Raw genomic sequence first — 115,343 nt, forward strand, 5'->3', positions numbered from 1 at the left:
GAAGCAAGACCGGAAGGACTTGTGGAGCGCTTAGAAGTGAGAATGCCGGTATGAGTAGCGAAAGAGGGGTGAGAATCCCCTCCACCGAATGCCTAAGGTTTCCTGAGGAAGGCTCGTCCGCTCAGGGTTAGTCGGGACCTAAGCCGAGGCCGAAAGGCGTAGGCGATGGATAACAGGTTGATATTCCTGTACCACCTCCTCACCATTTGAGCAATGGGGGGACGCAGGAGGATAGGGTAAGCGCGGTATTGGATATCCGCGTCCAAGCAGTTAGGCTGGGAAATAGGCAAATCCGTTTCCCGTGAAGGCTGAGCTGTGATGGCGAGCGAATTATAGTAGCGAAGTTCCTGATTCCACACTGCCAAGAAAAGCCTCTAGCGAGGTGAGAGGTGCCCGTACCGCAAACCGACACAGGTAGGCGAGGAGAGAATCCTAAGGTGATCGAGAGAACTCTCGTTAAGGAACTCGGCAAAATGACCCCGTAACTTCGGGAGAAGGGGTGCTCTGTTAGGGTGCAAGCCCGAGAGAGCCGCAGTGAATAGGCCCAGGCGACTGTTTAGCAAAAACACAGGTCTCTGCGAAGCCGTAAGGCGAAGTATAGGGGCTGACGCCTGCCCGGTGCTGGAAGGTTAAGAGGAGCGCTTAGCGTAAGCGAAGGTGCGAATTGAAGCCCCAGTAAACGGCGGCCGTAACTATAACGGTCCTAAGGTAGCGAAATTCCTTGTCGGGTAAGTTCCGACCCGCACGAAAGGCGCAACGATCTGGGCACTGTCTCAACGAGAGACTCGGTGAAATTATAGTACCTGTGAAGATGCAGGTTACCCGCGACAGGACGGAAAGACCCCGTGGAGCTTTACTGCAGCCTGATATTGAATGTTGGTACAGCTTGTACAGGATAGGTAGGAGCCTTGGAAACCGGAGCGCCAGCTTCGGTGGAGGCATCGGTGGGATACTACCCTGGCTGTATTGACCTTCTAACCCGCCGCCCTTATCGGGCGGGGAGACAGTGTCAGGTGGGCAGTTTGACTGGGGCGGTCGCCTCCTAAAAGGTAACGGAGGCGCCCAAAGGTTCCCTCAGAATGGTTGGAAATCATTCGCAGAGTGTAAAGGCACAAGGGAGCTTGACTGCGAGACCTACAAGTCGAGCAGGGACGAAAGTCGGGCTTAGTGATCCGGTGGTTCCGCATGGAAGGGCCATCGCTCAACGGATAAAAGCTACCCCGGGGATAACAGGCTTATCTCCCCCAAGAGTCCACATCGACGGGGAGGTTTGGCACCTCGATGTCGGCTCATCGCATCCTGGGGCTGTAGTCGGTCCCAAGGGTTGGGCTGTTCGCCCATTAAAGCGGTACGCGAGCTGGGTTCAGAACGTCGTGAGACAGTTCGGTCCCTATCCGTCGCGGGCGCAGGAAATTTGAGAGGAGCTGTCCTTAGTACGAGAGGACCGGGATGGACGCACCGCTGGTGTACCAGTTGTTCTGCCAAGGGCATCGCTGGGTAGCTATGTGCGGACGGGATAAGTGCTGAAAGCATCTAAGCATGAAGCCCCCCTCAAGATGAGATTTCCCATTCCGCAAGGAAGTAAGATCCCTGAAAGATGATCAGGTTGATAGGTCTGAGGTGGAAGTGTGGCGACACATGGAGCTGACAGATACTAATCGATCGAGGACTTAACCAATTTGAATGTATGCTTACTGTTATCTAGTTTTGAGAGAACACTCTCAATGGTTTGGTGGCGATAGCGAAGAGGTCACACCCGTTCCCATGCCGAACACGGAAGTTAAGCTCTTCAGCGCCGATGGTAGTCGGGGGTTTCCCCCTGTGAGAGTAGGACGCCGCCAAGCTATATTATGGTAAAGGCAGCTCATCATGAGCTGCCTTTTTTGTTTATAAGTATTGCTTCAGGAAATTAGAAACGTAATACGGAAATTTGCGTTCCGTGACATCTAAGAACCGGCGGATCATCACATAATCATCACTGACATGCTGTGTCAGCAGTTCATACCACCACTCCGTTTCATATCTCGCAATCATCCCGATATTGTAGAGGACCAAATAATGAATAATCATTTCCGGAAGATGCAGGAAGTGATCACGCTGAGAGGGAATGTAATATTGATTTTTCTCCAAGTGAAACAATAAATTTGGCGAAGACCAAGGTTCTCTGTCTATCGGGGCAGCCTCAAAAACCAAGTGGTTATGGTCTTTCCTCAGAAAAGACCACTTTAAATGATGGCTGATATATTCAGCAAATCGGGAATCAGACATATTGTAATGAATCACCGCATGCTCAGGCACTGAAATAAGGTCATCTTTGAGCTCTACTCGGGTCAGCCAATTCTTTTTCTCTTGGAAGTAAAAGACAGTATGCAATTCAGGTATGGCTGTCAGCAATTTCTTCATTGTGTACCGTTCTTCCTCAAGACCAGCTATCCCGAATAAGTGCTTCATTACATGAATACATAAGCCATTGCGCTGCACCTTCACTTCATCATCCCTAAAGGAGTAATTTTGCTTTTTGCGTTTCCGGGCAGTCACGCCATGCGCGAGTACTGAGGCGTGGCTTGGATAGCTTGGATCTGTGGTCAGAAGACAGGCTTTCAGCAATTGTGACATCCCGTAAAACAACAGAATAGGCTTAATTTCTAAAGGGGAAAAAGATGCCTGTTTATAAAAGGACTCGGCGTGTTTGATAAAGAATATGAAGCGCTCACTGTTCTTAAACGCATATCGTTTTGGTTCTTCCATGCCGCTTTCTGTATAGACTTTGTTTAGAAATTTCTGGGAAGATTCTACGGAATAAAATAATGATAACTCTTTCCACTCATGATCTCTCATATGTATTTTTAAACCCTTTCCTTTATCTAAATATTTCAACTCTTTTTCGCTTCCTTGACATGCTGTTTTCTAGTTGATAATCTACATATAATATTTTGCCGAAAAGAGGGGGATTTACTAATGTGGGAAAGTAAATTTTCAAAAGAAGGCTTAACGTTCGATGATGTACTGCTCGTACCGGCTCAATCAGACGTACTTCCGCGTGATGTGGATTTATCTGTTGAACTGACAAAGACGTTAAAGCTTAACATTCCTGTCATCAGTGCGGGAATGGATACAGTAACAGAATCAGCTATGGCGATTGCGATGGCCAGACAGGGCGGCTTGGGCATTATCCATAAAAACATGTCCATCGAACAGCAGGCTGAACATGTTGACAAAGTCAAACGTTCTGAACGGGGCGTTATTACAAATCCCTTCTTTTTAACACCTGATCATCAAGTATTCGATGCGGAGCATTTGATGGGGAAATACAGAATTTCCGGTGTTCCGATCGTAGATAATAAAGACGATCAAAAGCTTGTCGGTATCATTACAAACCGTGACCTTCGCTTTATCTCTGATTATTCAATGAAAATCAGTGATGTCATGACAAAAGAAGAGCTGGTTACGGCTCCTGTGGGAACCACATTAGACGAAGCAGAAAAAATCTTACAGAAACATAAAATTGAAAAACTTCCGTTAGTGGATGACCAAAACAAATTAAAAGGTCTTATCACGATCAAAGATATTGAAAAGGTTATCGAATTCCCGAATTCATCTAAAGATGAACACGGACGCCTTATTGTCGGCGCTGCGGTAGGCGTGACAGGCGATACAATGACGCGCGTCAGCAAGCTTGTTGAAGCGAATGTCGACGTTATCGTGGTTGATACGGCTCACGGACATTCCAGAGGCGTACTGAACACAGTCGCGAAAATCCGTGAAACATATCCTGAACTGAACATTATCGCAGGAAATGTTGCAACGGCTGAAGCGACAAAAGCTCTGATTGAAGCCGGAGCAAATATTGTCAAAGTGGGAATCGGACCTGGTTCTATCTGTACGACACGCGTCGTTGCAGGTGTAGGCGTACCGCAGATCACTGCCATTTATGATTGTGCCACTGAAGCGAGAAAACACGGCGCGACAATTATCGCAGACGGCGGTATTAAATTCTCCGGAGATATTACGAAAGCGTTGGCTTCAGGCGGACATGCCGTAATGCTCGGAAGCCTGCTTGCCGGTACTTCAGAAAGCCCGGGAGAGACTGAAATCTATCAAGGCAGAAGATTTAAAGTGTATCGCGGTATGGGTTCTGTCGCTGCCATGGAAAAAGGCAGTAAAGACCGATATTTCCAAGAAGAAAATAAGAAATTCGTCCCTGAAGGTATCGAAGGACGGACTCCGTACAAAGGTCCTGTAGAAGAAACAGTGTATCAGCTTGTCGGCGGTCTTCGTTCAGGTATGGGATATTGCGGTTCAAAAGACTTGCGCGCTTTAAGAGAAGAGGCTCAATTCATCCGTATGACAGGTGCCGGACTTCGCGAAAGTCATCCGCATGATGTCCAAATTACGAAAGAATCACCAAACTATACAATCTCATAATTGTTACAAATAAAAAACATTTGACAGGGTCGCTGACTCTGTCTATTTTTTTTATATCGAGTGTGATAAAATTTATACTGTTGTGTTTTGAATTTGAATATGTCCTTAACGGCTTAATTATAGATTTAAAATGAATGACGGAGGTCGTAAGATTGAACATCACGAAATGGAAACAGCTGTTGGTGTCATTAGTGGTACTGGCACTGGCCGCAACTTGCTTTGTTCCAATGTCTAAAGCGGAGGCAGCCGGCAATGATCCGATTGATGTCAACGCATCAGCTGCGATAATGATTGAGGCTACATCGGGAAAAATTTTATACAGTAAAAATGCAGACAAAAGACTGCCGATTGCCAGCATGACAAAAATGATGACTGAATATCTGCTTCTGGAAGCCATTAAAGAAGGAAAAGTGAAATGGGATCAAACGTATACTCCTGATGATTATGTCTATGAAATTTCTCAAGACAACAGTTTATCAAACGTCCCCCTTCGAAAAGACGGCAAATACACGGTTAAAGAACTGTATCAGGCTATGGCGATTTACTCTGCCAATGGAGCCGCGATTGCAGTTGCCGAAATTCTTGCCGGAACTGAAACGAAATTTGTCGCTGAAATGAATGCGAAAGCCAAAGAATTAGGCATGACAAACTATGACTTTAAAAATGCCACAGGGCTTGTGAATGAAGACCTTCACGGCAAGCAGCCGCAAGGAGAAGGCGTTAAAGAAGAAAGTGAAGTTTCTGCTAAAGACATGGCGCTTCTTGCAGACCGCCTGATCACTGATTATCCGGAAGTTCTCAAAACAACAAGCATCGCTAAGACGAAATTCAGAGCCGGCACTGATGATGAAATGGACATGCCGAACTGGAACTTCATGTTAAAAGGTCTTGTTTCTGAATACCCTGGCGTTGACGGCTTAAAAACGGGTTCTACTGATTCTGCGGGATCTTGTTTTACAAGCACAGCACAGCGGAACGGAATGCGGGTCATCACCGTTGTATTAAACGCAAAAGGCAACCTGCATACCGGACGTTTTGATGAAACGAAAAAAATGCTCGATTACGCATTTAACGGCAATTTCTCAATGAAAGATCTTTACCCTGAAGGCTCTCAAGTAAAAGGGCACAAAACGATTGACGTTGAAAAAGGGAAAGACAAGCAAGTCGATATTGTTACTGACAAGGCGCTTTCTATTCCTGTGAAAAGCGGGGATGAAAAGAACTATAAAGCCGAAGTGACTTTAGATAAAAAAGAAATCACGGCTCCTGTGAAAAAGGGAACGAAAGTCGGAACGCTGACAGTTACATACAAAGGCAGTGACAAAGACTATGGCTTCCTCAAATCCAAAGAGTTCAGCGTGAATCTTGTAACGAAAAATGATGTAGATAAAGCAAACTGGTTTGTTCAGATGATGCGCGGCATCGGCGGATTCTTCTCCGGTATCTGGAACAGCGCCGTTGACACGGTAACAGGCTGGTTTTAAGAAATAAGAAAGAGCTCTGATGAAAGTTAGGGCTCTTTTGCTTAATATACTGAAAAAACCAAATTATTAGTAAAAAAATGATATCTATCTTATTCATCTCGCTGTAAAATAAGAATACCCATATGAAATATTGTATTTCTGGGATACAATAAGAGATAGAAATTATCTAACTATACATTGACTAGGGGGACCAAATAATGGCTCAAACAGGTACTGATCGTGTAAAACGCGGCATGGCGGAAATGCAAAAAGGCGGCGTCATCATGGACGTTGTAAATGCTGAACAAGCGAAGATTGCGGAAGAGGCGGGAGCTGTTGCCGTAATGGCGTTAGAACGCGTTCCCGCTGATATTCGCGCTGCCGGCGGTGTTGCCCGCATGGCTGATCCGACAATCGTTGAAGAAGTAATGAATGCTGTATCCATTCCCGTAATGGCAAAAGCGCGTATCGGACATATCGTTGAAGCGCGTGTCCTTGAAGCAATGGGAGTAGATTACATCGATGAAAGTGAAGTTCTGACTCCGGCTGACGAAGAATTTCATTTAAATAAAAACGAATATACAGTCCCGTTCGTATGCGGCTGCCGTGATCTCGGCGAAGCAACGCGCCGTATCGCCGAAGGAGCTTCCATGCTTCGTACAAAAGGCGAACCGGGAACAGGAAACATTGTGGAAGCTGTCCGCCATATGAGAAAAGTAAACGCGCAAGTGCGCAAAGTTGTTGCGATGAGCGATGATGAGATGATGACTGAAGCTAAAAACCTCGGCGCTCCTTATGAACTGCTTCTTCAAATCAAGCGTGACGGCAAACTGCCTGTAGTGAACTTTGCTGCCGGCGGAGTAGCGACGCCTGCTGACGCGGCATTGATGATGCAGCTTGGCGCTGACGGCGTATTTGTCGGTTCAGGTATTTTCAAATCAGACAACCCTGCTAAATTCGCCAAAGCAATTGTTGAAGCAACGACTCATTACACAGACTACAAACTGATCGCTGAGCTTTCTAAAGAATTAGGCACAGCGATGAAAGGAATCGAAATCTCAAATCTATTGCCGGAACAGCGTATGCAAGAACGCGGCTGGTAAAACCATAGGAGAGCTGGAAGCATGTTAACAATTGGTGTACTTGGACTTCAAGGAGCAGTAAGAGAACATATTCGTTCAATTGAAGCATGTGGTTCAAAAGGTGTCGTCATTAAGCGTCCTGAACAGCTGAATGACATCGACGGCTTAATCCTGCCGGGCGGGGAAAGCACGACGATGCGGCGTTTAATGGATACGTATCATTTTATGGAGCCGCTTCGCGAGTTTGCCGCCCAAGGCAAGCCGATGTTCGGCACATGCGCCGGTCTGATTATTTTAGCCAAAGAGATAGCGGGAACGGATAACGCTCATTTAGGGCTGTTAAACGTTGTCGTCGAGCGTAATTCCTTTGGCCGTCAGGTCGACAGCTTTGAAGCTGATCTGACGATTAAAGGCCTTGATGAGCCGTTTACGGGTGTATTTATTCGCGCGCCGCATATTTTAGAAGCCGGAGAAGATGTTGAAGTGCTTTGTGAGCATAACGGACGCATCGTGGCTGCAAAGCAGGGGAATTTCCTCGGCTGCTCGTTCCATCCTGAACTGACAGATGATCACCGGGTGACAGAGCTGTTTGTGAAGATGGCGGAAAAGCATAAGCAGGAAACAGCTGTATAAAACAGTTGAAAACCGCTGATACTTATAGTACATTATAAACACAAATAAAGATCGAAAAGCGTTGACAGGAAGCAGTAGGAAGCCTCTCTTTCAAAGAGAGCCGATGGGTGGTGCGAATCGGTGAAAGATGCTGTCCGAATCCGTCCTTGAGCGAAATGCTGAAAACAAGTAGGCATTTACGGGAAAACCGTTATGTGTTAAAGCGGGAAGCAAGTGTGAGCTTGTTTTCAATCAGGGTGGCAACGCGAGAGCTCTCGTCCCTTTTAGGGGATGAGGGCTCTTTTTTATTTTCGATAAAAACAGATAGGAGTTGTTAGGCATGATTGATACGAAGGTGCTGAGAGCCAATTTTCAAGAGGTAAAAGCGAAGCTCATTCCAAAAGGCGAAGACTTATCTGACTTTGACAAGTTTGAAGAGCTGGACGAAAAGAGAAGAGAGCTTATCGGTAAAGTAGAAGAACTGAAGGGAAAACGCAATGAAGTGTCTCAGCAGGTCGCCGTTTTGAAACGGGAGAAAAAAGACGCTGATCATATTATTAAAGAGATGCGCGAAGTGGGCGAAGAAATTAAGAAGCTTGATGAAGAGCTTCGTACTGTCGAAACGACGCTCGAAACCATCCTTCTGTCTATTCCGAACATCCCGCACGATTCAGTGCCCGTCGGGGAAACGGAAGATGATAACATTGAAATTCGCAAGTGGGGAGAGGCGCCGGCATTTTCATATGAGCCGAAACCGCATTGGGATATCGCAGACCATTTAAACATTCTTGATTTCGAACGCGCCTCAAAAGTAACAGGCAGCCGGTTTGTGTTTTATAAAGGATTAGGCGCCCGCCTCGAACGAGCGCTCTACAACTTTATGCTGGATCTTCACGTTGATGAATATGATTACACGGAAGTCATTCCTCCTTATATGGTAAACCGTACGAGCATGACAGGTACGGGACAGCTTCCTAAATTTGAAGAGGATGCTTTTAAAATCAGAGAAGAGGATTATTTCTTAATTCCGACGGCGGAAGTGCCGATTACAAATATGCACCGCGATGAAATCTTATCTGGTGAGAACCTGCCAATCAATTATGCCGCATTCAGCGCTTGCTTCCGTTCAGAAGCGGGATCTGCCGGTCGTGATACACGCGGTTTGATCCGCCAGCATCAGTTCAACAAGGTTGAGCTTGTGAAATTCGTGAAGCCGGAAGATTCTTATGAAGAGCTTGAAAAACTGACAAATCAAGCTGAGCGGGTGCTTCAGCTGCTTGAACTGCCGTATCGTGTCATGAGCATGTGTACCGGTGATCTCGGCTTTACAGCCGCGAAAAAGTACGATATTGAGGTATGGATTCCAAGCCAAGACACATACCGTGAAATTTCTTCTTGCAGTAACTTTGAGGCCTTCCAGGCGAGACGCGCAAACATTCGATTCAGACGCGAAGCGAAAGGCAAGCCGGAGCATGTGCATACATTAAACGGTTCAGGGCTGGCAGTCGGCAGAACAGTAGCTGCCATCTTAGAAAACTATCAGCAGGAAGACGGAAGTGTCATCATTCCGAAAGTGCTTCGTCCTTATATGGGAAATAAAGAAGTCATCAAACCATAAAAGGTGCGCCCTAGAGGCGCGCCTTTTTTGCTGCCCGGTATAGAGCGGCGGCATTCCGGGCTGTGCTTTCAAGGTTAAAACGGCCGGATGCTATGGCGTCTTCAAGACTTACAGCGCCGGACACGATAGAAAATACAGCTGTTATTCCTGCGCTGTAAACATGCTCGAAATTCTTGCCTAAGGAGCCCGCCAATGCGATAACGGGAATTTCTTGAGCGGCTGCGCATTCGGCGATCCCGGCGGGGGTTTTGCCGAATATCGTTTGTCCGTCAATCTGGCCCTCTCCGGTAATGACAAGGTCAGCGCCTCTTATCTGATCTGAGAAGGACAGTGTATCTAATACAACGTCAATCCCGCTTTGAAGTTCTGCCTGTAAGAAAGCGATCAGTCCGGCGCCTAAACCTCCCGCGGCGCCCGCGCCTTTTACGGTATCCGCTTCGATATCGTGCTGACGTCTCAATACGTCAGCGAAATGGCGTAAGTTGCGATCCAATACAACTTTAGTCTTCTCGGACGCCCCTTTTTGCGGGCCGAAGACATATGACGCACCGTTTTTACCGGTGAGAGGATTTTCGACATCACATGCGGCACGGATACGGATATGTTTCAGATCAGGAGAGAGACCGTTTATATCAATAGAAGCTAGGGTGTGCAGAGCGCCTCCGCCATCAGGTATCTCCTGACCTTCCTCATTTAAGAAACGCACACCGAGCGCGCTCGCCATTCCTGTTCCGCCGTCATTGGTTGCGCTCCCGCCAAGTCCGATGATGATCTCACCCGCCCCGCGGGAAGCTGCATCTGCTATCAGTTCACCAGTTCCTCTTGTCGTTGTGTTCAACGGATCTCTGAGATGGCGGGGAACGAGATGAAGTCCCGATGCTTCCGCCATTTCAATGACTGCCGTGCGTCCGTCTCCCAGAAGTCCATATGCGGCGTTTACCGGCGTTCCCAGCGGACCGGTCACAGTTTTTTGGATGATGCTTCCGCCAGTGGCATCCGTCAAAGCCTGAACGGTTCCTTCTCCGCCGTCGGCCGCGGGTATCTTGATATATTCCGCGTCAGGGAAGACCGCTTTGAATCCTTTTTCTATGCTGTCAGCGGCTTCTTTTGATGTCATGCTTTCTTTGAAAGAATCCGGTGCAATGATGATTTTCATTATGTTCTCCACCTTTATGAGCAGGTATCTGTTTGAATCTATTCTTGATTTTTACTGTGTTTTCCTGCCCGTATGGCATACTGAGGTTGAATTGGACGCAAGACTTTTGTATGATAGTAAAGCTGACGGACAAGCCGTTTAAGAAATGAAATAAAAAAATGAAAAAGCGCTTGACTGAAATTTAGGTCATGTGGTATATTATTAAATGTCGATACGGAGGAATACCCAAGTCTGGCTGAAGGGATCGGTCTTGAAAACCGACAGGGGTGTCAAAGCCCGCGGGGGTTCGAATCCCTCTTCCTCCGCCATATTGATTTTAAACCTAATGAAACTCGAGCATATATTGGAGATTGTTTTGTCCGCTGCATGTGATGCAGCGGATTTTTTATATACAAAAAAAGCGATTTTCTCTGTTCGGGGAAAATCGCTTTGTTATTTTTATTTATTTCTGTTTTCGTTGATCACGTGACTGATTTTTTCGATCAAAGATTCCAGTGACTGTTCATCAGCTTCAAGGTCATAATCTTCAATGCGTACTTTCAGCACAGGGCAGGCGTTAAAACCGCTGATCCAGTCTTCGTACCGTGTATACATCTCTTCCCAATAGGATCGGTTTGTCTGCAGCTCCATCTCGCGGCCCCGCTTTTCAATCCGGTTTATAATGTTTTCAAGGTCGCCTTCTAAATAGATCAAAACATCAGGATGCGGGAAGTACGGCGTCATGACCATCGCCTCAAATAGACTTGTGTATGTTGTGTAATCTGTCAGCGACATGGTTCCTTTATCGGCATGCATTTTTGCGAATATGCCTGTATCTTCATAAATCGAACGGTCCTGCACGAATCCGCCGCCTGATTCAAACATGTTTTTCTGCTCTTTGAACCGCTCAGCCAGAAAATAAATTTGCAAATGGAAGCTCCAGCGTTCAAAATCGTGATAAAACTTCTCTAAATAAGGGTTTTCATCCACTTCTTCGAGTGAGGTATGAAACCCGAGCCGTTTTGCTAAAGCTTTGGTCAAAGTCGATTTTCCGACTCCTACCGTTCCCGCTACTGTGATAATGGCGTTGTTTGGAATATGAATGTCTTTCATTTAATAAGCTCCTTTACCTGACGGGCAATTCTTTCATAGTCTGTCTTATTCAAAACAAAGTCTTCGGTATCACCGTCAATGGTCAGTACAGATATACCCGGACCTTCTTCCTGAAGCTGTCTGATGGCTGTGTCGTAATCTGCAATGAGACGTTCCAGATATTGATGCTCGATATTTTTCTCAAACGGGCGCCCGCGTTTTTCAATGCGTTGAAGCAATGTCGGCAGGCTTGCCTTTATGTATACAATGATATTCGGTTTCGGCAGGTCGTGAGTGAGCAGTTGATAAATCTGCTTATACTTCTCAAGCTTTTGGCCGTGCAATGTACGCTCTGCGAAAATAACATTTTTATAAATATGATAATCGGACAAAACGGGCTGTCCTTGTTTTAAATAATCTCGGTCGGTGTCCTCAAGCTGTTTATACCTGTGACATAGAAAAAACATTTCAAGCTGGAAACTCCACTCCTCGATATTGTCATAAAACTTATCGAGATAAGGGTTGTCTTCCACAATCTCATTAATCATATGAAAACCGAGCTCTTCAGAAAGCATCGTAGCGAGTGTCGTTTTTCCTGCCCCGATAGGACCTTCTACCGCGATAAAAGGGGCTCTGTTCATTGAAAATCCTCCTTAATTCTGCAAACATCCGTCAGCTGCCGGCCTTTATATTGTATCACACTCTCAGAAAAGCCCATGAAAAAAAGACGCTTCCAATTAACGAAACGTCTCTTTCACAATATGAAATTGATCGCTGAGCAAAAGCCAGTTTTGCGGGAAAGAAAGGCCGAGTTTCCAATAGCTGATCCCTCTTAAATGCAGTTCTTTAATTAAATTGAATTTCGCTTGAATGGATCGTGCGTCTTCAAACCATACTTCATGCCGTCTCTGATTTTCATCCGTGTATCGGAAGAATGGAGCCTGGGCGGTTTCGTCATATTGAATGTCGACTTTATGGCGTGCTGCCAGAGCGATTGCCTGCTGAGGACTGACGGCTTTCGCTGTCGTTCCCTGTTTGAAAGGCAGTGTCCAATCATAGCCGTACATATTCTGGCCCATGACGATTTTTGAAGAAGGCATTTCCGTCAGCGCGTACTCAATGACATTTCTTACAGGGCCGATAGGTGATACGGCCTGAGCCGGGCCTCCGCTGTACCCCCACTCATATGTCATGATCACGACAAAATCGACGATTTCTCCATGTGCCCTATAGTCATGTGCTTCGTACCATTTGCCGGCCTGGGTCGCGCTCGTTTTCGGAGCAAGCGCCGTTGAAATTTTCCAGCCTTCCCGATGAAAAATCGTCCTCGCTTCACGTAAAAAACGATTGTAGGCTTCTCTGTCCTGTGGACGTAAATATTCGAAATCAAAGTGAATATCGCGAAAGCCGTACTTTTTAGCCGTGGAGACGATTTCCTGAAAGAGTTTTGTTTTCACTGTATTGTCATTCAAGATGAGCCGCCCGAGTTCATCGCTGAATGCGTCATTTTCAAGGTTGGTGATGATCATCATCAGGGTGGTGTTGTGCCTGTCACTGATGCTTTTTAAATTGGTCAGAGGCGGTTCCTTTAAAGTCCCGTTCCGCTGCACTTGAAAACTGAATGCGCCAAGGTATGTTAAATAAGGAGAGGCCTCCCTTGCCGCCTGCTGCAGATTAGCGCTTACGCTCGTTCCCCGCGGTTCTATATATGCGTTTGATTCGATATCGGGCTTATTCGCCTGCTGCGGAATGTAAAGGCGGGTTCCGGCTCTCAATGTGGTGCCGGGCTGAATTCCGTTAACCCTCGCAAGCTCCGCGGCCGATATATGGAAACGGCCAGCGATTGCCGCAAGAGTATCACCTTGTTTCACTTCGTAATATTGACCCTCAATCGGGATGACAAGGGTTTGTCCGACAACCAATGTATTTGGATTAGGCAGTTTATTTGCTTCCGCAATGACATTTGCGGCAGTCCGGTAGCGCGCCGCAATAGCGGAAAGCGTGTCGCCCCGTTTCACTATATAGATCTGAATGAAAAACGCCTCCTTTCATATCCGCTATCAAATATATGAAAAAAGGAGGCTGATCATGTTTATTTTTCGGCGGTAATTTGTTTTTCCGTGGTTATTTCTGCGAAGAGAACATTCTCCATCATGGTCAAAGCGAAATCATTGTCCTCGTCGTTATTGGAAGCGGTGCAGTCTTTCGGAATGGTAATGCTGTATTCTCTCATATAGGCGTCGTTGGCCGTGAACAGCACACAAATGTTCCCGGCAATCCCCGTGATGATTAATCGGTTCACTTGTAATTCGGTCAGAAGGGTGTGAAGCGCCGTTTCGTAAAAAGCGGAATGCTTCGGTTTAATGAGAAAATAATCATCCGGCTGAGGCGAAATATCTTTTATAATGGGGGCGCTTCTGTTGTTGCTGCATTCCTCCCTGATGGCATCAATATCAGCCTTCCAGAGCCCGTAATGATCATTAATATAAATAATCGGCCAGTTGCTTTGTTTTGCATGCTTCTTTAATGATAAAATACGGGGGACAATTTGTTTGGTTTTTTCAGCAAGACGTTCGCCCATATCAAATTGAAAATTGTTGATCATATCGACAATCAGAAGGGCTGTGTTGTTAGGTTCAGACAATACCGGCAACTCCTTTCTGCTGGGGTATTCCTATTTTAACCTTTATGAGACATGAAAAAACTTAAGAAGAGAGCTCGAACCTATGAATGATGAATATTATATGAGAGAAGCCATAAAAGAAGCGAAGAAAGCCGAAGCGAAAGGTGAAGTGCCGATCGGAGCAGTTCTTGTTCTGCATGATGAGATCGTGGCGCGGGCGCATAACCTGCGGGAGACTGAACAGAGGTCGCTTGCCCACGCCGAAATGCTGGCGATAGACGAAGCGTGCTGTAAGCTGGGGACATGGAGACTTGAGGATGCCGTTCTTTATGTCACTTTGGAGCCGTGTCCGATGTGCGCGGGAGCCGTCGTGCTTTCGAGAGTCGATAAGGTCGTATTCGGCGCATTTGATCCCAAGGGGGGCTGTACAGGAACGCTGATGAACCTCTTGCAGGAAGAGCGGTTCAACCACCAAGCGGAAGTGGTGAGCGGCGTGCTCGGAGAAGAGTGCGGAGAAATGCTCAGCGCTTTTTTCAGAAAGCTGCGCCGGCAAAAGAAAGACATGAGGAAAAAGTTGTCTGAGTAGTACGGTTGCATTTTCTGCCTGAAGCAGATATACTTATGTGTGCATCATGAATGGTGCGCATATAAAAATTTGATATTTATTTTGCCGTGCTAAGCGGGGAGGTAGCGGTGCCCTGTACCCGCAATCCGCTCTAGCGGGGCCGAATCCCTTCTCGAGGTTCGTTTACTGTAAGGTCTGCCTTAAGTAAGTGGCGTTGACGTCTGGGTCCTGCGCAATGGGAATTCATGAACCATGTCAGGTCCGGAAGGAAGCAGCATTAAGTGAAACCTCTCATGTGCCGCAGGGTTGCCTGGGCTGAGCTAACTGCTTAAGTAACGCTTAGGGTAGCGAATCGACAGAAGGTGCACGGTAAATCAATCATCAAATTTCAGACTCACCTGTTTATGGCAGGTGAGTTTTTTCGTATATGAAAAACGGGTTTTGGCGTTAAAAGCACGTTCATGTATAATAAACATGATGAATAACAGAGGAGGGCGCATCCTGTGGGTTACCAAGCTTTATATCGAGTATTTAGGCCTCAGCAGTTTGAAGATGTGGTCGGACAGGAACACATTACGAAAACGCTGCAAAATGCCCTTTTGCAAAAGAAATTTTCTCATGCATATCTGTTTTCTGGACCGCGGGGAACGGGAAAAACCAGTGCAGCTAAAATATTTGCGAAAGCAGTCAACTGTGAGCACGCCCCCGTAGAAGAACCGTGCAATGAATGTGCGGCGTGCAAGGGGATCACAAACGGCTCTATATCAGATGTGATTGAAATAGATGCGGCGTCGAATAACGGCGTAGACGAAATCCGCGACATCCGTGACAAAGTAAAATTCGCCCCGTCGGCCGTCACCTACAAAGTATATATTATAGATGAGGTGCATATGCTCTCTATCGGCGCATTCAATGCGCTTCTGAAAACGCTGGAAGAACCGCCGGCACATTGCATTTTCATATTAGCTACGACTGAGCCTCATAAGATTCCTTTAACCATTATCTCCAGATGTCAGCGTTTTGACTTCAAACGGATTACATCCAAAGCAATTGTCGGACGAATGAAGACAATCGTCGATGCAGAGCAGCTGAAGGTGGAAGAAGGAGCCCTTGATATCATAGCGAGTGCTGCGGACGGAGGAATGAGGGACGCGCTGAGCCTGCTCGATCAAGCCGTATCATTCAGCGGCGAGAAGCTGTCGGTGGATGACGCATTGCTCATTACCGGAGCCGTTTCTCAGCACTATATTGGAAAACTGGCATCTGCTCTTCACCGCAAACAGGTTTCCGAGGCATTGGAAACACTGAATGAATTGCTCCAGCAGGGGAAAGATGCGGCCAAACTGATTGAAGATATGATTTTCTATTTCAGGGATATGCTCTTGTACCAGGCCGCTCCCGGTTTAGAAGGAGTCCTGGAGAAGGTGAAGGTCGATGAAACGTTTCGGAATCTGAGCGGTGACATACCGGCCCCCGCTTTATATGAGATGATTGATATCCTGAATAAAAGCCATCAGGAAATGAAGTGGACGAACCACCCAAGAATCTTTTTTGAAGTGGCTGTCGTGAAAATATGCCAGACGGCACAGCAATCCGCCGGAGACATCCCTGAGGTCGGCATGCTGATGAATAAGATTCAGCAGCTTGAGCAGGAAGTAGAAAGGCTGAAAACCTCCGGTGTGAAGGTTCAGATGGAAAGCGCTCCGAAAGAAGCTCCGCGTCCTCAAAAAGGCGGAAAAAGCCATTACAAAGCTCCGGTCGGAAGAATTCATGAGATATTGAAGGAAGCCACAAGACCTGAACTTGAACAGCTTAAAAGCAGCTGGGGCAAGCTGCTGGCACACCTGAAACAGCAGAATAAGGTGTCTCATGCGGCTCTGTTGAATGACAGTGAACCGGTGGCTGCTGCTCAAAAGGCATTTGTGCTTAAATTTAAATACGAAATCCATTGTAAAATGGTTGCAGAAGACAATAACGGAGTCCGTACGAATCTTGAACAGATTCTCGAATCAATGCTCGGGAAAAGAATGGATTTGATTGGCGTTCCGGAAGCACAATGGGGTAAAATAAGAGAAGAATTTTTAAATGATCACCAGCAGGAAAGTGAAGGATCAAACGAACCGGCTGAAGAAGATCCGCTGATTGCAGAGGCGAAAAAACTTGTCGGAGCGGATTTAATCGAAATAAAAGACTAATAAGATGAAAGAGAGTGATTGAATATGCGTGGCGGAATGGGAAACATGCAAAAAATGATGAAACAAATGCAAAAAATGCAAAAGGATATGGCGAAGGCTCAGGAGGAGCTTGCTGAAAAAGTGCTTGAAGGCACAGCAGGCGGCGGTATGGTGACTGTAAAAGTCAACGGCCAAAAAGAAGTTGTAGACATTGCCATTAAAGAAGAAGTCGTTGATCCGGAAGATATCGAAATGCTTCAGGACCTGGTTCTTGCTGCGACAAACGACGCCCTCAAAAAAGTGGATGACATGACGAATGAGACAATGGGACAATTTACAAAAGGAATGAACATACCGGGTTTATTCTAGGGGGATAAATAAACATGCAGTATCCTGAACCAATATCAAAGCTGATTGACAGCTTTATGAAATTGCCAGGGATCGGACCGAAAACAGCGGTTCGTCTGGCTTTTTTTGTTCTAGGTATGAAAGAAGACGTGGTATTAGATTTCGCGAAAGCATTAGTAAATGCGAAGCGCAACCTGACATATTGTTCGATTTGCGGACATATTACAGATCAGGACCCTTGTTATATATGTGAGGACACAAGAAGGGATAAGTCTGTTATTTGTGTCGTGCAGGACCCTAAGGATGTGATCGCAATGGAGAAAATGAAGGAATATAACGGCCAGTATCATGTTCTTCACGGCGCGATTTCACCAATGGACGGCATCGGCCCGGAGGATATTAAGATTCCGGAGCTGCTGAAACGTCTTCAGGATGATCAAGTGACAGAAGTTATTCTCGCAACCAACCCTAATATTGAAGGGGAAGCAACAGCGATGTATATATCAAGGCTGTTAAAGCCCTCAGGCATCAAGCTCTCCCGTATTGCCCACGGTCTGCCCGTCGGCGGTGATTTGGAATATGCTGATGAGGTCACTCTTTCAAAAGCTCTTGAAGGAAGACGTGAATTGTAAGGGAGGAAAAGGCAAGGCATGGGTTTTCTTCGCAGAAATACATTAAGAAAAGAGTTTGATGAGAAGCTGATAGAACAGCTCTTTAAACAAAAAGAAGAATGGAACAGACAGAAGAGTCTGGTCGAGAAAAGTCTCGAGCCCTCCGCTGAGGTATTGTTTGAGCTGAAAGTCGCTGAATCTAAGTACTTTTTTTATTTGAAAGAAGCGAAGCAGCGGAATTTGAAAATGAGCAGATGGAAGTAAGAGGTCTATTCTCCGGGATCTTCTCATAAGCTTGTACTAAACAAGCGAGGGGGAAGATTCATGGAGCCTTTTTTCATTATCGGTTTGATTGTCGGTCTGGTTGCTTTGCTTTTTTTATGGGGAGTATCTTCAAAACCGTTAAGATGGATTGGTGTGACTGCGATTAAGTTTGTTGCCGGTGCGATTCTGCTGGTGGGTGTGAACTTGTTCGGAGGCAGTCTCGGTATTCATATCCCTGTTAACCTGATTACAACGGGCATCAGCGGGATTCTGGGGATTCCCGGCATCGCGGCTTTGATAGTCATTAAACGCTTCATCATTTAATTTGCCGATTATTGTTGACATGTTGGATCAAGGGTGGTATTCTAATATACGTCGCTGATGACGAAACAAATTCTTAAAAAAGAAATTTTAAAAAGTTATTGACGACTTTGAAGTTGATATGTTACAATAATTAAGTCGCTTCGAGAGCGATGGACAAAGTTCTTTGAAAACTAAACAAGACAAAACGTACCTGTTAATTCAAAGTTTTAAATAAATCGCACAGCGATGTGCGTAGTCAGTCAAACTACTTTATCGGAGAGTTTGATCCTGGCTCAGGACGAACGCTGGCGGCGTGCCTAATACATGCAAGTCGAGCGGACAGATGGGAGCTTGCTCCCTGATGTTAGCGGCGGACGGGTGAGTAACACGTGGGTAACCTGCCTGTAAGACTGGGATAACTCCGGGAAACCGGGGCTAATACCGGATGGTTGTTTGAACCGCATGGTTCAGACATAAAAGGTGGCTTCGGCTACCACTTACAGATGGACCCGCGGCGCATTAGCTAGTTGGTGAGGTAACGGCTCACCAAGGCGACGATGCGTAGCCGACCTGAGAGGGTGATCGGCCACACTGGGACTGAGACACGGCCCAGACTCCTACGGGAGGCAGCAGTAGGGAATCTTCCGCAATGGACGAAAGTCTGACGGAGCAACGCCGCGTGAGTGATGAAGGTTTTCGGATCGTAAAGCTCTGTTGTTAGGGAAGAACAAGTGCCGTTCAAATAGGGCGGCACCTTGACGGTACCTAACCAGAAAGCCACGGCTAACTACGTGCCAGCAGCCGCGGTAATACGTAGGTGGCAAGCGTTGTCCGGAATTATTGGGCGTAAAGGGCTCGCAGGCGGTTTCTTAAGTCTGATGTGAAAGCCCCCGGCTCAACCGGGGAGGGTCATTGGAAACTGGGGAACTTGAGTGCAGAAGAGGAGAGTGGAATTCCACGTGTAGCGGTGAAATGCGTAGAGATGTGGAGGAACACCAGTGGCGAAGGCGACTCTCTGGTCTGTAACTGACGCTGAGGAGCGAAAGCGTGGGGAGCGAACAGGATTAGATACCCTGGTAGTCCACGCCGTAAACGATGAGTGCTAAGTGTTAGGGGGTTTCCGCCCCTTAGTGCTGCAGCTAACGCATTAAGCACTCCGCCTGGGGAGTACGGTCGCAAGACTGAAACTCAAAGGAATTGACGGGGGCCCGCACAAGCGGTGGAGCATGTGGTTTAATTCGAAGCAACGCGAAGAACCTTACCAGGTCTTGACATCCTCTGACAATCCTAGAGATAGGACGTCCCCTTCGGGGGCAGAGTGACAGGTGGTGCATGGTTGTCGTCAGCTCGTGTCGTGAGATGTTGGGTTAAGTCCCGCAACGAGCGCAACCCTTGATCTTAGTTGCCAGCATTCAGTTGGGCACTCTAAGGTGACTGCCGGTGACAAACCGGAGGAAGGTGGGGATGACGTCAAATCATCATGCCCCTTATGACCTGGGCTACACACGTGCTACAATGGACAGAACAAAGGGCAGCGAAACCGCGAGGTTAAGCCAATCCCACAAATCTGTTCTCAGTTCGGATCGCAGTCTGCAACTCGACTGCGTGAAGCTGGAATCGCTAGTAATCGCGGATCAGCATGCCGCGGTGAATACGTTCCCGGGCCTTGTACACACCGCCCGTCACACCACGAGAGTTTGTAACACCCGAAGTCGGTGAGGTAACCTTTATGGAGCCAGCCGCCGAAGGTGGGACAGATGATTGGGGTGAAGTCGTAACAAGGTAGCCGTATCGGAAGGTGCGGCTGGATCACCTCCTTTCTAAGGATTTTAACGGAATATAAGACCTTGGGTCTTATAAACAGAACGTTCCCTGTCTTGTTTAGTTTTGAAGGAACTTTGATTCTTTCATATGGTAGATGGGCCTGTAGCTCAGCTGGTTAGAGCGCACGCCTGATAAGCGTGAGGTCGGTGGTTCGAGTCCACTCAGGCCCACCATCTTTACCCAATACGGGGCCTTAGCTCAGCTGGGAGAGCGCCTGCTTTGCACGCAGGAGGTCAGCGGTTCGATCCCGCTAGGCTCCACCAACGTGTTCTTTGAAAACTAGATAACAGAAGTAATTCACATTCAATTAGTAATGCAAGATATCACGTAGTGATTCTTTTTAACGGTTAAGTTAGAAAGGGCGCACGGTGGATGCCTTGGCACTAGGAGCCGATGAAGGACGGGACGAACACCGATATGCTTCGGGGAGCTGTAAGCAAGCTTTGATCCGGAGATTTCCGAATGGGGAAACCCACCACTCGTAATGGAGTGGTATCCATATCTGAATACATAGGATATGAGAAGGCAGACCCGGGGAACTGAAACATCTAAGTACCCGGAGGAAGAGAAAGCAAATGCGATTCCCTGAGTAGCGGCGAGCGAAACGGGACCAGCCCAAACCAAGAGGCTTGCCTCTTGGGGTTGTAGGACACTCTGTACGGAGTTACAAAGGAACGAGGTAGATGAAGAGGTCTGGAAAGGCCCGCCATAGGAGGTAACAGCCCTGTAGTCAAAACTTCGTTCTCTCCTGAGTGGATCCTGAGTACGGCGGAACACGTGAAATTCCGTCGGAATCCGGGAGGACCATCTCCCAAGGCTAAATACTCCCTAGTGACCGATAGTGAACCAGTACCGTGAGGGAAAGGTGAAAAGCACCCCGGAAGGGGAGTGAAAGAGATCCTGAAACCGTGTGCCTACAAGTAGTCAGAGCCCGTTAACGGGTGATGGCGTGCCTTTTGTAGAATGAACCGGCGAGTTACGATCCCGTGCAAGGTTAAGCAGAAGATGCGGAGCCGCAGCGAAAGCGAGTCTGAATAGGGCGAATTGAGTACGTGGTCGTAGACCCGAAACCAGGTGATCTACCCATGTCCAGGGTGAAGTTCAGGTAACACTGAATGGAGGCCCGAACCCACGCACGTTGAAAAGTGCGGGGATGAGGTGTGGGTAGGGGTGAAATGCCAATCGAACCTGGAGATAGCTGGTTCTCTCCGAAATAGCTTTAGGGCTAGCCTCAAGGTAAGAGTCTCGGAGGTAGAGCACTGATTGGACTAGGGGCCCCTACCGGGTTACCGAATTCAGTCAAACTCCGAATGCCGATGACTTATCCTTGGGAGTCAGACTGCGAGTGATAAGATCCGTAGTCGAAAGGGAAACAGCCCAGACCGCCAGCTAAGGTCCCAAAGTATACGTTAAGTGGAAAAGGATGTGGAGTTGCTTAGACAACCAGGATGTTGGCTTAGAAGCAGCCACCATTTAAAGAGTGCGTAATAGCTCACTGGTCGAGTGACTCTGCGCCGAAAATGTACCGGGGCTAAACGTATCACCGAAGCTGCGGACTGTTCTTCGAACAGTGGTAGGAGAGCGTTCTAAGGGCTGTGAAGCAAGACCGGAAGGACTTGTGGAGCGCTTAGAAGTGAGAATGCCGGTATGAGTAGCGAAAGAGGGGTGAGAATCCCCTCCACCGAATGCCTAAGGTTTCCTGAGGAAGGCTCGTCCGCTCAGGGTTAGTCGGGACCTAAGCCGAGGCCGAAAGGCGTAGGCGATGGATAACAGGTTGATATTCCTGTACCACCTCCTCACCATTTGAGCAATGGGGGGACGCAGGAGGATAGGGTAAGCGCGGTATTGGATATCCGCGTCCAAGCAGTTAGGCTGGGAAATAGGCAAATCCGTTTCCCGTGAAGGCTGAGCTGTGATGGCGAGCGAATTATAGTAGCGAAGTTCCTGATTCCACACTGCCAAGAAAAGCCTCTAGCGAGGTGAGAGGTGCCCGTACCGCAAACCGACACAGGTAGGCGAGGAGAGAATCCTAAGGTGATCGAGAGAACTCTCGTTAAGGAACTCGGCAAAATGACCCCGTAACTTCGGGAGAAGGGGTGCTCTGTTAGGGTGCAAGCCCGAGAGAGCCGCAGTGAATAGGCCCAGGCGACTGTTTAGCAAAAACACAGGTCTCTGCGAAGCCGTAAGGCGAAGTATAGGGGCTGACGCCTGCCCGGTGCTGGAAGGTTAAGAGGAGCGCTTAGCGTAAGCGAAGGTGCGAATTGAAGCCCCAGTAAACGGCGGCCGTAACTATAACGGTCCTAAGGTAGCGAAATTCCTTGTCGGGTAAGTTCCGACCCGCACGAAAGGCGCAACGATCTGGGCACTGTCTCAACGAGAGACTCGGTGAAATTATAGTACCTGTGAAGATGCAGGTTACCCGCGACAGGACGGAAAGACCCCGTGGAGCTTTACTGCAGCCTGATATTGAATGTTGGTACAGCTTGTACAGGATAGGTAGGAGCCTTGGAAACCGGAGCGCCAGCTTCGGTGGAGGCATCGGTGGGATACTACCCTGGCTGTATTGACCTTCTAACCCGCCGCCCTTATCGGGCGGGGAGACAGTGTCAGGTGGGCAGTTTGACTGGGGCGGTCGCCTCCTAAAAGGTAACGGAGGCGCCCAAAGGTTCCCTCAGAATGGTTGGAAATCATTCGCAGAGTGTAAAGGCACAAGGGAGCTTGACTGCGAGACCTACAAGTCGAGCAGGGACGAAAGTCGGGCTTAGTGATCCGGTGGTTCCGCATGGAAGGGCCATCGCTCAACGGATAAAAGCTACCCCGGGGATAACAGGCTTATCTCCCCCAAGAGTCCACATCGACGGGGAGGTTTGGCACCTCGATGTCGGCTCATCGCATCCTGGGGCTGTAGTCGGTCCCAAGGGTTGGGCTGTTCGCCCATTAAAGCGGTACGCGAGCTGGGTTCAGAACGTCGTGAGACAGTTCGGTCCCTATCCGTCGCGGGCGCAGGAAATTTGAGAGGAGCTGTCCTTAGTACGAGAGGACCGGGATGGACGCACCGCTGGTGTACCAGTTGTTCTGCCAAGGGCATCGCTGGGTAGCTATGTGCGGACGGGATAAGTGCTGAAAGCATCTAAGCATGAAGCCCCCCTCAAGATGAGATTTCCCATTCCGCAAGGAAGTAAGATCCCTGAAAGATGATCAGGTTGATAGGTCTGAGGTGGAAGTGTGGCGACACATGGAGCTGACAGATACTAATCGATCGAGGACTTAACCAATTTGAATGTATGCTTACTGTTATCTAGTTTTGAGAGAACACTCTCAATGGTTTGGTGGCGATAGCGAAGAGGTCACACCCGTTCCCATGCCGAACACGGAAGTTAAGCTCTTCAGCGCCGATGGTAGTCGGGGGTTTCCCCCTGTGAGAGTAGGACGCCGCCAAGCTATCATTACGGTAAAGGCAGCTCATGATGAGCTGCCTGTTTTGTTTTTGAATAAAAACAAAACAAACACCGAAATACGGAAACGCCCATATACTAATTGCAAACTTCAAAAAGGTCCAAATTGTGTATACAATCAACAGCTTAAGGGAAGGCTATTCATACGGAGGTGGGCAAAATGAATGAAATGTCCAGCCATGAAGAAACATGTATTGTGTGTGAAACCAAAAAAAGCAGGGGAATCCATATTTATACGAAATTTATATGTTTAGAGTGTGAGAAGAAAGTAGTTTCCACTCCGACCTCTGATCCAAATTATGAATTTTTCGTTCGTAAACTGAAAAGCCTTCATACACCGACGTTATATTCTTAACCCTGAAAAGGGTCTTTTTTTTGCCTGAAATCAGAGGAGTTTTTACACTTTTTATAAAAGAACTGATACGATAAGAAGAGGAACTTGTTTAGACATGGAATGTAATAGATAATACTGATAAAAGTGAATAAATAGGAGTCGATCAAGTATGAAACCGTTTATTCAATATATGAAATGGACGCTTTGCGGCGGCACAGTTTTTGTATTAGCGGGGATAACCTTCTTTACGATAGGGCATCAGCCTTTTCTGTATTCGCTTTTATACGGGGCAGCCGGCGGAGCCGCAGCCAGTGCGGCCGGTCTGTGGAATGCGAAGCGTCTCTTTTTAAAAAAACACCGGCTGACAAGAAAAGAATATGCTTATATCAAGGAAAATCTTGAGGAAGCAAAGGGTAAAATCATCCGATTACGCAGGGCGCTTTTTCGCTCTAAAAGTATACAAATGCTGAAGCAGAATGCAGAGATACTGCGGATAACCCGGCGAATATATCTGCTCACAAAGCAAGAGCCGAAGCGTTTTTATCAGGCAGAGCGGTTCTATTATCAAACGCTTGATTCTGTTGTGGAACTGACGGAAAAGTATGCTCTGCTCTCATCACAGCCGCGAAAAAATAAAGATTTATCAATGTCTTTGAGTGAGACGAGGATGACTCTGGCAGATCTTTCCAGAAGGCTGGAAGAGGATCTTCATGAACTGATGAAGGAGGACATCGACGACCTGCACTTTGAATTAGATGTGGCAAAGCATTCACTGAGAAAATAAGAAAGGAAGAAGGAAATGGCCAAAGACCGTTCCGACGACAGCATGGGCGCCCAAAATGACCAGACCCCTCTAAAGCTTGCAGATACGCTGCCGGAAGAAAAAAGAGAAGCGGCACTTCAGCTCGCTGAAAAACTGGACCCTGAGAACATGCAAAGCATTGTACTGTTTGGTTCACAGGCGCAGGCGAATCTTCTGGAATTTTCCCACACGATGATAGAGCACGTTCAAAGAAAAGATGCAGGAGAGATGGGACAGATACTGGCTGATTTGATGCTGAAGCTTGACCAGGTCAACCCTGATGATCTGCAGATGAAGAACAAAGGGTTTTTCGCCAGGCTGTTTAAAAGGGTGTCCGGTTCTGTACAGGAAGTGCTTTCGAAATATCAAAAGAAAAGTGTGCAGATTGACCGTATCAGCAGAAGGCTGGAACATTCTAAAAATGTGCTGTTGAGTGACAATAAATTGTTAGATCAGCTGTACGCCCAAAATAAACAGTACTTTACTGATTTAACTATGTATATAGCAGCGGGGGAATTAAAATTAGATGAGCTGAAAACAAAGCTGATACCCGAAGCGGCAAGAAAAGCCGAATTACAAGAACACAATCAAATGGCCGCGCAGGAAGTGAATGATCTTCGCCAGTTTGCCGACCGTCTGGATAAGAGGGTGCATGATCTGCTGTTGAGCAGGCAGATTACGCTTCAGAGTGCGCCGCAAATCCGCCTGATTCAAAACACGAATCAGGCACTGGCAGAGAAAATTCAGTCCTCCATTGTTACGGCTATTCCTTTATGGAAGAATCAAGTCGCCATCGCGCTGACGCTTATGAGGCAGCGGAGTGCGGCAGATGTGCAGCAGAAGGCGGCAGATACGACAAATCAATTGCTGCTGAAAAACGCTGAACTTCTGAAAACAAGTACAGTCGAGACAGCGAAAGCCAATGAGCGCGGACTTGTTGAGGCAGAAACCCTCAAAAAAGTGCAGGAAAGCTTAGTCAGCACACTTGAAGAAATCATGTCTATTCAAGAAGAAGGCAGGATGAAACGCAGGCGTGCCGAGGAGGAGCTTGTTATCATGGAAGGCGATTTAAAAAAGAAGCTGCTTGATATGAGGTCCGGCCGGGATAACGGCTAGATGGCAAAAAGTCTTAGCTTTAAGTTGGCTCGCAGGCACGATATAATAAGAAAGACAGGCAAAGGATTTGTTTAAAAATGGACACACCTTTATATACAGCGCTGATGAAGCATGCGCACCGAAATACGTATTCTTTTCATGTTCCGGGACATCACAATGGAGATGTCTTTTTTGATGAAGCCAAATCTGTATATCAATCTCTTTTATCTATTGATATGACTGAGATCACGGGTCTTGATGACTTGCATCACCCGACGGGGGTCATTAAGGAAGCGCAGGATTTGGTGAGCAGATTTTACGGCTCTCAGGAAAGTTTCTTTCTCGTCAATGGAACGACCGCCGGCAATCTGGCGATGATTTTAGCTGTGTGTGAACCGGGTGAACCCATTCTGATCCAGCGTAATTGTCACAAGTCTGTTTTCCATGCGGTGGCATTGGCCGGAGCCAAGCCGGTTTATTTGGCGCCGGAAATCGATGAAAACATGCATGTGCCGGCACATGTATCCCTTTCAGTCATCGAAAAAGCGCTGGCGTCATATCCGAACGCGAAAGGACTTGTTCTGACCAATCCGACTTACTACGGACACGCCGCCGATTTGACCGCGGCAGTTAACAAAGCCCATTCATACGGCGTTCCTGTACTGGTGGATGAGGCACATGGGGCTCACTTTGTGTTAGGCCGGCCTTTCCCGCCTTCATCATTGGCTATGGGGGCAGACGCCGTTGTTCAATCGGCTCACAAAACGCTTCCGGCTATGACGATGGGGTCTTACTTTCATTTGAACAGCACCAGAATTGACAGAGATCGATTAACTTATTATGTAAGCAGTTTGCAAAGCAGCAGCCCGTCATACCCGATTATGGCATCTTTAGATACGGCGCGCGCTTATGTGCAGGATATTGCTGAAAAAGGGACACTTCCCGTTCATATGGAGCGCATTGAGAAAATCAAACGAAGGTTCGCATCAATTTCTTCTATTGAAATAATCGAGCCTTCTGGATATGGGCTGCGGGCGGACCCGTTAAAATTAAGTCTTCGGTCAAAGCTCGGACATTCCGGCTATTCATTACAACGGATTTTGGAGAGTGAAGGCATTGTTGCCGAGCTGGCTGACGAGTACCAAGTATTGCTCGTACTGCCGATAGGCGGCCGGCGGATGATAGAACAGGCAACCGTAAGAAACATACAGCAGAAACTGGAGAATACACCGCCCGATAAATTGCCGGATACCGTGAATTGGACCTTTCCGTCCATTTCGACTCTTGAATATCCGCAAAATGAGATGCGGAAGTTTCCAAAAGAGCTTACGGATATAAATAAGGCGGCCGGGCGCTTGCATGCGGGGAACATTATTCCTTATCCCCCGGGAATTCCGCTGATCATGGACGGAGAACGGATAACAGAAGAGATCGTACAAAAGCTTTCCCGTTTAATCGGCATGGACGCGCATATTCAAGGCTTGTTAAACGGGGAACAATTACTTGTCTATATAGAAGAGGAGAAATCATGAGCGGTTTATTTATAACATTTGAAGGTCCTGAAGGTGCAGGAAAAACGACTGTGCTTCAGGAAATGAAAGAGATTCTGTCGGCAGAGGGGCTCCCGGTGACAGCGACAAGAGAACCGGGCGGCATCGACATTGCGGAACAGATCAGAGAAGTGATCTTAAATAAAAACAATACACTGATGGATGCAAAAACGGAGGCGCTGCTTTACGCTGCGGCGAGAAGACAGCATTTAGTCGAAAAGGTGCAGCCTGCATTGAAAGAAGGCCGCATTGTGCTGTGTGATCGTTTCATTGACAGTTCTCTGGCGTATCAAGGCTATGCGAGAGGGCTCGGGATTGATGAAGTTCTTTCTATCAACCAGTTTGCAATCGGCGATACGATGCCTGATGTTACCATCTATTTTTCTATTGAGCCGGAAGAAGGGTTGAAACGGATTACGTCGAATGATTCAAGAGAGAAGAATCGTCTCGATCTTGAGGCCCTGCACTTTCATACGAAAGTACGGGAAGGATACCAAAAGGTCATGCAGCGTTTTCCGGAAAGATTCCATACAATCGACGCATCGAAAAAGAAGGAACTCGTCATTCAGGACGCACTTCAAGTGATAAATGAAGCATTGAAAAAAATTCAGTTGTGACCTGTTTCTCATAAGTTGCTATAATGAATGTAACGATAATGTTCTTTCCAACCTAAAGGGGGCCTAGAGAATGAAACTAATAGTGGCAGTGGTGCAGGATCAGGACAGCAACAGGCTTTTGAAAGTATTAACCGACCACAACTTCAGGGTGACGAAGCTTGCGACAACAGGCGGATTCCTTAAATCAGGCAATACGACGTTTATGATCGGGGTGGAAGATATCCGTGTCGATAAAGCGCTCAGCCTCATTAAAGAGAATGGCTGTAAACGTGATCAGATGATTGCCCCGGTATCCCCGATGGGCGGGAATGCGGATTCCTACGTTCCATATCCCGTCGAAGTGGAAGTCGGCGGAGCGACGGTCTTTGTCCTCCCGGTCGATGAATTTCATCAATTTTAAGGATTTGACGACGTGAAAATAAATTCTGACTTACGTACATTTATTGAGAAAAAGCAGCAGCCTGCTTATAAAGCGGCAGAGCTTTCCGGAACATTTAAAAGTTCAATGGACAGCCAAAGCAGCAAGCTGAAATTTGATCAGCTGAGCAGGTTTTTAACGGATATAGAAACGTTCGGGAAAAGGCTGACGAAGTCGAGAAACTTCAAAGACTTAGCGAAATTCAAAGGATTGGTAAAACGTTTTGTAAAAGAGGCCGTAGACAGCGGATTATCGCATGAGACGGAGAAAAGCTTTGACCTGTACGGAAGCAGCCGGACTCTGGGGCTTGTGAAAGAAATAGATGAAAAACTGCTTCAGCTGACAGAAGAAATGTTAGATCAGGAAAAACCGGCAATTGATTTGCTGGATCGAATCGGAGAAATAAAAGGTTTATTGATTAACCTTTACACATAGAGAGTGATACAATGGCAATATCATGGAAGGAAATGACCGGGCAGCAGCCCAGAGTGATGCGGCTTTTGCATAACAGCATTGAAAAGAAAAGGCTTTCTCACGCATATCTGTTTGAAGGCAAAAAAGGAACGGGCAAATTGGATGCCGCACTGCTTCTCGCAAAAAGCTTTTTTTGTCTTGAAGGCGGGACTGAGCCTTGCGGGGAGTGCCGGAACTGTAAGCGTATTGAATCCGGAAACCATCCCGACCTCCATGTGGTTCAGCCCGACGGATTATCCATTAAAAAGGCTCAGATCCAATCGCTTCAGGAAGAGTTTTCTAAAACAGGACTGGAATCGCATAAAAAGCTGTACATTATATCCCATGCGGACCAAATGACGACAAATGCAGCAAACAGTCTGCTGAAATTTTTAGAGGAGCCGAGTCAAGATACCATCGCAATTCTTATTACTGAGCAGCTCCACCGAATACTGGATACCATCGTTTCGAGATGTCAGGTCCTTCCGTTCCAGCCGCTTCAGCCGAAAGCCATAGAAGAAAGACTGATTGAACAGGAAGTGAGCCCTCACATGGCCCGGCTCTTAGCAAATATGACAAATAATATTGCGGAAGCAGTCGAATTAAGTCGAAATGATGAGTTTGCAGAGTCCAGAGCGAAAGTGATAAAATTGTATGAAGTCTTACATCAGCGGAAAGGACATGCCTTTTTCTTCATTCAGGATCAGTGGGTGCCCTTTTTCAAAGAAAAAACCCATCAAGAAATGGGTCTTGATATGCTCTTATTGATATACCGTGATGTATTATCCATCCAAATTGGAAATGAAGATAAACTGATTTATCAAGACTTATTCCAATCAATAAAACAGCATGCGCTGCAATTTACACAACAAAGCGTTACGAACCAAATTCTCGCTGTTTTAGAAGCAAAAAAACGGCTTCATTCCAATGTGAATGTGCAGGGATTAATGGAGCACTTGGTGTTAACGTTGCAGGAGGGATAAGCTTGTACAACGTAATAGGCGTCCGCTTTAAAAAAGCGGGGAAAATTTATTATTTTGATCCGAACGGATTTGATATAGAACAAGACAGCTGCGTCATTGTTGAAACCGTAAGAGGTGTCGAATACGGGCAGGTTGTCATCGCAAATAAACAAGTGGACGAGCATGATGTTGTGCTTCCGCTTCGAAAGGTCATACGCGTTGCTGATGAACGCGATCTTCTCATTGTAGAAGAAAACAAACAGGAGGCCCTGTCCGCTTTTGAAGTCTGTCAGAAAAAAGTGGCTGACCACGGCTTAGATATGAAGCTGGTTGATGTTGAGTTTACATTTGACCGCAATAAAGTCATTTTTTACTTTACAGCAGACGGACGGGTTGATTTCAGGGAATTGGTCAAAGACTTGGCTTCTATCTTTAAAACGAGAATCGAATTGCGCCAAATCGGGGTGAGGGACGAGGCGAAAATGCTCGGCGGTATCGGACCATGCGGGAGAATGCTTTGCTGCTCCACGTTCCTCGGTGATTTTGAACCGGTGTCCATCAAAATGGCGAAGGATCAAAATTTATCGTTGAACCCAACGAAGATTTCCGGTCTGTGCGGCCGTTTGATGTGCTGTTTGAAGTACGAAAATGATGAGTATGAGACGGCAAAAGAACAGCTGCCGGATTTAGGCGAAATGATTACGACGGCAAACGGCCCCGCAAAGGTTGTCGGTCTTAATATTCTGGAACGGGTGCTTCAGGTGGAACTGAAGAATCGTGAAAAAGTGATAGAATATACTTGGGAAGAGCTCTTGGAAGAGGGCGTCGTATCCGCACAAACCACAGATTAACGAGGTGTGGAACCTTGGATAAAAAAGAGTTATTTGATACTGTCATAAACCTGGAGGAACAAATCGGTTCGCTGTACCGTCAGCTGGGTGACTTAAAGCAGCATATCGGCGAAATGATTGAAGAGAATCACCATCTTCAGCTTGAAAATAAGCATTTGCGTAAACGGCTTGATGATACGACAGAGCAAATTGAGAAATTCAAAGCCGACCAGAAAGAAACAAAAACACAGAAGGCAGAGCAGAGTGATATAGGAGAAGGGTACGACAATCTGGCCCGGCTGTATCAAGAAGGCTTTCATATTTGCAACGTCCATTATGGGAGCGTCCGCAAGGGAGATTGCCTTTTTTGTCTGTCCTTCTTAAATAAAAAATAAGGAAAAGGCTTCCGCTGATGTCGGAAGCCTTTTTCAAAGAGTGCCGAAAGGAATAAGATTATGGTTTCATTACGTGATGATGAAAGATTGGATTACTTATTAGCAGAGGATATGAAAATAGTACAGAGTCCGACGGTTTTCGCTTTTTCATTAGATGCCGTGCTGCTGTCTAAGTTTGCATACGTTCCGATTCAAAAGGGGAACATCGTTGATTTATGCACGGGGAACGGCATTGTGCCGCTTTTGCTCAGCACAAGGTCAAAAGCCGATATCACCGGGGTTGAAATTCAGGAACGCTTGTATGATATGGCGCTCCGAAGCGTGGAATACAACGGGCTGGGCGGTCAGATCAGTCTCATTCATGATGATCTGAAAAATATGCCGGAAAGACTCGGACATAATAAATATGATGTTGTCACCTGCAATCCGCCTTATTTTAAAACACCGAAAGAGGCGGAGCAGAACCTGAACGAGCATCTCAGAATCGCAAGGCACGAAATTCTTTGCACGCTTGAAGATGTGATTTCCGTCAGCAGCAAACTGCTGAAGCAAGGCGGAAAAGCGGCTCTCGTTCATCGGCCGGGGAGGCTTTTGGAAATCTTTGAATTAATGAAAGCGTACCGAATAGAACCGAAACGGGTTCAGTTTATTTATCCGAAACAAGGTAAAGAAGCGAATACCATTTTGGTTGAAGGAATTAAAGGCGGCCGCCCTGATCTCAAAATTCTTCCCCCGCTGTTCGTATACAATGAACAAAATGAATATACGAAAGAGATCCGCACGATTTTATATGGAGACAAATAGTCATTTCTTTTATGTGCTGCTGTGCAATGACAGCAGTTTGTATGCCGGTTATACAAATGATCTGCAAAAACGGCTGAAAACCCACAATGAGGGAAAGGGCGCGAAGTACACAAGGGCGCGGCGGCCGGTTTCGTTATGCCATGCGGAATCATTTGAAACAAAACGGGAAGCGATGCAGGCGGAATACCGTTTTAAGCAGCTGACCCGAAAGAAAAAAGAGCAATATATAGAAGAAAAACGACGCAGCAAGGAGGCTGTATATGTTAAGACGCCAGATGAGTTTTAACGGAAAATCTGAAATGGGAACTCTGTACCTTGTTCCTACACCGATCGGCAATTTGGAGGACATGACCTTTCGTGCAGTAGAGACGCTGAAATCGGCCGATGTCATAGCTGCCGAAGATACGAGACAGACGAAAAAGCTGTGCCATGTTTATGATATAGAAACATCTCTCATCAGCTATCATGAACATAATAAAGAAAGCAGCGGCCATAAAATCATTGAATGGCTGAAAAGCGGAAAGAATGTGGCATTGGTCAGTGATGCCGGCATGCCGACAATTTCCGACCCGGGGGCTGAGATTGTGAGAGATTTCACCCAAATCGGCGGATATGTCGTCCCGCTTCCGGGTGCAAATGCGGCATTAACCGCGCTGACCGCATCAGGCATCACCCCGCAGCCGTTTTTCTTCTACGGATTTTTAAACAGACAGAAAAAAGAAAAGAAGAAAGAACTCGAAATCCTGAAAAAACGGCAGGAAACGATGATATTTTACGAAGCGCCGCACAGATTAAAAGAAACATTAACAGCAATGCATGACGTTTTGGGTAATCGAACCATCGCCGTCACGAGAGAATTAACGAAAAAGTACGAGGAATTCATCAGAGGAACCATCGCCGAGGTGATGGAATGGGCAAATGAAGATCAAATCCGCGGTGAGTTCTGTCTTGTTGTCGAAGGAAATCAAGGCGCTGAACCGGATGAAGAGGAAAAGCCTTGGTGGACGGAGCTTTCTGAGAAAGAGCATGTGGAGCATTACATAAACGAAGGAGCACCTTCCAAACAGGCCATAAAACAAACAGCGGTAGATCGGGGCGTTCCGAAACGCGAGATTTATGACGCTTATCACATTCAATCATAAAAAAAACCGTTCTTGTATCGTAACAAGAACGGTTTTTGTATGAAATAGCTTATTTTTGGTTTTGAAGCTGGTTTTGAATTTCAGAGATGATTTGCTCAGCGCCTTCTTTGCTGAGTACCAATTTGCCGCCGGCAAGTTTAAGGTTATCATCAGAAACTTCACCAGTTACTTGGCAAGTCATGTTTGGTTTATATTTTTTAAGGATGATTTTTTCATCATCAACATAAATTTCAAGAGCGTCTTTTTCTGCGATGCCCAGTGTACGGCGAAGTTCGATAGGGATAACGACGCGTCCAAGTTCATCAACTTTACGTACGATACCAGTAGATTTCATTAACAGTCTCCTCCCGAGAGATAATTATTTTGTAGTTTATATTTTTCTTCGTCATTATTCGACAAAATTCCTTACATTCCTAGCATAACAAGGTTTCCAATAATCGTCAATCTTTTTGTTTACTATTGATTGTAAGAATTAGTTCTTATAGTAAGTAAAGCCTTGGAAATCCTGAAATAACAGGCTTTTTGACTGCTTTTTCGAACCTATTATCCTACTGAAAATCCTTTTAAATCAAGACTTTCGAACCAAGATGTTTTATATTAGTAGATTATATACGACAAATTTCGACATGTTAAGACTTTTTTTAATTTCAATAAAAATTTTTAATTTTATTTACTCTTTTACGCGCAGTACGTATATATCCTTGATCTTAAAGGCTAAGATGGTATCATAGATAGAGGACAAATATCAATATTGTATATCAAATAAAACCGCTCTCGTCCTTTGGGCGTGAGCTTTTCGACATTCTGAATGGGAGGTTGCAACATGCCGCAAGACAATAATACTTTTTATATTACAACCCCGATATATTATCCGAGCGGAAAATTACATATCGGCCATGCTTATACTACCGTGGCCGGCGATGCGATGGCGCGTTACAAAAGATTAAAAGGATTTGACGTACGCTACTTAACCGGAACGGATGAGCACGGACAGAAAATCCAGCAGAAAGCGGAGGAAGAGAATATCACGCCTCAAGCTTATGTGGATCGTGCAGTTGCTGAAATCCAAAAACTATGGAAGCAGCTCGACATTTCTCACGATGATTTCATCCGGACGACGGAAAGCCGGCACAAAGAAATTATCGAGAAAGTGTTTCAAAAACTTCTTGATAATGGTGACATTTACCTGGATGAGTATGAGGGCTGGTACAGCATCCCTGATGAAACATTCTATACGGAAACACAGCTGGTGGATGTGGAAAGAAATGAGAAGGGTGAGGTTGTCGGCGGAAAAAGCCCGGACAGCGGCCACCCGGTCGAATTAATCAAAGAGGAATCATACTTCTTCCGCATGAGCAAATACGCAGACCGCCTGCTGAAGTTTTATGAGGAAAATCCTTCTTTCATCCAGCCTGAATCACGCAAAAATGAAATGATTAACAACTTCATTAAACCGGGGCTTGAAGACTTGGCCGTTTCCAGAACGACGTTCGACTGGGGCGTAAAAGTGCCGGGAAATCCGAAGCATGTCGTGTATGTATGGATTGACGCACTGTTCAACTATATAACAGCGCTCGGTTACGATACGGAAAATGATGAGCTTTACAAAAAGTACTGGCCGGCTGACGTCCATCTTGTCGGTAAAGAAATTGTCCGTTTTCATACCATTTACTGGCCGATTATGCTGATGGCGCTTGATCTCCCGCTCCCTAAGCAAGTATTCGCGCATGGCTGGTTATTGATGAAAGACGGAAAAATGTCGAAATCAAAAGGAAATGTCGTTGATCCGGTAACGTTAATTGAACGCTACGGCTTGGATGAACTTCGCTATTACCTGCTTCGCGAAGTACCGTTCGGTTCAGACGGTGTCTTTACGCCGGAAGGTTTCGTAGAACGGATTAATTATGACTTGGCGAACGACTTAGGAAACCTTCTGAATCGTACAGTTGCAATGATCCAAAAATATTTTGACGGTGAGATTGGTTCATATGAAGGAAATGTGACCGATTTTGATTCAGAGCTTTCTTCTGTAGCCGGTGAAACGGTTAAAGCTTATGAAAAGGCAATGGAAAACATGGAGTTTTCAGTCGCTTTATCAACGCTATGGCAATTAATCAGCCGTACGAACAAATATATTGATGAAACTGCTCCGTGGGTGCTTGCTAAAGATCAGGAAAAAGAAAAAGAATTACGTTCCGTCATGTATCATTTAGCTGAATCTTTACGTATCTCAGCCGTATTGCTCCAGCCTTTCTTGACACAAACGCCTGAAAAAATGTTTGCCCAGCTCGGAGTTGAGGATCAGTCTCTTAAAGCTTGGGACAGTATTCAGACATTCGGCCAATTGAAGAACGCGAAAGTGAATAAAGGGGAACCGCTTTTCCCTCGTCTTGAAGCTGAAGAGGAAGTAGCTTACATCAAGCAAAAAATGCAAGGAACTGCTCCTGCTAAAGAAGAAAAGGCGGAAGAGCCGCAAGAAGCAGAGCGTCTTCCTGAAATTACGTTTGATCAATTTATGGATACAGAACTTCGCGTCGCAGAAGTCTTGTCCGCAGAGCCGGTGAAAAAAGCAGATCGGCTGCTGAAATTGCAAATTGATCTGGGCTTTGAACAGCGCCAAGTTGTATCAGGTATCGCGAAGCATTACACACCGGATCAGCTTGTGGGAATGAAGATCATTTGTGTAACGAATCTAAAACCGGTAAAACTGAGAGGCGAGCTTTCTCAAGGAATGATACTGGCAGGAGAATCAGACGGCGTTCTCAAAGTTGTAGCTGTCGACCAGTCATTACCGAAAGGCACTCGAATTAAATAAATAGATGCAAAAGGTGTTTCACGTGTAACATTCCGTCGAACACCTTTTGTTTTTCAACAAGAAAGGAGTTTTTATGATGCTTTTTGATACACATGCGCACTTAAATGCCGAGCAATTTGACACAGACTTAGAGGAAGTCATTGCGCGTGCAAAGGCTGAAAAGGTTGAACGGATCGTCGTTGTCGGATTCGACAAACCCACTATCACGCGTGCGATGGAGCTGATTGAGGAATATGACTTTATATACGCTGCGATCGGCTGGCATCCGGTAGACGCAATTGACATGACAGAGGAAGATTTATCATGGATTAAGGAACTGTCCTCTCACGAAAAAGTTGTGGCAATCGGAGAGATGGGCCTTGATTACCACTGGGATAAATCACCAAAAGACATTCAGAAAGAAGTATTCCGGAAACAAATCGCTCTCGCCAAAGAAGTGAACCTTCCAATTATCATTCATAATCGTGATGCAACGGAAGATGTTGTCACGATTTTGAAAGAAGAGGGGGCGGAAGAAGTCGGCGGTATTATGCACTGCTTTACGGGGAGCGCGGAGGTTGCGCGGCAGTGTATGGATATGAATTTTTATATTTCATTCGGCGGACCGGTTACCTTCAAAAATGCGAAGAAACCAAAAGAAGTAGCAAAGGAAATTCCGAATGACCGTTTGCTGATTGAAACGGACTGTCCTTTCCTGACACCGCATCCTTTCCGCGGTAAACGAAATGAGCCAAGCTACGTAAAATATGTTGCTGAACAGCTCGCTGCATTAAAAGGGCTGACATATGAAGAAATTGCCTCAATTACAACCGAAAACGCAAAAAGACTTTTCCGCATGAACTGACAGAATGCGCTGTCGTAACGTGTAAAGGCTTGTCCGATTCAGTGGATATGTAAAACGGTTCTACAAGCTTCCTTCTCCTCATAAGATAGGTTGTCGATATGTCTCTCTTCCTTTTTTTGCTTTGTTTTTGCATAATGAGGGATACGCTGAAGGTTTTTCATCTTCGAGATGGGAGGGTTGACAGCATTTTAGATACTCTATATAATCTCTCCGAGGAGAAGGAGGCGTTTTTCATCACACAAAAAATGAAAAAACTGTTTTCCGTAAAGCTTGGTAAAAGCAAGGTTATTCTTATTGCAGCTATTATTCTGCTGGGCGGAACCGGGACTGCATACGGGGCACATGAGCTCTCAAAACAATCAGTTTCTGTTTCCATCAACGGCAAGAAAAAGCAAATACGCACTCATGCAAAAACGGTTGGGGAACTTCTGGAAGATTTACATATAGAGACGAGAAATGAAGACCGGATTACCCCGTCTAAGCAGACAGCATTGGCAGACAACATGAATGTCGTGTATGAAGCTGCAAAGCAGATCCGTGTGACAAGAGGCGGAGAAGAAAAGACTTTATGGTCAACGGCAAAAACAGTCGGCGCATTTCTGAACGAACAGCATACACCTGTGAATCAGCACGATAAAATAGATCCAGCAGCAGATACGAAAGTGACAAACGGCATGAAAGTCACGGTCGACCCGGCTTTTCAGGTCACTGTAAATGATGCGGGAAAGAAAAAGAAAATATGGACGACTTCGACTACGGTCGCTGACTTTTTAACGCAGCATAAGATGGACATGAAAGACGAAGATAAAGTAAAACCGGCATTACACGAAAAGCTCACAAAAAATCAGGCCGGCATACAAATCACTCGTATCGAAAAAGTCACCGATGTAGTTGAGGAAAAAATAGCGTATCAAGTGAAAGAAAAAGAAGATGCGTCTCTCGACAGCGGGAAAGAAAAGATCGTTCAAAAAGGAAAAGAAGGCAAACTTAAAAAGCATTTTCATGTTGTCAAAGAAAACGGAAAAGAAGTATCAAGAAAGCTTGTCAAAGAAGAAACATCTGAAAAAAGCAAAGATCAGATCATTGCGGTCGGCACAAAGCGGCACAGTCCCAAGATTGAGCAGCTCAGTGCACCTGTGAAAGCATCTTCGGACGAAAACGGATCTTCCGGTAAAGTGATCACCGTGTCTTCCACGGCTTATACCGCAAGCTGCAGCGGCTGTTCCGGCCAAACGGCTACAGGCGTTAACCTGACAAGCAATCCGAATGCCAAAGTCATTGCGGTAGACCCAAGCGTCATCCCGCTCGGCACAAGAGTCCACGTAGACGGATACGGGGATGCCGTGGCTGCTGATACAGGCTCAGCCATTAAAGGAAGACGGATTGATGTCTTTTTCCCTGAAAAATCTTCAGCTTACCGCTGGGGAAAGAAACAGGTCAAAATAAAAATCTTAAATTAATTCCGATTCACTCAGAGGGTTTTGCGCCCTCTGTTTTTTTCGTTATAATAGGTAAAGTGTATTTTCAGTATATTAGACGTGACATGCAAGCAAAGGTTTCGTTTTGGATATAAAAAGTTTTTTTTGGAGGAAGTAATGAAAATTAAAGAAATTATTGTAGTCGAGGGACGCGATGACACTGCGCGCATAAAACTTGCCGTTGATGCGGATACAATCGAGACAAACGGTTCCGCAATCGGAGACGAAGTCATCAGGCAGATTCGGCTGGCGCAGGAAACGAGAGGGGTCATCGTGCTGACGGACCCGGATTTTCCGGGGGAAAAGATCCGGAAAACCATTTCTGAAGCAGTACCCGGCTGTAAACACGCATTTCTGCCCAAACATCTTGCCAAACCGAAAAACAAGCGCGGCATTGGCGTTGAGCACGCATCCATTGAAAGCATCAGAGCATGTCTGGAAAATGTGCATGAAGAGATGGAGGCAAAGCCGAGTGAGATTTCAGCTGAAGATGTCATACAGGCCGGTCTGATCGGCGGACCGGCTGCCAAAAGACGCCGCGAACGATTGGGCGACCTGCTGAAGATCGGCTATACAAACGGCAAGCAGCTTCAAAAACGGCTGCAAATGTTTCAAATCAAAAGAAGTGATTTTATTGATGCGCTCGATGCTATGAGGCAGGAGGAACAGGATGAACAATAAAGATATCGCGACACCTATCAGAACGAAGGAAATTCTGAAAAAGTACGGTTTCTCTTTTAAAAAGAGTCTGGGACAGAATTTCTTAATTGATACAAATATATTGGACAGAATTGTGGACCATGCGGAAATTACGGATCGGACCGGAGTCATTGAAATCGGGCCCGGAATCGGCGCGCTGACAGAGCAGCTTGCCAAACGGGCGAAAAAGGTCGTCGCGTTTGAAATTGATCAGCGCCTGCTGCCCATTCTCAATGATACGCTGTCTCCATATGACAATGTAACGATCATCCATCAAGATGTGCTGAAAGCAGACGTCAAATCCGTCATTGAAGAGCAGTTTCAGGATTGTGATGAAATTATGGTGACGGCGAATCTCCCATATTATGTGACGACGCCGATCATCATGAAGCTTTTGGAAGAACATCTTCCGTTAAAAGGAATTGTCGTGATGCTGCAAAAAGAGGTCGCTGAGCGGATGGCCGCTGATCCTTCCTCTAAGGAGTACGGATCGCTTTCCATTGCGGTTCAGTTCTATACGGAGGCCAAAACCGTCATGACCGTACCGAAAACGGTGTTTGTGCCTCAGCCTAATGTCGATTCCGCTGTCATCCGTCTCTTGCTTCGTGACGGCCCGGCGGTTGACGTCGATAATGAACCGTTTTTCTTCCAGCTGATTAAAGCAAGCTTCGCACAGCGCCGGAAAACCTTGCTGAACAACCTTGTGAACAATCTTCCGGGCGGAAAAGAGAAAAAAGCTCAAATTGAAGAAGTTCTTCAAGAAACGAATATTGACGGAAAGCGGCGCGGTGAATCCCTGTCCATAGAAGAATTCGCGCTCTTGTCCAACGGATTGCATAAAGCCCTTTTCTAAGAGGGCTTTTTGTTTTGCGTCACCACTTGGACTGCCGCTACATAGGCTAGAGGAGAACCTTATTCATTCAACTGCAAGAAAAGCTTGAAACATCAAGCGCCGCAGCGGAAAGAGGTGCATTTGCCAAGACTTCTTTCATGATGAGGCTTAGTCTATTTGTGGAGTGGGTAACGTGCAATTTCAAATAGGAGATATGGTAGCCAGGAAATCCTATCAAATGGATGTTTTATTTCGCATTATCGGTATAGAGCAAACAAGCAACGGAAATTCAATTGCCATCCTGCATGGTGACGAAGTCAGATTGATTGCGGATGCTGATTTTTCTGATTTGGAGCCTGTGAGAAAAGACGAACAGGCCATGAGAAAGAAAAGAGATGAAAGCAGGATGAATGAATCTCTCGAGCTGCTCCGCCAGGATTATAAGCTGCTTCGGGAAAAACAGGAATATTATGCGACAAATCAATATCAGCATCAGGAGCACTACTTTCATATGCCCGGAAAGGTATTGCATCTGGACGGCGATGAGGCCTATTTGAAAAAGTGCCTGAACTTTTATGAAAAAATCGGTGTGCCGGTATACGGAATTCATTGCCATGAGAAAAAAATGCCGGCATCAATTGACGAGCTGCTTGATAAATACAGGCCGGATATTTTAGTCATCACCGGCCATGATGCATATTCCAAGCATAAGGGAGGCGTGAACGATTTAAGCGCCTACAGGCATTCCAAACACTTTGTCGAAACCGTTCAAAGAGCGAGGCGTAAAGTCCCTCATTTGGATCAGCTGGTTATATTCGCGGGGGCCTGCCAATCTCATTTCGAGTCTTTAATCAGAGCGGGCGCGAATTTTGCAAGTTCGCCGTCACGCGTCAATATCCACGCGCTTGACCCGGTATATATTGTCGCGAAAATCAGCTTCACTCCGTTTATGGAGCGGATCAATGTATGGGATGTCCTGAGAAATACGCTGACGAGAGAGAAAGGGCTGGGAGGAATTGAAACGAAGGGTGTGCTGCGTGTCGGTATGCCGTATAAATCAAATGGATGAGTGATAAAACCCGCATATATTTCGCTATGCGGGTTAATTATTTTACATATTGATACATAAATTTCCGGAACTTGTGAAAAATAACGCAGAAATCAATAGAATTTTGTCAAAATAATTTTGTTGACAATGACTTATTAACGTTGATATAATTTAAATTTTATTTGACAAAATTGGGCTCTTGTTGTACAATAAATGTAGTGAGGTGGATGCAATGGCGAAGACGTTGTCCGATATAAAAAGATCGCTTGATGGGAATTTAGGTAAACGGCTTACGTTAAAAGCAAACGGCGGCCGCCGAAAAACGATTGAGCGTTCGGGCATTTTAGCTGAGACGTACCCTTCTGTTTTTGTGATACAACTAGATCAAGACGAGAATTCGTTTGAAAGAGTTTCATACAGTTATGCTGATATTCTGACTGAGACTGTTGAATTGACATTCAATGACGATGCGGCAAGCTCAGTAGCATTTTAATGGGCAGTGAACCTTTTGTTTACTGCTTTTTGTTTTGCCTTCTAAAGCTCTTCTAATTATTCCCTCGAAAGTTTCGGCCGATTAAACGGAAGCTATAAGTGTCACATGTTTTATCGTGGCGTGCACGAATGGTGATCAATTCTATAAAAGGGGTTGTTTCGTTTGGGCAGACGTCGTGGAGTTATGTCAGATGAGTTCAAATATGAGCTGGCGAAGGACCTTGGTTTTTACGATACGGTGAAAAACGAGGGCTGGGGAGGCATTCGGGCGCGTGACGCCGGGAATATGGTAAAGCGCGCGATTGAGATTGCCGAACAGCAGATGGCGGCTCAGAACCAAAATAACCGATAATGCAGTGGCCCGGGGGACAATCCGTTCCCCGGTTTTTTCTATCGGCATTCAAAACCGGCGTCAATTTCGGATAAGTACCTCCGGGTCTCCAAATGTGATACAATGTTCATACTTATGTTTAGATGGAGAAGTAGGTGAAAGCTATGCGTATTTTAGAAAAAGCGCCGGCCAAAATCAATCTGTCCCTCGATGTGACGAGTAAACGCCCGGATGGTTATCACGAAGTGGAGATGATCATGACGACAATTGATTTGGCAGATCGGATTGAACTGACAGAACTGCCCGAAAACGTTATCAGAGTGGCGTCGCATAATCGCTTTGTTCCGGATGATCAAAGGAATCTGGCTTATCAGGCAGCCAAACTGCTTAAAGAACGGTTTCAAGTCAAAAAAGGCGTTTCCATTATGATTACAAAAGTGATCCCTGTAGCGGCAGGGCTTGCCGGCGGAAGCAGCGATGCGGCAGCCACGCTCAGAGGGCTGAACAGGCTTTGGGATTTAAAGCTTTCTGTCGAAGAGCTCGCGGAGCTTGGGGCTGAAATCGGCTCAGACGTGTCCTTCTGTGTATACGGGGGCACTGCTCTGGCAACCGGACGCGGTGAGAAGATCAGGCACATCAGTGCTCCGCCTCATTGCTGGGTCGTGCTCGCCAAACCGACGATCGGGGTATCGACTGCCGAAGTGTACCGCCGGCTGAACTTACAGCAGGTTCGGCATCCTGATGTGCAGACGATGATTGACGCGATTGAAGAAAAAAGCTTCCAAAAGGTATGCGGACAATTAGGAAACGTATTGGAGTCGGTTACGCTCAGCCTCCATCCCGAGGTGGCGATGATTAAAAATCAAATGAAACGCTTCGGCGCTGATGCGGTGTTAATGAGCGGAAGCGGACCGACTGTATTCGGTTTGGTTCAATACGAATCGAAGGTGCAGCGGATTTATAACGGGTTAAGAGGTTTCTGTGATCAAGTGTACGCAGTGCGGATGATCGGCGAACAGAATGCTCTTGATTAAATCCGTATGTTAAGTTATATTATTTTTAAATTATTCGGATTTTGGGGGTAAGTTCATGAAGTTTCGTCGCAGCGGCAGATTGGTGGACTTAACAAATTATTTGTTAACCCATCCGCATGAATTAATACCGTTAACGTTTTTCTCAGAACGGTATCAATCAGCAAAGTCATCAATCAGTGAAGATTTAACGATTATTAAACAGACCTTTGAACAGCAAGGCATTGGGACGCTGCTTACAGTGCCGGGAGCTGCCGGAGGCGTCAAATACATTCCAAAAGTGAAACAGGCTGAAGCAGAAGCGTTTATACAGGAGCTGGGACAGTCTTTAGTAAATCCTGAGCGTATCCTTCCGGGCGGTTATGTATATTTAACGGATATCTTAGGAAAACCATCTGTCCTCTCTCATGTAGGCAGGCTTTTTGCTTCCGTTTTTGCGGAGCGGGAGATTGATGTGGTGATGACCGTTGCGACAAAAGGAATCCCTCTTGCTTACGCAGCGGCCAGTTATCTGAACGTTCCGGTTGTCATCGTGCGAAAAGACAATAAGGTGACGGAAGGCTCCACGGTGAGCATCAATTATGTATCAGGGTCGTCTAACCGCATTCAAACGATGTCGCTTGCGAAAAGAAGTTTGGCTACGGGTTCGAACGTTTTGATTATTGACGATTTTATGAAAGCCGGCGGCACCATTAACGGCATGATCAGCCTGCTTGATGAGTTTAATGCAAACGTTGCGGGAATAGGCGTTTTGGTTGAAGCCGAGGGAGTGAACGAACGGCTTGTCGATGAATACATGTCACTGCTCACGCTTTCAACCATCAATATGAAAGACAAAACGATTGAGATTCAAAACGGCAATTTTCTGCGATTTTTTAAAGAACAGCATTTAAAGAATGGGGAGACAGAAAAATGACAAAAGCAATCCATACAAAACACGCGCCGGCAGCGATCGGGCCATATTCACAGGGAATCATCGTAAACAACATGTTTTACAGCTCAGGCCAGATTCCTCTTACTGCTGAAGGAGAAATGGTAAACGGTGATATCACAGAACAAACGCATCAGGTGTTCAGCAATTTAAAAGCTGTGCTGAAAGAAGCGGGGGCTTCTCTCGAGACGGTTGTCAAAGCAACGGTGTTTATTGCTGATATGGAGCAGTTTGCGGAAGTGAATGAAGTGTACGGACAATACTTTGATGTACATAAGCCGGCAAGGTCTTGTGTGGAAGTGGCGAGACTGCCGAAAGACGCTCTCGTGGAAATTGAAGTCATTGCGCTGGTGAAATCTTAAGTCTCAGAAAAGTGGTTCCGGTCTCCGGGATCACTTTTTTTATGCAGTATATGATCCCCAAATATGGTTTATCACCTAATTGTGTATGTATATCCTATATTTTCAAAAAAACTTTTTGAAACGTGCAGGAATTTAAAAAGAATCGTGGAATTGTTAGACTAATGCTTTTATATAGGGAAAAGGTGGTGAACTACTGTGGAAGTTACTGACGTAAGATTACGCCGCGTGAATACCGATGGTCGCATGAGAGCGATTGCATCCATCACGCTGGATCACGAATTTGTCGTACATGATATTCGTGTGATTGATGGAAACAATGGTCTTTTCGTTGCGATGCCGAGTAAACGCACCCCTGATGGAGAATTCCGCGATATTGCTCATCCTATTAATTCCAGCACGCGGGGCAAGATCCAGGATGCTGTTTTAAATGAGTATCATCGTTTGGGTGATTCTGAAGCATTAGAATATGAAGAAGCCGGGGCTTCTTAAACATAACAAAATGTAAGGACTGCTGATAAAGGCTGACACAAGGCCTTTTCCGGCAGTCCTTTTTTAAATCTGATTTTTCAGAAATAAAGCGATTACATAGAAAATTCTTGCACTTTTTGATGTCTTCTTGAAATCAACAGCTATTTAGGATATATTTTTCTATGGATAAAAGGGATATTGGAGGCCATTAAATGGATAAGCGGTTTGCAGTGATTTTAGCTGCCGGAAAAGGAACGAGAATGAAATCGAAGCTTTACAAGGTCCTTCATCCGGTATGCGGAAAGCCTATGGTAGAGCACGTCGCAGACGAAGCTCTGAAATTATCTTTAGCGAAGCTTGTCACCATCGTAGGACACGGCGCCGAAGATGTGAAGAAGCAGCTCGGACAGAAAAGCGATTACGCTCTCCAAGCAGAACAGCTCGGTACGGCTCATGCGGTCAAACAGGCAAAACCATTTCTTCACGGAGAAAAGGGTGTCACGATCGTTATTTGCGGCGATACACCGCTTCTGACGGCGGAGACGATGGAAGCCATGCTGAATGAACATACAGACAAAGGTGCAAAAGCCACGGTGTTAACGGCCGTTGCCGACGATCCCGCCGGATACGGAAGAATCATCCGCAGTGAAGACGGCGCCGTTCAAAAAATCGTGGAGCACAAGGATGCTTCGGAGCAAGAACGTCTTGTGAAAGAAATTAACACGGGAACGTACTGTTTTGATAACGAGGCTCTTTTTCGTGTCATCGAACAGGTTTCGAATGAAAATGCCCAAGGCGAGTATTATCTGCCGGATGTGATCGAAATCCTCAAAGACGAAGGCGAAACTGTTGCCGCTTACCAGACTGGTAACTTCCAAGAGACGCTCGGAGTGAATGATAGAGTCGCTCTTTCTCAGGCTGAAATGTATATGAAAGAGCGTATTAACAAACGGCATATGCAGAACGGAGTCACTTTAATCGATCCGATGAATACGTACATCTCACCTGACGCACGTATCGGACAAGATACAGTTATTTATCCCGGAACTGTGTTAAAGGGACAAGCTGAAATCGGCGATGAATGTGTCATCGGCCCTCACACTGAGATAGAGGACAGCTCAATCGGCAGCCGCACTGTGATTAAACAATCCGTTGTCAATCGCAGCAAAGTTGGGAATGATGTAAATATCGGTCCTTTTGCTCACATCAGACCCGATTCCGCAATCGGCAATGAAGTGAAGATCGGAAACTTTGTTGAAATCAAGAAAACACAATTCGGCGACCGAAGCAAAGCATCTCATTTAAGCTATATCGGTGATGCCGAAGTGGGCACGGATGTGAATCTGGGCTGCGGCTCCATCACGGTCAATTATGATGGGAAGAAAAAGTATTTAACCAAAATTGAAGACGGCGCCTTTATTGGCTGCAACTCCAATCTGGTCGCTCCTGTTACAGTGGGAGAAGGCGCGTACGTCGCTGCGGGTTCAACCGTAACTGAAGATGTGCCGGGCGAAGCGCTTGCCATTGCCAGAGCAAGACAAGTAAATAAAGAAGATTATGTGAAAAACATTCATAAAAAATAATCCTAAAATCGGAGGTTTACCATGTCTAACGAATACGGAGATAAGAATTTAAAGATTTTTTCTTTGAATTCAAATCCAGAACTTGCAAAAGAAATCGCGGATAATGTAGGGGTTCAATTAGGAAAGTGCTCTGTTACAAGATTCAGTGACGGAGAGGTCCAGATCAACATAGAAGAAAGTATTCGCGGCTGTGATTGCTATATCATTCAGTCTACAAGTGCGCCGGTCAACGAGCACATCATGGAATTGCTGATTATGGTTGACGCTTTAAAGCGCGCTTCCGCGAAAACAATCAACATTGTCATTCCGTACTACGGTTATGCGCGCCAGGACAGAAAAGCAAGATCACGTGAACCGATTACGGCAAAACTTTTTGCAAACCTGCTTGAAACAGCGGGTGCGACACGCGTGATCGCGCTTGATTTACACGCGCCGCAAATTCAAGGTTTCTTTGATATTCCGATTGACCACTTAATGGGTGTTCCGATTTTAGGCCATTACTTTGAAGGTAAAGACTTGAAAGATATCGTTATTGTTTCTCCTGACCACGGCGGTGTGACGCGCGCCCGCAAACTTGCGGACCGTCTGAAAGCGCCGATCGCGATTATCGACAAACGCCGTCCTAGACCGAATGAGGTAGAAGTGATGAACATCGTCGGTAACGTGGAAGGTAAAACAGCGATTCTGATCGATGATATTATTGATACGGCCGGCACAATCACACTTGCCGCTAACGCGCTGGTTGAAAACGGAGCTGCAGAAGTGTATGCATGCTGTACGCACCCTGTACTGTCAGGCCCTGCCGTTGAGCGGATCAATAACTCTAAAATCAAGGAGCTTGTCGTAACGAACAGCATTAAGCTTCCTGATGAGAAAAAAATCGAACGCTTTAAGCAGCTTTCTGTCGGACCGCTTCTGGCTGAAGCGATTATCCGCGTTCACGAGAAACAATCTGTCAGCTATTTATTCAGCTAAACCGAAACTTTAAGGTTTAAATCCCAGTTATTGTGGGTATTGTTCTAATAGGACGATAAAACGATAATTAGGATGGTGCTGAATATGGCAACTTTAAAAGCAAATGAAAGAACAGATTTTAAACGTTCGACGCTTCGGAAAATCCGTCATTCAGGACATGTTCCAGGGATTATATACGGTAAAGAAACAACGAATACGCCTGTCTCTTTAGACAGTGTCGAATTGCTTAAAACATTGCGGGACGAAGGAAAAAACACGATTATCACAATTGATGTCAACGGAAATCAGCAATCGGTTATGGTGACTGATCTTCAGACAGACCCGCTCAAAAACGAATTGACGCACGCCGATTTTCAAGTCGTGAATATGAGTGAGGAGCTGGAGGCCGAGGTGCCGATTCAGCTGACGGGAGAGGCGAAGGGAGTCAAAGACGGAGGCGTCATCCAGCAGCCGCTGCATGAGCTTTCGATTAAGGCCAGACCGAAGGACATCCCTCAGACAATCAATGTTGATATTTCAGGGCTTGAGATGAATGATGTGCTGACCATCGCAGATCTGACTGCTGACGGCAATTATACATTTACAAACGATCCGGAAGAAGTCGTGGCTTCCATCCTTCCTCCTAAGCAGGAAGCATTCGAAGAAGATGCAGAACCGTCTCCTGGGGAAGAGCCCGAAGGAGAAAATCAATAAGCGCTTTAAGACGTAACCCGCCCGAGGTTACGTCTTTTGTGCTAGAATGAGAAGAATTACAGCGATGTTGAGGGAGGATTTACGATGCTTGTGATTGCCGGTCTCGGTAACCCCGGGAAAACCTATGAGAACACGAGACATAATGTCGGCTTTATGGCCATTGACGAGCTTTCTAAAGAATGGAATATTGAACTGAATAAAACGAAATTCAACGGACTTTACGGAATGGGGTTTGTTTCCGGAAAAAAAGTTCTACTTGTTAAACCGCTTACATATATGAATTTATCAGGGGAATGTTTGCGGCCGCTACTGGATTATTATGATGCCGATCATGAAGATCTGAAAGTCATATACGATGACCTTGATCTTCCGACGGGAAAAATCAGGCTCCGGACGAAAGGGAGCGCAGGCGGACATAACGGAATTAAATCGCTTATACAGCACCTCGGAACCCCTGAATTTGACCGGGTCAGAATCGGAATCGGCCGCCCCGTCAACGGAATGAAAGTCGTTGACTATGTACTGGGAGCTTTTACGAAGGAAGAAGCGCCGCATATCAATGATGCCGTCTCAAAAACCGTAAAAGCCTGCGAAGCTTCCTTAACGAAACCTTTTTTAGAAGTCATGAACGAATTTAATGCAAATGTATAAGATAAATAATGGGAGACCATACTAGGGAAAAATGATTTTTTCACATCAGGAGGTCCAACGTATGGCTTTGCATTATTTCTGCCGCCACTGCGGCTTTAAGGTAGGGAGCCTGGAATATTCGACGGTGCCGACACAGTCACTTGGATTTCAGCACTTAACAAATGAGGAAAGAAACGATATGATTTCATATAAAGACAATGGAGATGTCCATGTTCTTACAATTTGTGAAGACTGCCAAGAGGCGCTGGAGCGCAATCCGCACTACCATGAACACAACACATTTATTCAATAAGAAGCTTTGGTGTAGATTCTAGACCAAAGCGTTTTTCTGTTCTTGCAGAAAATAGAGAGGAGGGCCCATATGGACAACATTCAAACCTTTATTAAAGAAAGCGATGATTTTAAATCCATTGTCAACGGTTTACATGAGGGGCTGAAGGAACAGCTGCTTGCGGGTCTGTCAGGTTCCGCGCGTTCTGTTTTTACCTCCGCCCTTGCACAGGAAACGAAAAGGCCGATTTTCTTTATCACCCATAATTTATATCAGGCCCAAAAAGTGACGGAAGATCTGACGGCGCTTCTCGGGGATCAATCTGTTTTTTTATACCCCGTGAATGAATTGATTTCTTCAGAAATTGCAGTAGCGAGCCCTGAACTGCGCGCTCAGCGGCTTGATGTCATTAATAGATTAACAAACGGAGAAGCGCCGGTCGTTGTGGCGCCCGTTGCGGCAGTGAGAAGAATGCTTCCGCCGAAGGAGCTGTGGAAAAGCAGCCAGATCGTCATTTCACTCGGAGACGAAATAGAACCGGATCAGCTGTCCGCGCGCCTTGTAGAGGTGGGGTATGAGCGTTCCGATATGGTTTCTGCACCCGGTGAATTCAGTATTCGCGGCGGAATTATCGACATTTATCCGCTGACGTCGGAGCATCCGGTGCGAATTGAACTGTTTGATACGGAGGTCGATTCCATCAGAAGCTTCAATTCTGATGACCAGAGATCAATTGAGACGCTCAAACATGTGGCGATCGGACCGGCGAAGGAATTGATCATCAGGGCGGAAGAAAAAGCCCGGGCAATGGAAAGGCTCGATAAAGGGCTGGCCGACAGTCTGAAAAAGCTGAAGCAGGACAAACAAAAGGAAATGCTTCATATCAATATCTCACATGATAAAGAACGGTTATCAACGGGACAGACTGATCAGGAACTTGTGAAGTATCTCTCGTACTTTTACGAAAAACCTGCTAGTTTGCTAGATTATACACCGGCAGACACGTTGTTACTGTTAGACGAGGTCAGCCGCATTCATGAAATGGAGGATCAGCTGCAAAAAGAAGAGGCCGAATTTATGACAAGTCTGCTCGAGGAAGGGAAAATTCTGCATGACATTCATTTATCCTTCAGCTTTCAGGAGCTTATGAGCGAAAAGCGGCGCCCGGCTATTTATTATTCATTATTTTTGCGTCATGTCCAGCATACAAGCCCTCAGAATATCGTGAATGTGACAAGCCGGCAGATGCAGAGTTTTCACGGGCAGATGAATGTGCTCGCAGGTGAAATGGAGCGCTTTAAGAAATCAAACTTCACTGTCGTCTTTTTAGGCGCAAATAAGGACAGAACCGACAGATTGGCATCCGTGCTGGCTGATTACGAAATTGAAGCCGCAAAAACGGACAGCTCCAAAGCGCTTGTGCAAGGACAGGTCTATGTCATGGAAGGCGAGCTGCAATCCGGTTTTGAACTGCCGCTGATGAAGCTGGCCGTCATTACGGAGGAAGAGCTGTTCAAAAACCGAATCAAGAAAAAGCCGAGAAAGCAGAAGCTGACAAATGCCGAACGGATCAAAAGCTATTCCGAGCTTCAGGTCGGTGACTATGTCGTCCACGTCAACCACGGGATCGGTAAGTATTTGGGGATCGAAACACTAGAAATCAAAGGCATTCATAAAGATTACCTCAACATTCATTATCAGGGCAGCGATAAGCTGTACGTCCCTGTAGAACAAATCGACCAGGTGCAGAAGTACGTCGGCTCTGAAGGAAAAGAACCGAAGCTTTATAAACTGGGCGGCAGTGAATGGAAACGGGTGAAGAAAAAAGTTGAAAACTCCGTTCAGGATATTGCCGATGATCTGATTAAGCTTTATGCGGAACGGGAAGCAAGCAAGGGCTATGCGTTCTCGCCGGATCATGAAATGCAGCGGCAGTTCGAATCTGCTTTCCCTTATCAGGAAACAGAGGACCAGCTCCGTTCCATTCAGGAGATTAAAAAGGACATGGAAAGAGAGCGCCCGATGGACCGTTTGCTTTGCGGTGATGTCGGTTACGGGAAGACGGAGGTAGCCATCCGAGCGGCCTTTAAAGCGATCGCCGACGGAAAGCAGGTCGCGCTTCTTGTGCCGACGACAATACTCGCGCAGCAGCATTATGAAACCATTATGGAGCGTTTCCAGGACTATCCGATTAACATCGGTCTTCTCAGCCGATTCAGAACGAGAAAAGAATCCAATGAAACGATTAAAGGCCTGAAAAACGGAACGGTAGACATCGTAATCGGAACCCACAGGCTCTTATCTAAAGACGTCGTCTATAAAGATCTCGGCTTGCTCATCATTGATGAAGAGCAGCGCTTCGGCGTAACGCATAAGGAAAAAATCAAACAGATCAAAGCCAATGTCGATGTGCTGACTCTTACAGCGACGCCGATACCGCGTACGCTTCATATGTCCATGCTCGGTGTGCGGGACTTATCTGTTATTGAAACGCCGCCGGAAAACCGTTTCCCTGTTCAGACATATGTCGTGGAATACAACGGCGCGCTTGTGCGGGAAGCCATCGAAAGAGAACTGGCGCGCGGAGGACAGGTATATTTCTTGTACAACCGCGTGGATGACATCGAGCGGAAGGCTGATGAAATTTCCATGCTTGTTCCCGATGCGAAAGTGGCATATGCCCACGGAAAAATGACCGAAAATGAATTGGAAAGCGTCATGCTCAATTTTCTGGAAGGGGAATCAGACGTCCTTGTCAGCACGACTATTATTGAGACAGGCGTAGATATACCAAATGTCAATACCTTGATTGTGTTCGACGGAGACAAAATGGGGCTGTCTCAGCTGTATCAGCTGAGAGGACGGGTCGGCCGTTCCAACCGCGTCGCTTACGCGTATTTTACGTACCGCAGAGACAAAGTGCTCACTGAGGTGGCGGAAAAACGGCTGCAGGCGATTAAAGAATTTACCGAGCTGGGATCAGGCTTTAAAATCGCCATGCGTGACTTGACGATCAGGGGAGCGGGGAACCTTCTCGGCGCCCAGCAGCACGGCTTTATCGACTCAGTCGGTTTTGACCTGTACTCGCAAATGCTCAAGGAAGCGATTGAAGAGCGGAAAGGCGATATTCCGAAAAGCGAACAGTTTGAGACAGAAATCGATATCGAGCTTGACGCGTATATTCCTGAGAACTATATACAAGACGGCAAGCAAAAAATCGACATGTACAAACGGTTCAGGTCAATCGCCACAATTGAGGAGAAAAATGAGCTTCAAGATGAAATCATCGACAGGTTCGGCAGCTACCCTAAAGAGGTTGAATGGCTGTTTACGGTTGCTGAGATGAAGGTATACGGAAAATATGAACGCGTCGAACTCATCAAGCAGGATAAAGACGCGATCAGATTTACCATTTCTGAAGAGGCCAGCGCACAGATTGACGGCCAGAAATTGTTCGAACTCGGCAATAAATACGGCCGGCAGATCGGACTGGGAATGGAAGGGAAAAAGCTGAAAATCTCAGTACAGACGAAAGGCCGTAAAACGGAAGAGTGGCTGGAAACCGTGCTCGGCATGCTGAAAGGCCTTCAGGATGTGAAGAAAGAAACAATCGCGTCTTCATAAAAATTGTTACTCTCTGGTGTATATTACATTTGATGTGACGGATACTAATTTCAAGCGAGTGGCGGAAGCTACATAAAGTAAAGAGCTTTAGTACTTTCCCTTAAATATCATCACATGAAAGAGAGGCACCAGAGAGATGAAAGCTACAGGTATCGTACGTCGTATTGATGATCTAGGACGGGTCGTCATTCCTAAAGAAATTCGGAGAACACTGCGAATCAGGGAAGGAGACCCGCTTGAAATATTCGTTGACCGCGACGGAGAAGTTATATTGAAAAAGTATTCTCCTATCAGTGAGCTTGGCGATTTTGCGAAGGAATATGCAGATGCTTTGTATGACAGTCTCGGCCATTCCGTCTTGATTTGCGACCGTGACGCGTATATTGCCGTTTCAGGCAGTTCAAAAAAAGAATTTCTGAACAAAGCCATCAGCGATTTGCTCGAAAAAACGATGGATCAGCGCAGCTCAGTGGTAGAAAACGACGTGAAGTCCGCGCAGCTTGTTAATGACATTGATGAAGATATGAGCTCCTATACAATAGCTCCGATCGTGGCAAATGGCGATCCTATCGGTGCCGTGGTCATCTTTTCCAAAGAACAGGCACTTGGAGAAGTAGAACATAAAGCGGTAGAAACGGCAGCCAGTTTTTTGGCGAGACAAATGGAGCAGTAGGTCTTATTACCATTATTGAAATAAGAAAACGGAGAAAGAGCAGCTCTTATACAAGTGCTGTTCTTTTTCATATTCATATGTGCTCTCTATCGGTTCGGCCGTTAGGATTGTGATATAATAAGCTCGTTTTATAGACGTAATTTTCTAGCGGCTGGAAGGAGCTTTTGGATGAACGATTCAGTTGGCGCCAAGCGGCAATCGGCATGGAAAGGTGCTTTTGTGCTCGTCGTTGCGGGTATCGTGACGAAGATATTAAGCGCCGTGTACAGGGTTCCTTTTCAGAATATTGTCGGTGACGTCGGATTTTACATTTATCAGCAGGTGTATCCGTTTTTAGGGATCGCGGTCATGCTGTCAACATCCGGTTTTCCGGTAATCATCTCAAAATTAATGAACGATTATAGCGATCATAAACAAAAAATAATGAAAATTTCCGCCCTTTATGTCACGGCGGCCGGACTTGTTCTGTTTGCGCTCATGTATGCCGGCGCGGCGCCGTTGGCCGGTTTTATGGGTGACGACCGCCTTGTGATGCTGATAAGGGTCGCGGCGTTCGCTTTCATACTGTTTCCGTTTACGGCGGTTTTCCGGGGATATTTCCAAGGCGTGCATGATATGATGCCGTCAGCCTTATCCCAGATTACGGAACAGCTTCTTCGCGTGGCGGTGCTTCTCGGTTTATCCTTCTGGCTTTTGAAAAGCGGCCGTTCATTATACGCCGCTGGTGCGGGGGCGGCCTCGGGATCAATTGCCGGAAGCTTGGCGGCCCTTTGTGTATTGGCTGTTTTCTGGTATAAGCGGGAAGAAACCAAGAAAGACGGCGGACATATCGAAACGGCCGTCATTGTAAAAAAGCTGCTGCTTTATTCAGTCACCATCTGTATCAGCAGTGTACTCATGCTTTTGATTCAGCTTGTAGACGCCTTAAACTTATATTCACTGCTTTCAGACGGGACGGAGAGCCATGCCGCGAAACAGCTGAAAGGCATATATGACCGCGGACAGCCGCTCCTTCAGCTGGGAACCGTGTTTGCCGTCAGTATCGCCGCGTCATTGGTTCCTTCAATTTCAAAAGCGGTGCATGAGAATAAGCCGTTTATCATAAAAGAGAAAGCGACATCAGCCGTCAAGCTCTGCCTTGCGGTAGGGATCGGTGCATCAGCCGGGCTTTTTTGCATTTTAGAGCCGGTGAATATCATGCTTTTCCAAAACAGTGAGGGGACGCAGACCTTACAAATATTCAGTTTATCTATCTTTTTTGCCTCGATTGCGCTTACGGCAGCCGCGATTCTGCAAGGAGCGGGACATACCGTTTTCCCCGCCGTATCCGTTTTGGCCGGAGGGGCGCTGAAATGGGTGCTGAATGTTTGGCTGGTCCCCGGCTGGGGTATTACAGGAGCGGCACTGGCGACCGTCTTGGCATTTGCCGCAGTTGCGTGCCTGAATCTCCGGAGAATTTGGTCGAAGGGCTGGCTGACGAATATCGGAGGCGTGATTGCCCGTCTGTGCTGGTGCAGTCTGCTGATGGTCTTCTTTCTGCTCGTATATATGAAGCTTTGGCAGTTATTTGTTCCCGTCAGCAGGGCCGGAGCTGTATGTGAGAGTCTGTCTGCGTCAGTCATCGGAGGGCTATTGTTTATTTATTGTATGATAAGAATGAAGATTTTCACGGACGAAGAGCTGAGCGGCCTTCCTTTCGGCAGTGCTTTAAGCAAATTGAAAAAGAGGAGAGAAAAACATGGCAGGTAACATTACGGTCGTCGGCCTCGGCGCCGGAGACATGGATCAGTTGACAGTGGGCGTACATAAGCTGCTGACTCAGGCGAAGCATTTATATATAAGAACGAAAGACCACCCTTTGATTCCGGAATTAGAGCAAGAGACGGAAGCGGACATCCGGTATTTTGATGATATTTATGAAAAACATGATCAGTTTGAAGCGGTCTATGAAGAGATCGCGGACATTCTGTTTGAAAAAGCGAAGCAAGAGGATGTCGTCTACGCTGTGCCCGGACATCCGTTTGTCGCTGAGAAAACCGTTCAGCTGTTATTTGAACGCCGGGAAGAACAACAGGCAGCTGTTCATACTGCCGGAGGGCAAAGCTTTTTGGATGCCACTTTTAATGCATTGCGAATTGATCCGATTGAAGGGTTTCAATTTACGGATGCGCAAACAATGACGCCGGATGAGCTCGAACTCCGCCATCACCTGATCATTTGCCAGGTTTATGACCAAATGACGGCCTCTGAGGTGAAGCTGACGCTTATGGAGAAATTGCCTGACGACTATGAAGTGGTCATCGTCACGGCAGCCGGAAGCAAGGGAGAAAAAATGACCAAGGTGCCTTTGTTTGAACTTGACCGCAATGTAGAAATAAATAACTTAACAAGCGTGTATGTTCCGCCGATTAAAAAAGAAGAACTCCTTTACCAGGAATTTTCTGCATTCCGAAGTATTATTCGCGAGCTTCGCGGGCCGAACGGCTGTCCGTGGGATCAAAAGCAGACACACCAGTCATTAAAGAAATATATGATTGAGGAATGCTACGAACTGCTTGAGGCCATTGACGAAGAGGACACGGATCACATGATAGAAGAACTCGGGGACGTCATGCTTCAGGTTATGCTGCACGCCCAGATCGGAGAAGACGAGGGGTATTTCTCAATTGATGATGTCATCAGAGACATCAGTGCGAAGATGGTCAGACGGCACCCGCACGTGTTTAAGGATGTTAAGGTTCAGGATGAACATGATGTCGTCGCCAACTGGGAAGAAATCAAAAAGGCGGAAAAGCAAACAACATCCTCTTCATTGCTGGATGCCGTGCCGAAAACACTGCCTTCTCTTGCGAAAGCCGCCAAGCTTCAGAAAAAAGCCGCGAAAACCGGCTTTGACTGGGATGACGTTCAGGATATATGGGATAAAGTAAATGAAGAGCTGAAGGAATTTTCTGCAGAGGCTTCCGCCGAATCAGCAGATGAAATCAGCTTAAAAGCTGAATTCGGCGATGTTTTATTTGCATTGGTCAATATCGGCCGATACTATAAAATTGAGCCTGAGGAAGCGCTCGCCATGACAAATGACAAATTCCGCAGACGCTTTGCTTATATTGAGAAAGAAGCGGCAGCAAAGGGCCTTGAATTGACCGCAATGTCACTTGAGGAAATGGACAAATTGTGGGATGAAGCAAAAGAAATGGAGAGGAGATTCTGATATGAGACTTGATAAGTTTTTAAAAGTATCCAGATTAATTAAACGCCGCACATTGGCGAAAGAGGTCGCCGACCAGGGGAGAATCACCGTTAACGGGAATCAGGCGAAAGCCAGCTCAGACGTAAAAGCCGGTGATGAACTGACGGTCCGCTTCGGCCAGAAGCTTGTCACCGTGAAGGTAAACGAATTGAAAGAAACAACGAAAAAAGAAGAAGCCGCGGGCATGTATACAATCGTCAAGGAAGAAAAACTCGGCGAATAGGCTTGTTCTAAACAAGGCTCCCGCCTCATACAATGCAGTAATAATGCTAAAAGTATCGAGGATATGGGGGCTGAATAGATGAATTCATATTATGAGCAAAAAGGTTCTTCTTCTGTTCCGGAACAGCATGATGTAACGATGAAAGGGAGAAAGCATTTAGACATTTCGGGCGTCAAGCATGTAGAAAGTTTTGACAACGAAGAGTTTTTGCTGGAAACGGTTATGGGAATGCTTTCCGTCAGAGGCGAGAACCTGCAGATGAAAAATCTTGATGTGGAAAAAGGGATTGTATCTATAAAAGGCAGGGTGTTCGACCTTGTATATTTAGACGAGCAGCAAGGGGATAAAGCTAAAGGGTTTTTTAGCAAGTTGTTTAAATGACGCTGACCACCCAATTTTATACGATGCTGGCAATGACCGGTATGGGCGCCTGGCTCGGAGCGTCGCTTGATACATACAGGCTGTTTGTCAGCCGCGCCAAAACGGCCAGATGGCTGTTATTCATTCATGACATTCTCTTTTGGATTGTACAAGGTCTGCTGTTTTTCTATGTGCTGCTCAACGTGAATGAAGGGGAACTCAGGTTATACATTTTCTTGGCTGTCTTACTGGGGATTGCGACGTACCAAAGCCTGTTTAAACGAATGTATATAAAAATACTGAAATTTGCCATTCATCTTGCGGTGTCTCTTTACCAATTCGCAAAAAAGCTCATTCAGCACGTGCTGTTCCGTCCGGTGCTTCTGCTCTTTAAGCTGCTCATCGGGCTGATCACGTTTGTTTCTTTATACTCCTATCGGGTGAGTGCCTTTTTTGCGAAGTGTCTTTTTAAGATCGTAACGTTTTTGCTGTATCCGCTGTTTTTCCTGTTGAAACAATTATTGAAACTTCTTCCTGAAAAGTGGCGTCTTACTTTCAAACGATATTTTCAAAAAAGTGCAGGATTTTTACAAAAGAGCAAGAAACTAATCATAACAATCAGATCGACCATGATACGTATTTTGAAAAGGTGAAAGGAGGACCGTCTGGTTTGAATCTATCTAGAGAACGTACAATAACTGAAATCCAAAACGACTATAAAGAGCAGGTTGAACGGCAATCCCAGCTTATGAAAAGAAGGCGGAAAGGGCTTTTCAGACGGTTGATCGTATTCGGCGCCCTTGTGTTGTTGACGGCTATTGTCTTAGCGGGTTCTCTGTGGTCACAGACCTCTTCCCTTAGCGCAAACGAAGAAAAGAAAGCTCAGCTGGAAAAACAAGTGAAAGAATTGAACGCGAAACAGGCTGATTTAAAAGATGAAATTTCCAAATTAAAGGATGAGGATTACGTCACAGAGCTTGCCAGAAGAGACTTGTTTATGTCAGGAAATGGTGAGATACTCTTCAATGTAGAAAAGAAGAGCAAGTAGCCTTGTTGACACTTAAATTTTTATTTAGGTATAATTAAACAAACGATCTTTTTATAAGCCTAAGGAGGAGCACTTTTTTTATGTCGATTGAAGTTGGCAGCAAGTTGCAAGGGAAAATAACAGGTATTACAAATTTCGGAGCATTTGTTGAATTGCCTGGAGGCTCAACCGGTCTCGTTCATATCAGTGAGGTAGCCGATAATTATGTTAAAGACATTAACGAGCATTTAAAAGTCGGCGATCAAGTTGAAGTGAAAGTCATCAACGTTGAAAAAGACGGGAAAATTGGTTTATCAATTAAAAAAGCTAAAGACCGTCCGCAAGCCAGACCTAGAAATGATTTCCGTCCGAAAGAATCTTTTGAACAGAAAATGAACAAGTTTCTTAAAGATAGCGAAGACCGCTTATCATCTTTAAAACGAAACACGGAATCAAAACGTGGAGGGCGCGGAGCAAGAAGAGGATAACTTGCTGCTTTCTATAAATACATGGAGCATCCGTCTATCCCAGCGGGTGCTTTTTTTGTATGCGTCATTATAGTCAGAAAATTAAAACTTCAAAGTTTCTGTTGACGGAATGAAGAAACCTTTGTATTATATAACTTGTGCTTATAAGCATCTTATATGGCGGTGTAGCTCAGCTGGCTAGAGCGTACGGTTCATACCCGTGAGGTCGGGGGTTCGATCCCCTCCGCCGCTACCATATATATCTGGCCCGTTGGTCAAGCGGTTAAGACACCGCCCTTTCACGGCGGTAACACGGGTTCGAATCCCGTACGGGTCATCAAGCGAATCGGCTTCTGTTGCAGAAGCCGATTTTTTCATATTTAGACAACTTTTTGAGAAATGTCGGAGGAAATACGAAAGGAAAGGGGAACAAGGGAGAAAGCGTCGAAGAGTTCTTTGGAATTGTTACCTTCTTTTGACAAAATCCTATCTGGGCTTTCATTTATAATGACAAGCAACGAATAAAACAGGTGGGGGATGAGAGCAATGGAAAAAGCGGAAAGAAGAGTGAACGGGCCGATGGCGGGACAAGCTCTGGAAAAACTGCAATCGTTTTTTGAAAAGGCGGCAAAGCTTACAGTCCATCAAGCGCATTCACTTTTTTTCTATAAGGGTTTCATTTATGTTGTGATCGGTTTTTTACTTGGACGGGCTTTCATATTATCTGAGGTTCTTCCGTTTGCGCTGCCGTTTTTCGGAGCGATGCTTTTGATCAGAAGAGATAAAGCCTTCTATGCTTGTCTGTCTTTACTTGCGGGCGCTTTAACCATTTCGCCGAAACACTCTTTATTGATTCTCACAGCTTTGGCCGTCTTCACTCTATTTTCAAAAATCGGTACATATATCGTGCAGGACCGGGTGAAGATGCTGCCGATCGTGGTGTTTTTCTCTATGGCTGCGGCGAGAATCGGATTTGTTTATTTTGAGAGCGGCGCTTTTACCACCTATGATTATGTGATGGCTGTTGTCGAGGCGGGCCTGGCCTTTATTTTGACGCTGATCTTTTTGCAAAGCCTGCCGATCTTCACGATTAAAAAAGTGAAGCAATCGTTAAAAATAGAAGAAATCATCTGTTTTATGATCTTGATCGCATCCGTTTTAACCGGGCTTGCGGGTGTTTCATTTCAGGGAATGCAGGCTGAACATATCCTGGCCCGCTATGTCGTGCTGAGTTTTTCCTTTGTCGGCGGGGCAAGCATCGGCTGTACGGTCGGTGTGGTGACCGGACTGATCCTCGGGCTTGCGAATATCGGGAATCTCTATCAAATGAGTCTGCTTGCGTTTTCCGGGCTTCTTGGCGGGCTGCTGAAAGAAGGAAAGAAAGCCGGAGCCGCAGTCGGATTAGTGATCGGCTCACTGCTGATTTCATTATATGGAGAAGGGTCTGCCGGATTAATGACCACTCTTTATGAATCTTTGATTGCCGTTGTTTTGTTTTTGATTACGCCCCAATCGATTACGAAAAAGGTGGCGCGATACATACCGGGCACTGCTGAGCACAGTCAGGAACAGCAGCAGTACGCGAGGAAAATCAGAGATGTCACCGCCCAGAAAGTAGACCAGTTCTCCAATGTGTTTCATGCCTTGTCGGAGAGCTTCGCCACCTTTCATCAGACGTCTTCCGATGAGCAGGCGGAAGAAGGGGAAGTGGATCTCTTTTTAAGCAAAATCACCGAGCATTCCTGCCAATCCTGCTATAAGAAAAGTAAATGCTGGGTTCAAAACTTTGATAAAACATATGACTTAATGAAACAAGTTATGCATGAAACAGAAGAAAAACAGTATGCCTCAAACCGCAGATTAAAAAAGGAGTTTCAACAGCACTGTTCCAAATCCAGACAGGTGGAAGAGCTGATTGAGGACGAACTTGCCCACCATCATGCCCATCTGACACTGAAGAGAAAAGTTCAGGACAGCAGAAGGCTTGTTGCCGAGCAGCTGTTGGGGGTTTCTGAGGTCATGGCGGACTTTTCTCGGGAAATAAAACGGGAGAGGGAGCAGCATTTTATTCAGGAAGAACAAATGATAGAGGCGCTTCAGCATTTCGGAATCGAGATTCAGCATGTCGAGATATACAGCTTGGAGCAGGGCAATATTGATATCGAAATGACAATCCCGTTCAGCGGAGGACACGGCGAGAGTGAGAAAATTATCGCCCCGATGCTGTCTGACATTCTTGAGGAGCAGATACTTGTCAAAAGCGAACAGCACTCGACTCATCCGAATGGCTACAGCCATGTTGCGTTCGGTTCGACGAAGTCATACCGGGTATCGACAGGCGCGGCTCATGCGGCAAAAGGCGGCGGCCTTGTCTCCGGCGACAGCTACAGCATGATGGAACTGGGGGCGAGAAAATATGCGGCCGCGATCAGTGACGGCATGGGCAATGGGGCGAGGGCCCATTATGAGAGCAATGAAACGATTAAGCTGCTCGAAAAAATTCTCGAATCAGGTATTGATGAAAAAATAGCGATCAAAACGATCAACAGTATTCTGTCTTTACGGACGACAGACGAAATCTACTCAACTCTCGATCTTTCTATCATTGATCTTCAGGATGCAAGCTGCAAATTCTTGAAGGTCGGTTCAACGCCGAGTTTTATCAAGCGGGGAGATCAAGTCATGAAAGTGCAGGCCAGCAATCTGCCGATCGGCATCATCAATGAATTTGATGTGGAGGTTGTAAGTGAACAGTTAAAAGCGGGAGATCTGCTCGTCATGATGAGTGACGGTATTTTTGAAGGGCCGAAGCACGTTGAAAACCACGACCTGTGGATGAAGCGGAAAATGAAAGGGCTGAAAACCGAAGATCCGCAGGAAATCGCTGATATATTAATGGAAGAGGTCATCAGAACACGATCCGGCCAAATCGAAGACGATATGACAGTGGTTGTTGTCCGGATTGATCACAACACGCCGAAATGGGCTTCCATACCGGTGCCGGCGGTTTTCCAAAATAAAAAGGAGATTTCTTAATCCATTCGTATAAATCACTTTCCTTCTGGCGAAGATGGGACTAATCGTATCACCGGGAGGAATGTATGTGAATAAGGGACATTTAAATCAAGTTCTGCTGATTACAGATGGCTGCTCCAATCATGGTGAAGACCCGATCGCAATGGCGGCTTTCGCCAAGGAGCAGGGGATTACGGTGAATGTTATAGGAATTATGGAAGAAAACGCGATTGACCAAGAAGCAATGAAGGAAGTTGAAGGCATCGCCATGGCCGGAGGCGGCGTCCATCAAGTTGTGTATGCGTCACAATTGTCTCAGACGGTTCAAATGGTGACGAAAAAAGCAATGACCCAGACGCTGCAAGGTGTCGTCAATCAAGAGCTTAAACAAATCTTAGGGAAAAACGTTGAAATGGAAGAGCTTTCTCCTGAAAAACGCGGAGAAGTGATGGAAGTGGTTGATGAACTCGGCGAAACGGTTCATCTGCAAGTGCTTGTGCTGGTTGATACGAGTGCCAGTATGGCGCCGAAACTGCCGACGGTGAAAGAAGCGCTGATCGATCTTTCCATCAGTTTAAATTCCCGGGCCGGGCAAAATGAATTTGCAATGTGTATATTTCCCGGGAAAAGCCAGGAAGTTGAGCTTGTGCTGAATTGGACGCCGAAGCTTGAATCCCTTTCTGCACTCTTTGCGAAGCTGTCGACCGGCGGTATCACCCCTACGGGCCCCGCTATCCGGGAAGCGACGCAGCAGTTTGAGAGAATCCGCTCAAGAAGGAGCATGTTGGCAGATGATGAACGACGCTTTAACGAGTTTGGCATGTAGTCTGGCACCGGGGACGGCAATTCAGGGCAAATGGAACGGCAAATCCTACAGATTGCTCAAACAGCTTGGAAAAGGGGCTAACGGTATTGTATATCTGGCAGAAGCATCAGGCGGACAGGTCGCTTTGAAAATAAGCAGCGACAGCATGTCTGTTACCTCTGAAGTGAATGTCTTAAAATCCTTTTCAAAGGCCCGGTCGCAAACGATGGGGCCTTCTTTTTTTGATGCGGACGACGCGTTTATTCCGCAGCTGAATAAAAATGTCTCTTTTTACGTGATGGAGTACATAGAAGGGCCGCTTCTTCCGCAATATATCAGCAGTAAGGGAGCGGAGTGGATTCCGGTGCTGATGGTGCAGCTTCTTTCCAGCCTGTCAGTCCTTCATCAGCAAGGGTGGGTTTTTGGCGACCTCAAACCGGACAATCTCATTGTAACCGGACCACCGGCTGCCATTCGCTGCATTGATGTAGGGGGAACGACAAAACAGGGCCGCGCGATTAAAGAGTATACGGAGTTTTACGACAGGGGCTATTGGGGGTATGGAACAAGAAAAGCAGAACCATCCTATGACCTGTTTGCTGTCGCAATGATCATGATCCACTGTGTCCAGAAGAAAGAGTGCAAAAAGTCAGTACAGCCGAAAGAACAGCTTCGTTCTATCATTGAAGGCCACCCGTTTCTGAATAAGTATAAGAAGGTTCTGTTTTCTGCTTTAAACGGCCAATATCCGTCTGCGGAAGCCATGAAGCATGACATCCTGACGGCGGGGCAGAGTGCCGGGAGCAAAAGGAAAGCCGCCGCCAAGCCTAAGCCGCCGCAATCAAAACCGCGGCAGGGCACTGTATCTCAAACGCGGTATAAACCTAAACAAAAACCCGCAAAGCACAATGGTTTGTTTGAAACAACACTTATTTTAATCAGCGTTCTCGCCCTTTATTTCGCTTACATCGTCTTTTTTCTCATCTAGTGTCGGCCGGACGCCTGCGCTCATGCTTCTTCTTTGCTTGGAGGGAATGAAAGTGATAGGATATGTATATCTTTAAAAAACCTGCTCATTGTGAGGGGGACATTGTGAAAAGCGTGGAAGATTTTTTCAAAACATATCATCTTCAGGCGGAGGGAGAAACGATTATTGCCGGGGTCTCCGGAGGCCCTGATTCAATGGCGCTTCTCAGTATGCTGAATAAGCACTTCGGGCATTCCTCCGTTATCATAGCGGCGCATGTCGACCATCAGTTCAGGGGTCCTGAATCTGAAGAAGATATGAAGTTTGTGCAGTCATATTGCGAAGCGGAACACATCCTCTGCGAAACGGTACAGATTGATGTTTCTGCATACGCAAAGAAGAATAAGCTGAACAAGCAGGCTGCCGCGCGTGATTGCAGATATCAGTTTTTCGAAGATCTGATGACAAAACACCAAGCGAAGTTTTTGGCGCTGGCTCATCACGGCGATGACCAGGTTGAGACAATGCTCATGAGGCTTGCGAAAGGTACGCTCGGGGCAGGGCTTGCGGGAATGCAGCCCGTCCGCGAATTTGCATCCGGCTGGCTGATCAGGCCTTTCCTCTATGCGGCAAAGGATGAAATCCTTGAATACTGCCGTCAAGAAGGGCTCAGCTACAGAACGGATGAGAGCAATGCAAAAGACGATTATACAAGAAACAGATTCAGAAAGACCGTGCTTCCTTTTTTAAAACATGAATCACCTGACGTTCATAAAATGTTTCAAAAGGTGAGTGAAGCACTGACAGAAGACGAACAATACCTGCAGTCATTAACGAAAGAACGAATGAATAAGGTTATTACAAGCAAGTCTGACACATCGGTTGAAGTCAATTCCTCTCAATTGCTTGCCCTTCCGATACCTTTACAAAGAAGAGGAGTTCAACTAATATTAAACTATCTTTATGAAAACGTTCCATCGTCGTTTTCCGCCCGCCACATACAGCAGTTTCTCGAATGGGCGGAAAATGGAAGCGCCTCGGGAGTGCTTGATTTTCCGAAAGGGCTGAAGGTGGTCAAATCATATCAGACATGTTTGTTTACATTTGAACAATGGCAATGTGAAAAAGTTCCCTTTGAGCTGCAGCTGCAAGGAGCGGAAGGCGAGACTGCTGTTCTCCCCAACGGCTTTATGATAGAGGTGGCCGATCAGGCTGACCCTCATATCAAAAATGGGAATGCTGTTTTTATGACAAGCAGAAACAAGGTGCAATTTCCTTTAACAATCCGGACGAGAAAAATCGGTGACCGGATCAAACTTAAAGGGATGAATGGCTCGAAAAAGGTGAAAGATATATTTATTGATCATAAACTGCCTCTGCGGGATCGGGACGAATGGCCGATTGTAACGGATGCGAGCGGTGAAATTATCTGGCTGCCTGGCTTGAAAAAATCCATCTTTGACGATCTTGTGATTTCAAACAGTGACCGCATTGTATTACAATATAGACAGCATGAAAAGTGTAGGGGGCAAGCATTAACATGAAACAGGATATCGAAAAAGTGCTGATCTCAGAAGATGAGATCCAGCAGAAAGTAAAACAGCTTGGAGAACAATTAACAAGCGAGTACAGCGACACGTTTCCGTTGGCAATCGGTGTGTTAAAGGGAGCGCTTCCTTTTATGGCTGATCTTATAAAGCATATTGATACATATTTGGAAATGGACTTCATGGATGTATCAAGCTACGGAAATTCCACGGTTTCTTCCGGAGAAGTCAAAATCATCAAAGATTTGGATACATCTGTAGAAGGCCGGGACATCTTAATCATTGAAGATATTATCGACAGTGGGTTAACCTTGAGCTATCTCGTAGAACTCTTCCGATATCGTAAAGCGAAATCAATTAAGATTGTTACCCTGTTGGATAAACCAAGCGGAAGAAAAGCGGACATTAAAGCAGACTTCGTAGGCTTTGAAGTTCCTGACGCGTTTGTTGTGGGTTACGGACTTGATTATGCCGAACGCTATCGCAATCTGCCTTACATCGGAGTATTAAAACCGGCGATTTATGAAAGCTGATCGGCTGCCTGCTTCCGAGATGGTTATCGGTTGTATTGGAATGATTTTCTATGGTACTATTGAACATAGTTGTGCTTACTGTGGGAGGAGGTAAGGAATGAATCGGGTCTTCCGTAATACCATTTTTTATTTACTTATTTTATTAGTAGTAATCGGGGTTGTGAGTTACTTCCAGACTTCAAACCCGAAAACAGAAAATATGTCGTACAGTACGTTTATCAAGAACCTTGATGAAGGGAAAGTTGATAGCGTATCGGTTCAGCCTGTCAGAGGTGTTTATGAGGTAAAAGGACAGCTGAAAAAATACGACAAAGACCAGTACTTTTTAACACATGTTCCTGAAGGAAAAGGAGCAGACCAGATATTTGACGCAATTAAAAAGACGGACGTAAAAGTTGATCCCGCACAGGAAACAAGCGGGTGGGTGACGTTCTTAACGACGATCATTCCGTTTGTCATCATCTTTATTCTGTTTTTCTTCCTGCTCAATCAGGCTCAGGGCGGCGGCAGCCGTGTCATGAACTTCGGAAAGAGCAAAGCGAAGCTGTATACGGAAGAAAAGAAACGCGTGAAGTTTAAAGATGTAGCCGGCGCGGATGAGGAGAAGCAGGAGCTTGTTGAGGTTGTTGAGTTTCTGAAAGATCCTCGCAAATTCGCCGAGCTTGGCGCCAGAATCCCTAAAGGCGTGCTGTTGGTCGGACCTCCGGGAACCGGTAAGACGCTGCTTGCGAGAGCCTCAGCCGGTGAAGCGGGCGTTCCTTTCTTCAGCATCAGCGGATCTGACTTCGTTGAAATGTTTGTCGGTGTCGGTGCGTCCCGTGTGCGTGATTTATTCGAAAATGCGAAAAAGAATGCGCCTTGTCTGATCTTCATTGATGAGATCGACGCGGTGGGACGTCAGCGCGGCGCAGGTCTTGGCGGCGGGCATGATGAACGCGAACAGACGCTGAACCAGCTGCTTGTTGAGATGGACGGTTTCAGTGCGAATGAAGGAATCATTATTATCGCTGCGACAAACCGTGCGGACATTCTTGACCCTGCATTGCTCCGTCCGGGACGTTTTGACCGTCAGATTACGGTAGACCGTCCGGATGTCATCGGCCGTGAAGCCGTATTACAGGTGCATGCGAGAAACAAACCGCTTGATGAAACGGTGAACTTAAAAGCAATCGCTTCAAGAACACCCGGTTTCTCAGGCGCAGATTTAGAAAACCTTCTTAACGAAGCGGCACTCGTTGCTGCCCGTCAAAACAAGAAGAAAATTGATATGCGCGACATTGATGAAGCAACGGACCGTGTCATTGCGGGTCCTGCGAAGAAGAGCCGCGTCATATCGAAAAAAGAACGCAATATCGTGGCGTACCACGAGGGCGGTCACACCGTTATCGGACTTGTGCTGGATGAAGCCGATATGGTTCATAAAGTAACGATCGTTCCGAGGGGGCAGGCTGGCGGATACGCGGTCATGCTTCCGAGAGAAGACCGTTACTTCCAGACAAAACCTGAACTTCTCGATAAAATTGTCGGTCTTCTGGGCGGACGCGTTGCCGAGGAAATTATCTTCGGTGAAGTCAGCACGGGCGCTCACAATGACTTCCAGCGGGCAACGAACATTGCCAGAAGAATGGTGACAGAGTTCGGTATGTCAGAAAAACTCGGACCGCTTCAGTTCGGTCAATCTCAAGGCGGTCAAGTATTCCTGGGCCGGGATTTCAACAACGAGCAAAACTACAGTGATCAGATCGCTTACGAAATCGATCAGGAAATTCAGCGCATCATTAAAGAATGTTATGAGCGTGCGAAAACCATCCTGACTGAAAATCGCGATAAGCTTGAATTGATTGCTCAGACATTGCTTGATGTGGAAACATTAGATGCGGAACAAATCAAGCATCTCGTGGATCACGGAAAACTCCCTGAGCGCAATTTCTCAGATGACCATCTTCAAAAAGACGATGTGAAAGTAAACATCCTGTCTAAAACAGAAGACGAAAAGAAAGACGAGCCGAAAGAATAGTTCGCTTTCTGATATGAAAACCGCCGGCATATACCGGCGGTTTTTTTACTGGTTTCGTTTTGTTTACAAAAGAGCCGCAGATCGTGTATGGTATTGTAGAATGTTGAAAATGTTATGATTAGAAACTATTCAAAAGTGGTGATAGAGGTTGTTACTGGTTATAGATGTGGGGAACACCAACACCGTGATTGGTGTATATCATGATGGGGAATTAGAATATCATTGGCGCATAGAAACGAGCAGGCACAAAACAGAAGACGAATTCGGCATGCTGCTCCGCTCCTTATTTGAACATTCCGGACTCATGTTTGAACAGATTGAAGGGATTATCATCTCATCCGTGGTGCCGCCGATTATGTTTTCTTTAGAAAGAATGTGCACAAAATACTTTCACATCGAGCCGCAAGTTGTCGGCCCGGGAATGAAAACAGGTTTAAATATAAAGTATGACAATCCGAAAGAAGTGGGAGCTGACAGGATCGTCAATGCCGTTGCGGCGATCCAGCAGTATGGAGGCCCCTTAATTGTTGTGGATTTCGGAACGGCGACGACGTATTGCTACATTGATGAAAACAAACAATACATGGGCGGCGCGATTGCTCCCGGCATTACGATTTCGACGGAAGCGCTGTACTCACGTGCGGCGAAGCTTCCAAGAATTGAAATTGCCCGTCCGGACAATATCATCGGCAAAAACACGGTAAGCGCTATGCAGTCCGGCATCCTTTTCGGCTATGTCGGACAAGTTGAAGGCATTGTAAAGCGGATGAAATGGCAGGCAACACAGGAACCGAAAGTCATTGCGACAGGCGGGCTTGCGTCATTAATCGCAAACGAATCAGACTGTATTGATATTGTTGACCCGTTTCTCACTCTGAAAGGGCTGGAAATCATTTATGAGCGAAATCGCGTGGGTCACGTATAGGAGGTAAACGATGGATTATTTAATTAAAGCAATTGCATATGACGGTAAAGTGCGGGCTTATGCAGCCAGAACGACAGATATGGTTAATGAAGCGCAAAGAAGGCATGACACGTGGCCGACGGCATCAGCCGCAATCGGCCGGACGATGACAGCTTCTCTGATGCTCGGAGCGATGCTTAAGGGTGAAGATAAGCTGACAGTCAAAATAGAAGGCGGTGGCCCGATCGGAGCCATTGTCGCAGATGCGAACGCAAAGGGTGAGGTAAGAGCATACGTATCAAACCCGCACGTTCATTTTGATCTCAATGAACAAGGGAAACTGGATGTCAGACGGGCGGTCGGAACTGACGGAACACTCAGTGTCGTAAAAGATTTGGGCTTGCGTGATTATTTTACGGGACAAGTAGAGATTGTCTCGGGTGAACTCGGTGATGACTTCACGTATTACCTTGTTTCTTCTGAACAAGTCCCTTCATCTGTCGGCGTAGGTGTTCTAGTAAATCCTGATAACACGATTCTCGCTGCGGGCGGATTCATCATTCAGCTTCTTCCGGGGACTGATGAAGAAACCATTTCAACAATTGAAAAGCAATTATCTCAAATCGAACCGATTTCAAAATTGATTCAAAAAGGCCTGACACCGGAAGAAATCTTAGAAGAAGTTCTGGGTCAAAAACCGGACGTTCTCGAAACAATGCCGGTCAAATTTCACTGTTCTTGTTCAAAAGATCGATTCGAAACGGCCATTTTAGGACTAGGCAAAAAAGAAATACAAGATATGATAGAAGAAGACGGAAAAGCCGAAGCGGTTTGCCATTTTTGTAATGAGAAATATTTATTTACAAAAGAAGAACTGGAAGAGCTTCGTGACGAAACAACCCGCTAGCTCTTTAGCGGGTTGTTCTATTTTATAAAAGGGATGGGGTAGATTTTGAAATCGAGAACACTTTTGACGATTATTGTAGCGGCGCTGTTAGTATGCAGTGTGACAGTGGCGTATAAGTTAACAAAATCCCAAGCCGCGGGGTCATCTGAAGAATCCATCGCGACAATCGGTGATAAACATATCACACGGCAAGACTGGATGAAAAAGATGGAAGACCAGTACGGAAAATCAACTCTGGAAGACATGATTAATGCGGAAGTAGTGGAAGAGCTTGCGAAAAAGAATAAACTTACAGTTTCAAACAGCGAATTGGAGCGGGAATTTCTTTTAATCAAAGCGGTAGATAATTCATTTTATGAAGACAGCCATATTACCGAAAAAGAATGGAGAGACCAGATCCGCTACAACATTCTTCTTGAAGAACTGCTGACGAAGGACATCGATATATCGGATAAGGAAATGCAATCATTTTATAATAAAAATAAAGAATTGTACCATTTCGATGATTCCTACAGAATCCGGCACATTGTCGTCAAAAACAAAGATGAGGCGGACAGGGTGCTTGCTGATTTGAAAGGCGGTTCCAGCTTTGAAGCCGTCGCCGCTGAACGTTCCACGGACAGATATACGTCTCAGTATGGCGGAGACCTCGGCTTTGTGACAGAAAACCAGGAAAATATCCCGCAGGCATATATCACAGAAGCTAAAAGTCTTAAAGAAGATGAATGGTCCGCTGAACCGATTAAAGTTTCTTCAGGATACGCCGTCATTCAGCTGAAAGAAAAGCTTAAATCGAGAACTTTCTCATATAATGAAGTGAAGAGCCAAATCAGACGCCAGATCGCGATGGATCAATTAGGTGACAAGGCGACAGTCAAAACGCTGTGGAAAGAGGCGGGGGTCTCTTGGTTCTACGGGGAAAAAAGAACTAAATGATTGACAAAAAATTTTGAAATTGATAACTTATATTTATAATACCAATAAATTTAGTCGGAAATTGAGGTGTCCAACATGGTGCGTATTGCAAATTCTATTACTGAACTAATCGGAAATACTCCTATTGTGAAATTGAATCGCCTGACGGATGAAAACAGTGCAGATGTATATCTGAAGCTTGAATACATGAATCCGGGCAGCAGCGTAAAAGACCGTATCGGAGTGGCGATGATTGAAGCGGCTGAAAAAGAAGGAAAATTAAAAGCCGGCGACACAATCATTGAACCGACAAGCGGAAATACAGGAATCGGTCTTGCGATGGTGGCAGCGGCTAAAGGTCTCAGAGCCATTCTCGTTATGCCTGATACGATGAGTATGGAACGACGCAATCTGCTGCGCGCATACGGAGCGGAGCTTGTGCTGACTCCCGGCGCAGAAGGAATGAAGGGCGCCATTAAAAAGGCGGAAGAACTTGCCGAGGAACACGGATACTTTGTGCCTCAGCAATTCAACAATGCGGCAAACCCGGAAATTCACCGCCAAACGACGGGGAAAGAAATCGTAGAACAGTTTGGTGACGACCAGCTTGATGCGTTCGTGGCCGGAATCGGTACCGGCGGAACCATCACGGGAGCGGGCGAAGTGCTGAAAGAATCATATCCATCCATCAAAATCTATGCGGTAGAGCCGGCGGATTCTCCAGTTCTTTCCGGCGGAAAACCGGGCCCGCATAAAATTCAGGGTATCGGAGCGGGATTTGTCCCTGAAACATTGAATACGGACATCTATGATCAGATCATTCCCGTCAAAAACGAGGATGCATTTGAATATGCCCGTAAAACGGCAAAAGAAGAAGGGATTCTCGGCGGCATTTCTTCCGGAGCAGCCATTTACGCGGCACTGGAAATCGCGAAAAAATTGGGGAAAGGCAAGAAAGTGCTTGCGATCATCCCTAGTAACGGGGAACGTTACTTAAGCACACCGCTTTATCAGTTTGAATAGAGACATACACACGGCTCCCGGCTGTATCCGGGAGTTTTTTTGTGCCTGAAGCATCGGAAATCCAAAAAACGTTTCGAATTTTATGGTTGGAAGTGAAATTCACTTTTTTCACCAGTGTGATTGCTTTAAAATAAAACTACAGTAAAACGAAGCAGAGGATTGATATGATGGCACAACGCAGACCGGCAGGAAGAAAAATACCTTTTACGAAACAAGCATTTTTACAGCGATATGAAAACCTTTCGAAATCGAGAAAACGGCATGTTCTGCTCGAAAGCGCGAGAGGGGGAAGATTCAGTATAGCCGGTCTAGATCCGATTGCGTCCGTCAGAGGGAAAGACGGAATTACAACGATCAAGCATGAGGGGGAAACACTGTTTAAAGAAGGTGACCCGCTGCGGGCCTTTCATGAATGGTTTGGAACGCTCGGAACGGAAACAAACGTTGAGTTTCCGGACTTTCAGGGCGGTGCGATTGGTTTTATCAGTTACGACTACGCCCGATATATTGAGAATTTTAAGATGCTGTCGTTAGATGATCTGGAAACACCTGATATTTACTTTCTTGTTTTTGATGATGTGGCCGTTTATGACCATGAGGAAGAGGCGTTATGGCTCATTACCCATACTGAAGCGGAAGAAGCGGATCTTGCGGAAGAAAAGCTGTCCCGCTTAGAGGACATGTGGTGTTCCCTCCAAACGGCGGACGAGCCTTTTTCACCGCTGAATCGGAATGGGGACGGATCGTACGCCGCTCCGTTCACTGAAGAAGGATTTTCGCAGGCTGTAGAACAAATTAAACAATATATCGCGAGCGGCGATGTGTTCCAGGTTAATTTGTCCATCAGGCAGTCTCAGTCCTTATCCGTTCATCCGTATGAGGTGTATAAACACTTGAGAAACGTCAATCCGTCTCCTTACATGGCCTATCTCGAGACACCGGGGTTTCAAGTGATATGCGGGTCGCCGGAGCTATTGGTGACAAAGAAGGGGAAGAAGCTTGAAACGAGACCGATCGCGGGTACGCGTTCAAGAGGAAAAGACGATGCTGAAGACAAGGCTTTGGCTGATGAATTAATTCACAACGAAAAAGAACGTGCGGAACACGTCATGCTTGTTGATCTTGAACGCAATGACCTCGGGCGCGTATCGCGCTACGGCTCCGTGCGGGTTAACGAATTTATGGCGATCGAAAAGTATTCCCACGTCATGCATATCGTGTCAAACGTACAGGGAGAGCTGCAGGACGGATATGACGCGACAGACATTATTCATGCGGTGTTCCCGGGGGGCACCATCACGGGAGCGCCCAAAGTGAGAACGATGGAAATTATAGAAGAGCTTGAGCCGACAAGACGGGGGCTTTATACTGGATCTATAGGCTGGTTCGGATTCAACGGAGATTTGCAGTTTAACATTGTGATCCGGACGATCTATGCAGCCGGCGGACATGCTTTCATGCAGTCCGGAGCAGGAGTAGTCATTGATTCGGTTCCGAAGCATGAATACAAGGAATCGTTCAAAAAAGCTTTTGCGATGAAAAAGGCGTTAGAGCTGAGCGAAGAAGAGACAAAAAATTAGACGAGGTGAGCAGAGATGATTTTAATGATTGACAATTATGATTCATTTACGTACAACTTGGTTCAATATTTGGGTGAACTCGGGGAGGAACTGATCGTCAGACGGAATGACGAGATTACGATTGAGCAGATTGAAGAGCTGGGTCCGGACTTCTTAATGATTTCACCCGGGCCGTGCAGTCCTGATGAAGCGGGGATCAGCCTCGAAGCGATCAAACATTTTGCCGGCAGTATTCCTATTTTCGGCGTATGTCTCGGGCATCAGTCGATTGCGCAAGTATTCGGCGGCGACGTCGTCAGAGCGGAGCGGCTCATGCACGGCAAAACGTCAGAAGTTATGCATGACGGACAGACGATTTTTAAAGGCCTGCAAAATCCGCTGGTCGCCACCCGGTATCATTCACTTATTGTCAAAGCGGACACGCTGCCGGATTGTTTTACGGTATCCGCTCAAACCAAAGAAGGAGAAATTATGGCAATCCGCCATAATGAGCTGCCTGTTGAAGGTGTTCAGTTCCATCCGGAATCCATCATGACCTCCTTCGGCAAAGAGATGCTCAGAAACTTTATAGAGACACACCGCAAAAAGGAAGTGACGGTGTGATTATATATTTGAATGGTCAATATATAGAGGAGAAAGAAGCGGCGCTTTCTCCTTTTGACCATGGTTATCTGTACGGGATCGGCGCGTTCGAGACGTTCAGGCTTTACAGCGGCCGGCCGTTTCTGCCGGATGCGCATGTCGCCAGGCTCAACAGGGCGCTTCGGGATCTGCAGATTGCATATGAGGTGAACAAACAGGAGCTGCTTGATATGCTTCGGAGACTGTTGCTCCTCAATGACATCAAGGACGGCAGCGCGCGTGTCCGGCTTAACATCTCGGCAGGCGTCAGCGATAAGGGATTTGCCGCGCAGACTTATGAAAAGCCGACCGTCCTTTGTTTCGTCAACCGGCTCAATCCGGAAACTCTGCCTGTTCAAAAAGAAGGCAGGCTTCTCTCTATCAGGAGAAATACGCCTGAAGGAACTTTTCGGTTAAAATCCCATCACTATTTAAACAACATGTATGCTAAACGGGAGATCGGGAATGATCCCAATCTTGAAGGCATTTTCCTGACCGGAGAAGGAGATGTCGCGGAAGGCATTGTCTCCAACGTGTTTTGGCGAAAAGGAGACAAGGTCTTTACGCCATCCTTGGATACGGGAATTCTCGATGGTGTAACGAGACAGTTTGTCATTGATGAATTGAAACGGCAGGGGACAGAAGTCACCGAAGGCCGATTCCGTTTTCAATCAATGCTTGAAGCGGATGAAGCATGGTTGACAAACTCCGTGCTTGAAATCATCCCGTTTTCTAAAATAGAGGAAGTGCCGCTGCCCGGAGTGAGCGGAAAAACGGTGCAATTGCTCCGTAAGCAGTATCAGCAGGAAATAAACAAAATGAATGTACAGGAGGAGGAACAAAATGGCGCAGCAAACAATTGAACAGCCTAAACTGATTCATACAAAAAAAGGCGCTCTGTCCTATAAAGAGAAGACACTCGTTATGGGGATATTAAATGTAACGCCAGACTCCTTCTCTGACGGCGGTAAATACGACAGTACGGAAAGGGCGCTTCTGCATGCGGCGAAGATGGCTGAAGAAGGGGCGCATATCATAGATATCGGCGGCGAATCGACAAGACCCGGCGCATCACTCGTGTCGGCTGATGAGGAAATGTCACGAGTCATCCCAGTCATAGAGCGGATCACAAGCGAGCTGGACATTCCGCTTTCAATCGATACGTACAAAGCGTCCGTGGCAGACGAAGCGGTCAAAGCGGGAGCCTCTATCCTTAATGACATCTGGGGGGCGAAAGGTGATCCTGACATGGCGTCAGTAGCCGCCGCACACGGGGTTCCGATTATCTTAATGCATAACCGCATGGAAAGAAACTACAACGATCTTATTCCTGATATGCTTGCAGACTTGATGGAAAGCGTAAAAATTGCCGCGGAAGCCGGCGTCACAGATGAAAACATGATTCTGGATCCGGGGATCGGCTTTGCGAAAAACTATGAGGACAATCTGGCTGTCATGAACAAGCTGGAGGTGTTCAGCGGGTTAGGTTATCCGCTGCTCCTGGCGACATCGAGAAAAAGGTTCATCGGCCGTGTGCTTGACCTTCCTCCTGAAGAACGTGCCGAGGGGACGGGAGCGACAGTATGCCTTGGCGTCCAAAAAGGCTGCGACATTGTGAGGGTGCACGATGTCAAAGAGATCGCAAGAATGACGAAGATGATGGATGCTATGTTGAACAAAGGAGGCGTGCATTATGGATAAAGTATATGTGGAAGGTATGGAGTTTTACGGATATCACGGCGTGTTCGAAGAAGAAAACAAACTCGGCCAGCGCTTCAAAGTAGACCTGACTGCCGAACTGGATTTGAGCAAAGCGGGAAAAACGGATGACCTCTCTTATACCATTAACTATGCGGAATTGTACAGTGTCTGCCGCGGCATTGTTGAGGGCGAGCCCGTTAATTTGGTCGAGACCCTTGCGGAACGGATCGCAGACACCGTCCTTAAGAAATTTGAGCCGGTGCAGCAATGTACGGTAAAGGTTGTTAAGCCTGACCCGCCGATTCCCGGCCATTATAAATCAGTGGCCATAGAAATGACGAGAAAGAAATCATGAACAATACGGCATATATCGGCCTCGGCTCCAATATGGGCGACCGTGAACATTATTTGCGTCAGGCAGTGGCCATGCTCAGCCGGCATCATGGCGTGACGGTGTCAAAGGTGTCCTCCATATATGAAACAGATCCCGTGGGCTATGAGGATCAAGATCAGTTTCTCAATATGGCGGTTGAAGTGAAAACGTCGTTATCTCCTTTTGAACTTCTTGATGTAACGCAGAGCATTGAAGCTGAATTAGGCAGAACGAGAGAGATTCGCTGGGGACCGCGGACGGCAGACCTTGACATTTTGCTGTATAATCGTGAAAATATTGAAACAGAGCGGCTGATTGTTCCGCATCCGAGAATGTATGAGCGCTTATTTGTCCTTGCGCCCTTAAAAGAAATATGTCCGCAGGCGGATCATATCACGATAAGCGCTGAAACAAACCAAGAAGGTGTAAGAGTATGGAAGCAGAAATCTGGGGTAGGCGAATTCGTGCATTCAGAAAGCTGAAAGGTTATACTCAAGAAGGATTTGCAAAAGCATTAGGTATATCAGTTTCTATTGTCGGTGAAATTGAACGCGGAAACCGATTGCCGTCAGATGCCATCATTCAAGATGCGGCAGATGTTTTAAATATAAGTGCGGACGAATTGGCCCCGCCTGAAAAATAGACAAACGAAAGGAGGAGAAAAATGTTTAAAATCGGTGATATTCAATTGAAAAACCGGGTTGTGCTTGCCCCTATGGCCGGTGTCTGCAACTCAGCGTTCAGATTGACTGTAAAGGAATTCGGAGCCGGATTGGTATGCGCTGAAATGGTCAGTGACAAAGCGATTCTTTACAACAACGCAAGAACAATGGGGATGCTTTACATTGATGAACGTGAAAAACCGCTCAGTCTTCAGATTTTTGGAGGAAAAAAGGAAACCCTTGTGGAAGCGGCGAAGTTTGTAGATCAAAACACGACTGCTGATATTATTGATATTAACATGGGATGTCCCGTACCCAAGATTACAAAATGTGACGCGGGCGCCAAATGGCTTCTCGATCCCGATAAGATTTATGAAATGGTATCCGCAGTAGTAGATGCTGTTGATAAGCCGGTTACAGTGAAGATGAGAATGGGCTGGGATGAAGAGCACATTTATGCGGTGAAAAATGCCCAAGCCGTTGAACGTGCCGGCGGAAAAGCCGTTGCCCTGCACGGCCGCACAAGAGTGCAAATGTATGAAGGCACTGCGAACTGGGATATCATTAAAGAAGTGAAGCAATCCGTCTCCATTCCCGTCATCGGAAACGGTGATGTCAAAACGCCTCAGGACGCGAAACGCATGCTTGAGGAAACAGGAGTTGACGGCGTCATGATCGGCCGGGCCGCACTCGGCAACCCGTGGATGATTTACCGTACGGTGCACTACCTTGAAACCGGCGAGTTAAAAGACGAACCGAAAGTCCGTGAAAAAATGTCGGTATGCAAACTGCACTTAGACCGCCTGATTAAGTTAAAAGGCGAAAATGTGGCAGTCAGAGAAATGAGAAAACACGCTGCCTGGTATCTGAAAGGTGTCAGAGGCAATGCGAATGTACGCAACGAAATTAACCAATGTGAGACGCGTGAAGAAGTTGTGCAGCTTTTAGATGCATTTACCGCCGAAGCAGAGGCAAAAGAGCTTCAAGATGCAAAAGTAGGTTAATATACACCCTCTATTGCTGCTCACTGCCAGCTTACCGCTGGCAGTTTTTCTGCTTTTTCGTGAAATCAAAATGTAACGGAGTGATACCAATGAGTCAAGAAGAGCAAAATCATGAGGAATTGAACGACCAGCTGCAAGTCAGACGAGATAAAATGAACCAGCTGAGAGAAAACGGCATTGACCCTTTCGGCGAACGTTTCGAGAGAACGCATCAATCTCAACAGATCATTGACGCCTACCAGGAGCTTTCTAAAGAAGAACTGGAAGAAAAAGCGATCGAAGTGACCATTGCAGGCCGTATGATGACAAAGCGCGGAAAAGGGAAAGCCGGCTTTGCGCATCTGCAGGACTTAGAAGGTCAAATTCAAATTTACGTAAGAAAAGACAGTGTCGGCGAACAACAATATGAAATCTTTAAATCTTCAGACCTCGGAGACGTTATCGGCATCACGGGGAAAGTTTTCAAAACAAACGTAGGCGAGCTTTCTGTCAAAGCGACATCTTTTGAACTGCTGACAAAAGCACTGCGTCCTCTTCCTGATAAATATCATGGGTTAAAAGACGTTGAACAGCGTTACCGCCAGCGCTATCTCGATCTCATCGTAAACCCTGACAGCAAACAAACGTTTATCACACGCAGCAAAATCATCCAAGCGATGAGAAGATACTTAGATGACCATGGATACTTAGAAGTTGAAACACCTACGATGCACAGCATACCGGGAGGAGCGTCTGCGCGCCCGTTCATCACGCACCATAATGCGCTCGACATGCCTCTTTATATGCGTATTGCGATTGAACTGCACCTGAAACGCCTGATTGTCGGCGGATTGGAAAAAGTCTACGAAATCGGCCGCGTGTTCCGTAATGAAGGTGTTTCTACACGCCATAACCCTGAATTCACGATGATCGAGCTGTATGAAGCGTACGCCGATTATAAAGATATTATGAGCCTTACGGAAAATCTCGTTGCACATATTGCGCAGGAAGTGCTTGGAAGCACCACAATCCAGTACGGCGAAGAGCAGATTGATCTGAAACCTGAGTGGAAACGACTCCACATGGTAGATGCGGTCAAAGAAGCGACAGGTGTAGATTTCTGGAATGAGATGACTGTTGAAGAAGCGCGCGGTCATGCAAAAGAGCATGGTATCGAGATCACAAACTCAATGACGGTGGGGCATATCATCAATGAATTCTTCGAACAAAAAATTGAAGAAACACTCATTCAGCCTACATTTATTTACGGCCACCCTGTAGAGATTTCTCCTCTTGCTAAGAAAAATCCGGAGGACCCTCGCTTTACAGACCGTTTTGAGCTGTTTATCGTCGGCCGTGAGCACGCTAATGCGTTTACGGAGCTGAATGACCCTATTGACCAGAGGGAACGCTTTGAAGCGCAGTTAAAAGAAAGAGAAGAAGGAAACGATGAAGCGCATATGATGGATGAAGACTTCGTTGAAGCTCTTGAATACGGCATGCCGCCGACCGGGGGATTGGGTATCGGTATCGACCGCCTTGTCATGCTGTTAACAAATGCTCCGTCTATCAGAGACGTTTTATTATTCCCTCAAATGAGACAACGCTAATAAAAGGGAAGGCGCCGTTTCTGCTTATCGCAGTACGGCGCTTTTTTAGAAACAAGCCGCTCGTAAAACTTTTTTGATTTTCTTTTAAAAAACTATTGCACTATTATTTGTGAGGTGGTATATTATTATTCGTTGCCGCTAAACAAGGCGCTGACGAAAAAAGAAATTTAAAAAGTTGTTGACTTCAAGAGATTGATAAGATATAATAATAAAGTCGCTTGAACGAAAGACAAAATGATCTTTGAAAACTAAACAAGACAAAACGTACCTGTTAATTCAAAGTTTTAAATAAATCGCACAGCGATGTGCGTAGTCAGTCAAACACTTTATCGGAGAGTTTGATCCTGGCTCAGGACGAACGCTGGCGGCGTGCCTAATACATGCAAGTCGAGCGGACAGATGGGAGCTTGCTCCCTGATGTTAGCGGCGGACGGGTGAGTAACACGTGGGTAACCTGCCTGTAAGACTGGGATAACTCCGGGAAACCGGGGCTAATACCGGATGGTTGTTTGAACCGCATGGTTCAGACATAAAAGGTGGCTTCGGCTACCACTTACAGATGGACCCGCGGCGCATTAGCTAGTTGGTGAGGTAACGGCTCACCAAGGCGACGATGCGTAGCCGACCTGAGAGGGTGATCGGCCACACTGGGACTGAGACACGGCCCAGACTCCTACGGGAGGCAGCAGTAGGGAATCTTCCGCAATGGACGAAAGTCTGACGGAGCAACGCCGCGTGAGTGATGAAGGTTTTCGGATCGTAAAGCTCTGTTGTTAGGGAAGAACAAGTGCCGTTCAAATAGGGCGGCACCTTGACGGTACCTAACCAGAAAGCCACGGCTAACTACGTGCCAGCAGCCGCGGTAATACGTAGGTGGCAAGCGTTGTCCGGAATTATTGGGCGTAAAGGGCTCGCAGGCGGTTTCTTAAGTCTGATGTGAAAGCCCCCGGCTCAACCGGGGAGGGTCATTGGAAACTGGGGAACTTGAGTGCAGAAGAGGAGAGTGGAATTCCACGTGTAGCGGTGAAATGCGTAGAGATGTGGAGGAACACCAGTGGCGAAGGCGACTCTCTGGTCTGTAACTGACGCTGAGGAGCGAAAGCGTGGGGAGCGAACAGGATTAGATACCCTGGTAGTCCACGCCGTAAACGATGAGTGCTAAGTGTTAGGGGGTTTCCGCCCCTTAGTGCTGCAGCTAACGCATTAAGCACTCCGCCTGGGGAGTACGGTCGCAAGACTGAAACTCAAAGGAATTGACGGGGGCCCGCACAAGCGGTGGAGCATGTGGTTTAATTCGAAGCAACGCGAAGAACCTTACCAGGTCTTGACATCCTCTGACAATCCTAGAGATAGGACGTCCCCTTCGGGGGCAGAGTGACAGGTGGTGCATGGTTGTCGTCAGCTCGTGTCGTGAGATGTTGGGTTAAGTCCCGCAACGAGCGCAACCCTTGATCTTAGTTGCCAGCATTCAGTTGGGCACTCTAAGGTGACTGCCGGTGACAAACCGGAGGAAGGTGGGGATGACGTCAAATCATCATGCCCCTTATGACCTGGGCTACACACGTGCTACAATGGACAGAACAAAGGGCAGCGAAACCGCGAGGTTAAGCCAATCCCACAAATCTGTTCTCAGTTCGGATCGCAGTCTGCAACTCGACTGCGTGAAGCTGGAATCGCTAGTAATCGCGGATCAGCATGCCGCGGTGAATACGTTCCCGGGCCTTGTACACACCGCCCGTCACACCACGAGAGTTTGTAACACCCGAAGTCGGTGAGGTAACCTTTATGGAGCCAGCCGCCGAAGGTGGGACAGATGATTGGGGTGAAGTCGTAACAAGGTAGCCGTATCGGAAGGTGCGGCTGGATCACCTCCTTTCTAAGGATTTTAACGGAATATAAGACCTTGGGTCTTATAAACAGAACGTTCCCTGTCTTGTTTAGTTTTGAAGGATCATTCGATTCTTCGAGATGTTGTTCTTTGAAAACTAGATAACAGAAGTAATTCACATTCAATTAGTAATGCAAGATATCACGTAGTGATTCTTTTTAACGGTTAAGTTAGAAAGGGCGCACGGTGGATGCCTTGGCACTAGGAGCCGATGAAGGACGGGACGAACACCGATATGCTTCGGGGAGCTGTAAGCAAGCTTTGATCCGGAGATTTCCGAATGGGGAAACCCACCACTCGTAATGGAGTGGTATCCATATCTGAATACATAGGATATGAGAAGGCAGACCCGGGGAACTGAAACATCTAAGTACCCGGAGGAAGAGAAAGCAAATGCGATTCCCTGAGTAGCGGCGAGCGAAACGGGACCAGCCCAAACCAAGAGGCTTGCCTCTTGGGGTTGTAGGACACTCTGTACGGAGTTACAAAGGAACGAGGTAGATGAAGAGGTCTGGAAAGGCCCGCCATAGGAGGTAACAGCCCTGTAGTCAAAACTTCGTTCTCTCCTGAGTGGATCCTGAGTACGGCGGAACACGTGAAATTCCGTCGGAATCCGGGAGGACCATCTCCCAAGGCTAAATACTCCCTAGTGACCGATAGTGAACCAGTACCGTGAGGGAAAGGTGAAAAGCACCCCGGAAGGGGAGTGAAAGAGATCCTGAAACCGTGTGCCTACAAGTAGTCAGAGCCCGTTAACGGGTGATGGCGTGCCTTTTGTAGAATGAACCGGCGAGTTACGATCCCGTGCAAGGTTAAGCAGAAGATGCGGAGCCGCAGCGAAAGCGAGTCTGAATAGGGCGAATTGAGTACGTGGTCGTAGACCCGAAACCAGGTGATCTACCCATGTCCAGGGTGAAGTTCAGGTAACACTGAATGGAGGCCCGAACCCACGCACGTTGAAAAGTGCGGGGATGAGGTGTGGGTAGGGGTGAAATGCCAATCGAACCTGGAGATAGCTGGTTCTCTCCGAAATAGCTTTAGGGCTAGCCTCAAGGTAAGAGTCTCGGAGGTAGAGCACTGATTGGACTAGGGGCCCCTACCGGGTTACCGAATTCAGTCAAACTCCGAATGCCGATGACTTATCCTTGGGAGTCAGACTGCGAGTGATAAGATCCGTAGTCGAAAGGGAAACAGCCCAGACCGCCAGCTAAGGTCCCAAAGTATACGTTAAGTGGAAAAGGATGTGGAGTTGCTTAGACAACCAGGATGTTGGCTTAGAAGCAGCCACCATTTAAAGAGTGCGTAATAGCTCACTGGTCGAGTGACTCTGCGCCGAAAATGTACCGGGGCTAAACGTATCACCGAAGCTGCGGACTGTTCTTCGAACAGTGGTAGGAGAGCGTTCTAAGGGCTGTGAAGCAAGACCGGAAGGACTTGTGGAGCGCTTAGAAGTGAGAATGCCGGTATGAGTAGCGAAAGAGGGGTGAGAATCCCCTCCACCGAATGCCTAAGGTTTCCTGAGGAAGGCTCGTCCGCTCAGGGTTAGTCGGGACCTAAGCCGAGGCCGAAAGGCGTAGGCGATGGACAACAGGTTGATATTCCTGTACCACCTCCTCACCATTTGAGCAATGGGGGGACGCAGGAGGATAGGGTAAGCGCGGTATTGGATATCCGCGTCCAAGCAGTTAGGCTGGGAAATAGGCAAATCCGTTTCCCGTGAAGGCTGAGCTGTGATGGCGAGCGAATTATAGTAGCGAAGTTCCTGATTCCACACTGCCAAGAAAAGCCTCTAGCGAGGTGAGAGGTGCCCGTACCGCAAACCGACACAGGTAGGCGAGGAGAGAATCCTAAGGTGATCGAGAGAACTCTCGTTAAGGAACTCGGCAAAATGACCCCGTAACTTCGGGAGAAGGGGTGCTCTGTTAGGGTGCAAGCCCGAGAGAGCCGCAGTGAATAGGCCCAGGCGACTGTTTAGCAAAAACACAGGTCTCTGCGAAGCCGTAAGGCGAAGTATAGGGGCTGACGCCTGCCCGGTGCTGGAAGGTTAAGAGGAGCGCTTAGCGTAAGCGAAGGTGCGAATTGAAGCCCCAGTAAACGGCGGCCGTAACTATAACGGTCCTAAGGTAGCGAAATTCCTTGTCGGGTAAGTTCCGACCCGCACGAAAGGCGCAACGATCTGGGCACTGTCTCAACGAGAGACTCGGTGAAATTATAGTACCTGTGAAGATGCAGGTTACCCGCGACAGGACGGAAAGACCCCGTGGAGCTTTACTGCAGCCTGATATTGAATGTTGGTACAGCTTGTACAGGATAGGTAGGAGCCTTGGAAACCGGAGCGCCAGCTTCGGTGGAGGCATCGGTGGGATACTACCCTGGCTGTATTGACCTTCTAACCCGCCGCCCTTATCGGGCGGGGAGACAGTGTCAGGTGGGCAGTTTGACTGGGGCGGTCGCCTCCTAAAAGGTAACGGAGGCGCCCAAAGGTTCCCTCAGAATGGTTGGAAATCATTCGCAGAGTGTAAAGGCACAAGGGAGCTTGACTGCGAGACCTACAAGTCGAGCAGGGACGAAAGTCGGGCTTAGTGATCCGGTGGTTCCGCATGGAAGGGCCATCGCTCAACGGATAAAAGCTACCCCGGGGATAACAGGCTTATCTCCCCCAAGAGTCCACATCGACGGGGAGGTTTGGCACCTCGATGTCGGCTCATCGCATCCTGGGGCTGTAGTCGGTCCCAAGGGTTGGGCTGTTCGCCCATTAAAGCGGTACGCGAGCTGGGTTCAGAACGTCGTGAGACAGTTCGGTCCCTATCCGTCGCGGGCGCAGGAAATTTGAGAGGAGCTGTCCTTAGTACGAGAGGACCGGGATGGACGCACCGCTGGTGTACCAGTTGTTCTGCCAAGGGCATCGCTGGGTAGCTATGTGCGGACGGGATAAGTGCTGAAAGCATCTAAGCATGAAGCCCCCCTCAAGATGAGATTTCCCATTCCGCAAGGAAGTAAGATCCCTGAAAGATGATCAGGTTGATAGGTCTGAGGTGGAAGTGTGGCGACACATGGAGCTGACAGATACTAATCGATCGAGGACTTAACCAATTTGAATGTATGCTTACTGTTATCTAGTTTTGAGAGAACACTCTCAATGGTTTGGTGGCGATAGCGAAGAGGTCACACCCGTTCCCATGCCGAACACGGAAGTTAAGCTCTTCAGCGCCGATGGTAGTCGGGGGTTTCCCCCTGTGAGAGTAGGACGCCGCCAAGCCATTACACGTAAGTGTAATATATGGAGGATTAGCTCAGCTGGGAGAGCATCTGCCTTACAAGCAGAGGGTCGGCGGTTCGAGCCCGTCATCCTCCACCATATTTGCCGGCCTAGCTCAATTGGTAGAGCAACTGACTTGTAATCAGTAGGTTGGGGGTTCAAGTCCTCTGGCCGGCACCATTTTTGGACAAGATAATAACATAGGTCTTTTAAAAAGAGCCATTAGCTCAGTTGGTAGAGCATCTGACTTTTAATCAGAGGGTCGAAGGTTCGAGTCCTTCATGGCTCACCATGTTACGCGGGTGTGGCGGAATTGGCAGACGCGCTAGACTTAGGATCTAGTGTCTTATGACGTGGGGGTTCAAGTCCCTTCACCCGCATTATACAGGATAGTTATCCTGTATGCGGAAGTAGTTCAGTGGTAGAACACCACCTTGCCAAGGTGGGGGTCGCGGGTTCGAATCCCGTCTTCCGCTCCAACTATACCATCCACGCCGGGGTGGTGGAATTGGCAGACACACAGGACTTAAAATCCTGCGGTAGGTGACTACCGTGCCGGTTCAAGTCCGGCCCTCGGCATTCATTATTATGCGCCCGTAGCTCAATTGGATAGAGCGTTTGACTACGGATCAAAAGGTTAGGGGTTCGACTCCTCTCGGGCGCGCCATAATATTTTTAAAAATCGGGAAGTAGCTCAGCTTGGTAGAGCACATGGTTTGGGACCATGGGGTCGCAGGTTCGAATCCTGTCTTCCCGACCACTTCGGGGCCTTAGCTCAGCTGGGAGAGCGCCTGCTTTGCACGCAGGAGGTCAGCGGTTCGATCCCGCTAGGCTCCACCATTTATAAAAAATATGTTGACTTTAAAAGAAACTTATTATATAATTAAAAAGTTGCTTGAGAAAGTGAACAAAATGATCTTTGAAAACTAAACAAGACAAAACGTACCTGTTAATTCAAAGTTTTAAATAAATCGCACAGCGATGTGCGTAGTCAGTCAAACACTTTATCGGAGAGTTTGATCCTGGCTCAGGACGAACGCTGGCGGCGTGCCTAATACATGCAAGTCGAGCGGACAGATGGGAGCTTGCTCCCTGATGTTAGCGGCGGACGGGTGAGTAACACGTGGGTAACCTGCCTGTAAGACTGGGATAACTCCGGGAAACCGGGGCTAATACCGGATGGTTGTTTGAACCGCATGGTTCAGACATAAAAGGTGGCTTCGGCTACCACTTACAGATGGACCCGCGGCGCATTAGCTAGTTGGTGAGGTAACGGCTCACCAAGGCGACGATGCGTAGCCGACCTGAGAGGGTGATCGGCCACACTGGGACTGAGACACGGCCCAGACTCCTACGGGAGGCAGCAGTAGGGAATCTTCCGCAATGGACGAAAGTCTGACGGAGCAACGCCGCGTGAGTGATGAAGGTTTTCGGATCGTAAAGCTCTGTTGTTAGGGAAGAACAAGTGCCGTTCAAATAGGGCGGCACCTTGACGGTACCTAACCAGAAAGCCACGGCTAACTACGTGCCAGCAGCCGCGGTAATACGTAGGTGGCAAGCGTTGTCCGGAATTATTGGGCGTAAAGGGCTCGCAGGCGGTTTCTTAAGTCTGATGTGAAAGCCCCCGGCTCAACCGGGGAGGGTCATTGGAAACTGGGGAACTTGAGTGCAGAAGAGGAGAGTGGAATTCCACGTGTAGCGGTGAAATGCGTAGAGATGTGGAGGAACACCAGTGGCGAAGGCGACTCTCTGGTCTGTAACTGACGCTGAGGAGCGAAAGCGTGGGGAGCGAACAGGATTAGATACCCTGGTAGTCCACGCCGTAAACGATGAGTGCTAAGTGTTAGGGGGTTTCCGCCCCTTAGTGCTGCAGCTAACGCATTAAGCACTCCGCCTGGGGAGTACGGTCGCAAGACTGAAACTCAAAGGAATTGACGGGGGCCCGCACAAGCGGTGGAGCATGTGGTTTAATTCGAAGCAACGCGAAGAACCTTACCAGGTCTTGACATCCTCTGACAATCCTAGAGATAGGACGTCCCCTTCGGGGGCAGAGTGACAGGTGGTGCATGGTTGTCGTCAGCTCGTGTCGTGAGATGTTGGGTTAAGTCCCGCAACGAGCGCAACCCTTGATCTTAGTTGCCAGCATTCAGTTGGGCACTCTAAGGTGACTGCCGGTGACAAACCGGAGGAAGGTGGGGATGACGTCAAATCATCATGCCCCTTATGACCTGGGCTACACACGTGCTACAATGGACAGAACAAAGGGCAGCGAAACCGCGAGGTTAAGCCAATCCCACAAATCTGTTCTCAGTTCGGATCGCAGTCTGCAACTCGACTGCGTGAAGCTGGAATCGCTAGTAATCGCGGATCAGCATGCCGCGGTGAATACGTTCCCGGGCCTTGTACACACCGCCCGTCACACCACGAGAGTTTGTAACACCCGAAGTCGGTGAGGTAACCTTTATGGAGCCAGCCGCCGAAGGTGGGACAGATGATTGGGGTGAAGTCGTAACAAGGTAGCCGTATCGGAAGGTGCGGCTGGATCACCTCCTTTCTAAGGATTTTAACGGAATATAAGACCTTGGGTCTTATAAACAGAACGTTCCCTGTCTTGTTTAGTTTTGAAGGATCATTCCTTCAAAACATAGGAACACCTGCTAAATGCGCCACTTCCTGTGGCAACGCATGTGTTAGCATGTCCTATGCGTTGTTCTTTGAAAACTAGATAACAGAAGTAATTCACATTCAATTAGTAATGCAAGATATCACGTAGTGATTCTTTTTAACGGTTAAGTTAGAAAGGGCGCACGGTGGATGCCTTGGCACTAGGAGCCGATGAAGGACGGGACGAACACCGATATGCTTCGGGGAGCTGTAAGCAAGCTTTGATCCGGAGATTTCCGAATGGGGAAACCCACCACTCGTAATGGAGTGGTATCCATATCTGAATACATAGGATATGAGAAGGCAGACCCGGGGAACTGAAACATCTAAGTACCCGGAGGAAGAGAAAGCAAATGCGATTCCCTGAGTAGCGGCGAGCGAAACGGGACCAGCCCAAACCAAGAGGCTTGCCTCTTGGGGTTGTAGGACACTCTGTACGGAGTTACAAAGGAACGAGGTAGATGAAGAGGTCTGGAAAGGCCCGCCATAGGAGGTAACAGCCCTGTAGTCAAAACTTCGTTCTCTCCTGAGTGGATCCTGAGTACGGCGGAACACGTGAAATTCCGTCGGAATCCGGGAGGACCATCTCCCAAGGCTAAATACTCCCTAGTGACCGATAGTGAACCAGTACCGTGAGGGAAAGGTGAAAAGCACCCCGGAAGGGGAGTGAAAGAGATCCTGAAACCGTGTGCCTACAAGTAGTCAGAGCCCGTTAACGGGTGATGGCGTGCCTTTTGTAGAATGAACCGGCGAGTTACGATCCCGTGCAAGGTTAAGCAGAAGATGCGGAGCCGCAGCGAAAGCGAGTCTGAATAGGGCGAATTGAGTACGTGGTCGTAGACCCGAAACCAGGTGATCTACCCATGTCCAGGGTGAAGTTCAGGTAACACTGAATGGAGGCCCGAACCCACGCACGTTGAAAAGTGCGGGGATGAGGTGTGGGTAGGGGTGAAATGCCAATCGAACCTGGAGATAGCTGGTTCTCTCCGAAATAGCTTTAGGGCTAGCCTCAAGGTAAGAGTCTCGGAGGTAGAGCACTGATTGGACTAGGGGCCCCTACCGGGTTACCGAATTCAGTCAAACTCCGAATGCCGATGACTTATCCTTGGGAGTCAGACTGCGAGTGATAAGATCCGTAGTCGAAAGGGAAACAGCCCAGACCGCCAGCTAAGGTCCCAAAGTATACGTTAAGTGGAAAAGGATGTGGAGTTGCTTAGACAACCAGGATGTTGGCTTAGAAGCAGCCACCATTTAAAGAGTGCGTAATAGCTCACTGGTCGAGTGACTCTGCGCCGAAAATGTACCGGGGCTAAACGTATCACCGAAGCTGCGGACTGTTCTTCGAACAGTGGTAGGAGAGCGTTCTAAGGGCTGTGAAGCAAGACCGGAAGGACTTGTGGAGCGCTTAGAAGTGAGAATGCCGGTATGAGTAGCGAAAGAGGGGTGAGAATCCCCTCCACCGAATGCCTAAGGTTTCCTGAGGAAGGCTCGTCCGCTCAGGGTTAGTCGGGACCTAAGCCGAGGCCGAAAGGCGTAGGCGATGGACAACAGGTTGATATTCCTGTACCACCTCCTCACCATTTGAGCAATGGGGGGACGCAGGAGGATAGGGTAAGCGCGGTATTGGATATCCGCGTCCAAGCAGTTAGGCTGGGAAATAGGCAAATCCGTTTCCCGTGAAGGCTGAGCTGTGATGGCGAGCGAATTATAGTAGCGAAGTTCCTGATTCCACACTGCCAAGAAAAGCCTCTAGCGAGGTGAGAGGTGCCCGTACCGCAAACCGACACAGGTAGGCGAGGAGAGAATCCTAAGGTGATCGAGAGAACTCTCGTTAAGGAACTCGGCAAAATGACCCCGTAACTTCGGGAGAAGGGGTGCTCTGTTAGGGTGCAAGCCCGAGAGAGCCGCAGTGAATAGGCCCAGGCGACTGTTTAGCAAAAACACAGGTCTCTGCGAAGCCGTAAGGCGAAGTATAGGGGCTGACGCCTGCCCGGTGCTGGAAGGTTAAGAGGAGCGCTTAGCGTAAGCGAAGGTGCGAATTGAAGCCCCAGTAAACGGCGGCCGTAACTATAACGGTCCTAAGGTAGCGAAATTCCTTGTCGGGTAAGTTCCGACCCGCACGAAAGGCGCAACGATCTGGGCACTGTCTCAACGAGAGACTCGGTGAAATTATAGTACCTGTGAAGATGCAGGTTACCCGCGACAGGACGGAAAGACCCCGTGGAGCTTTACTGCAGCCTGATATTGAATGTTGGTACAGCTTGTACAGGATAGGTAGGAGCCTTGGAAACCGGAGCGCCAGCTTCGGTGGAGGCATCGGTGGGATACTACCCTGGCTGTATTGACCTTCTAACCCGCCGCCCTTATCGGGCGGGGAGACAGTGTCAGGTGGGCAGTTTGACTGGGGCGGTCGCCTCCTAAAAGGTAACGGAGGCGCCCAAAGGTTCCCTCAGAATGGTTGGAAATCATTCGCAGAGTGTAAAGGCACAAGGGAGCTTGACTGCGAGACCTACAAGTCGAGCAGGGACGAAAGTCGGGCTTAGTGATCCGGTGGTTCCGCATGGAAGGGCCATCGCTCAACGGATAAAAGCTACCCCGGGGATAACAGGCTTATCTCCCCCAAGAGTCCACATCGACGGGGAGGTTTGGCACCTCGATGTCGGCTCATCGCATCCTGGGGCTGTAGTCGGTCCCAAGGGTTGGGCTGTTCGCCCATTAAAGCGGTACGCGAGCTGGGTTCAGAACGTCGTGAGACAGTTCGGTCCCTATCCGTCGCGGGCGCAGGAAATTTGAGAGGAGCTGTCCTTAGTACGAGAGGACCGGGATGGACGCACCGCTGGTGTACCAGTTGTTCTGCCAAGGGCATCGCTGGGTAGCTATGTGCGGACGGGATAAGTGCTGAAAGCATCTAAGCATGAAGCCCCCCTCAAGATGAGATTTCCCATTCCGCAAGGAAGTAAGATCCCTGAAAGATGATCAGGTTGATAGGTCTGAGGTGGAAGTGTGGCGACACATGGAGCTGACAGATACTAATCGATCGAGGACTTAACCAATTTGAATGTATGCTTACTGTTATCTAGTTTTGAGAGAACACTCTCAATGGTTTGGTGGCGATAGCGAAGAGGTCACACCCGTTCCCATGCCGAACACGGAAGTTAAGCTCTTCAGCGCCGATGGTAGTCGGGGGTTTCCCCCTGTGAGAGTAGGACGCCGCCAAGCTATATTATAGTAAAGGCAGCTCATCATGAGCTGCCTTTTTTGTGTTTTTCTGCATACGTTATATAATATGAGAAACGTAACGATATGCCTTTTTGCAAAAGCAGGTTTTATGCTTGTGCAAAGTGGAAATAATAGAGATAGAGCGATACAGTTGAAAAATTTTGCGAAACACCTTATAGTAAGATTAAAGTCAAATATAGTCAAAGTCAATAAAGGAGGGGGTTGAGTGGGACATAATATTTCTGACATCATTGAACAGTACTTGAAACAAGTATTAGATCAAAATGGCAAAGAAATTTTAGAGATCAAACGCAGTGAAATCGCTGATAAATTTCAATGTGTTCCTTCCCAAATAAATTATGTCATCAACACCAGATTTACAAGTGAAAGAGGATATATTGTTGAAAGTAAACGGGGAGGCGGCGGTTATATTCGTATTATCAAAATTAAAATGAATAACGAAGTCGTCCTCATCAATAATATTATTTCGCAGATTCATACCCACTTGTCCCAGGCAGCCTCTGATGACATTATTCTCAGACTGTTAGAGGACGGAGTTATTTCGGAAAGAGAAGCTAAAATGATGGTGAGTGTAATGGATCGTTCAGTTCTATATATTGATTTGCCCGAACGGGATGAACTAAGAGCCAGAATGATGAAAGCAATGCTCACATCTTTAAAACTAAAGTAAGCGGGTGAAAAGATTGATTTGTCAAGAATGCAATGAGAGACCGGCCACTTTTCACTTTACGAAAGTTGTTAATGGAGAAAAACAAGAAGTTCATATTTGTGAACAATGTGCAAAAGAAAATAGCGATTCATACAGTATAAGTGGAAACCAAGGGTTCTCGATCCATAATTTATTATCAGGGCTGCTGAATATGGAGTCTTCACTTCAAAACACCGGTTCTCAAATGTTCGGCTACTCAGAGCAAGGCACAGCTTGTAAGAAATGCGGTATGACGTTTCAGCAGCTGAGAAAAACAGGGCGTTTCGGCTGTGCGGAATGTTACGATACGTTCTACAGCCAAATTACGCCGATCTTGCGAAAAGTTCACAGCGGGAATACGGTGCATGCCGGGAAAATTCCAAAACGAATAGGCGGAAACCTGCATGTAAGACGGCAAATGGAAATGTTAAAAAAAGAACTTGAATCTTTAATACACCACGAAGAGTTTGAAAGAGCAGCGGAGGTCAGGGATCAGATCCGATCGTTAGAGCAGAAATTAAAAAGTAAAGACAGTGAGGGGGAACAAGGGTAATGTCGCTCAAGCATTTTATTCAGGACGCACTAAGCAATTGGATGAAGCAAAAGGGACCTGAAAGTGACATTGTACTCAGCAGCCGTATACGGTTGGCCCGAAACTTTGAAAATATAAAGTTTCCCGCCCGGTATACGAATGAAGAAGCCTCATCCATCATTCAGCAATTCGAAGATCATTTTTCAGGAAAAGAACTGCCTGATATCGGTCAATTTCATTTAATCAGAATGAGTGAAGCTCAGCCTTTGGAAAAACGGGTGCTGATGGAGAAACATCTGATCAGCCCGAATTTAACGGAATCCCCTTTTGGCGGCTGTCTGCTTTCTGAAAATGAAGAAGTCAGCATTATGTTAAATGAAGAAGATCATATCAGAATTCAATGCCTCTTCCCCGGCTTCCAGCTTCTCAACGCCATAAAAGCGGCAAACCAGGTTGATGACTGGATTGAGGAGAAAGTGGATTACGCCTTTGGAGAGAAGAGAGGGTACTTAACAAGCTGTCCTACAAATGTAGGGACGGGACTAAGGGCTTCAGTCATGATGCATTTGCCGGGTCTTGTATTAACTAGGCAAATGAATCGAATTATACCGGCAATTAATCAATTAGGTTTAGTTGTTAGAGGAATTTACGGTGAAGGCAGCGAAGCATTAGGAAATATCTTTCAAATTTCAAATCAAATCACACTCGGAAAATCAGAACAGGACATTGTAGATGATTTAAACAGTGTGGCTGCCCAGCTGATTGAGCAGGAACGTTCAGCCCGAGAAGCGCTTTACCAAACCTCGAAAATTGAATTGGAGGACCGGGTATTCAGATCTTACGGCGTTTTATCCAACTGCCGTATGATTGAATCAAAGGAAACGGCGAAATGCCTTTCTGACGTTCGGCTGGGGATAGACCTGGGGATCATTAAAGGGCTATCAAGCAATATACTTAATGAACTGATGATTTTGACACAGCCGGGTTTTCTCCAGCAATATTCGGGCGGTGCATTACGGCCGAACGAAAGAGACGCGAGAAGAGCGGCTCTTATCAGGGAAAGGCTGCATTTAGAAATGAGTGCAAATAGACAGGAGGATGATTCGATATGATGTTTGGAAGGTTTACAGAGCGAGCTCAAAAGGTATTGGCACTGGCACAGGAAGAAGCACTGCGCTTAGGCCATACAAATATCGGAACTGAACATATACTATTAGGGTTAGTCCGTGAAGGTGAAGGGATAGCATTTAAAGCTTTAGAAGCGCTTGGCCTTAATTCAGATAAAATGCAGAAAGAAGTGGAAAGTTTGATCGGTCGAGGGCAGGAGAGCACCACCTCTGTTCCTCATTACACACCTCGAGCCAAAAAGGTAATAGAGTTATCAATGGATGAAGCTAGAAAGCTAGGACATTCTTATGTGGGAACAGAACACATACTTCTCGGACTGATTCGTGAAGGAGAAGGCGTAGCGGCGAGAGTTCTGAATAATCTCGGTGTCAGCTTGAATAAGGCGAGACAGCAAGTGCTGCAGCTTCTGGGAAGCAATGAGACGGGGTCTTCTGCATCCGGTACGAACAGTAATGCGAACACGCCGACGCTTGACAGCTTGGCGCGTGATTTAACTGCGATTGCGAAGGAAGACAGTCTTGATCCGGTTATCGGCCGAAGCAAAGAAATTCAGCGTGTTATTGAGGTATTAAGCCGCAGAACGAAGAATAACCCCGTTCTTATCGGAGAACCGGGTGTAGGTAAAACTGCGATTGCTGAAGGCCTTGCACAGCAGATCATCAATAATGAAGTGCCGGAAATTTTACGTGATAAACGCGTAATGACATTAGACATGGGTACGGTTGTAGCCGGTACGAAATACCGCGGAGAATTTGAAGACCGCTTGAAAAAAGTAATGGATGAAATACGTCAGGCCGGCAATATTATTTTATTCATTGACGAACTGCATACACTGATCGGAGCGGGGGGAGCAGAAGGTGCGATTGACGCGTCGAATATCTTAAAACCTTCACTGGCCCGCGGAGAGCTTCAATGCATCGGTGCGACAACACTTGATGAATACCGTAAATATATCGAAAAAGACGCCGCTCTCGAGCGCCGTTTCCAGCCGATTCAGGTGGATCAGCCGTCAGCCGATGAAAGCATTCAAATTTTAAAAGGACTCCGTGACCGCTATGAAGCGCATCACCGCGTATCCATTACCGATGAAGCGATTGAAGCGGCGGTAAAATTGTCCGACCGTTATATTTCTGACCGCTTCCTTCCGGATAAAGCGATCGATTTAATTGATGAAGCCGGTTCAAAAGTGCGTCTCCGTTCGTTCACAACGCCTCCGAACTTAAAAGAGCTTGAGCAGAAACTCGATGAAGTTCGCAAGGAAAAAGACGCTGCTGTTCAGAGCCAGGAGTTTGAAAAAGCGGCTTCCCTTCGTGATACGGAGCAGCGCCTGAGAGAACAGGTGGAAGACACGAAAAAAACGTGGAAAGAAAAACAAGGCCAGGAGAACTCCGAAGTTTCTGTAGAGGATATCGCAATGGTTGTATCCAGCTGGACCGGGGTGCCTGTATCTAAAATTGCCCAAACGGAAACAGATAAGCTTCTCAATATGGAAAGCATTCTGCACTCCCGCGTCATCGGCCAGGATGAAGCCGTTGTAGCCGTTGCAAAGGCTGTCAGACGTGCAAGAGCCGGTCTGAAGGACCCGAAACGCCCGATTGGTTCATTCATCTTCCTAGGCCCTACAGGCGTTGGGAAGACAGAGCTGGCAAGAGCGCTGGCGGAATCCATTTTCGGTGATGAGGAAGCGATGATCAGAGTGGATATGTCCGAATACATGGAGAAACACTCAACTTCACGTCTTGTCGGTTCTCCTCCGGGATATGTCGGCTATGATGAAGGCGGCCAGCTGACAGAAAAAGTGAGAAGAAAACCTTACTCTGTCGTACTGCTTGATGAAATTGAAAAAGCGCACCCTGATGTGTTTAACATACTCCTGCAAGTGCTTGAAGACGGACGATTGACTGATTCAAAAGGACGCACTGTGGATTTCCGCAACACGATCCTGATTATGACGTCAAACGTCGGAGCGAGCGAGCTGAAACGCAACAAATATGTGGGCTTCAATGTGCAGGATGAATCACAAAACCATAAAGACATGAAAGACAAAGTCATGGGAGAGCTGAAGCGTGCCTTCAGACCTGAGTTTATCAACCGGATTGACGAAATTATCGTCTTCCACTCCCTTGAGAAAAAACATCTTACAGACATCGTGTCGCTTATGTCTGATCAGTTAACAAAACGTCTGAAAGAACAAGATCTCTCTATCGAGCTGACGGATGCTGCAAAAGCAAAAGTGGCAGAAGAGGGCGTCGATTTGGAATACGGCGCACGTCCGTTAAGAAGAGCGATTCAAAAGCATGTGGAGGACCGGTTATCAGAAGAACTCCTCAGAGGCAATATTGATAAAGGCCAGCACATTGTTCTTGATGTTGAGGACGGCGAATTTGTCGTAAAAACAACTGCTAAAACGAACTAATATAGTGACAAACATGAGGCATACGTAAGCGAGTGTATGCCTCACTTTGTTATATAGAGAAATATTCGATAAGGAAGAGGTCTTACAACATATATGGCTAAATCAAAAACAAAATTCATCTGCCACTCATGCGGTTATGAATCCGCAAAATGGATGGGAAAGTGCCCGGGCTGCGGGGCTTGGAATACAATGGTGGAAGAAACCATAAAAAAAGCGCCGGCGAATCGGCGGGCGGCTTTCTCCCACTCCGTTCAAACCGTCCAGAAACCATCACCCATTACATCAATTGAAACATCGGAAGAACCCCGCGTCCAAACAAAGCTCGAAGAATTCAACAGAGTGCTTGGCGGCGGCGTTGTGAAAGGCTCGTTAGTATTAATCGGCGGCGATCCCGGGATCGGAAAATCAACGCTCCTTCTCCAAGTATCCGCACAATTAGCAGATACGGCCGGCAGCGTGCTTTACATTTCAGGGGAAGAATCCGTGAAGCAAACGAAGCTGCGCGCCGACAGACTTGGAATCAACAGCCAAATGTTACATGTTTTATCTGAAACCGATATGGAGTATATTTCGTCTGCTATACAAGAGATGAAACCCGCATTTGTTGTCGTAGACTCCATTCAGACCGTTTATCAAAGTGATATCACCTCAGCTCCCGGCAGTGTATCACAAGTAAGAGAGTGTACGGCCGAATTGATGAAAATCGCGAAAACAAACGGCATACCTATTTTTATCGTCGGGCACGTCACAAAAGAAGGATCGATCGCAGGGCCGAGATTGCTTGAGCACATGGTCGATACCGTTCTATACTTTGAAGGAGAGCGGCACCATACATTCCGTATTTTGCGGGCCGTAAAAAACCGTTTCGGCTCCACAAATGAAATGGGCATCTTTGAAATGCGGGAAGAGGGGCTTACGGAAGTGCTGAACCCTTCTGAAATTTTCTTGGAAGAGCGTTCTGCCGGGGCATCGGGTTCGAGTATCGTTGCGTCAATGGAAGGAACGAGACCGATCCTGGTTGAAATTCAGGCGCTCATATCACCGACCAGTTTTGGAAACCCGCGCCGTATGGCTACAGGCATTGACCACAACAGGGTGTCGTTAATTATGGCTGTGCTTGAGAAGCGGGTGGGTCTTTTGCTTCAAAATCAAGATGCGTATTTAAAGGTCGCTGGCGGGGTCAAACTGGATGAACCGGCGATTGATTTGGCAGTAGCCGTCAGCATTGCCTCAAGCTTCAGAGATACACCGCCGAATCCCGCAGATTGCTTTATCGGTGAAGTGGGTCTGACAGGAGAAGTCCGCAGGGTGTCAAGAATCGAACAGCGCGTAAAGGAAGCGGCGAAACTCGGCTTCAAGCGCATGATCATACCTGAGGCGAATGCAGACGGGTGGACAATACCAAAAGGGATTGAGGTTGTCGGAGTAGCAAATGTTGCAGAAGCGCTTCGTACTTCATTAGGAGGATCATAATAGATGGAAAAAGAGAAAAAAGGGGCGAAACAAGAGCTTGACCTGTCTGCAATTCTGCAGTTCGTTGCACCGGGCACCCCGCTCAGAGCCGGGATAGAGAATGTACTTCGGGCAAATACAGGCGGCCTGATTGTTGTCGGATACAATGATAAGGTAAAGCAAGTCGTGGATGGCGGTTTTCATATTAATACATCATTTGCGCCCGCTCACTTATACGAGCTGGCCAAAATGGACGGTGCCATTATTTTAAGTGATTCCGGCCAGAAAATTCTTTATGCGAATACGCAGCTTATGCCGGAAGCGACCATTTCTTCTTCAGAAACGGGAATGAGGCACCGTACGGCGGAACGGGTGGCGAAGCAGACCGGCTGTCTCGTCATCGCCATTTCTGAGCGCAGAAATGTCATTACGTTATATCAGGACAGCATGAAGTACACACTAAAGGACATAGGATTTATTTTAACAAAGGCAAATCAGGCCATTCAAACGCTCGAGAAGTATAAAACCATTTTAGACAAAACGATTACGGCTTTAAACGCATTAGAGTTTGAGGAGCTTGTGACATTCAGTGACGTGCTGTCCGTCATGCATCGATATGAAATGGTGCTCCGAATAAAAAATGAAATCAATATGTATATTAAAGAACTCGGAACGGAAGGCCACTTAATCCGTCTGCAGGTGATTGAACTGATTACGGACATGGAAGAAGAGGCGGCGCTTTTCATTAAAGACTATGTCAAAGAAAAAATCAAAGATCCGTTCGTGCTGTTAAAAGAGCTTCAGGATATGTCCAGCTATGATCTGCTTGATGATTCCATTCTGTTTAAGCTGCTTGGATATCCGGCTTCTACCAATCTTGATGATTATGTGCTCCCGAGAGGATACAGGCTGCTGAACAAAATTCCGCGTCTGCCGATGCCGATTGTTGAAAATGTGGTTGAGGCGTTCGGATTTTTGCCAAGCATAACGGAAGCCACTGTAGAAGAGCTTGATGATGTCGAAGGTATCGGCGAAGTGCGCGCCAAAAAAATCAAAAAAGGCTTAAAACGCCTTCAGGAAAAACACTATATAGATAGACAGCTTTAAGAATCGCTTAAACCTGTCGGAATCCGGGTATATTATTGTTAGTTTTTGTTTATTCTGAATTTGTAGGCTCTGACAGTCTGCTGAAAAAATGCTACTTAAAAGGAGGTGGAGGTATGTTAAAACGAATAGTTCAGGCGTTCTTCATTATTGTGGGCGGCGTTGTCGGTATCTTTTTAATACCTGAATTGTTTGTGCTGTCAAATATACAGGACATACCTTTAATAACAAACGCATATACGTCTGCTGCAATTGGTGCTATTATCTTTTTTCTCATCAGTATATGGACGACAGAATATGTGATTAATTGGGTAAAATGGATTGAAGATTCTTTGCTGAGAGCTCCGGTGCCGGATCTGTTATTCGGGAGTCTCGGATTGGTTTTTGGACTTATCATCGCATATCTCATTGTAAACGTGATTCCGCTGGACAATATTCCGTACCGTATATTCAGCACCATCATTCCGGTCTTTCTGGCTTTCTTTCTCGGTTACCTGGGCTTCCAAGTCGGATTTAAGAAAAAGGATGAACTGATCAGTCTTTTCTCCATTTCTGCAAGAATGCAGAAGAAAAAGGGAAGTGCTGATGAGGAGCAGGAGGAACAGGATAAAAGGCTGAAAATCTTGGATACAAGTGTTATTATTGATGGGAGAATTGCAGATATTTGTCAGACGGGCTTTTTAGAAGGCGTCATTGTCATTCCTCAATTTGTGCTGGAGGAATTACAGCATATCGCTGATTCTTCAGATGTTTTAAAACGTAACAGAGGACGCCGCGGACTGGATATCTTGAATCGCATTCAAAAGGAACTGGATATTACGGTTGAAATTTATGAAGGCGACTTCGAGGACATTCAGGAGGTTGACAGCAAGCTTGTCAAACTTGCGAAGCTGACATCCGGTGTCGTTGTGACGAATGATTTTAATTTAAATAAAGTATGTGAGCTTCAGAAGGTTGCGGTACTGAATATTAATGACCTTGCAAACGCGGTGAAGCCGGTTGTGCTTCCGGGCGAAGAGATGAATGTGCAGGTGATTAAGGACGGGAAAGAGCATAATCAAGGTGTGGCTTACTTGGATGACGGGACGATGATTGTTGTGGAAGAAGGCCGCAATTATATAGGGAAACATATTGATGTGCTCGTAACCAGCGTACTGCAGACAGCGGCGGGACGAATGATTTTTGCCAAGCCCAAGCTGCTTGAGAAAGCTCTTTAAGAGGGAGTTCATATGGAGTATGTTGTCGTTATTCCGGCTGCCGGACAAGGAAAACGGATGAAGGCCGGGAAAAATAAGCTGTTCATCAGCTTAAAAGGTGCGCCTGTTATTATACACACACTGCGGGTTTTTGAAAGCCACGCACCCTGTCAGAAAATAATCCTGGTGATAAACGAGAGTGAACGGGAAGATTTTCGCCAGCTGCTGGCCCAATTTCCGATTCAGACGGAAATTGAGCTTGTTACCGGGGGGGCGGAGCGTCAGCACAGTGTATACGAAGGACTGAAAGTGATTGATAAGGAATCGGTCGTCCTTGTTCATGACGGGGCGCGCCCGTTTGTCACACATCAGCATATCGATAAGCTCGTGGAAACAGCAGAGGAGGCGGGAGCGGCTGTCCTGGCTGTTCCTGTGAAAGACACGATAAAACGGGCGGAAGGCTCCCGGGTTGCGGAGACCTTTGATCGTTCAAGCTTGTGGGCCGTTCAAACGCCGCAGGCTTTTCGTCTTTCTTTATTGAAGACGGCGCATATGGAAGCGGAAAACAAAGGCTTTTTAGGTACGGATGACGCCAGCCTCGTCGAGCGTCTTGATGGATATCAGGTGAGTATCGTTGAAGGCAGCTATACCAATATTAAGCTGACAACGCCGGATGACCTGATATTTGCGGAAGCAATCATGAAAGCGGAAAGTGGGAATCATAATGTTTAGAATCGGACAAGGATTTGATGTGCATCAATTAACGGAAGGCCGTCCTCTCATCATCGGCGGAATTGAAATTCCTTATGAAAAGGGGCTGCTCGGACATTCAGATGCTGATGTATTGCTGCATACAGTCGCAGACGCGTGTCTCGGAGCGGCAGGTGAAGGAGATATCGGCAAGCATTTCCCGGATACTGATCCGGAATTCAAGGATGCGGATTCTTTTAAGCTGCTTCAGCATGTCTGGAACATTGTAAAAGAAAAAGGGTACGTACTCGGAAATATAGACTGCACGATTATTGCGCAAAAGCCGAAAATGGCGCCGCACATTGATGCTATGAGAAAACGGATAGCGGAAGGCCTTGAGGCGGACGTCTCTCAAGTAAACGTAAAAGCGACGACGACAGAAAAGCTCGGGTTTACCGGAAGAGCCGAAGGAATTGCCGCTCAGGCGACCGTTCTGATCCAAAAAGCCTGATCATTGTTTTGATGCCCGGTCTATTTGGTGGTAGAATAGATACATATATTCGGCTAGAGGCTACAGACGAGATGAAAGGAAGTATTTGAACATGGGAAATGAAGTACGCGTTCGTTATGCACCGAGTCCGACCGGACATTTGCATATCGGTAACGCCAGAACGGCGCTTTTTAACTATTTATTTGCCCGCAGCCAAGGCGGAAAGTTTATTATCCGGATTGAGGATACGGACAAAAAGCGAAATATTGAAGGCGGAGAGCAAAGCCAGCTCAACTATTTGAAATGGCTCGGCATGGACTGGGATGAAAGTGTGGATATCGGCGGAGAATACGGCCCGTACCGCCAGTCTGAGCGTAACGACATTTACAAAAAGTACTATGAAGAGCTTCTTGAAAAAGGGCTTGCTTATAAATGTTTCTGTACGGAAGAAGAACTTGAGAAAGAACGTGAAGAGCAAATCGCCCGCGGGGAAATGCCGCGCTATTCCGGCAAACACAGAAACCTGACTCAGGAAGAGCAGGAGCAGTTTTTAGCCGAAGGCAGACAGCCGAGCATCCGTTTCCGCGTGCCGGAAGGGAAAATCATCGCATTTAACGATATCGTAAAAGGCGAGATTTCTTTTGAATCAGACGGCATCGGCGACTTTGTCATCGTCAAAAAAGACGGAACACCGACGTATAACTTTGCCGTCGCGATTGACGATTACTTAATGAAAATGACGCACGTGCTCCGCGGTGAGGATCACATTTCAAATACACCGAAACAGATCATGATTTTCCAGGCATTCGGCTGGGATGTTCCTGTCTTCGGACATATGACGCTTATCGTAAACGAAAGCCGCAAAAAATTAAGTAAACGTGATGAATCAATTATCCAGTTTATTGAGCAGTATGATGAGCTGGGTTACCTGCCTGAAGCGCTCTTTAACTTTATCGGACTTCTCGGCTGGTCTCCCGTCGGTGAAGAAGAGCTTTTCACAAGAGAACAATTCATTGAAATTTTTGATGTAAATCGTTTGTCTAAGTCACCGGCTCTGTTTGATATGCATAAACTGAAATGGGTCAACAACCAATACGTCAAAGCGCTGGATCTTGATCAAGTGGTTGAGCTGACCCTGCCGCACCTGCAAAAAGCAGGAAAAGTCGGCACTGAGCTTTCTGCCGAGGAGCAGGAATGGGTTCGTAAATTAATTTCTCTTTACCATGAGCAATTGAGCTACGGCGCTGAAATTGTCGAGCTGACTGATTTGTTCTTTAAAGATGAGATCGAGTATAATCAAGAGGCAAAAGCCGTTCTGGAAGAGGAACAGGTGCCTGAAGTGCTCAGCGTATTTGCTGCGAAGCTTGAAGAGCTTGAAGAATTTACGCCTGAGCTGATCAAAGCCTCAATCAAAGCTGTTCAGAAAGAAACAGGCCATAAAGGCAAAAAGCTGTTCATGCCGATTCGTGTAGCGGTTACCGGTCAGACACACGGTCCGGAGCTTCCGCAGGCCATTGAGCTGATCGGCAGAGAAACAGCCGTCAGACGCCTGAAAAGCATTTAAATATACGATTGTTGACAGGGAAGAGTATAAAACAATGACCGTTACAGAAAGAATCTTCATCGGCTGAGAGAGATTCATGCGTCATGTTTTAGAAGTGCGCCCTTAAGACCTTTGAAGAACATTTCTGCGGAAATCAGTATTTAAAGGCGGCCGCCGCCGTTACCGGCTTTTAAGTTGGGAAAACAGTGACTTGTTTTTCAAACAGAGTGGAACCGCGCGGTAAAAGCGTCTCTGTCATGTTTACATGCAGAGGCGCTTTTTTTATAGGCGGAAAAACAGACTGGAGCGGGGAGAGAATGGGGGGAAGCATGTGTTTTTTAAAATGCTAAAAGAAGACATAGATACAGTGTTCGATCAAGATCCGGCAGCAAGAAGCTATTTCGAAGTTGTTTTAACTTATTCTGGTTTACATGCTATATGGGCGCATCGGATTGCACATGCTTTATATAAACGGAGATTTTTCTTCCTGGCGCGTCTGATATCACAGATTGCCCGTTTCTTTACCGGAATTGAAATCCATCCCGGCGCGACCATCGGGAGAAGGTTTTTCATTGACCACGGTATGGGGGTCGTCATAGGGGAAACATGTGAAATCGGCAATAACGTGACGGTATTCCAAGGTGTCACTCTCGGGGGAACGGGAAAAGAAAAGGGGAAGCGGCATCCGACCATAAAAGATGATGCTTTAATTGCAACCGGAGCGAAGGTGCTCGGCTCTATTACGGTCGGGCAGGGTTCTAAAGTAGGGGCCGGCTCCGTTGTGCTTCGTGATGTTCCCGACTTTTCGACCGTTGTCGGCATACCGGGGAAAGTCGTCATTCAGAACGGAAGAAAAATCAAACGCGATCTCAATCACCAAGACTTGCCCGATCCGGTTGCTGACCGGTTAAGAGCATTGGAGCAGCAGATTTTTGAGCTGCAGGCTGAACTGGAAGATAAAAAAGAAAGGATCAACCAAAAATGACCATTACACTTTATAATACATTGACACGGAAAAAGGAAACATTCGTTCCTCTTGAGGAAGGAAAAGTAAAAATGTACGTGTGCGGACCGACTGTATACAACTATATTCATATCGGAAACGCCCGTCCGGCGATTGTGTATGATACCGTACGCAACTATTTGGAGTATAAAGGATACGATGTTCAGTACGTATCGAATTTCACCGATGTTGACGACAAACTGATTAAGGCGGCCAACGAGCTCGGCGAGGACGTCCCGACCGTTTCTGAACGGTTCATTAAAGCGTATTTTGAAGACGTGGGCGCCCTCGGATGCCGGAAAGCGGATCTTCACCCTCGGGTCATGGAAAATATGGACGCCATTATTGAATTTGTCAGCGAGCTGATTAAAAAAGGCTACGCTTATGAATCAGAAGGCGACGTCTATTTCAAAACAAGGGCCTTCGAAGGCTACGGCAAGCTATCTCAGCAATCAATTGATGAACTCAGATCAGGCGCGCGTATCCGTGTCGGCGAGAAGAAAGAGGATGCGCTGGACTTTGCTCTTTGGAAAGCTGCTAAGGACGGAGAAATTTCATGGGATAGCCCTTGGGGAAAAGGCCGCCCGGGCTGGCATATTGAATGCTCCGCAATGGTGAAAAAGTATTTGGGTGACGAGATCGATATTCATGCCGGCGGTCAGGACCTGACATTCCCGCACCATGAAAACGAAATCGCCCAATCTGAAGCATTAACAGGCAAGACATTCGCAAAATACTGGCTTCACAACGGATATATCAATATCGATAATGAGAAAATGTCAAAATCGCTCGGCAACTTTGTTTTGGTGCACGATATCATTAAGCAATATGACCCGCAGCTTTTGAGATTTTTCATGCTGTCCGTTCATTACCGCCACCCGATCAACTATTCGGAAGAGCTGCTTGAGAAAACAAAAAACGCGTTTAACCGCCTGAAGACGGCCTACAGTAATTTAAACCATCGTTTGATTAGCAGCACGAATCTGACTGACAATGATGAGGAATGGCTCGCTAAAATCGAAGAGCACCGCACTGCGTTTGAAGAAGCAATGGATGATGATTTTAATACGGCGAATGCGATTTCCGTTTGGTTTGATCTGGCGAAGCTCGCCAATTACTACATGCAGGAAGACAATACTGCGGATCACGTCATTAAAGCCTTTATCAGCATGTTTGACAGAATCGGATCTGTTCTCGGACTTACGCTCGGTGAAGAAGAGCTTGTCGACGAAGAGATTGAAGAGTTGATTGAGAAGAGAAATGAAGCCCGCCGCAATCGCGATTTTGCTTTGTCAGACCAGATTCGCGATCAGCTGAAAAGCATGAATATCATTCTTGAAGATACGGCCCAGGGAACTCGCTGGAAGCGGGGAGAGTAAGCGGATGCTTCAATTTGAACAAATCAAAGATTCAAAGCAGTTAAACGGTCTTGCGCTTGCTTATATGGGTGATGCCATTTTTGAAATATACGTCCGGCATCACCTGCTTAAGCAGGGCTTTACGAAACCGAATGACCTTCATAAGAAGGCGAGCCGGATTGTATCGGCAAAATCACAGGCAGACATATTGTTCCGCCTTCAGGACGAATCCTTTTTCACGGAGGAAGAGGAAGCCGTGCTGAGAAGAGGCAGAAACGCGAAATCAGGGACGACGCCTAAAAACACAGATGTACAGACGTACCGCCATAGTACAGCTTTTGAGGCTTTACTCGGATACCTTTTTCTTGAGAAAAGAGAAGAAAGACTGAATCAGCTGATTGCTGAGGCTATACAAGTCGGGACGTCAGGGAGGAAAACAAATGAGTCAGCAACATGATTACGTCATAGGAAAAAACGCGGTGATTGAGACGTTGAAGTCAGATCGCAAGCTGTATAAGTTATGGATGGCGGAAAACACAGTAAAAGGACAGGCGCAGCAAGTTATGGAGCTTGCTAAAAAGCGCGGCGTCACCATTCAATTTGTACCGAGGAAAAAACTCGATCAGATGGTGGAGGGGCAGCATCAGGGTGTTGTCGCCCAGGTGGCGGCATATGAATATGCACAATTAGACGAATTATATAAAAGAGCGGAAGAGAGAAACGAACAGCCTTTCTTTCTCATATTGGACGAGCTGGAAGACCCTCATAATCTCGGTTCCATCATGAGAACGGCTGACGCTGTCGGTGCACACGGCATCGTGATTCCGAAACGCAGAGCGGTCGGACTGACTTCGACGGTCGCAAAAGCTTCGACCGGTGCGATTGAACACATTCCCGTCGTGAAGGTGACCAACCTTGCCCGGACACTTGATGAAATGAAGGAGCGGGGGATTTGGGTCGTCGGAACGGATGCATCCGCCCGGGAAGACTACCGCTCTATGGACGGCAAGATGCCTTTGGCGCTCGTTATCGGAAGCGAAGGCAGAGGAATGGGCCGGCTTGTGAAAGAGAAATGTGATTTTCTCATTAAGCTTCCGATGGCCGGAAAAGTCACTTCTCTGAATGCGTCGGTAGCGGCCGGCCTTCTCATGTATGAAGTCTACCGGAAGCGCAATCCTTTAGGGGAATGAAGACAGATGGACATCCTGTTAGTAGACGGATACAACATGATTGGAGCTTGGCCGCAGCTAAAGGATTTAAAAGCGAACAGTTTTGAAGAAGCGAGAGATGTACTGATCCAGAAGATGGCGGAATATCAGTCCTACACGGGAATCAGAGTCATTGTGGTGTTTGACGCACACCTGGTAAAAGGCATAGAGAAAAAACAAACGAATCACAGAGTCGAAGTGATTTTCACACGGGAGAATGAAACGGCGGATGAGCGGATCGAGAAGCTTGCCCAGGCGCTGAATAATATTGCGACACAGATTCATGTCGCAACCTCCGATTATACGGAGCAGTGGGCGATTTTCGGACAAGGGGCTCTCCGCAAATCCGCCCGGGAGCTCCTGAGGGAAGTGGATACGATAGAACGCCGGATTCAAAGGCGGGTTTCAAAGATCACTTCTGAAAAACCACCGGGTAAAATCGAGCTGTCCGAAGAGGTTTTGAAAACGTTTGAAAAGTGGCGCCGAGGCGGTCTGGATTAGGTTGACGCTTTTTCGCCCATTAATGTATAATATTTCTATCTACGTGCGCCGGGGGGATCGCAGTGAATCTACAGAACAGCAAGGGAAAGTTCAACAAAGTGCAATTTTGCCAGTTGGAGGACGAGCAGGTCATTGAAAAGGTTCATGTTGGGGATAGTGATGCGTTAGATTACTTGATTACGAAGTACCGTAATTTTGTACGGGCGAAAGCAAGGTCTTATTTTTTAATAGGGGCCGACAGAGAAGATATTGTACAGGAAGGGATGATAGGCTTATATAAGTCTATCCGAGACTTTAGAGAGGACAAGCTTACTTCATTTAAAGCTTTTGCAGAATTATGCATTACCCGCCAGATTATTACCGCAATAAAGACAGCTACCCGTCAGAAACACATTCCTTTAAATTCCTATGTTTCTTTAGACAAACCTATTTTTGATGAAGAATCTGACAGAACACTGCTTGATGTCATTTCAGGCGCCAAAACGTTAAATCCTGAAGAGATGATTATTAATCAGGAAGAATTTGATGATATCGAAATGAAAATGGGAGAACTGCTGAGCGATCTGGAGAGAAAGGTGCTTGTTTTGTATTTGGACGGAAGAAGTTACCAAGAGATTTCAGATGACTTAAACCGACACGTAAAATCAATCGATAATGCCCTGCAGCGCGTGAAGCGCAAGCTTGAAAAGTATTTAGAAATAAGAGAGATCAGCCTGTAGCAGGTTTCTGTGTCATATTGACAGAATTTTTCTGACTGTGCTATTTTATTAAGATAAATGAATGTTTAGGAAAAGGTGTAACGACATGAGAAAAAAGATTACGCTGGCATGCAAAACATGCGGAAATCGTAATTATACGACAATGAAAAGCTCTGCATCAGCGGCTGAGCGGTTAGAAGTTAAGAAGTACTGCAGCACTTGCAATTCACATACAGCTCATTTAGAAACAAAATAGTGTTCGCTTTTTAAATTGTGGAGGTCTTTTACATGCGCATGATGAGTTTCTTTAAAGATGTTGGGAAAGAAATGAAAAAGGTTAGCTGGCCTAAAGGCAAAGAGTTAACGCGCTATACGATCACGGTGATTTCAACGGTTATCTTTTTTGTTATCTTTTTTGCCCTCCTTGATACAGGAATTTCTCAATTAATTCGTTTAATAGTTGAATAATGATCAGCAATACGTGCTATAATAGATCATAATATCGTTTGCCAAAACCCGTTCAGCGGGTTTTTTATTGTGTTGTTGAAAAAAGGATTCATAGGCCCTGAGCCTATTTTTTGTTTTACACTTCATTTTTAAATGCGGGGAGGGAAGGACTGCAGAGTCCTGATAGAATGGAAAAGAATTGGTATGTTGTTCATACGTATTCCGGTTATGAAAACAAAGTAAAAGCGAACCTTGAAAAACGTGTGGAATCAATGGGAATGCAGGATAAAATTTTCCGCGTGGTCGTTCCTGAAGAAGAAGAGACTGATATTAAGAACGGCAAGAAAAAAGTAGTCAAAAAGAAAGTGTTCCCGGGTTATGTGCTTGTTGAAATCGTCATGACTGATGATTCCTGGTATGTGGTCCGCAACACGCCGGGCGTTACCGGTTTCGTCGGATCAGCCGGTTCAGGCTCAAAGCCGACTCCGCTTCTTCCTGGCGAAGCGGAAACCATCTTAAAACGCATGGGCATGGATGAGCGGAAAACCGACATTGATTTTGAATTGAATGAGACAGTCAAAGTCATAGACGGACCTTTCGCCAACTTTACAGGATCAATTGAAGAGATTGATTATGATAAGAGCAAAGTGAAAGTATTCGTTAACATGTTCGGCCGTGAAACGCCGGTTGAATTGGAATTTACCCAGATCGACAAATTGTAATGTGAAAAAACTTGAAATTGCTATATATTAATGATAATATAGCAAAGGTACGTCTTGGACTAATCCAAGGCAGCTAGCTTGATATTTCGTCATTCATATAAAGAATGAAACCTTGAGTGGGAGGGTTTACCCTATTACCACATCACGGACTTAAGGAGGTGTGTCTCGTGGCTAAAAAAGTAGTAAAAGTTGTAAAATTGCAAATTCCTGCTGGAAAAGCTAACCCAGCGCCGCCAGTTGGACCTGCACTAGGTCAAGCCGGTGTAAATATCATGGGATTCTGTAAGGAGTTTAACGCTCGTACAGCTGACCAAGCTGGTTTAATCATTCCTGTTGAAATTTCGGTTTACGAAGACCGTTCATTTACATTTATTACAAAAACTCCGCCTGCTGCAGTATTGCTTAAAAAAGCAGCTGGAATTGAGTCTGGTTCTGGTGAACCAAACCGTAATAAAGTGGCAACCGTTAAGCGCGATAAGGTTCGCGAAATCGCTGAAACGAAAATGCCTGACTTAAACGCAGCAGACGTTGAAGCGGCAATGCGCATGGTTGAAGGTACTGCCCGCAGTATGGGTATCGTTATCGAGGATTAATTTGTTTCTTGTCGGGTTGCGAGTTTTCACAAGTTCGCAACCCTTATTCGTGGGAGGTTATTCCGCTATAACCACATAAGGAGGAAATTTTAAAATGGCTAAAAAAGGTAAAAAGTACGTTGAAGCTGCGAAGCTTGTAGACCGTGCGAAAGCTTACGACGTCGCTGAAGCAGTGGCGCTTACTAAAAAAACAAACACAGCTAAATTCGACGCTACAGTTGAAGTTGCTTTTCGTTTAGGGGTTGACCCTCGTAAAAACGATCAGCAAATCCGCGGTGCAGTTGTACTTCCTAACGGAACTGGTAAAACTCAGCGCGTGCTTGTATTCGCTAAAGGCGAAAAAGCAAAAGAAGCTGAAGCTGCCGGTGCAGACTACGTTGGCGATTCTGATTACATCGCGAAAATCCAGCAAGGCTGGTTCGAATTCGATGTAATCGTTGCGACTCCTGACATGATGGGTGAAGTCGGTAAAATCGGCCGTGTGCTTGGACCAAAAGGTCTTATGCCAAACCCTAAAACAGGAACTGTTACATTCGAAGTGGAAAAAGCAATCGGCGAAATCAAAGCTGGTAAAGTAGAATACCGCGTTGACAAAGCTGGTAACATCCATGTTCCGATCGGAAAAGTTTCTTTCGAGGATGAAAAACTTGTTGAGAACTTCACAACAATGTATGATACAATCCTGAAAGCAAAACCGGCTGCGGCTAAAGGTGTTTACGTGAAAAATGTTGCCGTTACTTCTACTATGGGCCCTGGTGTCAAAGTAGACGCTTCTACTTTCAACGTAAAATAATATTTGACTTTAGATCAGCATTCTGATATGATTCAAAATGTTGTAAAATAGAATATCATTTATACCGTAGACAGCAGGGGCCGTTGAGGCTTAATATCCTGCCGAGGTGTATATATATCACAGCTATTACGTTACGTATGCTTGTATATACAGCCTCCATGTCCACATGGAGGCTTTTTATATGAAATCGTCGTCACAGTCGTGATCACCTAGCGGTATAAGTGTTACACAAAATCTACAGGAGGTGTAACCATGAGCAGCGCAATTGATACAAAAAAAGTTGTTGTTGAAGAGATTGCTTCTAAACTGAAAGAAAGCAAATCAACGATCATCGTTGACTACCGCGGACTTAACGTTTCTGAAGTAACTGAACTCCGTAAACAGCTTCGCGAAGCTAACGTAGAGTTCAAAGTGTACAAAAACACAATGACTCGCCGTGCGGTTGAACAAGCTGAACTTGATGGTTTGAATGATGTCTTAACTGGACCGAATGCGATCGCATTCAGTACTGAAGATGTTGTCGCTCCGGCAAAAGTTCTTAACGAGTTCGCGAAGAATCACGAAGCTCTGGAAATCAAAGCGGGCGTTATCGAAGGAAAAGTATCTTCTGTTGAAGAAGTGAAAGCTCTTGCTGAACTTCCTTCACGCGATGGCTTACTTTCTATGTTGCTTAGCGTACTTCAAGCTCCAGTTCGCAACCTTGCACTTGCAGCTAAAGCAGTTGCAGAACAAAAGGAAGAACAAGGCGCTTAATCTGATTTTACCCTAAAATAAAACAAATGGAGGAATTTCAAATGGCTTTAAATATCGAAGAAATCATTGCTTCCGTTAAAGAAGCAACTGTACTTGAATTGAACGACCTAGTAAAAGCAATCGAAGAAGAATTTGGCGTAACTGCTGCTGCTCCTGTAGCTGTAGCTGGCGGAGCTGCTGCTGGCGGCGCTGCTGAAGAGCAAAGCGAATTCGACCTTATCCTTGCTGGTGCAGGTTCTCAGAAAATCAAAGTTATCAAAGTTGTTCGTGAAATCACTGGTCTTGGCTTGAAAGAAGCTAAAGAACTTGTTGACAACACTCCAAAACCACTTAAAGAAGGTATTGCGAAAGAAGAAGCTGAAGAGCTTAAAGCTAAACTTGAAGAAGTTGGCGCTTCTGTAGAAGTTAAGTAATCTTCACTTGCCTGTAGGGGAAGCTCGCTTTTATGAGGCGGGCTTTTTCTTTGCTTTTCTTTAAGTGCCATTATAAAAGGAGGTTCTAATAATGAGTGATCACTATTATTCAGAAAAACCTTCAGTTAAAAGCGATAAACAGACATGGTCATTTACACTGCGGAACAGATCTTATACATTCACAAGTGACAGCGGCGTTTTCTCGAAAAAGGAAGTTGATTTCGGTTCGCGTGTCTTAATTGAAGCGTTTGAAGAGCCGGAGATCGATGGTGACTTCCTGGATGCAGGCTGCGGTTACGGCCCGATCGGTCTGTCACTCGCCGGTGCATTTACAGACCGGACCGTGCACATGATTGACGTGAATGAAAGAGCCGTAGAGCTGTCAAATGAAAATGCAGAAAAAAACGGAATAAAAAACGTTCGAATTTATCAGAGTGATTTATTTTCAAATATTGATTCTGCTCAAACATTTGCTTCTATTATTACAAACCCCCCAATCCGCGCCGGAAAAAAAGTTGTCCATGCCATTTTTGAAAAAAGCGCTGAGCATTTAAGGGCTTCAGGTGAATTGTGGATCGTTATACAGAAAAAACAGGGCGGGCCTTCTGCCATTGAAAAACTGAAGGAGCTTTTTGACGAAGTTTCTGTGGTTCAAAAAAAGAAAGGCTATTATATCATAAAAGCAAAAAAAGTTTGACTTGAATTTTCAGCTATGTTAATATTGTAAAATGCCAATGTATATATTTTGCATGATATGCTGAAATAATCATAGTGCATGTATAAATTATACAAACATGGAAATGCTAATAAAATCGGTATTTGTTTTTGGATGTGGTTTTCTTAATTAGAAACCCTTTTTTCTTTTGTCTTGTAAAAGTATTTCTTTATCGTAAGAGATGCTTATTACACATATAATACGCATGATTTGAGGGGTGAATCAGTTGACAGGTCAACTAGTTCAGTATGGACGACACCGCCAGCGCAGAAGCTATGCTCGCATTAGCGAAGTGTTAGAATTACCAAATCTCATTGAAATTCAAACCTCTTCTTATCAGTGGTTTCTTGATGAGGGTCTTAGAGAGATGTTTCAAGACATATCACCAATTGAGGATTTCACTGGTAACCTCTCTCTAGAGTTCATTGACTACAGTTTAGGAGATCCTAAGTATCCCGTTGAAGAGTCAAAAGAACGTGATGTGACTTACTCAGCTCCGCTGAGAGTGAAGGTTCGTTTAATTAACAAAGAAACTGGAGAGGTAAAAGACCAGGATGTCTTCATGGGTGATTTCCCTATTATGACAGATACCGGTACTTTTATCATCAACGGTGCAGAACGTGTTATCGTATCTCAGCTTGTTCGGTCTCCAAGTGTATATTTCAGTGGTAAAGTAGACAAGAACGGTAAAAAAGGTTTTACCGCGACTGTCATTCCAAACCGTGGCGCATGGTTAGAATACGAAACTGATGCGAAAGATGTTGTGTATGTCCGCATTGATCGCACACGTAAGTTGCCGGTTACGGTTCTTTTGCGTGCTCTCGGCTTCGGTTCCGACCAAGAGATTCTCGATCTCATTGGTGAGAACGAATATCTCCGCAATACACTGGATAAGGACAACACTGAAAACAGTGACAAAGCGCTTCTTGAAATCTATGAGCGCCTTCGTCCCGGAGAGCCGCCTACAGTAGAAAACGCAAAAAGCTTGCTGGATTCCCGTTTCTTCGATCCGAAGCGATACGACCTTGCGAATGTAGGACGCTATAAAATTAATAAAAAGCTTCATATCAAGAACCGCCTGTTTAACCAGCGCCTTGCAGAAACACTGGTGGATCCGGAAACCGGTGAAATTCTCGCTGAAAAAGGGCAGATTCTTGACAGAAGAACACTTGATAAAGTACTGCCATACTTAGAAAATGGAATCGGCTTCAGAAAACTTTATCCTAACGGCGGCGTTGTCGAGGATGAAGTGATGCTTCAATCCATTAAAATCTATGCTCCTACCGATGCAGAAGGAGAGCAGACGATCAATGTGATCGGCAATGCTTACATCGAAGAGGCGATTAAAAACATTACGCCTGCTGATATTATTTCTTCTATCAGCTACTTCTTCAACCTCCTGCACGGAGTGGGTGACACTGATGATATCGACCATCTCGGAAACCGCCGTCTGCGTTCTGTAGGTGAGCTCCTGCAAAACCAATTCCGTATCGGTTTAAGCCGGATGGAACGTGTCGTTCGTGAAAGAATGTCTATTCAAGACACGAATACAATTACGCCGCAGCAGCTGATTAACATCAGACCTGTTATTGCGTCTATTAAAGAGTTCTTCGGAAGCTCACAGCTTTCTCAATTCATGGATCAGACGAACCCGCTTGCTGAATTGACGCACAAACGCCGTCTGTCAGCTCTCGGACCGGGCGGTTTGACACGTGAGCGCGCAGGTATGGAAGTACGTGACGTTCACTACTCTCACTATGGCCGTATGTGTCCGATTGAAACGCCTGAGGGCCCGAACATCGGTTTGATCAACTCATTGTCATCATTTGCGAAAGTAAACCGCTTTGGTTTCATTGAGACGCCATACCGCCGCGTTGATCCTGAAACAGGAAAAGTAACGCCTAGAATCGACTACCTGACTGCTGATGAAGAGGATAACTATGTCGTAGCCCAAGCGAATGCTAAGCTGAGCGATGACGGTTCTTTCTTGGATGACAGCATCGTAGCGCGTTTCAGAGGGGAAAACACCGTTGTAGCCCGCAACCGAGTGGATTACATGGACGTATCTCCTAAACAGGTTGTATCTGCTGCGACAGCATGTATTCCGTTCTTGGAAAACGATGACTCGAACCGCGCCCTCATGGGAGCGAACATGCAGCGTCAGGCTGTGCCTTTGATGCAGCCGGAAGCTCCGATCGTCGGAACGGGTATGGAATACGTATCCGGTAAAGACTCCGGTGCAGCCGTTATTTGTAAACACCCTGGTATCGTTGAACGGGTGGAAGCGAAAAACGTATGGGTGCGCCGCTATGAAGAAATTGACGGCCAAAAAGTAAAAGGCAACCTGGATAAGTACAGCTTGCTGAAATTTGTCCGCTCCAACCAAGGTACGTGCTACAACCAGCGTCCGATCGTCAGTGTCGGCGATGAAGTAGTCAAAGGAGAAATCCTTGCTGACGGACCTTCAATGGAGCTTGGTGAACTTGCTCTCGGCCGCAACGTAATGGTCGGCTTCATGACATGGGATGGTTACAACTATGAGGATGCCATCATCATGAGTGAACGCCTTGTGAAAGATGATGTATACACATCTATTCACATTGAAGAATATGAATCAGAAGCACGTGATACAAAGCTTGGGCCGGAAGAGATCACCCGCGATATTCCAAACGTAGGGGAAGACGCGCTTCGCAATCTTGATGACCGCGGAATTATCCGTATCGGTGCGGAAGTCAACGACGGAGACCTTCTCGTAGGTAAAGTAACGCCTAAAGGTGTAACTGAGCTTACGGCTGAAGAACGCCTTCTTCATGCGATCTTTGGAGAAAAAGCGCGTGAAGTCCGTGATACTTCTCTCCGTGTGCCTCACGGCGGCGGCGGAATTATCCACGACGTAAAAGTCTTCAACCGTGAAGACGGCGACGAACTTCCTCCGGGAGTGAACCAGCTTGTACGCGTATATATCGTTCAGAAACGTAAGATTTCTGAAGGTGATAAAATGGCCGGACGTCACGGAAACAAAGGGGTTATCTCGAAGATTCTTCCTGAAGAAGATATGCCTTACCTTCCTGACGGCACGCCGATCGATATCATGCTTAACCCGCTGGGTGTACCATCACGTATGAATATCGGTCAGGTATTAGAACTTCACATGGGTATGGCTGCCCGCTACCTCGGCATTCACATCGCGTCACCTGTATTTGACGGCGCGCGTGAAGAAGATGTGTGGGAAACACTTGAAGAAGCAGGCATGTCAAGAGACGCTAAAACAGTTCTTTATGACGGCCGTACGGGAGAACCGTTTGACAACCGTGTATCTGTCGGAATCATGTACATGATCAAACTGGCGCACATGGTTGATGATAAACTTCATGCCCGTTCTACAGGTCCTTACTCACTTGTTACGCAGCAGCCTCTCGGCGGTAAAGCCCAATTCGGCGGACAGCGTTTCGGTGAGATGGAGGTTTGGGCGCTTGAAGCTTACGGCGCAGCTTACACGCTTCAAGAAATCCTGACTGTGAAGTCCGATGACGTGGTCGGACGTGTGAAAACATATGAAGCCATCGTCAAAGGCGACAATGTTCCAGAGCCTGGTGTTCCGGAATCATTCAAAGTATTGATCAAAGAGCTTCAAAGCTTAGGTATGGACGTAAAAATCCTTTCAGGCGATGAAGAAGAAATAGAAATGAGAGATCTAGAAGACGAGGAAGATGCGAAACAAGCTGACGGCCTTGCATTATCAGGTGATGAAGCGCCGGAAGAAACAGCATCTCCAGACGTTGAACGTGACGCAGTAACGAAAGAATAGTCTCTGATTGATAAAGGCAAGTGACATCGGTTAATCCGAAGATAAAAAGGGAGGTAGGCCCCTTGCTAGATGTGAACAATTTTGAGTATATGAACATCGGTCTTGCTTCACCGGATAAAATCCGTTCATGGTCTTTTGGTGAAGTGAAAAAGCCTGAAACGATAAACTATCGTACGTTGAAACCTGAAAAGGACGGCCTGTTCTGCGAACGCATTTTCGGACCGACTAAGGACTGGGAATGTCATTGCGGCAAGTACAAGCGGGTTCGTTATAAAGGCGTAGTTTGTGACCGTTGCGGAGTTGAAGTAACGCGGGCTAAAGTCCGTCGTGAGAGAATGGGGCATATTGAACTGGCTGCCCCGGTTTCTCACATTTGGTATTTCAAAGGTATTCCGAGCCGTATGGGTCTTGTATTGGATATGTCACCGCGTGCGCTGGAAGAAGTTATTTACTTTGCTTCTTACGTCGTAACTGACCCGGCCAATACACCGCTCGAAAAGAAACAGCTTTTATCTGAAAAGGAATACCGTGCGTATCTGGATAAGTACGGAAACAAATTCCAAGCCTCTATGGGTGCGGAAGCCATTAATAAACTTCTGCAGGACATCGACCTTGTCAAAGAAGTTGATATGTTAAAAGAAGAGCTGAAGACTTCTCAAGGACAGCGCCGTACACGTGCGATCAAACGCCTTGAAGTGCTTGAAGCCTTCCGTAATTCAGGAAACAAGCCGTCTTGGATGATCCTCGACGTGCTTCCGGTTATTCCGCCTGAATTAAGACCGATGGTTCAGCTTGACGGCGGACGTTTCGCAACGTCTGATCTGAACGACCTTTACCGTCGTGTCATCAACCGTAATAACCGTTTAAAACGTCTGTTAGACCTCGGCGCGCCAAGCATCATCGTTCAGAACGAAAAACGTATGCTTCAGGAAGCAGTCGATGCTCTGATTGACAACGGACGCCGCGGCCGTCCGGTTACCGGACCGGGTAACCGTCCGCTTAAATCTCTTTCTCACATGCTGAAAGGGAAACAAGGGCGTTTCCGTCAGAACCTTCTCGGTAAACGTGTAGACTACTCAGGCCGTTCCGTTATCGTCGTAGGTCCGCATCTGAAAATGTATCAGTGCGGTTTGCCGAAGGAAATGGCGCTTGAGCTCTTCAAGCCTTTCGTCATGAAAGAGCTTGTTGAAAAAGGCCTTGCTCACAATATCAAGAGCGCAAAACGCAAAATCGAACGCGTGCAGCCTGAAGTATGGGATGTACTTGAATCTGTCATTAAGGAGCATCCGGTCTTACTGAACCGTGCCCCTACTCTTCACAGATTAGGTATCCAGGCTTTCGAACCGACGCTTGTTGAAGGACGCGCCATCCGTCTTCACCCGTTAGTATGTACAGCTTATAACGCTGACTTTGACGGTGACCAAATGGCGGTTCACGTACCTTTATCAGCTGAGGCTCAAGCTGAGGCGCGCATTCTGATGCTTGCGGCCCAAAACATCTTGAACCCTAAAGATGGTAAACCGGTTGTTACGCCGTCTCAGGATATGGTATTAGGAAACTACTACCTGACGCTTGAGCGCGCCGGAGCAGTCGGCGAGGGTATGGTTTTCAAAAATACGGACGAAGCGCTTCTTGCTTATCAAAACGGTTATGTTCACCTTCATACGAGAGTTGCTGTTGCAGCGAACTCCCTTAAGAATGTGACATTTACTGAAGAACAGCGTTCAAAATTGTTAATTACAACTGTCGGT

General features: G+C 46.6%; 102 protein-coding genes, 14 tRNA genes, 11 rRNA genes, 1 other RNA gene and 3 other annotated features (2 of these 131 cut by a window edge). Of the genes, 121 read left to right on the forward strand and 7 right to left on the reverse strand.

Annotation, left to right across the window (positions count from 1 at the left end; translation table 11 throughout):
* Both NYE68_RS00055 and rrf (NYE68_RS00060) read left to right on the forward strand, forming a co-directional pair.
* A 23S ribosomal RNA gene (locus tag NYE68_RS00055) occupies nt 1-1,678 on the forward strand; it begins 1,252 nt to the left of the window's first position.
* Nucleotides 1,679-1,728: 50 nt separating this feature from the next.
* Nucleotides 1,729-1,844: ribosomal RNA gene (gene rrf, locus NYE68_RS00060) — 5S ribosomal RNA — on the forward strand.
* A gap of 43 nt (nt 1,845-1,887) precedes the next feature.
* On the opposite strand, the gene NYE68_RS00065 is transcribed toward rrf (NYE68_RS00060), so the two are convergent.
* Entirely contained in the window at nt 1,888-2,838 is a 951-nt protein-coding gene (locus NYE68_RS00065) for a YaaC family protein (RefSeq protein ID WP_064115760.1), read from the reverse strand.
* 120 nt (nt 2,839-2,958) lie between these two features.
* Here NYE68_RS00065 and guaB point away from each other — a divergent pair, with 120 nt between their 5' ends.
* The 5 genes from guaB (at nt 2,959) to serS (ending at nt 9,200) form a co-directional block, all read left to right on the forward strand.
* On the forward strand, nt 2,959-4,425 hold the full coding sequence (gene guaB / locus NYE68_RS00070) for an IMP dehydrogenase (protein WP_003150717.1): 1,467 nt from the start codon (nt 2,959-2,961) through the stop codon (nt 4,423-4,425).
* A gap of 152 nt (nt 4,426-4,577) precedes the next feature.
* Nucleotides 4,578-5,909 carry a D-alanyl-D-alanine carboxypeptidase gene (dacA, locus tag NYE68_RS00075; RefSeq protein ID WP_015416640.1) on the forward strand — a complete coding sequence of 444 codons (1,332 nt, stop codon included), beginning with the start codon at nt 4,578-4,580 and terminating at the stop codon, nt 5,907-5,909.
* Between the two features lie 197 nt (nt 5,910-6,106).
* Nucleotides 6,107-6,991 (forward strand): pyridoxal 5'-phosphate synthase lyase subunit PdxS, encoded by an 885-nt coding sequence (pdxS, locus tag NYE68_RS00080; protein WP_156240231.1) that lies wholly within the window; start codon nt 6,107-6,109, stop codon nt 6,989-6,991.
* Between the two features lie 21 nt (nt 6,992-7,012).
* Complete coding sequence (gene pdxT / locus NYE68_RS00085; protein ID WP_007615126.1) at nt 7,013-7,603, forward strand: pyridoxal 5'-phosphate synthase glutaminase subunit PdxT; 591 nt, start codon at nt 7,013-7,015, stop codon at nt 7,601-7,603.
* 52 nt (nt 7,604-7,655) lie between these two features.
* Nucleotides 7,656-7,868: a binding site (T-box leader), on the forward strand.
* Nucleotides 7,869-7,922: 54 nt separating this feature from the next.
* Entirely contained in the window at nt 7,923-9,200 is a 1,278-nt protein-coding gene (serS, locus tag NYE68_RS00090; protein ID WP_007408744.1) for a serine--tRNA ligase, read from the forward strand.
* 10 nt (nt 9,201-9,210) lie between these two features.
* On the opposite strand, the gene NYE68_RS00095 is transcribed toward serS, so the two are convergent.
* A complete protein-coding gene (locus NYE68_RS00095) occupies nt 9,211-10,356 on the reverse strand; it encodes a glycerate kinase (protein ID WP_039253068.1) in 1,146 nt (381 codons plus the stop codon).
* A 215-nt stretch (nt 10,357-10,571) separates the two neighbouring features.
* On the opposite strand from NYE68_RS00095, the gene NYE68_RS00100 reads away from it, so the two are divergent.
* Nucleotides 10,572-10,664, forward strand: a tRNA-Ser gene (locus NYE68_RS00100).
* Between the two features lie 130 nt (nt 10,665-10,794).
* Here the strand turns inward: NYE68_RS00100 and dck are convergent.
* The 4 genes from dck to NYE68_RS00120 all read right to left on the reverse strand — a co-directional run bounded on the left by dck (nt 10,795) and on the right by NYE68_RS00120 (nt 14,071).
* The gene (gene dck, locus NYE68_RS00105) at nt 10,795-11,448 is read right to left on the reverse strand and encodes a deoxyadenosine/deoxycytidine kinase (RefSeq protein ID WP_039253065.1); all 654 of its coding nucleotides are present in this window, start codon (nt 11,446-11,448) and stop codon (nt 10,795-10,797) included.
* Nucleotides 11,445-12,068: a deoxynucleoside kinase gene (locus tag NYE68_RS00110; protein WP_039253063.1), complete on the reverse strand. Its 624-nt coding sequence runs from the start codon at nt 12,066-12,068 to the stop codon at nt 11,445-11,447. The genes dck and NYE68_RS00110 overlap by 4 nt, the downstream gene beginning before the upstream one ends.
* Before the next feature lie 96 nt (nt 12,069-12,164).
* Nucleotides 12,165-13,448: a glycoside hydrolase family 18 protein gene (locus NYE68_RS00115; RefSeq protein ID WP_032863190.1), complete on the reverse strand. Its 1,284-nt coding sequence runs from the start codon at nt 13,446-13,448 to the stop codon at nt 12,165-12,167.
* Between the two features lie 71 nt (nt 13,449-13,519).
* Nucleotides 13,520-14,071 (reverse strand): isochorismatase family cysteine hydrolase, encoded by a 552-nt coding sequence (locus NYE68_RS00120; protein WP_031379343.1) that lies wholly within the window; start codon nt 14,069-14,071, stop codon nt 13,520-13,522.
* A gap of 82 nt (nt 14,072-14,153) precedes the next feature.
* On the opposite strand from NYE68_RS00120, the gene tadA reads away from it, so the two are divergent.
* The 25 genes from tadA to rsmI all read left to right on the forward strand — a co-directional run bounded on the left by tadA (nt 14,154) and on the right by rsmI (nt 32,996).
* Nucleotides 14,154-14,636 (forward strand): tRNA adenosine(34) deaminase TadA, encoded by a 483-nt coding sequence (gene tadA / locus NYE68_RS00125; protein ID WP_015416644.1) that lies wholly within the window; start codon nt 14,154-14,156, stop codon nt 14,634-14,636.
* A gap of 84 nt (nt 14,637-14,720) precedes the next feature.
* Nucleotides 14,721-14,985: signal recognition particle sRNA large type (gene ffs, locus NYE68_RS00130), an RNA gene on the forward strand.
* Between the two features lie 133 nt (nt 14,986-15,118).
* Nucleotides 15,119-16,810: a DNA polymerase III subunit gamma/tau gene (gene dnaX / locus NYE68_RS00135; protein WP_062623221.1), complete on the forward strand. Its 1,692-nt coding sequence runs from the start codon at nt 15,119-15,121 to the stop codon at nt 16,808-16,810.
* Nucleotides 16,811-16,834: 24 nt separating this feature from the next.
* On the forward strand, nt 16,835-17,158 hold the full coding sequence (locus tag NYE68_RS00140; protein WP_007408754.1) for a YbaB/EbfC family nucleoid-associated protein: 324 nt from the start codon (nt 16,835-16,837) through the stop codon (nt 17,156-17,158).
* 14 nt (nt 17,159-17,172) lie between these two features.
* Nucleotides 17,173-17,769, forward strand: a complete 597-nt coding sequence (gene recR, locus NYE68_RS00145; protein ID WP_007615147.1) for a recombination protein RecR — start codon at nt 17,173-17,175, stop codon at nt 17,767-17,769.
* An 18-nt stretch (nt 17,770-17,787) separates the two neighbouring features.
* Nucleotides 17,788-18,012 carry a YaaL family protein gene (locus tag NYE68_RS00150; RefSeq protein WP_007408755.1) on the forward strand — a complete coding sequence of 75 codons (225 nt, stop codon included), beginning with the start codon at nt 17,788-17,790 and terminating at the stop codon, nt 18,010-18,012.
* A gap of 60 nt (nt 18,013-18,072) precedes the next feature.
* On the forward strand, nt 18,073-18,336 hold the full coding sequence (locus NYE68_RS00155) for a pro-sigmaK processing inhibitor BofA family protein (RefSeq protein WP_021494556.1): 264 nt from the start codon (nt 18,073-18,075) through the stop codon (nt 18,334-18,336).
* Nucleotides 18,337-18,585: 249 nt separating this feature from the next.
* A 16S ribosomal RNA gene (locus tag NYE68_RS00160) occupies nt 18,586-20,135 on the forward strand.
* Nucleotides 20,136-20,235: 100 nt separating this feature from the next.
* Nucleotides 20,236-20,312 (forward strand) — tRNA-Ile (locus tag NYE68_RS00165).
* Between the two features lie 14 nt (nt 20,313-20,326).
* Nucleotides 20,327-20,402: transfer RNA gene (locus tag NYE68_RS00170), tRNA-Ala, on the forward strand.
* Between the two features lie 82 nt (nt 20,403-20,484).
* Nucleotides 20,485-23,414 (forward strand): 23S ribosomal RNA (locus NYE68_RS00175).
* A 50-nt stretch (nt 23,415-23,464) separates the two neighbouring features.
* Nucleotides 23,465-23,580, forward strand: a 5S ribosomal RNA gene (rrf, locus tag NYE68_RS00180).
* The 16S, 23S and 5S rRNA genes sit together here with 2 tRNA genes alongside, the layout of an rRNA operon.
* A gap of 174 nt (nt 23,581-23,754) precedes the next feature.
* On the forward strand, nt 23,755-23,949 hold the full coding sequence (locus NYE68_RS00185) for a sigma factor G inhibitor Gin (RefSeq protein ID WP_324636180.1): 195 nt from the start codon (nt 23,755-23,757) through the stop codon (nt 23,947-23,949).
* Between the two features lie 148 nt (nt 23,950-24,097).
* Entirely contained in the window at nt 24,098-24,712 is a 615-nt protein-coding gene (locus NYE68_RS00190; RefSeq protein WP_040238642.1) for a 5-bromo-4-chloroindolyl phosphate hydrolysis family protein, read from the forward strand.
* A 15-nt stretch (nt 24,713-24,727) separates the two neighbouring features.
* Nucleotides 24,728-25,846: a toxic anion resistance protein gene (locus NYE68_RS00195; protein ID WP_324636179.1), complete on the forward strand. Its 1,119-nt coding sequence runs from the start codon at nt 24,728-24,730 to the stop codon at nt 25,844-25,846.
* 77 nt (nt 25,847-25,923) lie between these two features.
* Complete coding sequence (locus tag NYE68_RS00200) at nt 25,924-27,357, forward strand: aminotransferase class I/II-fold pyridoxal phosphate-dependent enzyme (RefSeq protein WP_324636178.1); 1,434 nt, start codon at nt 25,924-25,926, stop codon at nt 27,355-27,357.
* Nucleotides 27,354-27,992 carry a dTMP kinase gene (gene tmk / locus NYE68_RS00205; RefSeq protein ID WP_007409918.1) on the forward strand — a complete coding sequence of 213 codons (639 nt, stop codon included), beginning with the start codon at nt 27,354-27,356 and terminating at the stop codon, nt 27,990-27,992. Before NYE68_RS00200 ends, tmk begins: the two co-directional genes overlap by 4 nt.
* Nucleotides 27,993-28,062: 70 nt before the next feature.
* Nucleotides 28,063-28,392, forward strand: a complete 330-nt coding sequence (gene darA, locus NYE68_RS00210; RefSeq protein ID WP_004264734.1) for a cyclic di-AMP receptor DarA — start codon at nt 28,063-28,065, stop codon at nt 28,390-28,392.
* Between the two features lie 12 nt (nt 28,393-28,404).
* Nucleotides 28,405-28,845 (forward strand): DUF327 family protein, encoded by a 441-nt coding sequence (locus tag NYE68_RS00215; protein ID WP_004264730.1) that lies wholly within the window; start codon nt 28,405-28,407, stop codon nt 28,843-28,845.
* 11 nt (nt 28,846-28,856) lie between these two features.
* On the forward strand, nt 28,857-29,846 hold the full coding sequence (holB, locus tag NYE68_RS00220) for a DNA polymerase III subunit delta' (protein ID WP_031379324.1): 990 nt from the start codon (nt 28,857-28,859) through the stop codon (nt 29,844-29,846).
* 2 nt (nt 29,847-29,848) lie between these two features.
* Nucleotides 29,849-30,676: a competence/sporulation regulator complex protein RicT gene (gene ricT / locus NYE68_RS00225; protein ID WP_004264723.1), complete on the forward strand. Its 828-nt coding sequence runs from the start codon at nt 29,849-29,851 to the stop codon at nt 30,674-30,676.
* Between the two features lie 14 nt (nt 30,677-30,690).
* Entirely contained in the window at nt 30,691-31,050 is a 360-nt protein-coding gene (yabA, locus tag NYE68_RS00230; protein ID WP_004264720.1) for a replication initiation-control protein YabA, read from the forward strand.
* A gap of 60 nt (nt 31,051-31,110) precedes the next feature.
* The gene (locus tag NYE68_RS00235; protein ID WP_004264717.1) at nt 31,111-31,854 is read left to right on the forward strand and encodes a tRNA1(Val) (adenine(37)-N6)-methyltransferase; all 744 of its coding nucleotides are present in this window, start codon (nt 31,111-31,113) and stop codon (nt 31,852-31,854) included.
* Nucleotides 31,841-32,140 (forward strand): GIY-YIG nuclease family protein, encoded by a 300-nt coding sequence (locus NYE68_RS00240; protein WP_060675321.1) that lies wholly within the window; start codon nt 31,841-31,843, stop codon nt 32,138-32,140. The genes NYE68_RS00235 and NYE68_RS00240 overlap by 14 nt, the downstream gene beginning before the upstream one ends.
* Entirely contained in the window at nt 32,115-32,996 is an 882-nt protein-coding gene (gene rsmI / locus NYE68_RS00245; protein WP_060675320.1) for a 16S rRNA (cytidine(1402)-2'-O)-methyltransferase, read from the forward strand. The genes NYE68_RS00240 and rsmI overlap by 26 nt, the downstream gene beginning before the upstream one ends.
* Nucleotides 32,997-33,045: 49 nt before the next feature.
* Here the strand turns inward: rsmI and abrB are convergent, their stop codons facing one another.
* A complete protein-coding gene (gene abrB / locus NYE68_RS00250; protein WP_169510469.1) occupies nt 33,046-33,336 on the reverse strand; it encodes a transition state genes transcriptional regulator AbrB in 291 nt (96 codons plus the stop codon).
* 483 nt (nt 33,337-33,819) lie between these two features.
* Here abrB and metG point away from each other — a divergent pair, with 483 nt between their 5' ends.
* From metG to rpoC, 88 genes are all read left to right on the forward strand, one after another.
* Nucleotides 33,820-35,811, forward strand: coding sequence for a methionine--tRNA ligase (gene metG / locus NYE68_RS00255; RefSeq protein ID WP_020955208.1), 1,992 nt, complete (start codon nt 33,820-33,822; stop codon nt 35,809-35,811).
* Nucleotides 35,812-35,887: 76 nt separating this feature from the next.
* Entirely contained in the window at nt 35,888-36,655 is a 768-nt protein-coding gene (locus NYE68_RS00260) for a TatD family hydrolase (protein WP_053573817.1), read from the forward strand.
* Nucleotides 36,656-36,789: 134 nt separating this feature from the next.
* Entirely contained in the window at nt 36,790-38,115 is a 1,326-nt protein-coding gene (locus tag NYE68_RS00265; RefSeq protein ID WP_324636177.1) for a ubiquitin-like domain-containing protein, read from the forward strand.
* A 135-nt stretch (nt 38,116-38,250) separates the two neighbouring features.
* Nucleotides 38,251-38,814: a ribonuclease M5 gene (rnmV, locus tag NYE68_RS00270; RefSeq protein WP_004264696.1), complete on the forward strand. Its 564-nt coding sequence runs from the start codon at nt 38,251-38,253 to the stop codon at nt 38,812-38,814.
* Nucleotides 38,804-39,685, forward strand: coding sequence for a 16S rRNA (adenine(1518)-N(6)/adenine(1519)-N(6))-dimethyltransferase RsmA (gene rsmA, locus NYE68_RS00275; protein WP_004264694.1), 882 nt, complete (start codon nt 38,804-38,806; stop codon nt 39,683-39,685). The genes rnmV and rsmA overlap by 11 nt, the downstream gene beginning before the upstream one ends.
* A 172-nt stretch (nt 39,686-39,857) precedes the next feature.
* Entirely contained in the window at nt 39,858-40,733 is an 876-nt protein-coding gene (gene yabG, locus NYE68_RS00280; protein ID WP_004264691.1) for a sporulation peptidase YabG, read from the forward strand.
* 211 nt (nt 40,734-40,944) lie between these two features.
* Nucleotides 40,945-41,205, forward strand: a complete 261-nt coding sequence (locus tag NYE68_RS00285) for a Veg family protein (protein ID WP_003218330.1) — start codon at nt 40,945-40,947, stop codon at nt 41,203-41,205.
* A gap of 162 nt (nt 41,206-41,367) precedes the next feature.
* Nucleotides 41,368-41,556: a small, acid-soluble spore protein, alpha/beta type gene (locus NYE68_RS00290; protein ID WP_011996172.1), complete on the forward strand. Its 189-nt coding sequence runs from the start codon at nt 41,368-41,370 to the stop codon at nt 41,554-41,556.
* Nucleotides 41,557-41,699: 143 nt separating this feature from the next.
* Nucleotides 41,700-42,569 (forward strand): 4-(cytidine 5'-diphospho)-2-C-methyl-D-erythritol kinase, encoded by an 870-nt coding sequence (ispE, locus tag NYE68_RS00295; RefSeq protein ID WP_053573819.1) that lies wholly within the window; start codon nt 41,700-41,702, stop codon nt 42,567-42,569.
* Between the two features lie 55 nt (nt 42,570-42,624).
* On the forward strand, nt 42,625-43,482 hold the full coding sequence (gene purR, locus NYE68_RS00300) for a pur operon repressor (RefSeq protein ID WP_004264666.1): 858 nt from the start codon (nt 42,625-42,627) through the stop codon (nt 43,480-43,482).
* The gene (gene ridA, locus NYE68_RS00305) at nt 43,479-43,859 is read left to right on the forward strand and encodes a 2-iminobutanoate/2-iminopropanoate deaminase (RefSeq protein ID WP_004264663.1); all 381 of its coding nucleotides are present in this window, start codon (nt 43,479-43,481) and stop codon (nt 43,857-43,859) included. Before purR ends, ridA begins: the two co-directional genes overlap by 4 nt.
* A 195-nt stretch (nt 43,860-44,054) precedes the next feature.
* Nucleotides 44,055-44,348: a septation regulator SpoVG gene (gene spoVG / locus NYE68_RS00310; protein WP_004264660.1), complete on the forward strand. Its 294-nt coding sequence runs from the start codon at nt 44,055-44,057 to the stop codon at nt 44,346-44,348.
* Nucleotides 44,349-44,539: 191 nt separating this feature from the next.
* Nucleotides 44,540-45,910 (forward strand): bifunctional UDP-N-acetylglucosamine diphosphorylase/glucosamine-1-phosphate N-acetyltransferase GlmU, encoded by a 1,371-nt coding sequence (gene glmU / locus NYE68_RS00315; RefSeq protein ID WP_004264658.1) that lies wholly within the window; start codon nt 44,540-44,542, stop codon nt 45,908-45,910.
* A 21-nt stretch (nt 45,911-45,931) separates the two neighbouring features.
* Nucleotides 45,932-46,885 carry a ribose-phosphate diphosphokinase gene (locus NYE68_RS00320; protein ID WP_007409928.1) on the forward strand — a complete coding sequence of 318 codons (954 nt, stop codon included), beginning with the start codon at nt 45,932-45,934 and terminating at the stop codon, nt 46,883-46,885.
* An 84-nt stretch (nt 46,886-46,969) separates the two neighbouring features.
* Complete coding sequence (locus NYE68_RS00325) at nt 46,970-47,578, forward strand: 50S ribosomal protein L25/general stress protein Ctc (protein ID WP_014416724.1); 609 nt, start codon at nt 46,970-46,972, stop codon at nt 47,576-47,578.
* Between the two features lie 84 nt (nt 47,579-47,662).
* A complete protein-coding gene (gene pth, locus NYE68_RS00330; protein WP_004264652.1) occupies nt 47,663-48,229 on the forward strand; it encodes an aminoacyl-tRNA hydrolase in 567 nt (188 codons plus the stop codon).
* Between the two features lie 61 nt (nt 48,230-48,290).
* Nucleotides 48,291-48,521: an anti-sigma-F factor Fin family protein gene (locus tag NYE68_RS00335; protein ID WP_004264650.1), complete on the forward strand. Its 231-nt coding sequence runs from the start codon at nt 48,291-48,293 to the stop codon at nt 48,519-48,521.
* Between the two features lie 69 nt (nt 48,522-48,590).
* On the forward strand, nt 48,591-52,124 hold the full coding sequence (gene mfd, locus NYE68_RS00340; RefSeq protein ID WP_033575247.1) for a transcription-repair coupling factor: 3,534 nt from the start codon (nt 48,591-48,593) through the stop codon (nt 52,122-52,124).
* Nucleotides 52,125-52,260: 136 nt separating this feature from the next.
* The gene (spoVT, locus tag NYE68_RS00345) at nt 52,261-52,797 is read left to right on the forward strand and encodes a stage V sporulation protein T (protein ID WP_004264646.1); all 537 of its coding nucleotides are present in this window, start codon (nt 52,261-52,263) and stop codon (nt 52,795-52,797) included.
* Nucleotides 52,798-52,965: 168 nt separating this feature from the next.
* The gene (locus tag NYE68_RS00350; RefSeq protein ID WP_040238636.1) at nt 52,966-54,546 is read left to right on the forward strand and encodes a polysaccharide biosynthesis protein; all 1,581 of its coding nucleotides are present in this window, start codon (nt 52,966-52,968) and stop codon (nt 54,544-54,546) included.
* Complete coding sequence (mazG, locus tag NYE68_RS00355; RefSeq protein ID WP_040238633.1) at nt 54,536-56,011, forward strand: nucleoside triphosphate pyrophosphohydrolase; 1,476 nt, start codon at nt 54,536-54,538, stop codon at nt 56,009-56,011. The genes NYE68_RS00350 and mazG overlap by 11 nt, the downstream gene beginning before the upstream one ends.
* 1 nt (nt 56,012) lies before the next feature.
* Nucleotides 56,013-56,273, forward strand: a complete 261-nt coding sequence (locus tag NYE68_RS00360; RefSeq protein WP_007409934.1) for an RNA-binding S4 domain-containing protein — start codon at nt 56,013-56,015, stop codon at nt 56,271-56,273.
* 78 nt (nt 56,274-56,351) lie between these two features.
* Nucleotides 56,352-56,654 (forward strand): sporulation protein YabP, encoded by a 303-nt coding sequence (gene yabP, locus NYE68_RS00365; RefSeq protein ID WP_004264638.1) that lies wholly within the window; start codon nt 56,352-56,354, stop codon nt 56,652-56,654.
* Nucleotides 56,651-57,286, forward strand: a complete 636-nt coding sequence (yabQ, locus tag NYE68_RS00370) for a spore cortex biosynthesis protein YabQ (RefSeq protein ID WP_324636176.1) — start codon at nt 56,651-56,653, stop codon at nt 57,284-57,286. Before yabP ends, yabQ begins: the two co-directional genes overlap by 4 nt.
* Nucleotides 57,287-57,303: 17 nt before the next feature.
* Entirely contained in the window at nt 57,304-57,681 is a 378-nt protein-coding gene (gene divIC, locus NYE68_RS00375) for a cell division protein DivIC (protein ID WP_004264632.1), read from the forward strand.
* 80 nt (nt 57,682-57,761) lie between these two features.
* Nucleotides 57,762-58,148 carry a S1 domain-containing RNA-binding protein gene (locus NYE68_RS00380; protein ID WP_004264630.1) on the forward strand — a complete coding sequence of 129 codons (387 nt, stop codon included), beginning with the start codon at nt 57,762-57,764 and terminating at the stop codon, nt 58,146-58,148.
* A gap of 158 nt (nt 58,149-58,306) precedes the next feature.
* Nucleotides 58,307-58,383, forward strand: a tRNA-Met gene (locus NYE68_RS00385).
* Between the two features lie 9 nt (nt 58,384-58,392).
* Nucleotides 58,393-58,464, forward strand: a tRNA-Glu gene (locus tag NYE68_RS00390).
* Between the two features lie 209 nt (nt 58,465-58,673).
* A complete protein-coding gene (gene spoIIE, locus NYE68_RS00395; RefSeq protein ID WP_007409936.1) occupies nt 58,674-61,163 on the forward strand; it encodes a stage II sporulation protein E in 2,490 nt (829 codons plus the stop codon).
* A gap of 67 nt (nt 61,164-61,230) precedes the next feature.
* Nucleotides 61,231-61,968: a VWA domain-containing protein gene (locus tag NYE68_RS00400; RefSeq protein WP_004264624.1), complete on the forward strand. Its 738-nt coding sequence runs from the start codon at nt 61,231-61,233 to the stop codon at nt 61,966-61,968.
* On the forward strand, nt 61,934-62,935 hold the full coding sequence (locus tag NYE68_RS00405) for a serine/threonine-protein kinase (protein ID WP_039253007.1): 1,002 nt from the start codon (nt 61,934-61,936) through the stop codon (nt 62,933-62,935). Before NYE68_RS00400 ends, NYE68_RS00405 begins: the two co-directional genes overlap by 35 nt.
* Before the next feature lie 104 nt (nt 62,936-63,039).
* Complete coding sequence (gene tilS / locus NYE68_RS00410) at nt 63,040-64,458, forward strand: tRNA lysidine(34) synthetase TilS (RefSeq protein WP_015239029.1); 1,419 nt, start codon at nt 63,040-63,042, stop codon at nt 64,456-64,458.
* Complete coding sequence (gene hpt, locus NYE68_RS00415; RefSeq protein WP_004264611.1) at nt 64,455-64,994, forward strand: hypoxanthine phosphoribosyltransferase; 540 nt, start codon at nt 64,455-64,457, stop codon at nt 64,992-64,994. Before tilS ends, hpt begins: the two co-directional genes overlap by 4 nt.
* Before the next feature lie 97 nt (nt 64,995-65,091).
* The gene (ftsH, locus tag NYE68_RS00420; RefSeq protein WP_004264608.1) at nt 65,092-67,011 is read left to right on the forward strand and encodes an ATP-dependent zinc metalloprotease FtsH; all 1,920 of its coding nucleotides are present in this window, start codon (nt 65,092-65,094) and stop codon (nt 67,009-67,011) included.
* A 148-nt stretch (nt 67,012-67,159) separates the two neighbouring features.
* Entirely contained in the window at nt 67,160-67,936 is a 777-nt protein-coding gene (locus NYE68_RS00425) for a type III pantothenate kinase (protein WP_007409940.1), read from the forward strand.
* Nucleotides 67,937-67,946: 10 nt separating this feature from the next.
* Nucleotides 67,947-68,822 (forward strand): Hsp33 family molecular chaperone HslO, encoded by an 876-nt coding sequence (hslO, locus tag NYE68_RS00430; RefSeq protein WP_004264606.1) that lies wholly within the window; start codon nt 67,947-67,949, stop codon nt 68,820-68,822.
* 45 nt (nt 68,823-68,867) lie between these two features.
* Nucleotides 68,868-69,758 carry a peptidyl-prolyl cis-trans isomerase gene (locus NYE68_RS00435; RefSeq protein ID WP_033575241.1) on the forward strand — a complete coding sequence of 297 codons (891 nt, stop codon included), beginning with the start codon at nt 68,868-68,870 and terminating at the stop codon, nt 69,756-69,758.
* A gap of 75 nt (nt 69,759-69,833) precedes the next feature.
* Nucleotides 69,834-70,760: a cysteine synthase A gene (gene cysK, locus NYE68_RS00440; protein ID WP_039253001.1), complete on the forward strand. Its 927-nt coding sequence runs from the start codon at nt 69,834-69,836 to the stop codon at nt 70,758-70,760.
* Between the two features lie 167 nt (nt 70,761-70,927).
* Entirely contained in the window at nt 70,928-72,340 is a 1,413-nt protein-coding gene (pabB, locus tag NYE68_RS00445) for an aminodeoxychorismate synthase, component I (protein WP_025284092.1), read from the forward strand.
* 15 nt (nt 72,341-72,355) lie between these two features.
* Complete coding sequence (gene pabA, locus NYE68_RS00450) at nt 72,356-72,943, forward strand: aminodeoxychorismate/anthranilate synthase component II (RefSeq protein ID WP_007409944.1); 588 nt, start codon at nt 72,356-72,358, stop codon at nt 72,941-72,943.
* Nucleotides 72,940-73,824 (forward strand): aminodeoxychorismate lyase, encoded by an 885-nt coding sequence (gene pabC, locus NYE68_RS00455; protein WP_015416668.1) that lies wholly within the window; start codon nt 72,940-72,942, stop codon nt 73,822-73,824. Before pabA ends, pabC begins: the two co-directional genes overlap by 4 nt.
* Nucleotides 73,805-74,662 (forward strand): dihydropteroate synthase, encoded by an 858-nt coding sequence (folP, locus tag NYE68_RS00460; RefSeq protein ID WP_007409946.1) that lies wholly within the window; start codon nt 73,805-73,807, stop codon nt 74,660-74,662. Before pabC ends, folP begins: the two co-directional genes overlap by 20 nt.
* Nucleotides 74,655-75,017, forward strand: coding sequence for a dihydroneopterin aldolase (folB, locus tag NYE68_RS00465; protein WP_022552479.1), 363 nt, complete (start codon nt 74,655-74,657; stop codon nt 75,015-75,017). The genes folP and folB overlap by 8 nt, the downstream gene beginning before the upstream one ends.
* Nucleotides 75,014-75,517, forward strand: coding sequence for a 2-amino-4-hydroxy-6-hydroxymethyldihydropteridine diphosphokinase (folK, locus tag NYE68_RS00470; protein WP_007409947.1), 504 nt, complete (start codon nt 75,014-75,016; stop codon nt 75,515-75,517). The genes folB and folK overlap by 4 nt, the downstream gene beginning before the upstream one ends.
* Entirely contained in the window at nt 75,469-75,678 is a 210-nt protein-coding gene (locus NYE68_RS00475) for a helix-turn-helix transcriptional regulator (RefSeq protein WP_003150668.1), read from the forward strand. Before folK ends, NYE68_RS00475 begins: the two co-directional genes overlap by 49 nt.
* Nucleotides 75,679-75,699: 21 nt before the next feature.
* Nucleotides 75,700-76,701: a tRNA dihydrouridine synthase DusB gene (gene dusB, locus NYE68_RS00480; RefSeq protein WP_007409948.1), complete on the forward strand. Its 1,002-nt coding sequence runs from the start codon at nt 75,700-75,702 to the stop codon at nt 76,699-76,701.
* A gap of 89 nt (nt 76,702-76,790) precedes the next feature.
* The gene (gene lysS, locus NYE68_RS00485; protein ID WP_039252990.1) at nt 76,791-78,290 is read left to right on the forward strand and encodes a lysine--tRNA ligase; all 1,500 of its coding nucleotides are present in this window, start codon (nt 76,791-76,793) and stop codon (nt 78,288-78,290) included.
* Between the two features lie 326 nt (nt 78,291-78,616).
* Nucleotides 78,617-80,166, forward strand: a 16S ribosomal RNA gene (locus NYE68_RS00490).
* Nucleotides 80,167-80,341: 175 nt separating this feature from the next.
* Nucleotides 80,342-83,271 (forward strand): 23S ribosomal RNA (locus NYE68_RS00495).
* A gap of 50 nt (nt 83,272-83,321) precedes the next feature.
* Nucleotides 83,322-83,437: ribosomal RNA gene (gene rrf, locus NYE68_RS00500) — 5S ribosomal RNA — on the forward strand.
* A 23-nt stretch (nt 83,438-83,460) separates the two neighbouring features.
* Nucleotides 83,461-83,536, forward strand: a tRNA-Val gene (locus tag NYE68_RS00505).
* A gap of 5 nt (nt 83,537-83,541) precedes the next feature.
* Nucleotides 83,542-83,617 (forward strand) — tRNA-Thr (locus tag NYE68_RS00510).
* Nucleotides 83,618-83,653: 36 nt separating this feature from the next.
* Nucleotides 83,654-83,729: transfer RNA gene (locus NYE68_RS00515), tRNA-Lys, on the forward strand.
* Between the two features lie 6 nt (nt 83,730-83,735).
* A tRNA-Leu gene (locus NYE68_RS00520) sits at nt 83,736-83,817 on the forward strand.
* A gap of 24 nt (nt 83,818-83,841) precedes the next feature.
* Nucleotides 83,842-83,916, forward strand: a tRNA-Gly gene (locus NYE68_RS00525).
* Between the two features lie 14 nt (nt 83,917-83,930).
* A tRNA-Leu gene (locus NYE68_RS00530) sits at nt 83,931-84,016 on the forward strand.
* A gap of 11 nt (nt 84,017-84,027) precedes the next feature.
* Nucleotides 84,028-84,104, forward strand: a tRNA-Arg gene (locus NYE68_RS00535).
* A gap of 16 nt (nt 84,105-84,120) precedes the next feature.
* Nucleotides 84,121-84,197 (forward strand) — tRNA-Pro (locus NYE68_RS00540).
* Nucleotides 84,198-84,201: 4 nt separating this feature from the next.
* Nucleotides 84,202-84,277: transfer RNA gene (locus NYE68_RS00545), tRNA-Ala, on the forward strand.
* A 164-nt stretch (nt 84,278-84,441) separates the two neighbouring features.
* Nucleotides 84,442-85,991, forward strand: a 16S ribosomal RNA gene (locus tag NYE68_RS00550).
* Nucleotides 85,992-86,224: 233 nt separating this feature from the next.
* Nucleotides 86,225-89,154, forward strand: a 23S ribosomal RNA gene (locus NYE68_RS00555).
* A gap of 50 nt (nt 89,155-89,204) precedes the next feature.
* A 5S ribosomal RNA gene (gene rrf, locus NYE68_RS00560) occupies nt 89,205-89,320 on the forward strand.
* 226 nt (nt 89,321-89,546) lie between these two features.
* Nucleotides 89,547-90,011: a transcriptional regulator CtsR gene (gene ctsR / locus NYE68_RS00565; RefSeq protein WP_003156396.1), complete on the forward strand. Its 465-nt coding sequence runs from the start codon at nt 89,547-89,549 to the stop codon at nt 90,009-90,011.
* Between the two features lie 13 nt (nt 90,012-90,024).
* Complete coding sequence (locus NYE68_RS00570) at nt 90,025-90,582, forward strand: UvrB/UvrC motif-containing protein (protein WP_053573806.1); 558 nt, start codon at nt 90,025-90,027, stop codon at nt 90,580-90,582.
* Nucleotides 90,582-91,673 (forward strand): protein arginine kinase, encoded by a 1,092-nt coding sequence (locus tag NYE68_RS00575; RefSeq protein ID WP_003156398.1) that lies wholly within the window; start codon nt 90,582-90,584, stop codon nt 91,671-91,673. The genes NYE68_RS00570 and NYE68_RS00575 overlap by 1 nt, the downstream gene beginning before the upstream one ends.
* The gene (gene clpC / locus NYE68_RS00580) at nt 91,670-94,105 is read left to right on the forward strand and encodes an ATP-dependent protease ATP-binding subunit ClpC (protein WP_053573807.1); all 2,436 of its coding nucleotides are present in this window, start codon (nt 91,670-91,672) and stop codon (nt 94,103-94,105) included. The genes NYE68_RS00575 and clpC overlap by 4 nt, the downstream gene beginning before the upstream one ends.
* Nucleotides 94,106-94,198: 93 nt before the next feature.
* A complete protein-coding gene (gene radA, locus NYE68_RS00585) occupies nt 94,199-95,578 on the forward strand; it encodes a DNA repair protein RadA (RefSeq protein WP_014304212.1) in 1,380 nt (459 codons plus the stop codon).
* Between the two features lie 3 nt (nt 95,579-95,581).
* Entirely contained in the window at nt 95,582-96,664 is a 1,083-nt protein-coding gene (gene disA, locus NYE68_RS00590; RefSeq protein ID WP_007410390.1) for a DNA integrity scanning diadenylate cyclase DisA, read from the forward strand.
* 113 nt (nt 96,665-96,777) lie between these two features.
* On the forward strand, nt 96,778-97,878 hold the full coding sequence (locus NYE68_RS00595; RefSeq protein WP_003156403.1) for a PIN/TRAM domain-containing protein: 1,101 nt from the start codon (nt 96,778-96,780) through the stop codon (nt 97,876-97,878).
* Between the two features lie 12 nt (nt 97,879-97,890).
* Nucleotides 97,891-98,589, forward strand: a complete 699-nt coding sequence (gene ispD, locus NYE68_RS00600; RefSeq protein WP_015239038.1) for a 2-C-methyl-D-erythritol 4-phosphate cytidylyltransferase — start codon at nt 97,891-97,893, stop codon at nt 98,587-98,589.
* The gene (gene ispF, locus NYE68_RS00605) at nt 98,582-99,058 is read left to right on the forward strand and encodes a 2-C-methyl-D-erythritol 2,4-cyclodiphosphate synthase (RefSeq protein ID WP_003156407.1); all 477 of its coding nucleotides are present in this window, start codon (nt 98,582-98,584) and stop codon (nt 99,056-99,058) included. Before ispD ends, ispF begins: the two co-directional genes overlap by 8 nt.
* Before the next feature lie 91 nt (nt 99,059-99,149).
* On the forward strand, nt 99,150-100,601 hold the full coding sequence (gene gltX, locus NYE68_RS00610) for a glutamate--tRNA ligase (protein WP_007410392.1): 1,452 nt from the start codon (nt 99,150-99,152) through the stop codon (nt 100,599-100,601).
* A 2-nt stretch (nt 100,602-100,603) separates the two neighbouring features.
* Nucleotides 100,604-100,837: a binding site (T-box leader), on the forward strand.
* A gap of 74 nt (nt 100,838-100,911) precedes the next feature.
* On the forward strand, nt 100,912-101,565 hold the full coding sequence (gene cysE, locus NYE68_RS00615) for a serine O-acetyltransferase (RefSeq protein WP_007410393.1): 654 nt from the start codon (nt 100,912-100,914) through the stop codon (nt 101,563-101,565).
* Nucleotides 101,562-102,962, forward strand: coding sequence for a cysteine--tRNA ligase (gene cysS / locus NYE68_RS00620; protein WP_003156411.1), 1,401 nt, complete (start codon nt 101,562-101,564; stop codon nt 102,960-102,962). Before cysE ends, cysS begins: the two co-directional genes overlap by 4 nt.
* 4 nt (nt 102,963-102,966) lie before the next feature.
* Nucleotides 102,967-103,398: a Mini-ribonuclease 3 gene (locus NYE68_RS00625; protein ID WP_003156412.1), complete on the forward strand. Its 432-nt coding sequence runs from the start codon at nt 102,967-102,969 to the stop codon at nt 103,396-103,398.
* On the forward strand, nt 103,382-104,131 hold the full coding sequence (rlmB, locus tag NYE68_RS00630; RefSeq protein ID WP_003156413.1) for a 23S rRNA (guanosine(2251)-2'-O)-methyltransferase RlmB: 750 nt from the start codon (nt 103,382-103,384) through the stop codon (nt 104,129-104,131). The genes NYE68_RS00625 and rlmB overlap by 17 nt, the downstream gene beginning before the upstream one ends.
* 6 nt (nt 104,132-104,137) lie before the next feature.
* Nucleotides 104,138-104,650 carry a ribosome-dependent mRNA decay endonuclease Rae1/YacP gene (gene rae1, locus NYE68_RS00635; protein WP_003156414.1) on the forward strand — a complete coding sequence of 171 codons (513 nt, stop codon included), beginning with the start codon at nt 104,138-104,140 and terminating at the stop codon, nt 104,648-104,650.
* A gap of 62 nt (nt 104,651-104,712) precedes the next feature.
* Entirely contained in the window at nt 104,713-105,369 is a 657-nt protein-coding gene (gene sigH / locus NYE68_RS00640; protein WP_003156415.1) for an RNA polymerase sporulation sigma factor SigH, read from the forward strand.
* 85 nt (nt 105,370-105,454) lie between these two features.
* Nucleotides 105,455-105,604: a 50S ribosomal protein L33 gene (gene rpmG, locus NYE68_RS00645; protein ID WP_003156421.1), complete on the forward strand. Its 150-nt coding sequence runs from the start codon at nt 105,455-105,457 to the stop codon at nt 105,602-105,604.
* A gap of 32 nt (nt 105,605-105,636) precedes the next feature.
* A complete protein-coding gene (gene secE / locus NYE68_RS00650; protein ID WP_003156422.1) occupies nt 105,637-105,816 on the forward strand; it encodes a preprotein translocase subunit SecE in 180 nt (59 codons plus the stop codon).
* A gap of 167 nt (nt 105,817-105,983) precedes the next feature.
* A complete protein-coding gene (gene nusG / locus NYE68_RS00655; protein ID WP_003156423.1) occupies nt 105,984-106,517 on the forward strand; it encodes a transcription termination/antitermination protein NusG in 534 nt (177 codons plus the stop codon).
* Between the two features lie 167 nt (nt 106,518-106,684).
* The gene (rplK, locus tag NYE68_RS00660) at nt 106,685-107,110 is read left to right on the forward strand and encodes a 50S ribosomal protein L11 (RefSeq protein WP_003156430.1); all 426 of its coding nucleotides are present in this window, start codon (nt 106,685-106,687) and stop codon (nt 107,108-107,110) included.
* A 94-nt stretch (nt 107,111-107,204) separates the two neighbouring features.
* A complete protein-coding gene (rplA, locus tag NYE68_RS00665; protein ID WP_003156431.1) occupies nt 107,205-107,903 on the forward strand; it encodes a 50S ribosomal protein L1 in 699 nt (232 codons plus the stop codon).
* Between the two features lie 46 nt (nt 107,904-107,949).
* Nucleotides 107,950-108,092: a sequence feature (ribosomal protein L10 leader region), on the forward strand.
* A gap of 63 nt (nt 108,093-108,155) precedes the next feature.
* Nucleotides 108,156-108,656 carry a 50S ribosomal protein L10 gene (gene rplJ / locus NYE68_RS00670; protein WP_014416746.1) on the forward strand — a complete coding sequence of 167 codons (501 nt, stop codon included), beginning with the start codon at nt 108,156-108,158 and terminating at the stop codon, nt 108,654-108,656.
* A 41-nt stretch (nt 108,657-108,697) separates the two neighbouring features.
* Entirely contained in the window at nt 108,698-109,069 is a 372-nt protein-coding gene (rplL, locus tag NYE68_RS00675) for a 50S ribosomal protein L7/L12 (protein WP_003156436.1), read from the forward strand.
* A 91-nt stretch (nt 109,070-109,160) separates the two neighbouring features.
* Nucleotides 109,161-109,766 (forward strand): class I SAM-dependent methyltransferase, encoded by a 606-nt coding sequence (locus NYE68_RS00680; protein ID WP_025284098.1) that lies wholly within the window; start codon nt 109,161-109,163, stop codon nt 109,764-109,766.
* 244 nt (nt 109,767-110,010) lie between these two features.
* A complete protein-coding gene (rpoB, locus tag NYE68_RS00685; protein ID WP_003156440.1) occupies nt 110,011-113,592 on the forward strand; it encodes a DNA-directed RNA polymerase subunit beta in 3,582 nt (1,193 codons plus the stop codon).
* Between the two features lie 62 nt (nt 113,593-113,654).
* Nucleotides 113,655-115,343 carry the beginning of a DNA-directed RNA polymerase subunit beta' gene (gene rpoC, locus NYE68_RS00690; protein ID WP_007410398.1) on the forward strand. Its footprint extends 1,911 nt past the window's final position, so 1,689 of the gene's 3,600 nt are visible here — the first part of the coding sequence; the start codon lies at nt 113,655-113,657; its stop codon lies off the right edge, out of view.

Source organism: Bacillus sp. FSL R5-0447, from assembly GCF_038606125.1.
GTDB lineage: Bacteria > Bacillota > Bacilli > Bacillales > Bacillaceae > Bacillus > Bacillus velezensis.

Coding starts and splice junctions, on each gene's coding strand:
- folB (WP_022552479.1), top strand. CDS start 74,655: ATGGATAAAGTATATGTGGAAGGTATGGAGTTTTACGGATATCACGGC.
- clpC (WP_053573807.1), top strand. CDS start 91,670: ATGATGTTTGGAAGGTTTACAGAGCGAGCTCAAAAGGTATTGGCACTG.
- cysK (WP_039253001.1), top strand. CDS start 69,834: ATGGTGCGTATTGCAAATTCTATTACTGAACTAATCGGAAATACTCCT.
- NYE68_RS00150 (WP_007408755.1), top strand. CDS start 17,788: ATGGGTTTTCTTCGCAGAAATACATTAAGAAAAGAGTTTGATGAGAAG.
- ispF (WP_003156407.1), top strand. CDS start 98,582: ATGTTTAGAATCGGACAAGGATTTGATGTGCATCAATTAACGGAAGGC.
- nusG (WP_003156423.1), top strand. CDS start 105,984: ATGGAAAAGAATTGGTATGTTGTTCATACGTATTCCGGTTATGAAAAC.
- rlmB (WP_003156413.1), top strand. CDS start 103,382: ATGAGTCAGCAACATGATTACGTCATAGGAAAAAACGCGGTGATTGAG.
- NYE68_RS00360 (WP_007409934.1), top strand. CDS start 56,013: ATGAGACTTGATAAGTTTTTAAAAGTATCCAGATTAATTAAACGCCGC.
- NYE68_RS00240 (WP_060675321.1), top strand. CDS start 31,841: ATGGAGACAAATAGTCATTTCTTTTATGTGCTGCTGTGCAATGACAGC.
- cysS (WP_003156411.1), top strand. CDS start 101,562: ATGACCATTACACTTTATAATACATTGACACGGAAAAAGGAAACATTC.
- dck (WP_039253065.1), bottom strand. CDS start 11,448: ATGAAAGACATTCATATTCCAAACAACGCCATTATCACAGTAGCGGGA.
- NYE68_RS00475 (WP_003150668.1), top strand. CDS start 75,469: ATGGAAGCAGAAATCTGGGGTAGGCGAATTCGTGCATTCAGAAAGCTG.
- pth (WP_004264652.1), top strand. CDS start 47,663: ATGCTTGTGATTGCCGGTCTCGGTAACCCCGGGAAAACCTATGAGAAC.
- spoIIE (WP_007409936.1), top strand. CDS start 58,674: ATGGAAAAAGCGGAAAGAAGAGTGAACGGGCCGATGGCGGGACAAGCT.
- NYE68_RS00320 (WP_007409928.1), top strand. CDS start 45,932: ATGTCTAACGAATACGGAGATAAGAATTTAAAGATTTTTTCTTTGAAT.
- NYE68_RS00625 (WP_003156412.1), top strand. CDS start 102,967: ATGCTTCAATTTGAACAAATCAAAGATTCAAAGCAGTTAAACGGTCTT.
- gltX (WP_007410392.1), top strand. CDS start 99,150: ATGGGAAATGAAGTACGCGTTCGTTATGCACCGAGTCCGACCGGACAT.
- NYE68_RS00260 (WP_053573817.1), top strand. CDS start 35,888: ATGCTTTTTGATACACATGCGCACTTAAATGCCGAGCAATTTGACACA.
- tadA (WP_015416644.1), top strand. CDS start 14,154: ATGAATGATGAATATTATATGAGAGAAGCCATAAAAGAAGCGAAGAAA.
- rplL (WP_003156436.1), top strand. CDS start 108,698: ATGGCTTTAAATATCGAAGAAATCATTGCTTCCGTTAAAGAAGCAACT.
- ispD (WP_015239038.1), top strand. CDS start 97,891: ATGGAGTATGTTGTCGTTATTCCGGCTGCCGGACAAGGAAAACGGATG.
- recR (WP_007615147.1), top strand. CDS start 17,173: ATGCAGTATCCTGAACCAATATCAAAGCTGATTGACAGCTTTATGAAA.
- NYE68_RS00200 (WP_324636178.1), top strand. CDS start 25,924: ATGGACACACCTTTATATACAGCGCTGATGAAGCATGCGCACCGAAAT.
- ftsH (WP_004264608.1), top strand. CDS start 65,092: ATGAATCGGGTCTTCCGTAATACCATTTTTTATTTACTTATTTTATTA.
- NYE68_RS00065 (WP_064115760.1), bottom strand. CDS start 2,838: ATGAGAGATCATGAGTGGAAAGAGTTATCATTATTTTATTCCGTAGAA.
- mfd (WP_033575247.1), top strand. CDS start 48,591: ATGGACAACATTCAAACCTTTATTAAAGAAAGCGATGATTTTAAATCC.
- pdxS (WP_156240231.1), top strand. CDS start 6,107: ATGGCTCAAACAGGTACTGATCGTGTAAAACGCGGCATGGCGGAAATG.
- NYE68_RS00575 (WP_003156398.1), top strand. CDS start 90,582: ATGTCGCTCAAGCATTTTATTCAGGACGCACTAAGCAATTGGATGAAG.
- NYE68_RS00350 (WP_040238636.1), top strand. CDS start 52,966: ATGAACGATTCAGTTGGCGCCAAGCGGCAATCGGCATGGAAAGGTGCT.
- spoVT (WP_004264646.1), top strand. CDS start 52,261: ATGAAAGCTACAGGTATCGTACGTCGTATTGATGATCTAGGACGGGTC.
- yabQ (WP_324636176.1), top strand. CDS start 56,651: ATGACGCTGACCACCCAATTTTATACGATGCTGGCAATGACCGGTATG.
- ispE (WP_053573819.1), top strand. CDS start 41,700: ATGCGTATTTTAGAAAAAGCGCCGGCCAAAATCAATCTGTCCCTCGAT.
- pabA (WP_007409944.1), top strand. CDS start 72,356: ATGATTTTAATGATTGACAATTATGATTCATTTACGTACAACTTGGTT.
- rnmV (WP_004264696.1), top strand. CDS start 38,251: ATGAAAATTAAAGAAATTATTGTAGTCGAGGGACGCGATGACACTGCG.
- pabB (WP_025284092.1), top strand. CDS start 70,928: ATGGCACAACGCAGACCGGCAGGAAGAAAAATACCTTTTACGAAACAA.
- serS (WP_007408744.1), top strand. CDS start 7,923: ATGATTGATACGAAGGTGCTGAGAGCCAATTTTCAAGAGGTAAAAGCG.
- rae1 (WP_003156414.1), top strand. CDS start 104,138: ATGGACATCCTGTTAGTAGACGGATACAACATGATTGGAGCTTGGCCG.
- mazG (WP_040238633.1), top strand. CDS start 54,536: ATGGCAGGTAACATTACGGTCGTCGGCCTCGGCGCCGGAGACATGGAT.
- NYE68_RS00235 (WP_004264717.1), top strand. CDS start 31,111: ATGGTTTCATTACGTGATGATGAAAGATTGGATTACTTATTAGCAGAG.
- NYE68_RS00155 (WP_021494556.1), top strand. CDS start 18,073: ATGGAGCCTTTTTTCATTATCGGTTTGATTGTCGGTCTGGTTGCTTTG.
- NYE68_RS00095 (WP_039253068.1), bottom strand. CDS start 10,356: ATGAAAATCATCATTGCACCGGATTCTTTCAAAGAAAGCATGACATCA.
- NYE68_RS00380 (WP_004264630.1), top strand. CDS start 57,762: ATGTCGATTGAAGTTGGCAGCAAGTTGCAAGGGAAAATAACAGGTATT.
- lysS (WP_039252990.1), top strand. CDS start 76,791: ATGAGTCAAGAAGAGCAAAATCATGAGGAATTGAACGACCAGCTGCAA.
- NYE68_RS00265 (WP_324636177.1), top strand. CDS start 36,790: ATGAGGGATACGCTGAAGGTTTTTCATCTTCGAGATGGGAGGGTTGAC.
- hslO (WP_004264606.1), top strand. CDS start 67,947: ATGGATTATTTAATTAAAGCAATTGCATATGACGGTAAAGTGCGGGCT.
- tmk (WP_007409918.1), top strand. CDS start 27,354: ATGAGCGGTTTATTTATAACATTTGAAGGTCCTGAAGGTGCAGGAAAA.
- rsmI (WP_060675320.1), top strand. CDS start 32,115: ATGTTAAGACGCCAGATGAGTTTTAACGGAAAATCTGAAATGGGAACT.
- secE (WP_003156422.1), top strand. CDS start 105,637: ATGCGCATGATGAGTTTCTTTAAAGATGTTGGGAAAGAAATGAAAAAG.
- metG (WP_020955208.1), top strand. CDS start 33,820: ATGCCGCAAGACAATAATACTTTTTATATTACAACCCCGATATATTAT.
- NYE68_RS00335 (WP_004264650.1), top strand. CDS start 48,291: ATGGCTTTGCATTATTTCTGCCGCCACTGCGGCTTTAAGGTAGGGAGC.
- hpt (WP_004264611.1), top strand. CDS start 64,455: ATGAAACAGGATATCGAAAAAGTGCTGATCTCAGAAGATGAGATCCAG.
- radA (WP_014304212.1), top strand. CDS start 94,199: ATGGCTAAATCAAAAACAAAATTCATCTGCCACTCATGCGGTTATGAA.
- NYE68_RS00595 (WP_003156403.1), top strand. CDS start 96,778: ATGTTAAAACGAATAGTTCAGGCGTTCTTCATTATTGTGGGCGGCGTT.
- folK (WP_007409947.1), top strand. CDS start 75,014: ATGAACAATACGGCATATATCGGCCTCGGCTCCAATATGGGCGACCGT.
- guaB (WP_003150717.1), top strand. CDS start 2,959: ATGTGGGAAAGTAAATTTTCAAAAGAAGGCTTAACGTTCGATGATGTA.
- NYE68_RS00110 (WP_039253063.1), bottom strand. CDS start 12,068: ATGAACAGAGCCCCTTTTATCGCGGTAGAAGGTCCTATCGGGGCAGGA.
- glmU (WP_004264658.1), top strand. CDS start 44,540: ATGGATAAGCGGTTTGCAGTGATTTTAGCTGCCGGAAAAGGAACGAGA.
- NYE68_RS00185 (WP_324636180.1), top strand. CDS start 23,755: ATGAATGAAATGTCCAGCCATGAAGAAACATGTATTGTGTGTGAAACC.
- rplJ (WP_014416746.1), top strand. CDS start 108,156: ATGAGCAGCGCAATTGATACAAAAAAAGTTGTTGTTGAAGAGATTGCT.
- dusB (WP_007409948.1), top strand. CDS start 75,700: ATGTTTAAAATCGGTGATATTCAATTGAAAAACCGGGTTGTGCTTGCC.
- yabP (WP_004264638.1), top strand. CDS start 56,352: ATGAATTCATATTATGAGCAAAAAGGTTCTTCTTCTGTTCCGGAACAG.
- NYE68_RS00680 (WP_025284098.1), top strand. CDS start 109,161: ATGAGTGATCACTATTATTCAGAAAAACCTTCAGTTAAAAGCGATAAA.
- NYE68_RS00325 (WP_014416724.1), top strand. CDS start 46,970: ATGGCAACTTTAAAAGCAAATGAAAGAACAGATTTTAAACGTTCGACG.
- NYE68_RS00405 (WP_039253007.1), top strand. CDS start 61,934: ATGATGAACGACGCTTTAACGAGTTTGGCATGTAGTCTGGCACCGGGG.
- purR (WP_004264666.1), top strand. CDS start 42,625: ATGAAGTTTCGTCGCAGCGGCAGATTGGTGGACTTAACAAATTATTTG.
- darA (WP_004264734.1), top strand. CDS start 28,063: ATGAAACTAATAGTGGCAGTGGTGCAGGATCAGGACAGCAACAGGCTT.
- ridA (WP_004264663.1), top strand. CDS start 43,479: ATGACAAAAGCAATCCATACAAAACACGCGCCGGCAGCGATCGGGCCA.
- rplA (WP_003156431.1), top strand. CDS start 107,205: ATGGCTAAAAAAGGTAAAAAGTACGTTGAAGCTGCGAAGCTTGTAGAC.
- NYE68_RS00140 (WP_007408754.1), top strand. CDS start 16,835: ATGCGTGGCGGAATGGGAAACATGCAAAAAATGATGAAACAAATGCAA.
- pdxT (WP_007615126.1), top strand. CDS start 7,013: ATGTTAACAATTGGTGTACTTGGACTTCAAGGAGCAGTAAGAGAACAT.
- rsmA (WP_004264694.1), top strand. CDS start 38,804: ATGAACAATAAAGATATCGCGACACCTATCAGAACGAAGGAAATTCTG.
- folP (WP_007409946.1), top strand. CDS start 73,805: ATGGCGCAGCAAACAATTGAACAGCCTAAACTGATTCATACAAAAAAA.
- NYE68_RS00195 (WP_324636179.1), top strand. CDS start 24,728: ATGGCCAAAGACCGTTCCGACGACAGCATGGGCGCCCAAAATGACCAG.
- NYE68_RS00190 (WP_040238642.1), top strand. CDS start 24,098: ATGAAACCGTTTATTCAATATATGAAATGGACGCTTTGCGGCGGCACA.
- disA (WP_007410390.1), top strand. CDS start 95,582: ATGGAAAAAGAGAAAAAAGGGGCGAAACAAGAGCTTGACCTGTCTGCA.
- NYE68_RS00285 (WP_003218330.1), top strand. CDS start 40,945: ATGGCGAAGACGTTGTCCGATATAAAAAGATCGCTTGATGGGAATTTA.
- holB (WP_031379324.1), top strand. CDS start 28,857: ATGGCAATATCATGGAAGGAAATGACCGGGCAGCAGCCCAGAGTGATG.
- rpmG (WP_003156421.1), top strand. CDS start 105,455: ATGAGAAAAAAGATTACGCTGGCATGCAAAACATGCGGAAATCGTAAT.